Raw genomic sequence first — 115,343 nt, forward strand, 5'->3', positions numbered from 1 at the left:
GGGGCCCGAGGGACGGGGCTCCCGAGGAGCGTGGCGGCCCGCCGCACCCCCGCACGGGCGGGCCGGCTCCGCGTACGCCGACCCCGCTCCGCGTACGCCGACGTCCGTACGCGGGGTTACTCCCGCCGTCAGATGTCCGTGCCGCCGCGGCCCGGCACCGTGGGTCGGGTGAAACTCAGCCGACCCGCACGCCGGGCCCACCTCGTCGTCCATGTCGTCGCCTCCGCCGGCTGGCTCGGACTCACCCTCGGGCTGCTCGCGCTCGGCATCACCGCGAACACGACCGGGGAGCCGGCCGTGGTGGAGGCGTCCGTCCGGGCCATGAAGCTCTTCGCCGACTGGCTCCTGCTCCCGATCGCCTTCGTGACGCTCGCCGGCGGTCTCGTCCTGTCCCTGGGTACGTCCTGGGGACTGGCGAGGCACCGCTGGGTGTGGACGAAGTTCTGGCTGACCCTGGCCACGGTCACCGCCACGGTCCTCGCCCTGCGGCCGGGCGTGGACGCGGCCGCGGACGCCGTGTCCGCCGGGCGCACCCTGCCCGACGGCGGCGACGTCCTCATGGGGCCGGTCGTCTCGCTCACCGCCTACGTCTTCATGACGGTGATCTCCGTCCTCAAGCCCTGGGGCCTCACCCGCCGTGGCCGGCGCCTGCGGGCGGCCGCCCGTAGGCCGGCTTCCGCCGGGCCCGCCCGCGTCTGAGCGCGGACGGGCGCGCGGTCACCTCACAGGGTGCGCTCCAGCCGGTCGGCCATCAGCTGCACGAAACGAGCCGGGTCCTTCGGCCGGCCGCCCTCGGCCAGCACGGCCAGCGAGTACAGCAGTTCCGCGGTGTCGGTGAGGTCCGAGGGGTCCTCGCGATGCCCGTACGCCTCGTTCAGGCCCTTGACCAGGGCGTGGTCCGGGTTGAGTTCGAGGATGCGCCGGGTGCGCGGCACCTCCTGCCCCATGGCCCGGTACATGTTCTCCAGCGCCGGCGTCAGATCGTTCGCGTCGGCGACCAGACAGGCCGGCGAGACGGTCAGCCGTGTCGACAGACGCACCTCCTTGACGTCCTCCTGCAGCCGCTCCCGCATCCAGCCGAGCAGACCCGCGTAGGCCTCGGCCTGCTGCTCCTTCTCGTCCTCGCTCCGGTCGTCCTCCCGGGCGCCGAGGTCGATCTCGCCCTTGGCGACGGACCGCAGCCGCTTGCCCTCGTACTCGCCCACGGCGTCGACCCACACCTCGTCGACGGGGTCGGTGAGCAGCAGCACCTCGATGCCCCGCTCCCGGAACGCCTCCATGTGCGGGGAGTTGTCGATGCTCTCCCGGGACTCGCCGGTGATGTAGTAGATGTCGTCCTGCTCCTCCGGCATGCGCTCCACGTACTGCCGCAGCGTGACCGTCCCGTCGTCCCCCTGGGTGGTGGTGAACGACGTCACCGCGAGGAGGGCGTCACGGTTGTCGGGGTCGGTGACCAGCCCCTCCTTCAGCACGGCGCCGAACTCCCGCCAGAGCGTGGCGTACCGCTCGGTGTCCTCCGTCATCATGTTCTTGACCGAGGACAGCACCTTCTTCGTGAGCCGGCGCTGCATCATCCGGATGTGCCGGTCCTGCTGCAGGATCTCGCGCGACACGTTCAGCGAGAGGTCCTGCGCGTCGACGACGCCCTTGACGAAGCGCAGGTACGACGGCAGGAGCGCCTCGCAGTCGTCCATGATGAAGACACGCTTCACGTACAGCTGCAGCCCGTGCCGGTAGTTCTGGTTGAACAGGTCGTGCGGGGCGTGCGACGGGACGAACAGCAGGGCCTGGTACTCGAAGGTGCCCTCGGCCTGCAGCTGGATGGTCTCCAGCGGTTCGCGCCAGTCGTGGCCGATGTGCTTGTAGAGCTCGTGGTACTCCTCCTCGGACACCTCCTCGCGCGAACGCGCCCACAGCGCCTTCATCGAGTTGAGCGTCTGGGACCCGGCCGTCTCGCCCTCGTCGCCGGTCCCGCCGACCAGCCGGATCGGCCAGGTGATGAAGTCCGAGTACCGCTTGACGATCTCCTTGATCTTCCACACCGAGGCGTAGTCGTGCAGCTGGTTGTCGGGGTCGGCCGGCTTGAGGTGCAGCGTGACCGAGGTGCCCCGCGGTGCGTCGTCGACCGGTTCCAGCGTGTACGTGCCCTCGCCGCGCGACGTCCAGCGGGTGCCCTGCCGCTCTCCCGCGCGCCGGGTGAGCAGGGTGACCTCGTCCGCGACCATGAAGCCCGAGTAGAAGCCGACGCCGAACTGGCCGATCAGGCCTTCCGCCCCGGCCGCGTCCTGCGCCTCTCGGAGCTCCCGCAGGAACTCGGCGGTGCCCGAGTTGGCGATCGTGCCGATGAGCTGCCCGACCTCGTCGTACGACATGCCGATGCCGTTGTCCCGCACGGTGAGCGTACGGGCGTCCTGGTCGATCTCGAGCTCGATGTGCAGGTCGGAGACGTCGGCGTCGAGTGTGTCGTCCCGCAGCGCGGCCAGACGCAGCTTGTCGAGCGCGTCGGAGGCGTTGGAGACGAGTTCACGCAGGAAGACGTCCTTGTTCGAGTAGACCGAGTGAATCATCAGCTGGAGCAGCTGACGGGCCTCTACCTGGAACTCAAACGTTTCGGTCGGCATGGTTCGCGCTTACCTCACTGGTCCATGAGTCGCGGAAGATACTGGCGCGCCTCACTCTAGTAAAAACGTCTCACTCCCCGGTGCCGCGCCCGGAGTCGGGTCCGGACGCGGCCGCGTCCAGGAGGGGGCCGAGCTCCCGGGCCACCGTCGTCAGGGCGCGGACGCTCCGCTCGGCGCGGGCGATCAGGATCGCCCCTTCGAGGGAGCTGATCATCAGCGTGGCGAGCGGTGTGGCGCGCTCGACGGGGACCCCCATGCCGGTCAGGGCACCGGCCACCGCGCCGGTCCACCCGGTGAAGGCGGCGGACGCGGCCTCCCGCGTCGAATCGGCGGAACCGGCACGGTCGACCGTGGCGGCGGCGACCGGGCAGCCGCCGCCGAAGCCGTGGCTCTCGTACTCGTCGGTCCACTGGCGCACCATCAGGGCGAACAGCGCGCCGGGCGTGGGCTCGGGCAGCGCGGCGAGGAAGCGGGCCACGCGGTCGCCCGCGTACCGGCCCGCCCAGCCCACCGCCTCGTTGACGAGCTGCTCCTTGCCGCCCGGGAAGTAGTGCTGGAGCGACCCGCGCGGCGCCCGCGCGTGCGCGGCCACGTCGCGCATCCCCGTGGAGGACACCCCGTCGCGCCGGATCAGCTGGGCCGCGCTGAAGACCATCCGCTCCCGTGGCGCCCGTTCCGGCACCGCCATCCCGGCCTCCCGCCCGCGTGTTCCCGACTCCCTCACCCTATGACCGCCGTCATGAAGGCGGCTACTATGACAGCCGTCATAGACGTCAGGGTGCGCCGGCGCACCCGGAAACGGCGGTGCGTCGTGCACGTGGGTTTCATCGGACTCGGGGTCATGGGCGGGCCCATGGCGCTCAACCTCGCCCGCGCCGGGACGCCGCTCGTCGTCTGGAACCGCACCGCCGGCCGGTGCGCACCGCTGCGGGAGGCCGGGGCCGACGTGGCCGGCGGCGCCGCCGAGGTCTTCGGCCGGGCCGGCACCGTGCTCCTGATGCTGGCCGACGAGGCGGCCGTCGACGCGGTGCTGGGCCGCGGCACCCCGGACTTCGCGGCGCGGGTCGCCGGGCATACCGTGGTCCACATGGGCACGACGTCGCCGGAGTACTCGGCCGCCCTTCAGGACGCGGTCCGCCGCGCGGGCGGGGCCTACGCGGAGGTCCCGGTTTCCGGCTCCCGGATCCCGGCGGAGCAGGGACAACTGGTCGCGATGCTGGCGGGAGACGACGCCGCCGTCGCGGCCGTCCGGCCCGTGCTCCCCCCGATGTGCCGCGAGACGTTCGACTGCGGTCCGGTCCCGAACGCCCTGCTGATGAAGCTCGCCGTGAACCTCTTCCTGATCACCCAGGTCACCGGGCTCACCGAGGCGTTCCACTTCGCCGCCCGGCACGGTCTCGACCGCCGCCGCTTCCTCGACGTCCTGGACGCGGGACCGATGGCGAGTGCCGTCTCCCGGATGAAGGCACCCAAGCTGCTCGACCGCGACTTCACGGTGCAGGCCGCGGCCACCGACGTACTGAAGAACAACCGCCTGATCGCGGAGGCGGCCCGCAGGGCGGGCGTGGCCTCCCCGCTCCTCGACGTCTGCCACACCCTCTTCGGCGAGACCGTGGCGGACGGCCACGGGGGCGAGGACATGGTGGCCGTGCTCCGCGCGCTGGAGGCGAGGACCGACGGCGCTTCCCCCGGTATCCCCGTGGGCGAGCACACATGAGCCGGACCGGCGGCTCGCCCGGCCGGCGTGCAAGCATGGGCGAATGAGCATCCACCGCAGGAACAACATCCGTGTGACCGGACGCCCCGCCGGCCGCACGGTCGTCCTGGTGCACGGATTCGGCTGCGACCAGAACATGTGGCGCCTGGTCGAGCCCGCCCTGGCCCAGGACTTCCGCGTGGTGCTGTTCGACTACGTGGGCGCGGGCCGCTCCGACCTGTCGGCCTGGCAGGAGGAGCGCTACTCCTCCCTCGACGGCTACGCCCGTGACGTGGTGGAGGTCTGCGAGGAACTCGACCTGCGCGACGCGGTCGTGGTCGGGCACTCCGTGAGCGCGATGACCTGCGTGCTGGCCCTGAGGGCGGCTCCGGACCGCATCGGCTCCCTGGTCATGGTGTGCCCGTCGCCGTGCTACATCGACGAGGACGGCTACCGCGGCGGTTTCAGCGCGGAGGACATCGACGAGCTCCTGGAGTCGCTGGAGTCCAACTACCTGGGCTGGTCGGCGGCCATGGCCCCGGTGATCATGGGCAACCCGGACCGGCCCGAGCTGGGCGAGGAGCTCACCAACAGCTTCTGCGCGACCGACCCGGACATCGCCCGGGTCTTCGCGCGCACGACGTTCCTGTCCGACAGCCGCAAGGACCTCGCGCATGTGACCGTGCCCACTCTGATCCTGGAGTGCGAGCAGGACGTCATCGCGCCGCCGGAGGTCGGCGCCTACGTCCACGCCGCGATACCCGGCAGCGAGCTGGTCACCCTCCCCGCCACCGGCCACTGCCCCCAGCTGAGCGCTCCACAGGCCACCGCCGCAGCGATCCGTTCCTTCGCGTCGGCCCTCGGACGATGAGCCCGGCGGCAGGCGGTTCCGAGGGGCCGGGTACGGGAACGCCCGCAGTGCGGGCGACGTTCAGCGCGCTGCTGGAGGACTCGGTGGAGGACCTGTACGACTCGGCGCCGTGCGGCTACCTGTCCACCCTGATGGACGGCACCATAGCCAAGATCAACGCCACCCTGCTGGGCTGGCTCGGTCTGACCCGCGACGAGGTGGTGGGCCGGATGCGCTTCAGCGACCTGCTCACCGTCGGCGGCAAGCTCTACCACGAGACGCACTTCGCGCCCCTGCTGCGCATGCAGGGGCACCTCGGCGGTATCGCGCTGGAGATGAAGACGGCGTCCGGCCCCCGGCTGCCCGTCCTGGTCACCTCGACCGTCAAGGAGAGCGACGACGGCGAGCCGCTGCTGATCCGGACCTCCGTCTTCGACGCCACGGACCGAAGAGCCTACGAGAACCAGCTGCTGACCGCCCGCCGCGCGGCCGACGAGGCCCGCCGGCAGGCCGAGGCCGACCGCGAGCAGCTCCGCGAGGCACTGGCGGTGCTCCAGCGGAGTCTGCTGCCCGCGGCCCTGCCCGACATCCCCGGCGTGGAGATCGCCTGCCACTACCACACGGCCTCCGCGCTGCAGGTGGGCGGGGACTTCTACGACCTGTTCGCGCTCGACGACGACCGGGCCGTCTTCTTCCTCGGTGATGTCTGCGGCAAGGGGCCGCAGGCCGCGGCGCTGACCTCGCTCACCCGTCACACCCTGCGTGCGGCCGCGCTGCACGACTCCGATCCCGTCGCCGACCTGCGCATGCTCAACACGGTTCTGCTGGACCGGTACACCGGTGACGATCCGCGGTACTGCACCGCCGTGGTCGGGGTCCTGGAGCGCGTGGGGGACGGATGGGAGGTCCGGATGGCCTCCGGCGGCCATCCTCCCGCGTTGGTGCTGCGCGCGGACGGCCGGGCGGAGTACCTCCCCACCCGCGGTGGCATGCTCGTCGGGGCTGTGCCCGAGGCGCACTTCGTCCCGGTCCGCACCACCTTGCGTCCGGGCGACACCCTGCTGCTCTACACCGACGGCCTCACCGAGGCCCGTACAGGCCCCGATCGGGACCTGTACGGCTACGAGGCGCTGGAGTCCTTCGTCACCGGTCTCGCGCCGTCGGGACCCGGCCGCGTGGTCGACGCCCTGACGGACCTGCTGCGGGGCTTCGGCGACGGACTGGACGACGACACCGCCCTGCTCGCCATCGGCGTTCCCGCCCGCACGGACGCCGGACCCGGAACCACACCGTGAAGCGTCCGAGATCATCGCGTCGCCCGCATCCACCGGTCTTGTCCTCGACGTCGCCGGTGACCTCGGCCACAGCGGCGCCCCGCGGCCGGGCCGCGCGGGGAGCGCCTCCGCGCGCGGCCTGCCGCACCTGACCGGGCTCGATCACGTGTGCGCGATGCGCGACAGCGCGTAGTCCCGCGAGGGGCCGCCCCGCTGTCCGCGGACCACCGGCCGGTGACCCCGAGCGGTGGTGTGCGGCGTGAGCCGATTGTGGTCACGGCATTCGGGGCACTCGGACCGTGCCGAACTCCCGCCGAAGCCCTCCGGGCCCGGCCGGACGGCACAGGACGAGGGCAAGGGGACCAACGGTGACGGTGCGTATCGGAGCAGAGGAAGAATTCCACGTCGTGGACGTGGAGAGCGGTCGGCTCGTGCCGCGTGCCGACACGCTGCTCGACAGGCTGGGCGGAGACGGCTTCAGCCGTGAACTTCAGCAGTCGGCCGTGGAGAGCAACAGTCAGGTGCACGACACCCTGGACGACCTCTTCGCGGACCTGTCCGGCACCCGGCGCCGGCTGGACGCGGCCGCATCCTCCCTCGGCTTGGCCGTCGTGGCCGCGGGCACCGTTCCGCTGGCCCGCCTCACCCCCCGCGACGTCACCGCCGACGCCCGGTTCCGGCGCATGTCCGACGACTACCGCCGGGTCGCCGACGAGCAGCTCATCTGCAGCGCCCAGGTGCACGTCGACGTACCCGACCGGGACACCGCGGTACGCGCCATGTGCCTGGTGTCACCCTGGTTGCCGCCGCTGCTGGCCCTGTCGGCCAGCTCGCCGTTCTGGCTGGGGTCCGACACCGGATACGCCAGCTGGCGCACGATGCTCTGGCAGCGGTGGCCCACCGCGGGTCCCGCCGGCTGCTACCGGAGCGCCGCCGACTACGACGCCGCCGTGACGGAGCTGATCGGTTCGGGCGTCATCAGTGACACCGGGATGCTGTACCACGACGTACGGCCGTCGGCCCACCAGGGCACCCTGGAGATGCGGATCTGCGACGCCTGCCCGCGCGCCGAGACCGTGGTGCTGGTCGCCGGCCTGTTCCGCGCGCTGGTGCTGGACGCCCGCGAGCGGCTGGAGCGGGGCTCCGGAACGGGGTGCGACGGACACCACGAGTGGCTGCGCGCCGCGACCTGGCGCGCCGCGCGCTCGGGTCTCGAGGGCACGCTCGTCGATCCCGGGACCCGTCGAGGGGCTCCGGCCCCCGTGGTGCTGCGCGGGATGCTGCACCGGCTTCGGCCCGCGCTGGAGGCGTCCGGTGACTTCGCCACCGTGCGCACGCTCCTCGAGGAGGCACTCGCCACGGGCAGCATGGCGCACCGGCTGCGGCGGGCGGCTCGCGACGAGGACCTGCTCGCCGGCATCGACATGCTGGCCGCCGAGACCCGCGGCGACCGCCTCGCACCGAACGCCTCCCGCCGCCGTCACCGGAGGCCGGCCGACACCTGCGGTCCGGGCCCGGCCAGGACCCACGCGTCCGCCACGACCCCGGGGACGCCCGGCTGATCCGGACCGGCCCACCGGCCCGTACGCGCATCCGCAACGACCCCTGACGAAGGAGAGTGTCGCACCGCCATGTCCAGTTGTACGCATGCCTCCCCGCGCCCGCCCCAGGATCCGGACCCGGACCTGGCTCCCGGGGAGAGGAGGAACCGCTGATGTGCGGTCTCGGCGGAGAGGTACGGTTCGACGGCGGCCGGCCCGACATCGCGGCGGTGGAGCGCATGACCGACCGGCTGGCCCCGCGCGGACCCGACGGACGCGGGATCTGGTCCCAGGGGCCGGTGGCCCTGGGACACCGCAGGCTGAAGATCATCGACCTGTCGGACAGCGGTGCCCAGCCCATGGCCGACCCCGGTGCCCGTCTCGCCGGCGTCTTCAACGGCTGCATCTACAACTACCGCGAACTGCGGGACGAGCTGCACGCCCTCGGCCACCGCTTCTTCTCGCAGTCCGACACCGAGGTGGTCCTCAAGGCGTACCAGCAGTGGGGCACGGCCTGCGTCGAGCGCTTCCGCGGCATGTTCGCCTTCGTCGTCGTCGAGCAGGACACCGGGCAGGTGGTCCTGGCCCGCGACCGGCTCGGCATCAAGCCGCTCTACCTCTCCGCCACCGCCGAACGCCTGAGGTTCGCCTCCTCCCTGCCCGCGCTGCTCGCGGGCGGCGGCATCGACACCTCCCTGGACCCCGTGGCGCTGCACCAGTACCTCAGCTGGCACGCCACCGTCGCCGCCCCGCGCACCGTCCTCACCGGTGTGCGCAAGCTGCCCCCGGCCACGGTGCGGGTCGTCCGGCCCGACGGCAGCCACCACGACCACGTCTACTGGAATCCCGTCCACACCCGACGGCCCGAGTACGCGGGGCTCGGCGCCGACGACTGGACCGACGCCGTACTGGACGCCCTGCGCACGGCCGTGCGCCGCCGCATGGTCGCCGACGTGCCGGTCGGCGTGCTGCTCTCGGGCGGTCTGGACTCCAGCCTCATCGTGGCGCTGCTGGCCGGCGAGGGCCAGGAGGACCTCGCGACCTTCAGCGTCGGCTTCGAATCCGAGGGGGACGAGGAGGGCGACGAGTTCCACTACTCCGACCTCGTGGCACGCCACTTCGACACCCGCCACCACCAGCTCATGGTGCCCTCCGACCGGGTCGCCGGCGCCCTCGACGGTGCGGTCCTCGCCATGAGCGAGCCGATGATGAGCCATGACGTGGTGGCCTTCCACCTGCTGTCGGAGCAGGTGGCCAAGGAAGTGAAGGTCGTGCAGAGCGGTCAGGGCGCCGACGAGGTGTTCGCCGGGTACGGCTGGTACCCGCGGATGGCGGACGTGCCCCGCCCGCGCGCCGCCGAGGCGTACATCGACACCTACTTCGACCGCTCGCACGCCGACCTCGCGGACATGCTCCACCCCGACCTGCTGCCCGACCGTGACACCTCCGCCGAGTTCGTCCACGCCCACATGGCGGCCGAGGGGGCCCAGACGGCACTCGACGCCCAGCTCCGCCTCGACACGCTGGTGATGATGGTCGACGACCCGGTGAAGCGGGTCGACAACATGACGATGGACTGGGGCCTGGAGGCCCGCGTGCCGTTCCTCGACCACGAACTGGTCGAACTGGCCGCCGCCTGCCCGCCCGAGCTGAAGCTCGCCGACGACGGCAAGGGCGTCCTCAAGGCCGCCGCCCGCCGGGTGCTGCCGCGCGAGGTCGTCGACCGGCCCAAGGGCTACTTCCCCGTTCCGGCGATCAAGCACATGGCCGGGCCCGTCCTCCAGCGGGTCCGGGAGGCCCTCACCGCCCCCGAGGCACGGGCCCGCGGCGTCTTCCGCGAGGAGTACGTCGCCGAACTGCTCGCCGCGCCCAACGCACACCGCACCAGGCGAGGGGCGAACACCCTGTGGCAGGTGGCGTTGCTGGAGACATGGCTGCAGACGCACGGGATCCGCTGACGGCCATGGAGACGCGCACCGACGCCTCCACGCGGGCGCTTCCCGCACCGGAGCCGCTCCCGCTCGCCGACACCTCCACGCCGTACGACCTGCCGCCACCGGCCGTCCACGGCTGCTGGTACCCCTCGGTGGACCCCGGCGGCCGGAACGTCGCCTTCATCTGCGACCGGGCCGGGGTGCCACAGCTGTGGACCGGCCCGGTCGACGGTGAGGAGGTGCGCCTGCTCGACGCCGACCCCCATCCGGTCACGGAGGTCTCCTGGTCCCCGGACGGACGCTGGATCGCCTACACCACCGCTCCGGAGGGCGGCGAACTCACCCGCGTGCTGTGCGTACGTCCCGACGGCACGGGGCGGCACCTGCTGGCCGGCGGCGAGCCCGGCACCTCCGCACGCCTCGGCTGCTGGCAGCACGACGGGTCGGCGGTCGCGGTGACCGTCACCGATTCCGCCCCGTCCGGGCAACCGCTTCCGGCGCACCCCGGCCCGGCGGGCGCCTCCCACCCCGCCCGCCGGGCGGGCCGCGACGGCCGTGCCGTGCTGCTCGAGCCCGGCCGGCCACGACCCGGGGGCGCCGGGAGCGGCCGGACGGTGTCCGCGGAGGAACCTGAGGCGAGGGCCCTCTCCGCGTATCTCGTCGACCCCGAGGGCGTGGCCGCCCCCGTACTGCTGGCGAGCGAGCGCGGCGCGGCCAACCAGCGCGTGTGCGACATCAGCAGGGACGGCCGGTTCGCCCTGGTCTACCGGGGCCCCCGGGGCGACCGCGAGGTTCTCGTCGTCCGCATCGGCGACCGGGTGGTGACCTGTACGCTGCCGGTCGCCGACGGCGACCCGTGGGTCGGCGGCTTCTCGCCGGACGCCGGCACGGCGTGGCTGCGCAGCGACGGCGGCCGGGAGCACGCCGCCCTTGTCGCCGCGCGCCTCGATCCGCGGGGGCACCTGCTCGGCACCACGGTGGCCGCCGAGCGCCCCGACTGCGACCTGGAACTGCTCGCCCTGGGACGGGACGGACGGCGCGCGGTGCTGGCGTGGAACGCGCGCGGAGTCAGCGAGCTGGAGACCACCGTGCTGGACGCGGCCCCGCCGCCCGACGCCGCGCCGGCGGACGTGCCGCCGCCACGACACGCCGCCTCGGGCGCCGCACGCACCGTGGAACTGCCCCACGAGGTGGTCACCCGCATCGCCCCCACCGCCGACCCCGACGCACCCGTCGTCGCGCTCTCCGGATCCCGGCGCCATCCGGGAGTGTGGTGGCTGCCGCACGGACTGCCCCTGCGCACGCCGTGGTCCTCGCGCGACGAGGACGCCTTCCCGGCGGGCCGCACGCCCGTGCGGCCGATCCCCATGAGCCCGGTGGCCCGTGACGGACTCACCCTCGGCGGCTGGTACTACCGGGCCCCCGGCCGCTCGCCCGGAGAACCGGCACCGTGCGTCCTGCACCTGCACGGCGGACCGGAGGAACAGGAACGCCCGGTGCTCGAACCGCTCTACCTCGAACTGCTCGGCAGGGGACTGGACGTGTTCGCGCCCGACGTCCGCGGCTCCTCCGGCCACGGCCGCTCCTTCGTCGACGCGGACCTGGGCACGGGCCGCTTCGACGCGATCAACGACGTCGCGGACTGCGCGGCGCACGTGATGCTGCGAGGGCTGGCCGACCCCCGGCGGATGGCCGTGATGGGCCGCTCCTACGGCGGCTACCTGGTGATGGCGTCGCTGGTGTGGCACCCGGATCTGTTCCGCACCGGCGTGGCGGTCTGCGGAATGTCCGACTTCGCCACCTTCTTCGCCGGCACGGAACCCTGGATCGCGCAGTCCGCCGCCCACAAGTACGGGCATCCGGAACACGACCGCGACCTGCTGCGAGCGCTGTCGCCGATGAGCCGCGTCGACGCCCTGCGGGCACCGGTCCTCGCCGTCCACGGCGAGCACGACACCAACGTGCCCCCGGGCGAGTCCGAGCAGTTCGTCAGGGCCGCCAGGGAACGCGGGCTGGAGGCCGAGCTCCTTCTGCTGCGCCACGAGGGCCACGACTTCCGGCGCGCCGACAACCGCCGCCTGTTCCGCCGGACCACCGCCGACTGGATGGAGCGGCACCTGGCGGACTGAGATGTCGGAGGTACCTGTCACACTTCTGTGGCGTGCGGGGGAGCGATGCGGGTAGTCGCGCTGTGTGATCGGTGAGTAAAGGCGGACCGGATGGAACCAGTTCCTGTCGACGGAGGGGAAGCGGTGCCAGGCGCACCCAGGCTGCGGGCTTCGTACGCCCTGGACGACGACGGCGCCTGGATAGCGCAGGCACGCCATCTCGCGGCCGCGTTCCTGACCCGGGCGCAGACGGAGGACGGCCTGCCGGTGTCGACCCGCGCGGTCGAGGTCACCCAGCTCGTCGTGAGCGAGCTGGTCACCAACGCCCGCAAGTACGCGCCCGGCCCCGTGGGCCTGGACCTGCGGCTGGGCGACGACGTCGTCGAGGTGGTCGTCCACGACGGCAACCCCGCGGCGCCGGTGCCCCGGGACGCCGACCCCGGCCGGGTGGGCCAGCACGGGCTCGAGATCGTGATGGCCGTGGCCCAGGCCCTCCACGTACGGCAGGAGCCGGCCGGCAAGAGCATCACGGCCCGCATCTCCCTCTCCGCCTGAGCCCCCGGGAGCGTCCCCGCTCTCAGCCGTAACGTTCGAGAAGAGCCTGGATGTAGTCCTCCAGCCGGTGCGTCAGGACGTCCGGTGTCAGGTCGGTGCGGCCCAGCTCCCGCCAGGGGACGGCGAGCTTCTCCCCGTCGGGCGCGTAGGCCAGGGCGTCGAGCAGCCGCCAGTAGAGGTGAGCGCGGGGGTCCCCGGCCGTGCTCCCGCCCGCCGCGGTGTAACGGTCGGCGAAACCCATCCCCGCGGCGACGCCGTGCAGCAGGGCGAGGGCCGTCGCGCAGTGCGCCACGTCGAGGTCGGCCGGCCCCCAGGAGGTCTCCACCCAGTCGACGACCCCGCTGATCCGCGGACCGGTGGTGGCGCCGTGCCCGCCGCCGGTGAAGAGCACGTTGCCGGGGTGGAAGTCCCGGTGCAGGAAGCACGCCCGGTGGTCCGGCGGCTCCCGGCGGATGATGTCGACGGCGCGCCGCCACAGCTCCGGCCGCCGGGTCTCCTCGGGCGGGACGACCCGGTCGGCCGACGTCCACGCCTGACAGGCCCGGGGCCGGTTCCGCGCGGTCACCTCCACGCGGTGAATGCGCACCAGTTGCCGGGCGAGCAGGTCGGCCCGCTCCCCGGCACCGTCGTCGCCCACCCGCACGGTCCCGGGAAGCAGGGACATCAGCAGGGAGGGATGGTCGCAGTGCCGCGCCGTGGCGTCCACCGCCACGAGCGCGGCGGCGGGGACGTCCGTGTCCCCGAGCAGGGACAGCACGGCCGCCTCGCGGTTCAGCAGTCCTTCCGCGTGCCGGACGAAGAACGGCGTGACGAACGACCGCAGCACCAGGGCCCGCCGGCCCCCGGGGCCGCGCACGTCCAGCCGTCGCACCTGGGACGTCCAGCCTCCCCGCAGCCGCACCACCCCCTCGATGCGCTCGCCCGCCGACAGCTCCTTCTCCACCCACGCCCGCGTGTTCGTCAGCATCCGCGCAGACTAGCCAACCCGCTGTCCGCCGGCGGCGGCCCCACCGGAACAATGGGGTGCGCGGCGGGGTTCTCAGTGGGGAACGTCGCAGGACACCTGGGAGAAGGGCGGCACGAGATGACGAGGACCGAGGAGAAGGCGCTGCTCGCGGGCGGCTGCTTCTGGGGCATGCAGGAGCTGATCCGCACGTTCCCGGGCGTGCTGACCACACGGGTCGGGTACAGCGGCGGTGACGTGCCCGACGCGACCTACCGCGACCACGGCACCCACGCCGAGTCGATCGAGATCACCTACGACCCGGCCGTCACCGACTACCGCACGATCCTGGAGTACTTCTTCCAGATCCACGACCCGAGCACGAGGAACCGGCAGGGCAACGACATCGGGACGAGCTACCGCTCCGCCATCTTCTACTTCGACGACGAGCAGAAGCGCGTCGCCGAGGACACGATCGCCGACGTCGACGCGTCCGGGCTGTGGCCCGGCAAGGTGGTGACCGAGGTGGCGCCGGCCGGCCCCTTCTGGGAGGCCGAACCGGAGCACCAGGACTACCTGCAGCGCTACCCGGACGGCTACACCTGCCACTTCGTGCGCCCCGGCTGGCGTCTGCCGAAGCGCACGGAGTCCTGACAGGGCTTCGTGACGCAGCGGTACCGGCCGTCCCGTGAGGGCCGGCGGGTCTTCACCCGAACTGGCCGGGCCGGTAGTCGCCGGCCGGCTGCGCTGACGGACCGGCGGCACCCTGTGTGACCGCAACGGCGGTGTGACCTACGTCTCTTGGTCGCGTGGCGCTCCGCCGCACGCCGCCCGCGGAACGCCGTGCGGCCGATAACCTGGCCGGGTGGACGGGGAGCGGAGCGTCGGTGAGTGAGCGTCGGGAACGCGACTGGACGGACATGACGCCCGGGGACTTCGACTGCGAGGCCCCGCTGTGCCTCAACGTGGGGCCGGGCCCCGTCGTGGTGCCGGCCGAGCCGGACGAGTACGGCACCGAGCCGCTGTTCGGCGAGGAGAACCCCGCGCGCGGCCCCCGGCCGCGCCGCCGGACCCGCCGCGCCGGCTCCGCCGAGCAGGGGGAGTTGTTCTGAATCCGGCGGCGGACGCGATCACCCTCTGAACGGGCGGGGCCGCGACCGCGGCGCGCTCCGTGCCGAATCCCCGTGCCTTGACTCGCGAGCCGTGGGTACGCGGGCTGAGCGGCCGGATCCGGCGGGGGAGAGGGGGGAAGCGCGGAGCGTGGGTTCCTCGGGGCGGGACGTTCACCCCATCGGGCCGCGCTCGCTGCGAGGGCGTTCGCGCCGTGAGACGTTGGCGGTGCCCGGTGCCCTTTTCACCCCTTTGTGTCGTCGGGGCGGCCGCAGTCGGCAACCGAACGTACGGCCACTCCGTCGTGGCCGGTCTGAAGCGGAGGAGTGTCACCCCTCATGAGCGAGGCCAACCCCGTCAAGCGGGCCGCGAAGAAGATCACCGAAAGCCTGCAGGGAGACGCCTCGGCCCCGGCCGACTGGATTCCCGGCCGGCCGGGCCCGCAGCCCCCCACCGTGGCCGAGCCGACAGAACCCCGTGAACCGCTGCCGCCGAAGCCGGACCAGAGCGGCCCGGACACCGTGTCGCCCACCGGTCAACCGACCGGCGCCGATCAGGCGAGGGTGGCCCAGTCCGGGAGCTACCTGACCAACGCGCAGGGAACACGGCTGTACGACACCGACCACTCGCTCAAGGCGGGTCCGCGCGGCCCCGTACTGCTCCAGGACCACCACCTGCGCGAGAAGATCATGCACTTCGACCACGAGCGCATTCCGGAGCGCGTGGTCCACGCCCGCGGCGCGGGCGCACACGGGGTCTTCCAGAGCTACGGCACGGCGTCCTCCGTGACCAAGGCCGGCTTCCTCGCCCCGGACGTCGAAACGCCGGTGTTCGTGCGGTTCTCCACCGTGGTCGGCTCACGCGGGTCCGCCGACACCGTGCGTGACACCCGCGGCTTCGCGACGAAGTTCTACACCAGCGAGGGCGTCTTCGACCTGGTCGGCAACAACATCCCGGTGTTCTTCATCCAGGACGCCATCAAGTTCCCCGACGTCGTGCACGCCGCCAAGCCGCACCCTGACAGGGAGATCCCGCAGGCGCAGAGCGCCCACGACACGTTCTGGGACTTCGTGTCCCTGCACACCGAGGCGACCCACCACACCCTCTTCTTCATGGGTGACCGCGGCATCCCGCGCTCCTACCGGATGATGGAGGGCTTCGGCGTCCACACCTTCCGCCTGGTGAACGCCGAGGGCGGCACGACGCTGGTGAAGTTCCACTGGAAGCCCAAGCTGGGCGTGCACTCCCTGGTGTGGGACGAGGCGCAGCTCATCAACGGCAACGACCCGGACTTCCACCGCCGGGACCTCGCCGACGCCATCGAGGCGGGCGCCTACCCGCAGTGGGAACTGGGCATCCAGACCTTCCCCGACACACCGGACCAGACCTTCGAGGGCATCGACCTGCTGGACCCGACGAACATGGTCCCCGAGGAACTCGCGCCGGTGCAGCCGATCGGGCTGATGACGCTCGACCGGAACCCGTCCAACTTCTTCGCCGAGACCGAGCAGGTGGCCTTCCACGTCGGTCACCTCGTGCCCGGGATCGACGTCACCGACGACCCCCTGCTCGCGGGACGGCTGTTCTCGTACCTGGACACCCAGATCACCCGCCTCGGCGGGCCCAACTTCCCGCAGCTGCCCATCAACCGCCCGCACGCGCCGGTCAACGACATGCTCCGCGACGGCATGCACCAGACCGCCGTGCACCGGGGCGTGGCGCCCTACCGGCCCAACTCCCTCGACGGCGGCTGCCCGTTCACCGCCGGCGCGGACATGAGCGCGTACATCGAGACTCCGGTGCGCGTTCCGGAGGGGTCCAAGGTGCGCGAGGCCCCGGAGTCCTTCGCGGACCACTTCAGCCAGCCCCGCCGCTTCTGGCTGAGCATGAGCCCGGTGGAGCGCGAGCACATCATCGGCGCCTACATCTTCGAGCTGGGCAAGTGCTACGAAGAGGCCATCAGGGTGCGGACCCTCCAGGTCCTGGCGAACATCGACCCCGAGCTGTGCGCCGGCGTCGCCGAAGGGCTCGGACTGCCGGCCCCGGAGCCGACCGTGCCGCTCGCCGACGTCGAGCCCAGCCCGGCGCTCTCCCAGGTCGGGGGGACCTGGCCGGTGGACGGTCGTGTCATCGGGATCCTGACGGCCCCGGACGGCGACCTGGACGGGGTGCACGCGGTACGCGACGCGGTGCTGGAGGCCGGCATGGTTCCCCTCGTCGTCGCACCGACCGGCGGCACCCTCGGCTCCGGCGCGGGCGCGCTGACGGCACAGCGCAGCTACGTCACCGCGCGCTCCGTCGAGTTCGACGCCGTCCTGCTGGCGGGTCCGCCTGCCGTGGGCGGCGACGCGCCCGGCGTGCGCGACGGCAGGGGCGCGCCCGCGGCCCGGCAGGCGTCGTCGGACCCGCGGGTCGACCAGCTGCTGGCGGAGGCGTTCCGGCACGGCAAGGCGATCGGCGCGTGGGCGGGCGGCGAGACGGCCCTCGCGGCGGCCGGTGTACCCGCCGACGCGCCCGGCGTCGTCGTCGCGGGCTCCGGTACCGCCGTCCTCGAGCGGGTCCGCGAGCTCCTGGGCTCGCACCGGGTCTGGGAACGCTTCACCACCCGGCCCTGAGACCCACCCCACCCGGTCCTGAGACCCACCACGCCGGAACCGCCAGGACGGCCACCGACGCGCTCGCGGGCCGTCCGGGCGCGGCCCGGCCGGGCCGGTGGTGAGGACCCGCGGTCCGGTGAGCCGCGACTCCTCACCCCGGCGCCGTAGAGTGGGGAGAATGGCCGGGTTCCGCCGGAACCGGCCGACGGAACCCACACCGCCTCCCCGTCCGAACAGCCGGTCAGGACATGCGCCACCACTCCTCCCCGTCCCACGGCCCGCAGGAGCCGCTCTTCGGCCTCGACGAGCTGTCGCGGGAGCCGCCGGCCGAGCCGCCCCGGTCCGGCCCGGCCTTCCGCGACTCCGCGCAGGCGCGCAGGCTCCTCGCCGTCCGGGAGATCCACGCCGAACCGGCCGCCGTCGTCTCCCCGCGCGGCCGGCAGATCCTCGCCCGGTTCCCCGGGGCCCGGCTGATCGAGGTCGACTCCCACTGGCGCATTCCCGAGCTGCACGGCAACGAGGGCAGCGCCGACCGCTGGATGCGCGTCAAGCGCGAGACACTGGTGCTGGGCGTGAAGAAGACCCTCACCATCCGGCCCAACGGCCGGTCCGCCGACTGGATCGCCCCGGGACCGTCCAACGGCTGCGCCCTGTCCTGCGTGTACTGCTATGTGCCCCGCCGCAAGGGCTTCGCCAACCCGATCACCCTCTTCACCAACATCGACCGGATCATCGACCACCTGGGACGTCATGTCGCCGCCCAGGGCCCGAAGCCGGAGCCCAACCAGTGCGATCCCCAGGCGTGGGTGTACGACATCGGGGAGAACGGCGACTGCTCCGTCGACGCCCTCGTCTGCGACAACACCGCCGACCTGGTCCGCGCCTTCCGCGACTGGCCCACCGCGAAGGCGTCGTTCGCGACCAAATTCGTCAACCCGGACCTGCTGGAACTCGACCCGCGCGGCGGCACCCGGATCCGGTTCTCGGTGATGCCGGCCGACGACTCGCGCCTGCTGGACCTGCGTACCAGCCCGGTCGACCGGCGGATCGCCGCCGCCGCGGACTTCCTCGACGCCGGGTACGAGGTGCACTTCAACCTCTCACCCGTCGTCGTCCGCCCCGGCTGGCACGAGGCCTGGGCCGAACTGCTGCGGCAGATGGACGACGTACTGCCGCAGCGCGTCAAGCGGCAGGCGCGGGCGGAAGTCATCATGCTGACCCACAACGCCGACCTGCACGAGGTCAACCTCCGCTGGCACCCGCGCGGCGAGGAGGTGCTGTGGCAGCCCGCCGCGCAGGAGACCAAGCGTTCCCAGAACGGCGCCCTCAACCTCCGCTACCGCGCCGGCATCAAACGCCACGCCCTCGCGGATCTGCGCGACCTGGTGGCACGCCACGCCCCGTGGCTCGACGTCCGCTACGCCTTCTGACGACCGGCGGGACCGGGCCGGCTCCGCCTCGCCGGCCTGCTGCTCGCGGACCGGTCGGTCCACACGCCCCGGCCCACCGGGCCGAGCAGCCCGCCCACCGGGGCGCCGCGGGCCTCCGGGCGGTGGGAGACCGCCTGTACGGGCCCGATCGCGCCGTGCTACTGTCGATCTCAGTGGTAGCCGTGGTAATCGAAAAAGTCGCAGGGCCGGAGACACCGTCCCTACGCCATACCGACGTCTACGTCGCAGCTGGGGTCGGCACCGGAAGGTGTGGGCTCCGGTTCGCTGCTTTTCAGGGGTCTCGTCCCATGGACCGGGCGGAACAGCAGACGTGACCACTTCATCTCCGGCTCGTTCTTGCAATTCCCTGCGTTGTACCACTGCGGCGGACATTCCTTGATACGTGCCACATCAAGGAAGGTTCCACTTGACACAGGCACGCGCGAACAACCGAACGGCCCGCGCCCGCTCCGGCGGACAGGGCTTCTCCAAGGGCGGCGGCCGCACGGGCGCCGCAGCCCATCGCGCCGGAGCGCAGCGACGCTCCAAGGGCTCCCCGGGCCGCGGGACCGCGGTCACCGGTGAGTTCGCCCTCCCGGTGACGAGCACCCCCGCGCTCCCCGCCGTACAGGCCTTCGACGAACTCGCCCTGCCGGCGGAGATGCTGGCCACGCTGGGCCACGAAGGCGTGACGGTGCCGTTCCCCATCCAGGCGGCCACGCTGCCGAACTCCCTCGCCGGCCGTGACGTACTCGGCCGGGGCCGCACCGGTTCGGGCAAGACCCTCGCCTTCGGGCTGGCGCTGCTGGCCCGCACGGAGGGTCGTCGCGCCGAGCCGCGCAAGCCGCTCGCCCTGGTCCTCGTCCCCACGCGCGAGCTGGCCGGGCAGGTCACGGACGCGCTGACGCCGTACGCACGCGCGGTGCGGCTCCGGCTCGCCACCGTCGTCGGCGGGCTGTCGATCGGCAAGCAGGCCAGTGCCCTGCGGGCGGGCGCGGAGGTCGTCGTCGCGACGCCCGGACGGCTCAAGGACCTCATCGAGCGCGGTGACTGCGTACTCGACGAGGTCGCCGTCACCGTGCTGGACGAGGCCGACCAGATGGCCGACATGGGCTTCCTGCCTCAGGTCACCAGGCTGCTCGACCAGGTGCGGGCCGACGGCCAGCGCATGCTCTTCTCCGCCACCCTCGACCGCAACGTCGACCAGCTGGTACGCCGTTACCTGACCGACCCGGTGGTCCACTCCGTCGACCCGTCCGCGGGCGCGGTTACGACGATGGAGCACCACGTGCTCCACGTCGACGACACGGACAAGCGCCGGACGACGACCGAGATCGCGGCACGGGACGGCCGGGTGATCATGTTCCTCGACACCAAGCACGCGGTGGACAGGCTGACCAAGCACCTGCTGAACAGCGGTGTGCGCGCGGCCGCCCTGCACGGCGGCAAGTCGCAGCCCCAGCGCACCCGGACCCTCACCCAGTTCAAGGACGGGCAGGTGACGGTGCTGGTGGCGACCAACGTCGCGGCGCGGGGCATCCACGTCGACAACCTCGACCTGGTCGTCAACGTCGATCCGCCGAGCGACCACAAGGACTATCTGCACCGGGGCGGCCGCACGGCCCGTGCCGGCGAGTCCGGCAGCGTCATCACCCTGGTGACGCGCGACCAGCGGCGCGACTTCAGCCGGCTGATGACACAGGCGGGCATCACCCCGCGCATCACCCAGGTGCGGTCGGGCGACGCGGAGCTGAGCCGCATCACGGGAGCCCAGGAACCCTCGGGTGTCCCGGTCGTCATCGCGGCGCCGGTCGTGGAGCGCCCCCGCCGCGCCGCGTCCTCGTCGTCCCGCGGCCGCCGCGGCCGCGGTGCCCAGGGCCGTGCCAAGCAGGCAGGCGACGGGCAGGCCCGCAACGCCGAGGGCCGGACCGCGCAGCGCGGCCGCGCCACGGGGGAGCGCCCGGCACAGGACCGCACCGCCCAGGGGCGGCGCACCGGTGAAGCACCGCGCCGCAGGCCGCGGCCGAAGCCGGCCGCGGACCGCGCGGCCTAGAACGTCCCGCGTCCGCGACGACATGGCGACATGACGACCCGGTGGTACGGCCGCGAGGCCTGCCCCGGGTCGGCGTGTCGCCGGGCGGGGACCCTGCGGCGCCGGCCGGACCGTCCGCGGGCTAGCGTCCTCCCATGAACGTTTCCCCGGGCCCCGGCCGGCCGCACGCCTCACCCGACCCCGAGGCGACCGGAGCCACGGCATGACGCCGCCGGAGATGCTCGGGGTCTTCGCGGCGGGCGTCGGCGCCGGTGCCCTGAACGCGGTCGTCGGATCGGGGACGCTGGTCGCCTTCCCCGTTCTGCTCGCGACCGGTCTGTCACCCGTCACCGCCACGGTCTCCAACGCCCTCGGCCTGGTCCCAGGCGCCGTCAGCGGCGCCATCGGCTACCGGCGGGAACTCGCAGGCCAGGCCCGCCGCGTCCGCAGGCTCGGCATCGGCGCGGCGCTGGGCGCGCTCGCGGGGGCCACCCTCCTGCTCGCCCTGCCCGCCGAGGCGTTCGAGACCATCGTGCCGATCCTGGTGGGGCTCGCCCTCGTCCTCGTCGCCCTCCAGCCCCTGATCGGCAAGAAGGTGCGCGGCCGCCGCCCGCCGCAGGGACGCCCCGCCCGGCGCGACGGCGGATGGCCGCTGTTCACCAGCCTGACGCTGGCCAGCGTCTACGGGGGCTACTTCGCCGCCGCCCAGGGCATCCTCTACATATCGCTGATGGGTCTGCTCCTCGACGAGCCGCTGCAACGCCTCAACGCCGTGAAGAACGTGCTCGCGGCGATCGTCAACACGGTCGCGGCGACCGTCTTCCTCTTCGTCGCCGACTTCGACTGGACGGCCGTCGCGCTCATCGCGGCGGGCTCCGCCCTCGGCGGCCAGCTCGGGGCGAGGACGGGCCGCAGGTTCAGTCCCGCGGTGCTCCGAACCCTCATCGTCACGATCGGGTCCGTGGCCCTCGTCCAGTTGCTGCTCGGCTGAGCGACCGTTCGCCGGGCACGTCTCCCGTTCCGTCCAGAACGAATCACCGCAAAACACCCAAGAGGCATACGCTTCTGCTAAGGAGGGCGTCGCGGGGCAGACGGCACCATGACGACAGCATGACGACAGACCCCAGCGCACCGAAGAGGCGGGAGACCACGTGACGGCCGAACACTCGGACACGTCGGAGGGCCGTACCAAGGACGGGGCGGCGGCACCCGGGACGACCCGCGACGATCTGCTCCACGGACTGGAGGTGGACGACCGGCGCCCGGAGCGTCCCGTGCTCCTCGACGCCGACGGCACCCCGATCGAGACCTGGCGGGAGAACCACCCCTACGACCGGAAGATCCGCAGGGCGGAGTACGAGCGGACCAAGCGCATCCTGCAGATCGAGTTGCTGAAGATGCAGCGGTGGGTGAAGGACACCGGCCAGCGCATCGTGGTGGTCTGCGAGGGACGCGACGCGGCGGGCAAGGGCGGCACCATCCAGCGGTTCATGGAGCGACTGAACCCCCGCGGTGCCCGCGTGGTCGCCCTGGAGAGGCCGACCGAGCGGGAGGCCGGGCAGTGGTACTTCCAGCGCTACGTGGCCCATCTGCCGGCCCGGGGGGAGATCGTCTTCTTCGACCGCTCCTGGTACAACCGTGCCGGGGTCGAGCGGGTCATGGGCTTCTGCTCGGACGAGGAGTACCGCAAGTTCCTCGAGCAGACGCCCATGTTCGAGCGGCTGCTCACGGACGACGGCATCATGCTGGTGAAGTTCTGGTTCTCCGTGTCCCGGGCCGAACAGCGCACCCGCTTCGCGATCCGGCAGGTCGACCCCGTGCGACGCTGGAAACTGTCGCCGATGGACCTCGCCTCGCTGGACCGGTGGGACGACTACACCAAGGCCAAGGTGGAGATGTTCCGGGCCACGGACACCCCCCACGCGCCCTGGACGGTCGTGAAGAACAACGACAAGCGCCGGGGCAGGCTCGAGGCCATGCGCAGCCTCCTCGACCGCTGCGACTACCCGACGAAGGACCACGAGGCGATGGGCAAGCCGGACCCGCTGATCGTCGGCGCCGCGGACACCCTCCTGGAGGCCGGTGAGGAACCCGCGGCCCTCTCACCGACCCCCCTGGCGGGTCCGGGTCACGTCCCCGGCAGTCATCCGGGGACGTGACCGGGTGACCGCAGCGGCACCGACACCTGGCCCGTGCCCGGTGCCTCCGCCCCGCCCGCGACGCGCACCGTGAACGGGCGGTCGGACCCCGACGCCGTGACCCGCAGGACGTCGTCGTCCCGTCGGACCCGGAACGTCGCGGCCGGCAGCCCGGCCGCGACGTTCCACGGTGACCTCGGCCGTGCCGCCGGGCCCGGCCGGCGGATGCACCAGCAGGACGGGGCCGTCCAGCCGGTCGCCGTCCGGCCGTGAGTCGTCGCCGGCCAGCGGCAGCACGGCACCCTCGCGGACGTACAGGGGGAGGCCCCACTGGTACTCGCGCATCCAGAAGCAGTCGAAGTGGAAGACGGGAAGCGGGATGCCGCGGTCGGCCATGCCGTCGACGAGCGACGTCACCGTCCCCTCGTCGTACGACGTGGTGAAGGAGGCGCTGAGCCACAGGCCGAAGGACCAGGCCGGGGGCAGGGCGGGGCGTCGGGTCAGGGCCGTGTAGCGGCCGAGGACCTCCTTGGGGGTCGGTCCGGCGGCGAGGTAGTACTCCAGTGACTGGTCCTCGACGCTGAACTGGACCTGGCCGACGGACTCGGACCCGATCTCGAAGGACACGGCCCCGGGGTGGTTGACGAAGACGCCGTAGCCGCGCGAGGCAGGGAGAACGGGACGTTCGGTGGCAGGTCCCTTCCGGAGCGGGACGCCGTGAGGAGGGCTCTCACACCGGTTCCCCACCTGCCCCACCCGGCCCGGTCGTCCGCGGACCCGCACGGGGTGCGGGGATCCCGGGGAATCACCGGTGCGTGCGGGCCCCGTAAGGTGCCTGCATGTCTGCCACCCTGAACGCGGGGAGAACCCGCGCCGCGCTGCGTACCTCGGCTCGCGTCTCCGCCGAGCTGCTGCTGGTCCTGCTGGCGGCCGCCGTGGTGCTCTGGCTGCTGGGCCGGATGTGGCCGGTGGTCTGGCCCCTCGTGGTCGGTCTGCTCCTGACCACGCTCACCTGGCCCCCGACCCGCTTCCTGCGCCGGCGCGGCCTGGCACCGGCGGTCGCCGCGTCCCTGGTGACCGTGCTGTCCCTGCTGGTGGCCGCCGGGACCGTGGCGCTGATCGCGGTACCCGTCGCGTCGGAGTCCGGCAGGCTGGGGGACGGGGTGGTCGAGGGTGTCCAGAAGCTGCGCGAGTGGGCCGCCGGGCCGCCGCTGAACATCGACGACGCCCAGATCGCGGACGCCTTCGACACCGCCACCTCCCGCCTGCAGGACAGCGCCGGGTCCATCGCCACCACCGCCGTCACGGGGGTGAGCACCGTCTTCAGCGGCGTGGTCACCGCCGTACTGGCGCTCTTCCTGATGTTCTTCTTCCTCAAGGACGGCCCGCGCTTCCTGCCCTGGCTGCGCCGCCAGCTCCCCGGCCGGCTCGCCACCGACGTCCCGGTGGTCGTCGAGCGGTGCTGGCTCACCCTGGGCTCGTTCGTGCGGTCCCAGGCGCTCGTCGGCCTGATCGACGCCGTGCTCATCGGCCTGGGCCTGTGGATCCTCGACGTACCGCTGGTGCTCCCGCTGGCGGTGCTGACCTTCGTGTCCGCGTTCGTCCCCATCATCGGCGCCCTGTTCGCCGGACTGGTCGCGGTGCTCATCGCGCTGGTGTCCAACGGACTGATGGACGCGCTGCTCGTGCTGGTCATCATCGTCGTGGTGCAGCAGCTCGAGGGCAACGTGTTCCAGCCCATGATCCAGAGCCGCGGTCTCGGGCTCCACGCCGCCGTCGTGCTGCTGGCGGTGACCCTGGGCGGCAGCCTGGCCGGCATCGTCGGCAGCCTTCTCGCGGTACCCGTCGCCGCGCTGATAGCGGTCGTCTGGAACTATCTGCGCGAGCAGCTCACCGACCCGCCGGCGGAACCGGCGGCCGACGGCTCACCCACCTGACCGGAACACCGGCACCCGTACCCCGGGCCCGCACCGAGAGGAAACCCCGTGACGTACGACCTCACCGCACTGCGTGCCCAGGTGCCCGCACTGGCCGCCGGTACCGCGCACTTCGACGGCCCCGGCGGCACCCAGACGCCGCTGCCCGTCATCGAGGCGATCGCCGGCGCGCTGTCCCGGCCCCTCTCCAACCGCGGGGAGCGCCTGCCCGGCGAGCGCAACGCCGACACCGTCGTCGTCGAGGCCCGCCGCGCGATGGCCGACCTCCTGGGCGCCGACCCCGCCGGCATCGTCTTCGGCCGTAGCGCCACCCAGCTCACCTACGACTTCGCCCGCACCCTCGCCGCCGGGTGGTCCCCCGGCGACGAGGTGGTCGTGACGCGGCTGGACCACGACGCCAACATCCGCCCCTGGGTGCAGGCGGCCGGACGGGCCGGCGCCACGGTGCGCCGGGCGGACTTCGACCCGGACAGCGGCGAACTCACCGCCGACGACATCCGCGCACAGCTCTCCGAGCGCACCCGGGTGGTCGCGGTCACCGCGGCGTCGAACCTGATAGGCACCATCCCCCCGATCGCCGAGATCGCGCGGACCGTCCACGAGGCGGGAGCCCTCCTGTACGTCGACGGCGTGCACTACACCGCGCACGCGCACGTCGACACCGAGGCGCTCGGCGCGGACTTCTTCGTCTGCTCCCCGTACAAGTTCCTCGGCCCGCACCACGGCGTCCTGGCCGCACGCCCGGAGCTCCTCCGGACGCTGCGGCCGGACAAGCTGCTGCCCTCCTCGGACGCGGTTCCCGAGCGCTTCGAGCTCGGCACGCTGCCCTACGAGTTCCTCGCGGGCACCCGCGCGGCCGTCGACTTCCTGGCCGGCCTGGCAGGGCAGCGGGGCGGCAGCCGCCGGGAACGGCTCGCCGTGGCGTTCGAGCTGATCGAGGAGCACGAGGCCCTGCTGCGGGACCGGCTCGAGAAGGGCCTCGCGGCCCTCGACGGGGTCACCGTCCGGTCCCGCGCCGCCCGGCGCACGCCGACGCTGCTGATCACCCTCGAAGGCCACCGCACCAAGGACGCCTACCGCTTCCTCGCCGAGCGCGGCGTCCACGCGCCCTCAGGCAGTTTCTACGCGCTGGAGGCCTCCCGCCGCCTCGGCCTCGGGGACACCGGTGGCCTGCGCATCGGGCTGGCCCCGTACACCGACGACGAGGACGTCGACCGCCTCCTCGCGGGTCTGGCGGACTTCCTGGACCCGACGGCGCGCACGCATGGGTGACGACGGCGGCCTGAGCTACCCCGACCGCGGGGCGACCTTCCCGGACGCCCCGCTCTGGCCCGCGTCCCCGCCCGGGTTCCGCCGGTTCGAGCGCACCGTGACGGTCGGACGGGGAGAAGGCACCTGGACCGCCGTCCGGGACGCCGTGCCCCGATGGGAAGTCAAACGGCGCAGCGGCTTCACCGTCGTCCCCGCCGACGGAGGCGGCCCGGAGGTCCGCAAGGGTGGCCGGTACACCATCACGGCGGGCCTCGGGCGGTTCGCCGTCCGGGAACCGGTCGAGGTCGTCGCGGTGGTGGACACCGCGGACCGGTGCGGTTTCGCCTATGGGACCCGGTGGGGGCATCCGGTCAGCGGGGAGGAGGCCTTCGTCGTGCACCGGGACGACGACGGGCGGGTCCTGCTCACCCTGCGCTCACTGACCCGGGCCGCGCCGGCCGGCCCCTGGCGGCTCCTCTTCCCGGTCCTGCTGCTCGCCCAACTCGGCGTCCGTGCCCGGTACCTGCGCGCGCCGCACTGAGCGCCGAACGGCCCGGCGGGGTCCCGTGAAGCGGGGCATCGTGGGCACATGACCATCGACGTCCGCCCGCCTCCGTCTTCGAGGACCGTCGCGCCGTGCCCGAAGGCACCCCGGGGGCTAACGTCTGCTGGTGCCTCAGGTGGCGTGGGTGAACCCGGCCCGGTCGAAGTTCTTGCGGACCCCGGCGTACGCCATCGTCAGGTCGACCCGTGCGTCGCCGTTCTCGAGGGGGGCACGACTCGATCGCCGGGGCGCCGTGCGCGCCGGCGAAGTCCACCGCGCCCGCGATGAGGCGTGCGAGATCCCCCGCTTGCGCGGATACCTGCGCCGACCGAGGCGCCGGCGGCCGGGCGGGGCGGGCGGGTCAGGCGGGGTCAGACGTACAGGGCCGCGATCCGGTCCGCGTACGCCTCCTGCGCCGCCTGCCGCTTGACCTTGAGCGAAGGGGTCAGCAGCCCGTTCTCCTCGGTGAACTCGCCCTCGACCAGGGCGAAGGCGCGGATGGACTCCGCGCGGGAGACGGCCTCGTTGGCGTAGTCCACGGCCTTCTGCACGTCGGCGCGCATCCGCGAGTCACGGACGACCTCGGACATCGGGGTGTCGGCCGGCAGCCCGCGCACCGACAGCCAGTGGGCGACCGTCTCGGGGTCCAGGGTGATCAGCGCGGCCACGAAGGGCCGGTTGTCGCCGACGACGAGACACTGCCCGACGGGCGGCCGGCTGCGCAGACGGTCCTCCAGGACGGCGGGGGAGACGTTCTTGCCGCCGGAGGTGACGAGAATGTCCTTCTTGCGGCCGGTGATGGTCAGATAGCCGTCGTCGTCGAGGGAACCGAGGTCACCGGTGGTGAACCAGCCGTCTTCGAGCACCTCGTCCGTGGCGGCCGGGTTGTTCCAGTACGACCCGAAGACGATGCCGCCCTTGATGCGCACCTCGCCGTCGTCGGCGATCCCGACCGCCGTGCCGGGCACTGGGAGGCCCACGGTGCCGGGACGGGGGCCCAGCGGCGGGACGACGGTCGCGGCGGCGGTGGTCTCGGTCAGGCCGTAGCCCTCGTAGACCATGATCCCGGCCGCGTAGAAGAAGAGGTTGAGGTCCCGCTCCAGCGGGGAGCCGCCGCTGATGGCGTACCGCAGGCGCCCGCCGAGTTCCTTGCGGACCCGGCGGTAGACGAGCAGGTCGTACAGCGCCCAGGCGGCGTACAGACCGGGACCGGGGCCCTTTCCACGGCCCAGGAACCGGTCGAGGTGGGCCTCGCCGAAGCGGACCGCGACGCGGTGGGCTCGGTCGAAGGACGCTCCGCGGCCCATCCTCTCGGCGGTGGCCCGGCCGGTGTCGTGGATCTTCTCGAACAGATAAGGGACGCCCACCAGGAACGTCGGGCGGAACGCCCGCAACTTGGGTCGCAGTTCGTCCGGTTTGATGCCCGGGCTGTGGCCGATCTCGATGCGGGCCATCAGGCAGGAGATCTGCAGGGTGCGGCCGAGGATGTGGGCGAGCGGGAGGAACAGCAGGGTCGAGGCGACCTGGTCCGTGACCTCCTTGAAGATCGGGTGCAGCAGCTCCACGGTGTTCGCGGCCTCGGCGTACAGGTTGGCGTGGGTGAGGACGCAGCCCTTGGGCCGCCCGGTGGTGCCGGAGGTGTAGCAGACGGTCGCGACGGTGCCGGGGGTCAGGGCCGTACGACGCTCGGTGACCTCCTCGTCGGGGACGTCCACGCCGAGTGCGGTGAGGTCGTCGAGGGCACCGGCGTCCAGTTCCCACAGGCGCGGGCCGGCCGGGAGGGCGGCGGTGCCGGCGGTGACGGTGGCGGTGTTCCCGGCCGTCTCCGTGACGACGTACCGGGCGCCGGAGTCACGGACGATCCACTCCACCTGGTCCGCGGAGGAGGTGGCGTAGACCGGCACGCTCTGGCCGCCGGCGGACCAGATCGCGAAGTCCAGGACCGTCCACTCGTAGCGGGTGCGGGACATCACCGCGACCCGGTCGCCCGGCTCCAGGCCGGCGGCGATCAGGCCCTTGGCCACGGCGGTGACCTCATGGGCGAAGGCAGCCGCCGTGACCGGGTGCCAGGCGCCGTGCCGCTCGCGGCGCAGGACCACCGCGTCGGGCGCCTCGGTCGCGTTGGTGAACGGGATGTCGGCGGTGCTGCCGGTGGTCTGCCGCGCGGCGAGGGCCGCCGTACGGGCCTCGCGCACGACGCCCCGCTCGTCCCTGACGGTCTCGACCCTGGTCCGTCCCGCCAGATCGGCGCGTCGTTTCGCCCGTTTCAGATCCTTGCGTACGCCCATGACGGCTCCCGGTCGCGGCTGGTGCTCTCGTGCTGGCTGCTGGCCTGCCTACTTACTCTGGAGTCAACTTACCGGTGCGTAAGGATGGGTCAAGGGGCCGGGGTCAGCCCAGCCGCTCCGCCGCGCGGATCGCCTCCGCCAGCTCACGGACGTCCTTGTCGCCGGTGCGGTCCGCCAGGGAACCGGCGCGCCCAAGCAGCTCGCCCAGCGCGGGGGCACCGGGCAGGGCGCCGTAGCGGTGGCCGGGGGAGCGCAGCGCGTCGGCGAAGTAGGCGGCCGTCGCGGTGACCGTGAGACCGGGCCGCGCGCGCCAGACGGAGTCGGCGAGACCGTCTGTCTCGACAGCGCCCGTCTCCTCGTGCGGGGTGCGGCTGCCGGGGTCGAGCCAGCGCACGGTCGCCGTGGCGAGGTGCCCCTCGGCCCCCGGGCGGGTCCGTACGGCGTACAGGGCGGTGACGGTGTGGCCGGGGCCGACCTCGCCGCCGTCGACGCGGTCGTCACGGAAGTCCTCGTCGGCGACCCGGCGGTTGTCGTAGCCGACGAGCCGGAACTCCGCGACCGTCTCCGGGTCGAAGGCGACCTGCGCCTTGGCGTCACGGGCCGCCAGTTCGATGTTGCGCGGGAGCTGTTCGCAGAACACCTCACGGGCGTCGCCCTCGTCGGACACGTACACCGTGTGGCCGTCTCCCCTGTCGGCGAGCCGCTCCATGAGGGCGTCGCCGTAGTCGCTGCCGACGCCCACACCGAACAACGTGATGCCGTGCTCGCGGCGGGACTGCGCGATGCGCTCCAGGATCGCGTCGGCCTCGGTCTCCCCGGTGTTGGCGAGGGCGTCCGAGACGAGGACGACACGGTTGGTGGCGCCCTCGCGCAACCCCTCCACGGCGGTCTCGTACCCGGTCGCCATCCCGGCACCGACATTGGTGGAGTCGGTCGGCTCCAGACCGTCGATCGCGTCGTGGACCTCGCCCCGGTTGCCGCCGAGCCGGGTCATCGGCAGGACGGTCTCGGCCTCGTCGCTGAAGGTGACGAGGGCGACCGAGTCGTCGTCGCGCAGCCGGTCCGTCATGGTGCCGAGGGATCGCCGCGCGAGGTCGAGACGGCCGGGCTCGGCCATCGACCCCGAGATGTCGATGACGAAGGTGAGGGCGGCGGGCGCCCGTTCACCGTCCTCACCGGCGGGCCGGGTGGCCAGGCCCACGCGGACCAGGGACCAGTCCTCCTCGTCGGTGCGGGCGCCGTCCACGGTGACCGTGAAACCGTCGCCGCCGGGACGCTCGTAGTCCTGCCGGAAGCTGTTGACGAACTCCTCCGGACGGACGGTCGAGGGGTCCGGCAGCCGGCCGTCGGCGAGGGTGCGGCGGGCGTAGCCGTACGAGGCCGTGTCCACGTCCAGGGCGAAGGTCGACAGGTGGTCGGGATCGGGGGCGACCCCGCGGGAGTCCTGCTCGCCCCCGCGCGGTTCACCGTCGTACCGCCCGCCCGGACCCCCGCTGCGGCCGGGGGCGGGCAGCGGCGCGGAGTCGCCGCCCGGGCGGTCGTAGGAGGCGCCGCCCACCTTGGAGTCGCTGGTGCCTCCCGCGCTGCACCCGCCGATCAGCAGTCCGCCGGCCGCTGTGAGCGCCAGCAGCACTCCTGCCGGCCGTCGTGTCCCGTGCCACGTCATCGTCCGTGCCCCCTCGTCGGTCGACACCCACTTCAGTGACTGTGACGGCGGGGCGGCCCGGAACGTGCGGTACGGAGCGTTGCAGGTGGGTCTCGAAGAGGGCACGGAGAGGGCCCGCCGAGACCGGTGGGTGATCCTCCGTCGACCCGCGCCGGCCCGCCCGCGCCGGCGAAAACGTGCCGGGCCAGGGCGCACGGCGCGAGGGCACACGTTGTCCACGGCCCCGGAGACAGGAACACGCTGTCCACGGCCCCGGAGACAGGAGTGGGGGGACACCCGCTCCCGCGCGGCAGCGGGAGCGGGTGTCACTCGCCTCACCGGCTACGGAGTCACGCAGCCGATCGTTCCCACCGGGACGTTGTTGCCCGAGGAGGTGGCCGTGAAGCCGAACGTCGTGCTCCCGTCAGGGGCGACCACCCGGTTGTGGTCGACGTTCCTGACCGTCACCGTGCCGTCGGAAGCGGTGGACAGGGAGCCGTTCCACGCGCTGCCGATGCGGGTCCCGGAGCCGGGCTTCCACTGGACGGCCCAGCCGTTGAGCGGCGAGGTCCCGTGGTTCATCACCTCGACCGAGCCCTGGAAGCCGCCGTTCCAGGAGTTCACCACCTCGTAGACGGCCATGCACTCACCGGTGTGCGGGGGCGGGTCCGTGGGGGTCGGGTCCGGTGTGGGGCCGGCGTCCCCGATACCGGTGACCTCGCCGTTGCCGCCGTCGAAGACGACGTCGGAGCAGGAGAAGAAGTTCTCCTGGCTGTCCGAACGCACCCACTGCATGAAGATCAGCGCGTCACCGGAGCGGCCGGAGGGCAGGTTCAGATTCCAGTAGTAGTGACCGCCGTTGGTGCCGGGGGAGCCCTGCTGGGGCGGGTTGGTGACGGTCTGGATCAGCTCCAGGTCGTCCCAGCCGAGCTGGGAGGTGGGCGACCATCCGGGCTTGGTGAGGTAGACCCGGAAGTCGCCGGGATGGGCCGCCCAGTTGCTGTACTGCACCTTGATCGTCGCTCCGGACGTCAGATGCGTCCGGGGCCAGTCGGCGCGGGCCGCGTTGTAGGCGGAGAAGTCGTACGGGGACCGGTCGCCGGCGCTGCAGAGCGTGCCGTCCGGGACGTAACCGGCGCCCCGGCCACCGGCGTTGGAGTCCAGGACCGCGAACCAGTTGTACAGCGCCGTGGCGCCGCTCTCGTTCAGCGCGTCCCGGCACGCCGGGTTGGACGGGTCCAGCGCGCCGGTGCCGGTGACGGCGTCGAGTTGACAGAGGTAGGTGCGCGAGCCGGGCATCATCGCGACACCGTGTGCCTCGGCGTCGTTCTGCCACAGGAAGCTCAGGCCGAGCCCTCCGAGGAGGGTGGCCAGAACCGCTGCCAGGGAGACGAATCTGCTGCGTAAGGCCATGGGATCTCCTGTGCCGGTAGTCGGTTGTCCAAGAGGTGCGGTGCGCAGGGGGTGGAACCCCTGCCCGTCCGGGGACGGGCGCCGACCGGACGGGCAGGGGGCTGGGGGGCGACCCGGGGTGTCACGCGCTGGTGCAGGCGGTACCGTTCAGACGGAAGCCGTCCGGCCGCGCGAAGGAGCCGCTGTAGGTTCCCTGGAACCCGAAGTTCTGGCTCCCGCCGGGCGCGATCTGCGCGTTGCCGTCCACCGGACGGGCCGTGACGGCGCCCCAGGAGGGGGTCACGGACGCGTTCCAGGCGTTGGTGACGCGCTGCCCGGAGGGCAGGGTGAAGGCGAGCTCCCAGCCGTCCACGGCGGACGAACCGGTGTTGCGCACGGTGACGTTGGCGGTGAAGCCGCCCGGCCAGACGTTCGTGTCGTACGAGACGGTGCATGCCGCCGGGCCACCGGGCTCTCCCGGGTCGCCGGGGGTGCCGCCGCCGGTGTCGACCGTGGAGGAGAAGGAGTTCACCGCGAGCCCGGCCCCGTTCTGCCAGGGCTCGAAACCGGCCTGGACGCTCGTCAGGTACCAGTCGTTCCGCGCCATGCCCCGGGCGACGGTCTCCCGGACGAAGTCCATGACGTCGAAGCTCCAGTCGCTGATCGCCGAGGGCGCGACGAACGACAGCACGTCGTTGGAGCCGTTGCTGCCCGACCACACCTGCCAGCTGCGGCCGCCCACGGTGGCCGTGCCGACCTGGGAGCCGATCGGCTGGATCGGGCCCACCTTGTTGAGCCAGATCATGATCTCCGTGCGGTTCACGCCGTCGGTCCGGGGCGTCGGGTCCAGCCAGATGTCGTACGAGGCGTTGTACACGGCGTCACCGACGAAGCCGTAGGAGATGCTGCTGGGTGCGGAGGAGATGCCACTGATCCGCGCCGGGAGCTGGGTGCCCGGCGAGCAGTTGGTGTAGTGGCAGCCGTTGAAGACCGACGGGTACGACTTCGGGGCGCCGTTGGTGGGCACCGAGCCGTCGGCCCGGGTGAGGCGGAAGCCGGTCTCCGTCGTGGTGACGCACTGGGTGGCACTGGTGCCCCAGCGGTTGTTCTGGACGACGTAGCGCCCCTGAATGGTGGTCGATCCGTACTGCTCGCAGATCGTGGTGTCGGCCTGGGCCGGCGCGGTCGCGGTCATCAGGGCCACGACCACGGCGAGAGCGGTGAGCAGCGCGGCGAACAGACCGTGCGGAGCGCGGATGTGGTGCGGTAACCGTCGCATGTGGGGGACCTCTCCAGAGGGTGCGGGGCCGACCGGCGGGAGCGCTCCCGTCTCCCCATGTGAATGGGAGCGCTCCCATTGGTGGTTCGGGACGGGACTGTAGAAGCTACCCATGTCCCTGACAAGCCTGTGCGTGGGAAACCGTCGAAGAGATTTCGAAACCGCAGGCAGGAGAGGTGATCCACAACGGGGGCCGGACTTCGGGAGCGCTCCCGAAACAGTTCGGCGGGAGCGCCGGCCCGGCAGGGGGCGGGTGGTGAAGACGGCTCAGGCCGAGTCGCGGAGCACCAGTTCCGTACGGAGGATGACGTGCCGCCAGGCCACGGCCGGCTCCTCCATCTCCTCCAGGAGCAGCCGCACCATCGTCCGGCCGATGTCCTCCAGGGGCTGACGTACCGTCGTCAGCTTCGGGTCGGTGTGCTGGGCGAGCGGGAAGTCGTCGAAGCCGATCACGGCCACGTCCTCGGGCACCCGGCGTCCCGCCGCGCGCAGGGCGTTGAGCGCGCCGGCGGCCATGGTGTCCGACGCGGCGAAGACCCCGTCGATCTCCGGGGCACGCGAGAGGAGTTCGGCCATCGCCCGGTGCCCGCTCTCCGCGGAGAAGTCGCCCTCTGCGGTCCAGGCGGCGTCGCTCTCGGCGCCCGCGCGCTCCAGCGCCTCCCGGTAACCGCGCAGCCGGCACTGGGCCACGTACATGTCGGACGGGCCGGTGATGGTCGCGATCGAGCGGCGGCCGAGGCCCAGCAGGTGGGCCACCGCGCTGCGGGCGCCGCCGGCGTTGTCCGCGTCGACGTAGGTCACGGCCTCGTCGCCGGAGCGCCGCCCCAGCAGGACGGTGGGCAGCCCGACCTCGGCCAGCATGTCGGGCAGCGCGTCCTCGGCGTGCACGGACATCAGCATGACGCCGTCCACCCGGCCCCCGCGCGCGTACTCCACGAGACGCCGCCGCTCGGCGTCCGTGCGCACCAGGGTGAGCAGCAACTGCACCTCGGTGTCGGTCAGCGCGTCACCGACGGACCGGACGATCTCCGAGAAGAACGGCTCGCCGAACTGCCGCCAGTCGGGTTCCGTCATGACCAGCGCGACCGCGTCGGCGCGCCGGCCCGCCAGCGAACGGGCCGCCAGGTTCGGCACGTACCCCAGTTCGGCGATGGCGCGCTGCACGGCACGGCGCGTCGAATCCTTGACGCCCGCCGCGTTGTTGATGACGCGGGACACGGTGCCCCGCCCCACACCGGCGAGCGCGGCCACCTCCTCGAGCGTCGGTGTGCCGGGACGCTGCCTGCGCATGACCACCCCCACGAATCACTGGATCCTACGGCTTCGTGGTGCCCGGGACGGCCGGTCGGGCAACACGCTCCGCGTCCCCGGTGCCGCAGGCGCCCGTGGGGGAACGGACGGAGGCCCCCCACCACGACGTGGTGCGGGGCCCGGCGCCCGGTGGGCGGACGGTACGGGTCAGACGCCCGCGACCGACTGGATCCAGGAACGGTACGCCGTCACGTTGGTGTACGCCGTGGTGGTCTGGCGGTCGCTGGTGGAGGCCACCCCGACCTGGACGCCGTTCGCCATCATCGGGCCGCCCGAGTCGCCGCCGGCGGTGATGCCGTCACCCCGGCGGGCGCAGATGGCGGAGCCACCGTACGCGTCGGAACACCCGCCCGTGACCGTGACGTTGGCGACCTTGAGGTACCGGGACTGGCAGGTGGCCTCGGAGCCGCACTGGGACGTGGCTCCCCAGCCGTACACCTGCACGGACTGGCCGACCCTCACGGTGCCGGGCTGACCGAGGCGCGCGTAGGTCGCCGACACGGAACGGTCGAGGCGGACGAGCGCCAGGTCCGAGCTGTGGGTGTAGGTCTGGACGCCATTGGCGAGGGTGCCGCCGCTGTGCTGGTCCAGGCTGCCGATGCGGAACGACAGTCCGCCGCCACTGACGCAGTGCTTGGCCGTGAGGATCCAGGTCGGGGCGATGATCGTCGCCGAACAGGTCTCTCTGCCGTTCGAGAAGAGCCGCGCGGCCCATGGGCCGCTGCCGGCGTACCCGCCACCGATGATGGGCTGCGGAGCGTTGGTGACCGGAGGCGCCGGTGCCTGAGCCGCGGCGGCGTTGGGGGCGAGAAGCGCGAGGACGCTGACCGCTGCTGCGGCGAGAGCGGGCATCAGCCTTGATATGCGCAAGGTTCCTCGATTCGGAAGACACGCCGGGTGGACGTGTGGGTGTGGGGGTCGTCGGCCCGAGGGGCCGCACCATGACGAACTCGCCCTCATGAGGCACCGGTTCGTCATGGACACGGCCCAGCATTCCCGAGGCTCGCCGGACGGCGGTAGTAACACTTGGCGATAACGCGGCGTTATACCCGGCCCCCCCGTAAGGCCGCCGAGTCGAAGTCCCCTCGGTCAGTCCGCTTCCGTGTCGAAGGCGACGAAGCGGAGTTCCGAGGTGTAGCGGCGTCCCTCGTCGTCCTGGAGCCAGGTCTGCTCCGGGGTGGGCAGCATCTCCGTGAACGTGACCGTGCCCCGCTGATCGCGGCGGGCCAGCCGGCGCAGCGCCTTGGCGAGGATCGTGACGTACACGGGGCTGTCGAAGTCGACGTAGAACGGCCGGGACTCCGTCGGCGAGACGACGAAGACGTAACGGGGCAGGCCGAGCCGGGCGCGCCAGCGGCGGGCACGGACGAAACGGCGGGCCTCGTCCTTGTCGTCGGCGAAGCCGGCCCCGGCCGCGGGCACTCGCCAGGTCTCCCGCGCCACCACCAGCCGGTCGACGGTGACGCGCGGGGTGTGGTCCTCCTGCGGCAGCAGCCGGAAGAGATCCATCGACAGGGTGGTCAGGACGTGCGAGAAGACGTCCGTCACCGGGAACCGCGCACCGTCCGGGAGCCGCACGACGAGGTCGCCCCCCTGCTCCTCGACGACGGCGTCGGCGCTGCGCACGGCACGGGAACGGGTGGGGTCCGCGGTGAAGTCGGTCAGGGCGACCTGATAGTCCTCGGGCCGGATCAGCGTGTGCCGGACCCGGGTGGACAGGCGCGCACGGTGCTCCTTCGGGAGGAGCGGCAGCAGGCGCGGGCCGGGGTGGTCCCGGTCGGTGAGACGGAGCAGTTCGCCGACGTCCGGATGCTGATGGGTGAAGAGGGAGGCGCCCAGCGTGTTGGCGGCCAGGTGGAGCTCACCGAGGACGAGGGTGAAGTCGCCGCGGGCCACCGCCTCGGTGCCGTCGGCGGCGATCATGATGTCCGGACTGAGGTAGCGCGCCGCCGTCCACCCGCCGGAGCCGGGGAACTCCTCGCGCACCGCCGCCTCGACGTCCGCGGAGCGGACGTCCACGCGGCGGGCGCCGGCCGGGACCGCGAGGATCCGCCGCCAGCGGGCGGCGAACTCCTCCTGCAGCTCGCACGCGGTGGCGCGCACCGGCCCGTGCAGCACCGGCAGACACGCGAACCAGAAGGCGGCCAGGTCCACCGGGCCCTCGGCGGCGAGACGTTCGTACACCGGACGCATACCGCCGCGCAGCGCGGCGGCGAGCCGTGAGGTGAGCCATCCGGCGCTGTCCATCAACAGCCGCAGCGGGCGCAGCGCCTCCAGCACCTCGGGGCCGAGGCGAGCCGTCGCGGACCGGCGCGAGTCGTGGTAGACCAGCGCCCGGCACGGCGCGGTCGACGCGGACTTCTCCCGTACGGCGGCGGTGTCGGTCAGCTCGGTGAAATCCCGCTCCAGAGCGGTCAGCGCGCCGACCAGCGACTCCACGTCACGGGCGGCCGCCACCGCCGTGCGCCCCTCCTCCAGCCGGTCCAGCGCGGCGAGCCCCCGCGCGCGCGGCCCGGGCGCGCCGACGGTCTCCAGCCAGGCCCGCAGGTCCCGGTCCGGATGGGTTCCCGCGGGGACCTCCAGGCGCCACGCCACCCAGCGGCGGGCGACCAGGTCGGCGAGGACGGCGGGCACGTCGTGGTCCGGGAGCGCGGCGGCGATCGCCCGCGCCGGGCGGACGCCGTCGCACAGGGCGAGGACGGCCGCCGTCCCGGCGGGCACCGACACCGGCCGCCTGCCCGGCACACGGACGCGGTCGCCGTCCACCGTGACGAAGGGAACCCGCCGGGGGGCGACCCACTCCCGCAGGCCCGGGTCGGCGTCCAGCGTCCTGGCGAGCGCGTCGATGCCCCAGCTCGCCCAGTAGACGGTGGACTCGGCGATCAGCCCGGACCCGGTGCCGAGGGCGGCACCGGACGTCGCGGCGTCCCAGCGGCCCCAGCCGACGGGGCCGAAGAAGCCGATGGTGTCGTTCTTGACGCAGAACCGCTGCCAGTAGTGGGCGACCAGTTCCTCGCGCTGGCGGGGCATGCTGCTGCGCTTGTCCACGCCCGGCGTCCAGCGCAGGAACGGCGTGATGCCCGAGGTGAGCACCGGCCGGTTCTGCCAGGCCACGGCTTCCCGGAACGACGGCGTACGGGCGATGTCCTGCAGGGTGTGCGCGGTCTCCACGGCGGCCTCGGCGAAGAGGCGGGAGAAGTCCTCCCAGCGGGCGCCGTCGAGCGGGGCCTCCGCGTCGAACTTGTCGGCGGCCTCGGCCAGTCCGGCCGGGGCCAGCCGCAGCACCCCGTCGGCGGGGAAGCCGGGGCCGCGCAGCGCGAACTGCTCCCACAGGCGCCAGCGGCCGAGGGACGGTACGAGGTCTTCGGTCATGGCGGGGCTCTCCTTGCGGGCGCGGGGGACGGGCGGGGCGGGGGAAACGTCGGGGCCCTCCCACGGCGGACGGGGAGGCCGGCGGCGGGCGTGCGGGCCGGCCGGCTCCCCGTTCCCGTACGGGTGGCCCCGCCGGCACCGGGGAACGGTGGCGGCGCGGTGGTGGTCCCGGCGGTCAGACGCGGCCGTAGTCGGCGTCGACGACCTCGGCCAGGTCCCGCGGGGTGGGGTAGGCGAAGACCAGGGAGACCGGCACCTCCGCGCCGAGGACCTCCTCGAGGCGGCCGGTGATCTGGAAGGCGGTGAGCGAGTCGCCGCCCGCCTCGTAGAAGTCGGTGTCCTCGGTCAGGTCGGGCAGGGCGAGCACGTCCCGGAAGATGTCGACGAGCAGGTCGGCGGTGCGGGTGGCGGTGGCGGAGTTCTCGGTCATGACGTGTGCTCCTCGGTGGTGGTGGTCGCCACGGGGGTTCCCGTGGACGCGGGGGTGCCGGTGTGGTGCAGGGCGTGCAGCCGGGCGGGTGTGTTGCCGCCGGAGACGACGGCCACGGCCCGTTCCCGGCGGCCGGCGCGCAGGGCTCCGGCCAGTGCGACGGCACCGCTGGGTTCGGCGTCGACGCCGAGGCGGTGCAGCAGGGCGGCGGCGGCGAGGATCTCGGCGTCGCCGACGGCGATCAGGTCGTCGGCGCGGTCCCGGATGATCGGGTAGGGGACGCGCCCCGGCCGCTGGCCCCGCAGGCCGTCGGCGACGGTGGCGCAGGGCGGCAGCTGGACCGGGTGGCCGGCGGCCAGGGAGCGGGCGTAGCGGGCCGCGTGGGCCGGTTCGACGCCGACGATCCGGACCGGGTGGTCCGCGGCGGCGAGGCAGACGCCGGCGAGGAGTCCGCCGCCGCCGGTCGGGACGTACACCGTCTCGGTGCCGGGGGCGTCGGCGAGGAGTTCGGTGCCGACGGTGCCCTGCCCGGCGACCACCAGGGGGTGGTCCGAGGAGGGCACCAGGGTGGCGCCGGTCTCCCGCGCCAGCGCGCGGGCCCGTTCCTCCCGCTCGGCGACCCCGCCGCCCACCCGGACGGTCTCGGCGCCGAGGGCGCGCATGGCCGCCGTCTTCGCGGGGTCCGCGCCCGCCGCGAGGACGACGGTCAGGCGGATGCCGAGGGAGCGGGCGAGCCGGGCCAGGGCGATGCCGTGGTTGCCCGAGGAGCCGGTGACGACCTGTCCGGCGGCGAGCGCCAGGACCGCGTTCGCGGCTCCGCGCATCTTGAACGAGCCTCCGTGCTGGCGGTGTTCGGCCTTGAGTAGCAGTTCCGGACCGCAGGCCGTCGGCACCGGTCCGCGCAGCAGGGGCGTGCGGCGGACGTACGGTGCGATGCGGGCCGCGGCCGCGGCGACGTCGGCGGGGCCGGGCAGGGCGCCCGCCGCGGCCGTCCGCAGGCCGGTGGCGGTCACGGCGCGCTCCCGGCGACCAGCAGGCGGCGGTCCGTCTTGCCGCCGCGGGTGGTCGGCAGCGCGGCGTGGCGCCGGAAATGGCGGGGCATCAGGTGCGGTGGCAGGGAGCGGGCCAGGTGGGCGCGGAGTTCCGCGTCCGCCGTGGCGGTCAGGTCACCGGTGACGTGGGCGGTCAGGTAGGTGCGTCCCCGGTCGTCGGTGTGCGCGGTGACGACGGCGCCGCCGACACGGGGGTGGGCCAGCAGCACGCCCTCGATCTCGGCCGGGTCCACGCGGTGTCCGCGGATCTTGACCTGCCGGTCCGTGCGGCCGACGTAGGTCAGGCCCCGCGGACCCCACCGTCCGAGGTCCCCGGTGCGGTAGAGGCGGGCGCCGGGCGGGCCGTAGGGGTCGGGCAGGAAGCACGCGGCGGTGCGGGACGGCTGCCCCCCGTAGCCCCGGGCGACGCCCGCGCCGCCGATGTACACCTCGCCCACGGTGCCGTCGGGGACGGGCGCGAGATCGGCGTCGAGCACCCGGACGACCGTGCCGGGCCGGGGCGCGCCGACCACGTCGGCCGTCGTGTCGGGCTCGGCGGGGACGACGTGGCGGGTGGTCGTCATGGTGCACTCGGTCGGGCCGTACTGGTTGACCAGCGTGCCCGGTACCGTCCGCCGCCCGCCGGCGGCGAGGAAGGGGCGCAGCGACTCGCCGCTGGAGGCGACCAGGGCGACGCCGGCCAGCGGGTCGGCCAGGCCCGGCTGTCCGGCCAGGTGGGCGAGGAAGGAGGGGGTGGTGCTGAGCAGCGCGGTCACCCGGTGTTCGCGCACGGTGCGGACGAAGTCGGCGGGCCGCAGCAGCCGGGAGCGTTCCACGATCACCAGGCGGGCCCCGGCCAGCAGCGGGGCGAAGGTGTCCCGGAGGGAGGCGTCGTAGCCGAGCGGTGCCGTCTGCAGGGCCACGGTGCCCGGGCCGAGGCCGAAAGCGCGGGCGGTGTCGCGCAGGTAGGCGTCGAGGGCGTGGTGCTCGACGAGGACGGGGCTGGGTTCGCCGGTGCTTCCCGAGGTGTGGCTGACGTAGGCCAGGGCGCGCGGGTCGACCGGCGGGGGCGGCTCCGCCGGGCCGTTCGGCGGGACGGCGGCGGGCCGGTCCAGGAGGACGACGGGCAGCCCGGCGTCCAGGGTCCGGGCGTGCGCCGAGGTGGTCAGCAGCAGGCGGGCGCCCGCGCCGCGGACGAAGGCCGCGAGCCGGTCGCGGGGCTGGGTCACGTCCAGGGTGAGGAAGGCGGCCCCGCAGCGGATGACCGCCGCCATCGCGGCCACCGCGTCCGCGCCGTGCTCCACGGCTACGGCGCACACCGTCTCCGGTCCGGCGCCGTGGGCGCGCAGCAGCCGGGCGAACTCGTCGGTGCGGGCGGCGAGACGGCCGTGGGTGACCGGGCCTGCGGGGGTGTCCAGCGCGACGCGATGCGGGTGACGTGCGGCGTGGGCGGCGAGGTCGTCGGCGACGGTGCGCATCACGCCTCCCCGCTGCCGGTGCCCGTGACCGTCAGGTCGACGGCCACGAAGCGGAGTTCGGAGGTGTAGCGGTGCCCCTCGGCGTCGGTGAGCCAGGCCTGCTCGGGCGTCGGCAGCATCTCGCTGACCTTCAGGCGGGCCCCGGGATCCTTGCGGGCCAGCCGGCGGGCCGCCTTGGCGAGGATGGTGACGTACACGGGGCTGTCGAAGTCCACGTAGAACGGGCGGGGTTCGGCCGGGGAGACGACGAACACGAAGCGGGGCAGGTCGTGGCGGCGCCGCCAGTGCCGGGCGCGGACGAACCGGGCGGCCTCGCTCTTGTCGTCGGCGAAGTCGACCTCCCCGACGGGCAGCCGCCAGGTCTCCCTGGCCACGGTCATGCGGTCGATGGTGATGCGCGGGGTGTGCTCGCCCTCGGGGCGGAGGGTGAAGCGGTCCATGACGCGCTGGGTGAGCGTGTTGGCGTAGGCGTCGAGGACGTCGTGGACGGTGCCGTCGGGCAGGACGGCCGTCAGCCGGCCGTCCCGGTCCTCGACGAGGACGTCCGCGCTCGGCACCGAGTTCGGGCGGTAGGGGTCGCCGGTCTGGTCGACCAGGGTGACGAAGTGGTCCTCGGGCCGGTCCAGGGAGGGCCGGCTGCGGGTGGACCACTTCAGGGGGAGCTCCTTGGGCAGCGTGGGCAGCAGGCGGGGCGCGGGGAAGTCGCGGGTGGTCTCGGCGACGAGCCGGTCGCGGTCGGGGTGCTGGTGGACGAAGAGGGACGCGCCCATGGTGTTGAGCGCGCAGTGCATCTCGCCGAGGACGAGACCGACGTCGCCGCGGGCGAGGGCGTCCGCGTTCTCGGCGACGACCAGGACGTCGGGGCTGATGTAGCGGGCGAGGGACCAGCCGTCGCCGGGCTCGTCGAACTCGCGGCGTACCCGGTCGGCCAGCTCCGCCGTGGTCAGGCGGACGCGGCGGGCGTCCGGCGGGAGGTCGAGGACCCGGGCCCACTTGGCGCGCAGTTCGGACTGGACGGCGTCGATCAGGTCGCCGGCGTCGGGGTGTGGGGAGGGCAGGGTGTGCAGCCACAGGGTGGCGAGGTCCACCGGGGTGCCCCCGGCGCTCAGGCGGGCGTGGACGGTCCGCAGACGGGCGCGGACGGCGTCGGCGAAGCGGTTCGTCATCCACCGGGCCGCCGTCAGGCACAGCTGGAGGGGCTCCAGGTGCTCCAGCAGGGCGGGCCCGGCCGTGGCGGTCGCGGACCGCCGGGCGTCCGAGTACACCAGCCCGCGGCAGGGGGCGGTGCGCGCGCCCTTGGCGCGCTGGGCCTCGCTGTCGGTGAGGGCCGCGAAGTCGGCCTCCAGGGCTCCGATCGCGGCCGTCAGCGCGGCGGCGTCGGTCCCGGCGGCGCGTACGGCGTCCCGGCCGCGCTCCAGCACGGCGAGCCCGGCCAGGGCCCGGTCCCGGGCGGCCCCGTCGGGCACGCGCTCGAGTATCCGGCGCAGGGCCACGTCCGGGTGGGTGGCGGCGGGCACCTCCAGACGCCGTGCCACCCAGCGCCTGCGGACCAGTTCCCCCACGGTGCCGGCGACCGCGTCGGGATCGAGATCCAGCTCGGCGGCGATGGCGGCCGTGTGCCGGGTGCCGTCGCAGAGCCGCAGGACGGCCTGCTCGAGCTCCCCGACGGGCTGGGCGGGCCGTCCCGGGACCCGTACCGTGCCGCCCTCGCAGCGCACGAAGGACATCCGGCGCGGCGGGATCCACCGCATCAGCTCCTCGTCCTCGGCGAGCACCTTGGCCAGGGCGTCGACGGCCCAGCCGGAGAAGTAGACCTCCTGCGCGGCGAGGAAGTCCCGTCCGGCGTCCACGGTGACGGCGCCCGGCGCGGACGCGTCCCAGCGGCCCCAGCCGACGGGGCCGAAGAAGCCGATGGTGTCGTTCTTGACGCAGAACCGCTGCCAGTAGTGGGCGACCAGTTCCTCGCGCTGGCGGGGCATGCTGCTGCGCTTGTCCACGCCCGGCGTCCAGCGCAGGAACGGCGCGATGCCGGTGCGCAGCACCGCCGGGTTCTGCCAGGCGAGTGCCGCCTGGAACCGGGGCAGGCCGGCGATCCGCTGGAGGTGGCGGGCGGTCTCCACGGCCGCCGCCGACAGTTCCTCGCTGAAGGCGTCCCACTCGGGTCCGGACAGGTCGGTGCCGGGACCGAACTTGTCGGCGCCCTCGGCCAGTCCGGGCGGTGCCAGGCGCAGCACGCCGTCGGCGGGGAAGCCGGGGCCGCGCAGCGCGAACTCCTCCCAGAGCCGCCAGCCTCCGCCCGGTAGCAGGACCGGTGCGTGCTCGTCCGACATCACGTGCTCCTTCCGGAAAGGGGGTGCCGCGGGAGGGCCGCACGGCGCTCGGCCGGGCGGTGGCCGCCGCCGGGACGCCGGGCTCCCCGGCAGGACAGCACCGTCCCGCGCCGGGGCGGCACGGCACCAGAGAAGATCCGGCAGCAACGCGCGCCACGGGCTCGGCGCGTTCGTCCCTGCCCGGGGCGGGCGGGCGCCCGGCACGCTGTCGGCGTCGGCCCCGACCTGCGGCCGGCCCCACACCTGCGGGAGGTACACCATGACGCAACCCGACCCCACGACCGGCGCGGGCGCCGACGAGGCCCGTCCGGACACCGACGAGGTCTACCTCGTGGTGCGCAACGACGAGGAGCAGTACTCGATCTGGCGGGCGGACCGCGAGGTGCCCGCCGGCTGGCACCCGGAGGGCAGGCGGGGCGGCCGGCAGGAATGCCTGGACCACATCGGCGAGATCTGGACGGACATGCGCCCGCTCAGCCTGCGCCGCCGGCTGGCCGGGGCAGATGCCTGAGCCACGGGCGGGCCGGCTCCTGGACCCGCCGGCGCACGCCCCGCCGCCGACGTCCGGGCTGCTGTGCCCGGCCGAGCTGGACCTGTCCGGACTGCGGCACCGGACGCGGGCGCCGAACCCCCGGGTCCTGCGGGGACCGCTGGAGCTGTACCTGGCCCGTGTCGGGGCCCAGGACGAGCGCGCGCTGCGGGACGCGCGGGAACTGCTGGACGCGGAGGAACGGGCCCGGGCCCGCGCGTTCCGGCACGACCGCGACCGGGCCGCGTACGTGGTCGCGCACGCGGCACTGCGCGACGTGCTGAGCCTGCTGCTCGGCGTACGCGCCGAGGCGCTGCCGCTGGCGCGGGAACCGTGCGCCGGCTGCGGCGGACCGCACGGACGGCCGGTCCTGCGCACCCCGGGGGTGCACTTCTCCCTGTCGCACAGCGGGGACCTGGTGCTGGTGGCGCTCGCCCCCGCGCCGGTCGGCGTCGACGTGGAGGGGCTGGCCACGAACCGCGCGGTGCTCGGTGCCCAGTCGGCGCTGCACCCGGCGGAGGCGGACGAACTGGCGCTGCTGCCCGCGCACGGGCGTCCGGCCGCGTTCACCCGGGCCTGGGTGCGCAAGGAGGCCTACCTGAAGGGCCTGGGCACCGGTCTGGTGCGCGATCCGGCGCTGGACTACGTGGGCACCGGGCCGCTGCCGACCTCCCCGGCACCGGGGTGGAGCGTCCGGGACGTCCTGGTTCCGGCGGGGTACGCGGCGGCGGTGGCCCTGCGGACGCCCTGAGGGCGTACGGCGAACGAGGCGGGGACCGGTCCACCGGACCGGTCCCCGCCGTCGTGCCGCGGTGTCGGCGCACGGTCGGGGCCGCAGAGGTGCCGGGATCGCGATGCCCTCACCAAGAACTTACCTTCGCACGAGAGTTGACACGTTAAGATCATCGGCGTGACCGCTCCGGAACCGACCATCGTCGCCACCTCCGGAGGTCATCGCGTCGGCGCGCGCACCCGGGTCCTCTTCGACGCCCTGGTCCACCACGCGGTCGATCTCTCCGGTGTGCACGGCAGACGCCCCCGCGTCCTCTACCTGGGCACGGCGGTCGGTGACGCCGAGCACGTCACGGCGCGGATGGGCGAGGCCGCCCGGGTGGCCGGCTTCGACCTCACCCCGCTCCACCTCTTCCCGATGCCCAACGTGGAGGACGTCGAGGGCACGGTGCTCGGCCACGACGTGGTCTGGGTGATGGGCGGCTCGGTGGCCAACCTGCTCGCCGTGTGGCGAGCGCACGGGCTGGACGCGATCCTGCGGCGCGCCTGGCGCGCCGGCGTGGTGCTCGCCGGGGTGAGCGCGGGTTCTCTCTGCTGGTTCGAGGGCGGCACCACGGACTCCTTCGGCCCCGAACTCCGCCCGGTCACCAACGGGCTGGGACTGCTGCCGTACGGCAACGGGGTGCACTACGACAGCGACGGGGGCCGGCGTCCGCTGACCCACCGGCTGGTCGCCGAGGGCGTCTTCGGGGCGGCGCACTGCACCGACGACGGCGTGGGGCTGGTCTACCGCGGCACCGAGCTGGTCGAGGCGGTGGCGGAGCAGCGGGACAAGGGCGCCTACGTGGTGTTCCGGGACGGCGACCGGGCCGTGGAGGAGCGGATCGAGCCGCGGCTGCTGCCCGCGCCTCCCGGCTGACGGCCGCCGCACGGCGCGCAGGGCCGGCCGCGGGAGCGGGCAAGGCCCGCGGCCGGCCGCACGTCCGCGGATCACACCAGGCCGTGGCGCACGGCGTGGGCGACGGCGTGCGCCCTGTTGCGGGCCTGCAGCCGGGCCATGATCTCGTAGACGACGTTCTTGACGGTGTGTTCGGAGCAGCGCAGCAGCAGGGCGATCTCCGCGTTGCCGTGGCCCTCGGCCATGAGGCGCAGCACCGAGGCCTGACGCCGCGTCAAGGTGGGCCGGACGGCGCCGTCCGCCGCGTCCTCCGGGCGCGGCCGGCCGGTCAGCAGGTGGGAGAGCTCCGGGTAGGGGATGCTCGGGTGCGGGTGGGCCGCGCGGCGCACCGCCGCCACCAGGTTCTCCCCGGTGAGGTCGGCGGCCCGCAGGACGACCGCCCCGGCCCGCAGGGCCAGCCGCAGGTCCGGCCGGCCGACCGTGTCGCACACGAGGACCAGCGGACCGGTGTCCCGCCGGCCGCGCAGGGCCCGGGCGGCGTCGGTGGTGGCGACGACGGTGACGACCCCGGGCCCTCCGTGCTCCGGGGCGCAGGCCAGCCCGGCGCGGCGGGCCACGCAGCGGACGCGGTCCGCGCCGGGCGAGGGCACGATGCGCAGGACGACGGGCGCGGGCGCGGGACCGGCCGCGGGCACGGGGGGCGCGGCGGTCAGGAGGGCGGTCACAGCAGGCCCGCCCGGAGCGCGTAGGCGACCGCGTGGGCGCGGTTGCGCAGCCGGAACCGCTGGGTGATGTCACGGACCACGGTGGTCACGGTGCGCGGCGAGTAGGCGAGCCGCTGCGCGATCTCGGCCGTCTCGTGGCCGTCGGCGAGCAGCCGCAGCACCGAGCGTTCCCGGTCCGACAGCATGCCGTCGGACCAGCCCCCGGCGGCGTGCCGGGCGTCGGCCGGGCGGTCCAGGAGCTGTTCGAGCAGATGGGGCGGCAGGGTGCAGTCGTCACGGGAGGCGGCCAGCACCGCGTGGCCGAGGCGGGCCGCGTCGGCGTCCCGGCGCGGCAGCAGGCCGCGGGCCCCGGCGGCCAGGGCGTGCAGGACGTCGCCGGAGGCGAGGGAACCCGCCACCAGGACGACGGCGGGGCTGTGCCGCAGGGCGCGGGTGGCGCGCACCATGTCGAGTTCGGCCGGTCCGGGGCGGTCCACGGTGAGGACGGCGACCCGCGCGTCCCCGGGCTCACACACGGTCAGGTCCGGGCAGGCCAGCAGGGTGGTGCGGGTGCCGGCCTCCAATACCGGGTCGAGGGCGACCACGCCGACGGTTACGGGTACTCCCATCTGCTACTCCTAGGAAGTTCGTCCGCCCGGTCGTGCGCACTCCGGGCCGGTTCTGCGGTGGGGACTGCGCACCACCGTGCCGTGGGCGGGGGTGCGCCGGCATCGGTAACCGGTCCCCACCTTTCCCGTCGCCCGGGCCGCCCCCGACGGCGGCCGCTCCCCGGCGACCGCCCCGCCGCCCGTCGCACGGCGGCCGTCGGCGGGCCGGCGCGGCGGCGGTGATCTGCGGATGGGGTGTTGGGGCCGGTGCGGGGGAGACCCGGGACGGGGCATGGGGGTCGGTACCCCCGCGGAGCGGGGTGCGGAGGGTGCGGGCGCACACTCCGCGGGCGGGCACAAGGGCCGAACGCGCAGAAGTCCGCGGTCCCGTGGCGCCCCGTTACCCATGTGCGCCGGGCCGGTGCCCGCACCGCCGACCTGCGGCTTCGGCCGATCGGGATACGGTCCGGCGTGCCCGGTGCGGCGGGGCCGCGCAGAATATGGGGGACGCTTACCCATGTGGGGGACCCGGGGGTCTGCGACCTTCGTTCTCGTGACTGAGACCGCCAGCCTCCCGACTCCCCGGAACACCGGCCTCCCGCCCTCGTGGTGGGCGCCGGCGCTGTCCCTCGCGGAACGGCTCGCCGCCCCCGGCCTGCCCGGGACGACCGCCGGCCCCGGCGCCGGCCCCGCCCCTTGGGCCGTCGGGGACGCCGAGGGTTTCGCCCTGCGGCTGGCCCACCTCGGTGTGGACCGGGGCACGGCCGCGGCGCTGGCCGCCGAGCCCGCCGAGCGGCTGGCCGCCCGGGCCGCCAAGCCCGACTGGGCGCGGTACGCCGAGGCCGTCCTGGCCGGCGCCTCCGCGGAGCCGGCGGAACCGGTCACCCGAGGAGCCGAGGGGCCCGACGTCTTCGCCCCGGTCGTACGCCCGCTCGTCACCGCCGCCACCGCGCGGCTGGCCGGGCTGCTGCCCGCGGACGCCGAAGCGGCCGTGTGGCGCGAGGCGTTCGCGCGGCGGCTGACGCACCAGCTGGTCCGTCAGGCGGCGCGGACCCTGGTCCACGAACTCGACACGGCGCGGCGCGGTGGACGGCTGGCCGGTGCCGGCCCGCGAGAGCGGTTCGACGCCTTCGTCGCCGCCACCGGCACCCGGCACGGCCTCGGTGCGCTGTTCACCTCCCGCCCGGTACTGGCCCGGATGCTCGCGCAGACCGCGCTGGACGCGACCGCGGCCACCGCCGAACTGGCCGCCCGTTTCGCGGCCGACCGTGCGGACCTGACCGCCGGGCTCCTCGGCCGGCGCGACCCGGGACCGCTCACCGGCGTGGACCTCGGCCGCGGGGACGCCCACGAGGGCAACCGCTCCGTCGCGGTCCTGCACTTCGCCGGGGAGCGGCTGGTCTACAAGCCGCGGCCGCTCGGCCAGCACGCCCTCCTGGACGACCTGGTGGGCTGGCTCAACGCCAAGGTACCCGGACTCGACCTGCGCACCCCGCGCAGTCTGCGCCGCGAGGCCTACGGCTGGCTGGAGTTCGTCGAGCACCGGTGGTGCCGGTCGGTGACCGAGACCGACGCCTTCTACCGGCGTCAGGGCGCCCTGCTGGCCCTGCTGTACGCGGTGGACGGCGCCGACATGCACTACGAGAACGTCATCGCCTGCGGCGACCAGCCGGTCCTGGTGGACGCCGAGACACTGCTGCACACCGGGCTCGCGCAGTCCATGACGGCGGGCGCCGACCCGGCGGCGGACGCGCTGCGGGCCTCCGTGCACCGCACCTGCCTGCTGCCGCACCTGCTGATCGGCGAGCACGGGGCCCTGGACATCTCCGCGCTCGGCCGGTCCACCGACGGCACCTACCCGAGCGAGGGCCTGCACTGGCGCGACAGCGGCCTGGACACCATGCGGGCCGTGCGCGGACCGCTGCTCAGCCCCGCGGCGCTCAACCAGCCGCTGCCCGCCGGCCGTCCCCTGGCGGGCGCCGACCACCGGGCCGCGCTGCTGGAGGGCTTCCGTGCCGCCTATGCGGCACTCGCCGCCGACGGGCACGAACTGCTCCGCCAGGACGGCCCGTTGATGTCCGGCTCGGACCGTCCCGCCCGGCTCCTCGCCCGCGCCACCCGCCTGTACGCGACTCTCCTCGAGGAGTCCGCCCACCCGTCGCTGCTCGGCGACGCGCTCGCCCGCGAGGGGGTCTTCGCGGTGCTGTGGACGGAGTCCGAGCACGACGAGGCGCGCCTGCGGCTGGCCGAGCACGAGACGGCGGCACTGTGGCGCGGTGACGTCCCGCTGTTCACGCACCGGCCGTCGGGAACCGCGGTGCGGACCGACGACGGCACGTGGCTGCCCGGCCTGCTGCCGGTGGCGGGCGTCACCGCGGTGCGGGAGAAGATCGCCCGGATGGACGAGGTCGACTGCCACGACCAGGAGTGGATCATCGCGGCCACGATCGCGGCACGGGGCGCGGGGTCACCGCTGGACCGGCCCCGGTCCGAACTGGCGGTGGAACCGGTGCCCGCGGTCGCGCCCGAGGCCTCCCGGCTGCTCGCCGCCGCGTGCGGGATCGCCGACGAGATCGCCGCCCGCGCGGTGCGGGACGGGAACCGGACCAACTGGCTCGGCCTGGAGCGGGTGTCCGGCCCGCACTGGGCGGTGCTGCCGATGGGCGCCGGACTCGCGCAGGGCTACTGCGGGGTGGCGCTGTTCCTGGCGCACACGGACGCGCTGAGCGGAGCGGGCCGGTACGCCGCCCTCGCCCGCGAGGCGATCCGCCCGCTGCCCGCCCTGCTGAAGACGCTGGCGGACGATCCCGAACTGAGCGCGGCGGCCGGCCCCGGCGCGTACGACGGCCTCGGCGGCATCGTGTACGCGGTGCTGCGGCTGTCGGCGCTGCTCGGCCCGGAGCCGGCCGGCTGCCTGCCCGACGCGCTCACCGCCCTCGCGCACGCCGCCTCCGCCTCACCGGATCCGGGGTTCGGCGGCGGCACGGCCGGAGCCCTGACCGCCGCCGTCGCCGTGCACGAGGCGACCGGTGACCCGGTGGCGCTGCGGCTGGCGTCCGCCCTGGCGGACCGGCTGCTCGACGCGGTGCCCACCACCACGACCGGCCTGCCGGCCGGTTTCGCCGACGGTGCCGCGGGCATCGCCTGGGCCCTGCTGCGGTACGCCGCCCGCCGTCCCCGGGAGGCCGGCGCGCACACGGCCGCCGCCCGGATGCTGCTGGACACCGCGCTGCGGGAGACCGGAGCGGCTCCGGCGGACGCGTCGTGGTCCCGCGGATCCGCCGGGCCGGCGGCCGTCGCCGCCCACCTGCCTCCCGTACCGGGCCCGCCCGCCGCCGTCCGGCCGGCACACACCGACGTGTGCCCCGACCTCAGCCTCGGGCAGGGCACGCTCGGCGCGCTGGAGGCCCTCGCGGTGCGCGCCGGACGGGGTGACCCGGCCGCCGCCGGGCCGCTGGCCCGGCACGCCGGCCGGGCCCTCGCCCTCGTCGAGGCGCAGAGCCACCGCTGCGCCACCCCCGACCACGTTCCCTCACCCGGACTGCTCGACGGACTGTCCGGCATCGGGTACGGGCTGCTGCGCCTCGCCCACCCCGGCACCGTCCCGTCCGTCCTGCTCCTGTCCCACCCCGGCCACTGACCGGCACGGCACCGCAGAACCACGGCACTTCCACCTCCAGCCCCGTACGCGCGTACGGACTTCAGAAGGGGACCACCGATGGACCAGCACCTGAACACCACCGCCGCCGACTCCGCCGCCAACCCCGCCGGGGAGCAGGACGCGGCCGGCGGGATCACGCTCACCGGCCGCAACCGGGCCTGCGCCCGCGCCCGCGTCCTGGCCGGGATGGTGCTGACCAGTGGCATCGTCATCACGCTCACCACGCTGGACACCTCGGTCTCCGCGCCGAACTGACTCCGTCCTGTCGTCACGTCGCGTGAAGGCGCGGGCCCGCCGGGCGGGTCCGCGCCGCGGTGCGTCCGGCGGGCGCGCCCGCACCCGCGCGGCGGACCGCTTCGTGTCCGGGTCCGGGCAGGTTCACGGCGCGTGACCGCGCCGATGCGGTCTGCCCCAGATCCCGACATCCTGATTATCATCTGCGTTCATGCGTTCCCATGCGCCTTCCCTCGTCGGGCGGGACCTCCAGCTCAGCCTGATCGACCATGCCTTGGCCGAGGCGCGACAGGGACGGGGCGGTGTCGTCTTCCTGGTCGGTGAGGCCGGGGTGGGCAAGTCACGGCTCGCGGCGGAAGCCGTGGGCGGCGCGCTGGGCTCCGGGATGCGGGTCCTGCGCGGCCGCAGCAGCACCACAGGGCCCGCGGTGCCGTTCCGTCCGCTGACCGAGGCGCTGATGCCGCTGTTCCGCGGTGGGGAGCCCCTGGACGACGCGGCCCTCGGCCCCTACCGGCCGGTCCTCGGGCGCCTGATACCGGAATGGGACACCGGGGAACGCGACAGCAGCTCCATGGTGATCCTGGGCGAGGCGGTGCTGCGCCTGCTGCTGGCCGCCGGGCGCGGGCAGGGTCAACTCCTGCTGCTGGAGGACCTGCACGACGCCGACCCCGAGACCCTGGGCGTCCTCGAGTATCTCGTCGACAACCTGGACTACACCCCCGTCCTGCTGCTGGCCACCGTACGGACCGATTTCAGCGACGCGCTGGACCTGGCGCAGTCCGCCCGCCGCAGGGGCGCCGCCACTCTCGCCGAACTCCCGCCGCTGACCCGGCCGCAGGTGGAGGAGATGACGGCGGCGCACCTGGGCGTGGACCGCCCGGACGAGGTGCCGCCGGAGGTCCCCGACCGTCTGTGGGAGGACAGCGCGGGCAGCCCTTATCTGGTCGAGGAACTGCTGCAGTCCATGATCGGAGCGGGCACGCTGGTGCAGGGCGCCGAGGGCTGGCGCACGGTCGGCGATCTGCGCCGCGACGTCTCCTCCACGCTGGCCCGGGGCATCCTGCGCCGTATCGACCGCCTGGGCGCGCAGGGACTGACGCTGCTGTCTGCCGCCGCCGTCCTGGGCCGGCGCTTCCCGCTCACCGTCCTCCAGCACATGACCGGCGTCGACGACCGGACCCTGCTGAGCCATCTGCACGCGGGCGTCGCCGCCCGGCTGGTCATCCCCGACGAGCCCGCCCCCGACTGGTACTCGTTCCGTCACTCTCCCACCGTCGAGGCGCTGTTCACGCAGATGACGCCGGGGCAGCGCGCGGAGCTGGCACGGCGCGGCGCGCGGGCCGTCGAGGAACTGCACCCGGGCCTGGACGGCGACTGGTGCGCGCTTGCGGCCGGGCTGCGCTGCGAGGCCGGGGACCGGGAGGAGGCGGGGCTGCTCTACGCGGACGCCGGCGGGCGGGCCCTGGCGGCGGGCGCCCTGGGGTCGGCGGTGACCCTGCTCAGCCGGGCCGAGGGGCTGCTGGCCGAGGCCGGTGACCCGCAGGCCCGGGCCTCGGTCCTCGAGGACCTGCTGCCGGCTCTCGCCGAGGCCGGTGACTTCGCCCGCGCCTTCGACCTGGCCGAGGACCTGCACGCACTGGGCGGGGCCGGGCTGAACGCCGTACGGCTGGCCACGCTGCACAGCCGGCTGGCCAAGGTGGCCCACACCGCGGGCCGGTGGAGCGACGGCAACCGGCAGGTCGTCCGGGCCCGCGAGGTGCTGGCGGCGGCCCCGGACGAGGCGACGGCCGCGGCCGTCGACGTCACGGCCGCCTACCTCGCCCTGGACACTCCGGGCCCGGACCGCACCCAGCACGCGGAGAAGCTGGCCCGCTCGGCGGTCGACACCGCCGAGCGGCACGGCCTGCCGGTCGTCGCCTGCCAGGCGCGGGAACTGCTGGCCACCGTCGCCCGCGAGCGGGACCCCGAGGAGTCCGCGGACATGCTCCGGCAGGCTCTTCAGACGGCGGAACGGCACCGGCTGCCGCTGCAGCGCATGTACGCGGCCACCCGCATGAGCGGCAACGCCTGGCTCGCCGAGGGCGACACCACCGGCCTGCTGGCGGCCCGCGAGGAGGCGCTGCGGCTCGGCTCGGTGAACGTCGTGCACACGGTGGACGGCATCCTCGTCCTGGACGCGGTGCTGCGCGGCGACCACGCGGCCGCGCGGTCGGCCGCGGCGGACTGCCTGGCGGTGGTGCGGCGGCTGCGCCTGGCGCCCGTCGTGCGGTACGTCCTGATGGCGCGGGCCGTCCTGGAGGCGCATCGCGCCGACCGCGCGGCCATGGAGGCGACGCTGGCGGCGTTCACCGAGTGGGACGGCGCGGGTTCGCAGGAGGAGCCGCTGAGCCTCGGCCTGGCCCGCGCCTTCTGCGCGCTGCTGGAGGAGGACCGTGACCTGGCGCGCGCCGAACTGCGGGCGGTGCAGGCGCTGGAGGCGGACAATCCCTCCACGTACCACCTGGGCGGCACCCACGGCCTGGTCCTGCTGCTCGACGTGCTCGCCGGTGACGCGGACCGGACCCGGCACGACGAGATCACCGCCACCGCCACGGCCCGGATGCGGTGGAACCGCCAGTTCGTGCTGCTCGCCGACGCCGTGCTGCTGGGCCGGGAGGGCTCGGGGCCGGACGCGGTGGCGGTGGTGGAGTCGGCGCTGGCGGCGGCGGAACCGTATCCGCTCGCCCGGAACCTGGGGCTGCGGCTGATCGCGGACGCGGCGCACCAGGACGGCTGGGGCGATCCGGTGGGCTGGCTGCGGCAGGCCGAGCACCACTTCCACGAGCGGGACGTCGCGGCCGTCACCGGCGCCTGCCGGGCGGCGCTGCGCCGCTTCGGCGCCCCGGTGCACCAGCACCGCACCGGCACCCGCTCGATCCCGGGGGAACTGCGGGCCCAGGGCGTGACCGTGCGGGAGTTCGACGTGTTCCGGCTGCTCGCGGAGCGGCTCAGCAACAAGGACATCGCCGACCGGCTGTTCATCTCGCCCCGCACGGCGGAGAAGCACATCGCGAGCCTGATCACCAAGACGGGGGCGGCCAACCGCGCGGACCTGTGCGCGCGGTCGGCCGCCCTCCGGGAATAGCACCGGGCGGGCGCCTAGCGCATCTCGCGCACCGCCCTGGACCCCAGCACCGCCAGTCCGGTCGCGGCGAGCACCGCGGCCACCACCCCGAACAGCGCGGAGACGTCCCGGCCGGCCAGCGCCCCGCACACGATCAGCGACAGCGGGGCGACGGCGTAACCGAGGACCATGTCGACGGAGACCACACGGGCGAGTACGTCCTGCGGGATGTTCCGCTGGATCCAGCTCAGCCCGAACACGCCCTGGAAACCGATGGCGAAGCCCATGGCGAGGACGGTCGCCACGACGACCGGGGTGCTGTGCACCAGGCCGAGGACCGCCATGCCCGCGCCGAGCCAGCCGGCCAGGGCGGCGACCAGCAGCCCGACCCTGGGCCGCCCGCCGAGGGCGCCGCCGGCGAGCGTGCCGAGGACGGCCCCCGCGGCGAGGGAGCCGTTGAGCACGCCGAGCGTGGCCGAGCCGCCGCGCAGCACCTGGTCGGCCAGGGTGGCGAAGCCGACCGTGAAGGGCCCGGCGTAACAGAAGTTGACGGCGGTGTCGAGGACGACCACGGTCCGCAGCCGCGGATCGCGGGTGGTGTACGTGATGCCCTCGCGGATGCGGGCGGCCAGGGAAGCCTGCTTCTCCGGAGCGCCGTCCGCGCCGGCGCGGGGAGCCCTGGGGCGGGTGCGGACGCGGGCCACGCACAGGCCGCACAGGGCGAAGCAGACGGCGTCGACGAGGAACGCGACCGGGGCCTGGGTCAGCGCGATGACGAGGCCGCCGACGGCCGGTCCGACGACGGCGGCGGTCCGCGCCCCGGCCCCCATCAGCGCGTTGGCCGGGGTGAGCAGGTCGTCGTCGACCACCGAGGGCAGGACGGAGACGCGCGCGGGCTGGAAGAAGGCGTCGACGGTGCCGAAGGCGGCGGCCGCGGCGCACAGCATCCACACCGTCAGGTTGCCGGTCAGCCCGGCCACTCCGACCGCCGCCATCAGGACGGCCCGCGTCCAGCTGGAGGCGACCATGAGGGAGCGCGGGGACATCGAGTCGCCCAGACTGCCGCCGACCAGGGTGAACAGGGCGCGGGGGACGGCCTGGAACGCCAGCACGTAGCCGAGGGCGAGGGTGGATCCGGTCAGGCCGAGGGTGATCCAGGAGAACGCGACGACGCTGAAGCCGTCGCCCAGCAGGGACAGCGCCTGCCCCGTCCACAGGAGCCGGAAGGACCGGTGACGGACGGGGGCCCACAGGCGTGGGCCGGCGTCGGTCAGGGTGGTGGCCATGGGAAGCCTTTCGTCGGACCGGGGGCCGGTCAGTAGTGGACGGGCAGAGCGGTGAGCCCGCGGTTGAGCAGGGAGGGCTGCCAGGCGGGACGGCCGGGGTCGGCGAGGGTCAGGCCGGGGTGGTCGCACACCAGCGTGCGGACGGCGGCCACGGCGACCAGGCGGGCCAGGGCGGCGCCGATGCAGAAGTGGGCGCCGAAGCCGAATCCGAGGTGGGTGGCGCTGGAGCGGCGGACGTCGAACCGGCCGGGGTCGGGGAAGCGGGCCGGGTCGCGGTTGGCGGCGGCGGTGACGAGGAAGATCCGGTCCCCGGCGCGCAGGGTGCGGCCGTCGAGGTCCAGGTCGCGGGCGGCGGTGCGGATGGACATCTTGGACGGGCCGTCCAGGCGCAGGGTCTCCTCCACCGCCCCCTGGGCCAGTTCGGGTTCGGCACGGACGGCGGCCAGCTGGTCGGGCCGGGTGTGCAGGGCCAGGACGGTGTTGGCGATGAGGTTGCTGGTGGTCTCCCCGCCGGCGAACGCCATCTGGGTGAGCATCCCGGTGAACTCCTCCTCGGTGACCGAGTCGCCGACCCGGCCCTCCCGGAGCACCTGGCTGATCAGGTCGTCGCCGGGCTCGGCGCGGCGCCGGGCGACGAGGGCGCCGAGGTAGTCGTCGAGGCTCACCAGCGCCTGGAGGGAGGCGCGGTACTCGCTCTCCTCCTGGGCGGTGCCCAGGACGAGGTCGGCGACGCGGGTGTTCCAGTACCAGAAGGAGGGCCCGTCGGTGGGCGGGATGCCGAGCCAGCGGGCGAACACCAGGGCGGGCAGCGGTTTGGCGACGTCGGCCAGGAGGTCGCCGGTGCGGCCGGGTGTCGCCCTGCGGGCGAGGACGGCCCGGGTCGCCTTCTCGGTGAAGGCGCGGTAGCGGGCCACGGCGCGGGCGGCGAACGCCTCCTGGAAGACCTGGCGGAGCCTGCGGTGCTCGGGCGGGTCGTTGAAGACCATCCAGCGCGAGAGGATCCCGAAGGCCCGCTCGGCGTCCTCGCGGGCGCCCTGCGGGACGGCGTCCATCAGGGGCCGCACCCGGTCGGCGGAGACCGCGGGGTCGCGCAGGCAGCGCATCACCTGGTCGTAACCGGTGACGAGCCAGGAGTGGTGCAGGGGGCTCCAGTGGACGGGCGCGTGGTCGCGCAGCGCGTCGAGGTGGCCGTAGGGGTCGGCGATCATGTCGGGGGAGAGCAGGTAGCGCTCGGTGAAGACGGGGGTGTGGGTGGTCATCGGGTCTCTCCCGTCCGGTCGCGTCCGGCGGCGGCGCCGGGTCCGGCGGTCCGGGTGGTGCCGGCGCTCTCGATGCCGGTGAGCAGGCCGGCTATGCCGCGCACCCGCGGTTCGGCCATCATCGACATGTGGTCGCCTTCGCTGACGTGCAGCGTCAGCCCGTCGCCGGCCACCTCGCGCCAGCGCGCGACGTAGGTGTCGTAGTCGACGTCCAGGCCGGGCATGGTCCGGCCGCGCGGCAGCCCCGCGGCCTCGCTGCCCACCACGAGGTGCACGTGACCGGGGTACGGGCGGACCTCGTACGCGGCGAGGGCGGCGAGCAGCGAGTGCCACACCTCGATCGGTGCGCCCTCGACGAGGGCGGCCTCCGACGGGCTCATACCGGCCCCGAGCAGGGTGGCGGTGAGTTCGGCGCTCGCCCGGTCGCGCTGCCGGGAGGGCGGCAGGTCGCGCAGCCGGTCGCGCTGGCGCAGCGCCTCGCGCAGGTCCCGGGTGACGCCCAGGAGCCGGGCGCGGGCGGCGGGGTTGGGCAGGTAGGGCTCGATGAGGACCAGCGGGGCGACGGCGTGTCCGGCCCGGTGGAGCTGGGTGGCCATCTCCAGCGCGATGTTGGCGCCCATGGACCAGCCGAGCAGGGCGTGCGGGCCGGTGCCGCCGCGTTCGGTGATCTCGGCGACGTAGTTGGCGGCGATGCCGGTCACGGTGCTCGGGTCGGTGCCGCCGAGCAGACCCCGCGCCTGGAAGGCGTGCACGGGGCGGCCGGGCGGAAGGGCGCGGGCGAGCGGGACGAACCAGGCGGCGCTGCCGCCGGTGGGATGCACACACCACAGGGGCTCCCCGGTGCCTTCGCGCAGCCGTACCTCGGAGGTGACGGCGGCCGGCAGGCCCTCGCCCGCCGCCCGGACCGCGTGCCGGGCGAGCCGGGCCAGGGTGGGGTGCTCGATCAGGTCGCCGACGGAGACCGGCAGGCCGCGCGCGGCGGCCATGAGGGACACGCGGACGGTGGACAAAGAACTGCCGCCGATGCGGAAGAAGTCGTCGTGGACGCCGATCCGGGACAGGCCGAGGACCTCGCGCCAGATCTCGGCGAGGATCTTCTCCGCCGCACCGGACGGGGCGACGTACTCGGTGTCCGTGCGGTCGGCCTCGGCCGGCGGCAGGGGCAGCGCCCGCTTGTCGATCTTGCCGCTGCGGTTGACCGGCATCTCGTCGAGGACGACGTACCGCGCGGGCACCATGTACCCGGGCAGGGAGGCCCGCAGGGCGCCGCGCAGTTCCTCCGGACCGGGCCGCTGCGCCCCGGAGACGACGAGGTAGGCGACGAGGGCCGGTTCGCCGGGCAGGTCCGTGCGGTGCAGGACCACCGCCTGCCGGACGTCCGGGAGCTGACGGAGGGCGTGTTCGATCTCGCCCAGCTCGATGCGGAAGCCGCGGAGCTTGACCTGGGAGTCGCGCCGGCCCAGCCATTCCACGGAGCCGTCCGGCCGGTGCGTGCCGAGGTCGCCGGTGCGGCACAGGCGGTCGCCGGGGGCACCGTAGGGGTCGGGGACATAGGTGGCGGCGGTCAGCGCGGGCCGGCCCAGGTAGCCGCGGCCCACGGCGTCGCCGCCGAGGTAGATCTCGCCGGGGACGCCGGCCGGGACCGGCTGGAGGTCGTCGTCCAGGACGTGGACCCGGGTGTTGCGTATCGGGGTGCCGACGGGCGGGCGGCCCCCTCCGGGGCTCAGCTCGGCGGCGACGGACCACACGGAGGTCTCGGTGAGGCCGTAGACGTTCTGGAAGCGGCGGCCGCGCGACCACACGTCGGCGAGTTCGGCCGGGCAGGCCTCGCCGGCCACCTGCAGCACCGCCAGGTCGGGGAAGGCGTCCTCGCCGAGGACGGCGAGGGCGCTGGGCGGCAGCATGGCGGCGGTGATCCGGTTCTGGCGCAAGGTGCGCGCCAGGTCGGGTCCCGGACGCAGGTCGTCCCTCGGCGCGGTGACCAGGCAGCCGCCGTTGGAGAGGGACCAGGTCAGTTCCAGGATCGAGGCGTCGAATCCGAACGAGGCGAACTGCAGGACGCGGTCCTCGGGGGTGGGGTCCACCAGGTCGCGCTGGCCCTCGAGCATGTTGGACAGGCCGCGGTGCGGGATGGCGACGCCCTTGGGGACGCCGGTGGAGCCCGAGGTGTAGATGATGTAGGCCAGGGTGTCGGCGTCGGCATCCCGGCCGCCCGGTACGGGCTCCTCGTGCTCCGCGGGGGCGTCGAGGTGGACGACCGGCCCGTCGAACGGCACCGTGCCGGCCAGCGGCCGCTGGGTCAGCAGCACGCGCATGCCGCTGTCGCTCGCCATGAACGCGAGCCGCTCGGCCGGGTGTTGCGGGTCCAGCGGCAGGAAGGCGCCGCCGGAGCGCAGCACGCCGACGGCGGCGCGCACCAGGTCCGGGCCGCGTTCGGCGCAGATGCCGACCACCGTCTCGGGGCCCACGCCGAGCCGCCGCAGCCGGCGCGCCAACTGCTCCGCCTGTTCGTTCAGTTCCGCGTACGTGAGCCGCTGCCCGAGGTGCTCGACGGCGGTCGCGTCCGGGGTGCGGGCGGCGTGGCCGGCGATGTGCTCGTGCAGGAGCAGCGGGGAGGACGGGACGACGGGGCCGCGGGCCCATTCCCCGAGGGCGGTGGCGCGGGCGGCCCCGGTGAGCGCGGGCCGGGTGACGCGGCCCGCGGGGTCGGCGGTCATGGCCTCCAGCTGCGCGCAGTACACGTCGGCCAGTTGCTCGGCGGTGGCTGGGGCGACGTACTCCGGGTCGGCGTCGAGGGTGAAGGCGTTGACACTGGCGTTGACCAGCAGCGGGAACATGGTGCGGGCGATCTCCAGGGAGTCGTCCCAGGAGTCGTGGGAGAGGCGGTGGAAGTTGACGTAGTTGAAGACGGCGTCGGTCAGCCGCGGTTCGGTGGGCCGCAGCTCGGCGATGCGGACCAGGGGGACCCTGCGGTGCGGCAGCATGGCCTGCTCGGCCCGGAAGACGTCCCGCAGGTAGCCGAGCCAGGTGCCGCGCGGGCGGGCCACCCCGAACGGGACGGTGTTGAGGAACAGGCCGCGCATCCGGTCGGCGCCGGGCAGTTCGGGCCTGCCGTTGGTGACCAGGCCGATGCTGTGCCCGGGTGCGTCGTCGTCGCGGCCGGCGAACAGGCTCATGGTGTGGTGGAAGGCGGCCACGAGCACGGTGCGGCGCGGCACGCCCGCTTCCCTGGCGAGCCGGCCGATGCGTTCGGCGAGGTGGGCGTAGGAGCGGCGGACCTCGTGGACCGGCGGGTGGTCGTCCGCGGCGCCGTCGGTGCGGCGGCGCAGGGTGACCGGACGCAGCTCGGCGAGCCGGTCGCGCCAGTACGCCAGCGACTCCTCGCTCCGCGTCGCGGCGCGTTCCAGGGCGACGTACTCGGCGAACGGGGGCGCGTTCGGCGGCTGCGGTGCGGTGCGGTGGGCGACGGCCTCCCGGTGCAGCGCGAGCAGGTCGGCGACGAGGGAGGTCAGGCTCCAGCCGTCCAGCACGACGTGGCAGTCGGTGAGGACGAGCCGCAGGTCGTGGTCGGTGACGTGGTGCAGGTGGATGCGGACCAGCGGGGCGGCGGCCAGGTCGAAGCGGCGGTCGAACTCCTCGTCGACGAAGCGGCGCAGTCGCGCCCGCTGCTCCTCGCGCGGCAGCCCGCGCAGGTCGGTGTAGCCGACCGGGAGGTGGGCGGTGCGGTGGACGAGCTGGAGGGGCTCACGGTAGGAGACGAGGTCGACGGAGGTGCGCAGGATGGGGTGGCCGGCGACCACCGCGTCCACGGCGGCCTGGAAGGCGCCGAGGTCGAAGCCCTCGGGGACGCTGATCTTCAGATCGGTGACGTTGTGGTAGGCGCCCCGCCGGGGGTCGGCGAGCATCTCGTGCAGCATGCCCGCCTGGAGCATGGTGAGCGGATAGGCGTCCGCGAGGTGGTCCGGCAGCCGGCCGGCGTCGGCGGGGTCGAGCTGAGAGAACGGGGCGACGGGTTCCGGTTCGTCGGCCGCCTCGGTGACGAGCGCGGCCAGGTCGGCCAGGGTGCGGGCGCGGAAGACGTCGGCCACGGTGAACGCGAGCCCGGCGAGACGGCCCAGCCCGACGAGCCGCAGGGCGAGGATGGAGTCGCCGCCGAGGTCGAAGAAGTTGTCGGTGCGGCCGACGTGTTCGGTGCCGAGGACCTGGCTCCACACCCCGGCCAGGGTCTGCTCGACCGGCCCCTCGGCGGGCACGTGGGCGCGGTCTCCCGCGGCGTCCGCGTGCACGGCGGTCAGCGCGGCGCGGTCGACCTTCCCGTTGGCGGTCAGCGGCAGCCGCTCGTGGCGGACGAACAGCGCCGGGACCATGTAGTCGGGCAGGCTCAGCCGCAGTCCCTCGCGCAGGGCGGGCGGGTCGAGCGGGCGGGCCTCGGGTGTGACGACGTGCGCGACCAGCCGGGCCGTGCCGCCGTCGGCGCGGGCCACCACGGCGACGTCCCGGACGCCGGGCAGGGCGCGCAGCGCGGTCTCGATCTCGCCCGGCTCGATCCGGTACCCGCGGATCTTCACCTGGTGGTCGGCCCGGCCCACATAGGCCAGCCGGCCGTCGGGCAGCACGCGCACCAGGTCGCCGGTGCGGTACATGCGGGCGCCGGGGGCGCCGAAGGGGTTCTCCACGAACCGTTCGGCGGTCAGTGCGGGCCGGTTGCGGTAGCCGCGGGCGACGCCGCCGCCGGAGACGTACAGCTCGCCGACGGTGCCGGGCGGGACGAGCCGGCCCCAGGGGTCGAGGACGTACCCGTGCTGTCCGGCGAGCGGCCGTCCGATCGGGGAGCGGACCGTGCCGCGGACGTCGTCCTCCGTCACGGTGTGGATCGTGACGTGCACGCAGGTCTCGGTGATGCCGTACATGTTCACCAGGGCGGGCCGGCGCCCGGGGGCGGCGAACCAGTCGCGATAGTCGCGCACGTCGAAGGCGTCACCGCCGAAGATCACCGTGCGCAGGGCCAGGTCGTCGAAGCCGGCTCCGGCGTCCTCGAGGTGGGCGCGTAGGCCCTTGAAGGCACCGGGGGTCTGGTTGAGGACGGTGACGCGCTCCTCGCGCAGCACGCGGTGCACGGCCGCCGGGTCGCGCACCTCGTCCGCGTCCAGCACGACGACGCGTCCGCCGCCGCTGAGCGGCGCCCACAGTTCCCACACGGAGAAGTCGAAGGCGGGCGAGTGCATCAGCGTCCACACGTCGGCGGGGCCGAAGTCGAAGTGGTGGTCGGCCGCGGCGAGCAGCCAGGCCAGGTTGGCGTGGGTGACCTCCACGCCCTTGGGGCGGCCGGTGGAGCCGGAGGTGTAGATGACGTAGGCGAGGTCGCCGGGGGCCGGCCGGACGTCCCCGCCGTCGTCGGCGGTGTGCTCCTGGCCGGGCTCGTCGAGCAGCACGAGCCGGGCGGGCAGGCAGTCCACGGCGGCGCGGGTGGCGGTGTCGGTGACGATCCAGTCGATCCCGGCGTCGGTGACGGTGAACTCGCGCCGTGCCCTCGGATGGGAGGGGTCGAGCGGGAGGTAGGCGGCGCCGGCCCGCCAGATGCCGAGCAGGGCGGCCGCCAGGTCGGGGGTGCGGCCGAGGCAGACGCCGACGAGCGAGCCGCGGGTCACCCCGGCGGCGCGCAGCCGCCGCGCGAGGGCCGAGGCGCGGGCGTCGAGCAGGGCGTAGGTCAGGGAGCGGCCGGATCCGCTGACGGCGACGGCGTGCGGGGTGCGGGCCGCGTGCCCGGCGAACCTGTCGGGCGCGGTCCGCGGCTCGGGGGCGACGACGGCACCGCTGTTCGCGGGGCCGTCGGGGCCGAGGAGGTGGCCGCGTTCGGCGGGGGTGAGCGGGTCGATGCCGCTGAGCGGGGTGTCGGGGTGGGCGCAGAAGGCCTCGAGCAGGGTGACGGTGTGCCGGGCGAGGGCGGCGACCGTGACCTCCTCGAAGAGGTCGGGCCGGTAGACGAAGGCCAGCTCGGTGCCGTCCTCGCCGTCGCGCAGGTCCAGGGTGAGGTCGAACTTGGCGGTGGTCAGGCCGATCGGATACGGGGTCCCGGCCGCGCCGCCGAGGGAGAAGCCGGGCGTGGCGGCGCCGGACTGCGTGTAGAGCACCTGCACCAGCGGGTTGCGGGCCAGGTCGCGGTCGGGGCTGAGCGCGTCGACGACCCGCTCGAACGGGACGGACTGGTGCTGGAAGGCCTCCAGGACCAGGTCCCGGGTACGGGCGAGCAGCGCGGCCGGGGTCGGGTCGCCGGACAGATCGCCGCGCAGCACGAGGGTGTTCACGAAGAAGCCGACGAGCTGCTCGGTCTCGGCGCGTTCCCGGTTGGCCACGACGGTGCCGACGGCGATGTCCTGCTGTCCGGTGTGGAAGGCGAGCGCGGCCTGGAACGCGGCCAGCACGGTCATGTAGGGGGTGGTCCCGGCGCGGTGGCCCAGTGCGGCGAGCGCGCCGGTGAGGGCGGGCGGCAGGGTGACGCGGTGGACGGCCCCACGGCCGGAGGGGGTCTCCGGGCGGGGGTGGTCGGCCGGCAGTTCCAGCGGGGTGAGCCCGGCCAGGCGGGTGCGCCAGTGCTCCAGCGCGGCGGACTGGTCGCTCTCGCGCTGCCAGAGCGCGTAGTCGGTGTAGTCCAGCGGAAGTTCGGGCAACTCCGCGGCACGTCCGCGCGTCGCGGCGCGGTACAGCTCGGCCAGGTCGCGGACCAGGAGGTCGAGGGACCAGCCGTCGGAGACGATGTGGTGCATGCCCAGGACGAGGACGTGGTCCTCGGCGGCGGCGCGTACGAGGGTGGCGCGGAAGGCGGGCTCGCGGGCGAGGTCGAAGGGGCGCAGCGCGGCCGCGTGCACGGCGGCCGCCAGCCGGCCTTCGCGCTCCCCGGCGTCCTCGCCGGTCACCTCGGCCACCTCCAGGACCGTGCCGCCCGCGGGCAGCACCCGCTGGTGGGGGACGCCCTCGTGCTCGGGGAAGACCACGCGCAGCTGCTCGTGCCGGTCGACCAGGCCGGCGACGGCCGCGGTGAGGGCCGGCACGTCCAGCGGACCGGTCAGACGCCAGGCGGCGGGGAGCAGGTAGGTCGGCGCCCCGGGGTCGATCCGGTCCAGGAAGTAGAGGCGCTGCTGGGCAGCGGACAGCGGGATCCGCTCCGGGCGCGGCCGGACCCGGGCCGGGCCGGTGTCCCGGGCGGCCGCCCGGCCGCGCAGCCGCTGTTCCAGCAGCCGCCGGGCGGCAGGAGAGAGGGTGCCGCCGGTGGTGACGGGGCCGGGACGCACGTCGGGTGTGGTCATGGGGGCGCTCCGATCTCGGTTCTGGTGAAGGAGGAAGTCGGCGGGGCCGCGGTCGCCGGGCGGCGCCCGCCGTCCGGCGGCCGCGTCGGCCGCAGGGACGGCGGGTGCGGCCGCCGGGGGAGGGCGTCAGAGGTCGGCCGTGAGGGACAGGTCGATCTCGTCGTCGCTCATCTGCGAGATGAGTTCCAGCAGGCGCCGCTCCACCTCGGCGGCGAGCCGCTCCACGGTGGGGTGCTCGAACAGGTCGCGGACCTGGAGCGGGCAGTCGAACGCGGTCCGCAGCCGGGAGGCGACCGCGACCGCGCGCAGGGAGTGGCCGCCCAGGGCGAAGAAGTCGTCGTGGACGCCGACCTTCGGCAGGTCGAGCACCTCGCACCAGATCTGCGCCACGACCGTCTCGGCCGGGGTGCGCGGTGCGACGCCGGCCTGCGGAGCGGAGGCCTCGGGCCCGGGCAGGGCGGCGGTGTCCAGCTTGCCCTGCACGGTCAGGGGCAGGGCGTCCAGGAGGACGAACGCAGCCGGCACGAGGTAGTGGGGCAGACGGGCCCGGCAGTGCGTGCGCAGCGACTCCTCGGACAGCCCGTCGCCCGCGGCGTAACCGACGAGCGCCGTCTCGCCGCCCAGGGGGCGCACCACGACGGCCGCGCCGCGCACCCCGGGGTGCGCGCGCAGCACCGCTTCGGCCTCTCCCGGTTCGACGCGGAAGCCGCGGATCTTGACCTGGTCGTCGTTGCGGCCGAGGAACTCCAGGTTACCGTCGGGCAGCCGGCGGACGACGTCACCGGTGCGGTAGAGACGGCCGCCGGGCCTGCCGAACGGATCGGGGACGAACCGCTCGGCGGTCAGGGCGGGCCGACCGAGGTAACCGCGCGCCGTCTCCGGTCCGCCGAGGAGGAGTTCGCCGGGTACACCGGTCGGGACGGGTTCGCCGAGCGGGTCGAGCACATAGGCACGGCGGCTGCCCAGGGGCCGGCCGATGGGCACCCGGCCGGCCGGGGCCGCGGCGACGGTGTGCGCGGTGGCGGAGATCACCGTCTCGGTGGGCCCGTAGGTGTTGACCACGGGCACGCCGGGCAGATGGGCGAACCAGCGCGCCAGGGGGTCGGCGGGCAGCGTCTCCCCTCCGGTCACCAGCAGCCGCAGGGAGGTCAGCAGGGGCGCCAGGGCGTCCAGGCGGGCCACCAGCTCCGTCCAGTACGAGGGGGTCAGCTCCATGACCGTCACCCGTTCGGCGGCGACGTACGCGGCGAGCTCCTCCGGCGTCCAGATCTCGCCGGGGCGCACCAGCACCGTCGCCCCGGTGCTCAGCCCGGGCAGGATCTGCTCGAGCGAGGCGTCGAAGGACGTGGAGGCGAAGGTGAGCACCCGGTCCCGCGCGGTCAGCCCGAACGTCTCGCGGGCGGTGGCGACATGCGCGTCCAGGGCGTGGTGCTCCACGCCGACGGCCTTGGGACGGCCGGTGGAGCCGGAGGTGAAGATGACGTAGGCGAGGTCGTCGCGGTGGGGGGTGTGACGAGGGCCGGCGGGGTCGGGGAGGACGTCGCCGACGTCGACGGCGGCGGTCCCGAGGGCGGCGGCGCGGTCCCGCGTGCCCGCGTCGCACACCAGGTGCCGTACCGCGGCCTCCTCGCACATGTACCGCAGCCGGTCCTCGGGCAGCCGGGGGTCGAGCGGGACGTGGACGCCGCCCGCCCGCCAGACGGCGAGCATCGCCGCCACGGACCAAATGCCGCGGCCGACGCACACCCCCACGGCGTCGCCGGGGACCGTGCCCGCGCGGACCAGTGCCGAGGCCAGCCCGCCGGTGAGGGCGTCCAGGCGGGCATGGTCGAGCACCGTGTCCCCGCAGACGACGGCCGGGGCGTGCGGCGGGCCCGCCACCTCGAACGGCGGCGCCGGCTCCGCGTCCCGGCCGGCACCGGCGAGGAGGTGGCGCCGCTCGTCCGCCGAGAGCAGGGCGGCCTCGTCGGCGCGCGTGGCGGGGTCCGCCAGCAGGGCCTCGAGGACGCGGCCGACGTGGCGGGCGAACCGGGTCGCGGTGTCCGGGTCGAACAGGTCGGCGGCGTACTCGACGTTGAGTGCGAAGCGGCCCGGCCGGATGACGAAGGTGGCGGTCAGGTCGAACTTGGCCGACCCCCAGGGCAGCGCGAAGTCGGCCGTCTCCGTACCGGGCAGGCCGGTGCCGGCCGCGGAGGACTCCTGGACGTCGACCATGGCCTGGAAGAGCGGATTGCGGGACAGGTCGCGTTCCGGGCGCAGCCGTTCCACGACCTGCTCGAACGGCACCCCCTGGTGGTCGAAGGCGCCCAGGACGACGTCGCGCACCCGGTCCACGAGGGAAGCGAAGGAGGGCCGCCCGGACAGGTCGGTGCGCAGGACGACGGTGTTGACGAAGAAGCCGATCAGCGGTTCCAGTTCGAGCCGTCCGCGTCCGGCGACGGGGGTGCCCACGCAGATGTCGGTCTGTCCCGTCCAGCGGGCCAGCACCGTCTGCGCGGCGGCCAGCAGCACCATGAAGCGGGTCGCCCCGCGCTCGCGGGCGAGGGCGTCGACCCGGTCGACGAGCGCGCCGGGCAGGTCGATCTCGACCGCGCCGCCCCGGCCGGTGAAGGCCGCGGGCCTCGGCCGGTCGGTGGGCAGGTCCAGCACGGGAGCGTTCTCCAGGACCCGCTCCCAGTAAGCGAGTTGCGGTTCCAGTGCCCCGTTCTCGGCACGCTCGCGCTGCCACACGGCGTAGTCGCCGTACTGCACCGGCAGCGGCGCGATCGAGGCACGCCCGCCGGCCAGGCGGGCCGTGTAGTGGCGACCCAGTTCGTCCAGCAGCACGCCCTTGGACCAGCCGTCGGTGACGGCGTGGTGGAAGGCGAGCAGGACCACGTGGTCGTCGTCGCGCAGCTCCCACACGCCGGCCCGCAGCAGCGGCGGCCGTGCCAGGTCGAAGCGGCGGGTGGCGTGCGCCGTGGCCAGGCGCCGTACGGCCGCCACGCGTTCCGCCTCGTCCGGGGCCTGCGGTGCCGGCTCCCACAGCAGGGGCACCGCGGCCGGGTCGCAGACCTGCTGCACGGGGCGCCCGTCGGACTCGACGAGGGCCGTGCGCAGCACCTCGTGGCGTTCGACGAGGTCGTCCAGGGCCCCCTGCCACGCGGCACGGTCCAGGCCGCCGCGCACCCGCCAGCAGTACCACAGCAGATACGCGTCGCCCCGGTCGGAGGTGCGGTCCAGGAACCACAGTCGTTCCTGCGCGAAGGACAGCGGCAGCGGCCCGCCCCGGTCCACCGGGACGACCTCGGCGGTGCCGCCGGCGCGGGCCGCGGCCACCTTCGGGGCGAACGCGCGGACGGTGGGGTGCTCGAAGAGGGTGCGCAGTTCGATCTCCCGGCCGAGGCGCGCGGCGATCCGGGAGACCGCCATGGTGGCGAGCAGCGAGTGGCCGCCGAGGTCGAAGAAGCCGTCGTCGATGCCGATCCGGTCCAGGCCCAGGACGTCGGCCCACACCTCGGCGACGATCCGCTCGGTCTCGTCGCGGGGCGCGGTGTACGCGGGGTCGTCGGCGGACCGGGTGTGTGCCGGGTCGGGCAGTGCGGAGCGGTCGAGCTTCCCGGACACGCCGACCGGCAGGGCGTCCAGGACGACGAACTCGGACGGCACGGCGTAGTGCGGCAGGTGGCGGGCGCACCAGGCGCGCAGTTCCGCCCGGCCGGGGGCGGCGGTCGCGTCCGGGGCGGGGACGACGTAGCCGGTCAGGCTGCGTCCGGTGGCCCGGTCGGGGCGCACGGCGGCGGCGCCGACCGACGGGCATGCGCGCAGCACGGTCTCCACCTCGCCCAGTTCGATCCGGAAGCCGCGGATCTTGACCTGGTCGTCACTGCGGCCCAGGAACTCCAGCTCGCCGCCGGGTGTCCAGCGCACGAGGTCGCCGGTGCGGTAGAGGCGGCCACCGGGCGGCCCGAAGGGGTCGGGCACGAAGCGCTCGGCGGTGAGAGCGGGGCGCCCGAGGTAGCCACGGGCCACCTCCGTGCCGCCGATGAGGAGCTCGCCCCCCACACCGACCGGCACCGGTTCGCCGTCCGCGTCGACGACGTACACGCTGCGGCCGCCGAGCGGCCTGCCGATGGGCACGGTGTCCCCCGGCGGGCCGTCGGCGTCGTGGGTGGTGGCGGTGACCGTGGTCTCGGTGGGCCCGTACGCGTTGCAGACCCGCACCCCGGGCACGGCGGCGCGCCACACGGCGAGGGTGTCGGCCGGGACGGCCTCGCCGCCGAGGATCAGCAGCCGCAGGGAGCCCAGGGCGCCGGCCAGCCGCCGGTCGAGGGAGAGCGTGAGCTCCGACCAGTAGGTGGGCGGCACGTTGACGACGGTGAGGCCGTACCGCTGGACGATCTCCGGCAGCTGCGTGGGCAGCCAGGGTTCGTCGGGCCGCATGACGACGGTGGCGCCGCAGGTGAGGGCGGGCAGCACCTGGTCGAGGGAGGCGTCGAAGGCGAAGGAGGCGAAGGCCAGCACGCGGTCCGCGGAGGTGATCCCGAAACGCCGCCGGGCGGCCGCGACGTGCGAGGCGAGGGCGGCGTGTTCCACGCCGACCGCCTTGGGACGGCCGGTGGAGCCGGAGGTGAAGATGACGTGGGCCAGTTCCCGGGGGTGCGGCCGGTGGCGGGGGGCGTCCGCGGCCGGGGAGAGCGCGGCGACGTCCACCGTGACCGGTGCGAGCGGCGCGGCGAGGCCGGCGGTGGCGGGTTCGGTGACCACGCAGGCCAGCCGTGCCTCCCCGGCCATGTACCGCAGCCGCTCGGCGGGCAGCTCCGGGTCGAGTGGCACGTAGACGCCCCCCGCCCGCCAGACCCCCCCGACGGCGGCGACCGACCACGGGCCGCGGCGCAGGAGCACGCCCACGGCATCGCCCGCGCCCACCCCGGCGTCGCGCAGCGCGGCGGCCAGTGAGCCGGTCATGGCGTCGAGCCCGGCGTAGCTGACGCTGTCCTCGCCGCAGCGCAGGGCGGTGGCCTCGGGATCACCGCGGAAGGCGACCGGCTCCGCGGGCCCGGCCGGCCGGCCGGGTGCCCGGTGCCACTCGGGCCGGGGCCGGCCGCGGCCGGCGGGCCCGTCGGACAGGGCACGCAGCAGGTCCTGCACGGGAGTGTCCGGATCGGCGAGGACCGCCCTGAGCAGGGCCGTGTAGGTGCCGGCGAAGGCCCGCATGGTGGCGGCGTCGAAGAGAGCGGTGGCGTACTGGAGGACGGCGGCGACGCTGCCGTCGGTCCGCAGGGTCAGGTCCAGGAAGACGTCCAGCGGGGTCTCGGTGAGCGGCGGCTCGACCAGCGTCACCTCCAGGCCGGGCATCCGCACCGGCTGGATCGGTGCGTTGAGCAGGGTGAACGACGCCTGGGCGAGCGGGTGGCGGGACAGGTCCCGGGAGCCGCCGAGGGCACCGACGACGAGGTCGAAGGGGGCCTCGGCGTGGGCCAGGTCCACCGGCACGCGACCGCGCGCCCGGTCCAGCAGGGTGCCGAAGCCGGGTCTGCCGGCCAGGTCGGCGCGGAGCACGACGGTGTTGACCAGGGGTCCGATGAGCGTATCGGCGCCGCGCCGGGCCCGGTCGGCGAGCGTGCTGCACACGGCGACGTCGGTACGGCCCGCCCAGTGCCCGAGAAGTGCCTGGTAGGCGGTGAGCAGGAGGGTGTACCGGGTGACGCGCCGGGAGCGGGCGAGGGCGTCGACCGCGGTGACCAGGCCGGCCGGCAGGTCGAAGCGGACCACGTCGCCGGAGCCGTCCCAGACCCGCGGGCGCGGCCGGTCCGTGGGCAGGTCGAGCGGGGTGAGACCGCGCAGCCGCTCGCGCCAGTGGCCCAGGAGCCGCTCCAGCCGCTCGCCGCGCAGCCGTTCGGACTGGGCGCGGGCCAGGTCGGTGTGGCGCAGGGCGGGCGGGGCCACCGGCTCACCCCGGTAGCCGGCGGCGAGTTCGTCCAGCAGGACGCCCCATGACCAGCCGTCCACGGCGATGTGGTGCACCTCCACGAGCAGCAGGTGCTCGTCGGGGGCGACGCGGGCGAGCACGGCCCGCACCGGGTGCTGCGCCGACAGGTCGACGGGGCGCCCCAGCCGGCGCGCGAACAACTGCTCCGGCCCGTCCGCCTCGACATGCTCCAGTGCGAGGTCCGCGGGCGGGTCGACCACCGGGACGGGCTCCCCGCCGACGGCGCGGAACCGGGTGCGCAGCACCTCGTGCCGCGCCACGATGCCGGACAGCGACCGCTCCAGCCGGTCCGCGTCCAGCGGACCCCGCAGCCGCAGGACCAGCGGAAGCATGGAACCGGTGGAAGAACCGGCCAACTGGTCCAGGAACCACAGGCGGCGCTGCGCGAAGGATGCCGCGCCGGGGTCGACGTCGATCGGAGCCTTGTCGTGGGCCGGTCCTGCTGTCACTGTGAGCCTCCAAGCGGTGTTTTGCAGCAGACTGCCGCCGGCGGCCGGGGGCCCATAGGGAAGAAGACGCAGCACCGCGAGCAGAGCCGGCCGCGGGCACCGTGGCGGGCCCTCGCCCGGTCACCTCGGGACGCCCGCGGACATGCTGGCGGGGCCGTGCGGGCGGGCCGCGTCCCGGCTCGGGGGCGCGCCGGACAGGCGGCGGTGCTCGCGGCTCAGCCGACGTCAGAGACGGACGACGACCAGGGCGATGTCGTCGAGTCCGCCGTGGGCCACGCCCAGGCGCGTGAGCAGGGTGTCGGCCAGCTCGTCGGGGTCCATCCGGGCGTGACGGGCCAGAGTGTCGGTGAGGCGGAGCAGCCCCGCGTCGATGTCCTCGCCGCGACGTTCCACGAGACCGTCCGTGTACAGCACGAGGGTGTCGCCCGGCGCGTAGGGCACCGTCACCTGCGGGCGCGACGTCTCCTCGCTCATGACCCCCAGGGGCGGCTCGGTGGCCTGGTCGAGCAGGTCGACGGTGCCCTCGGGACGGCACAGGGCAGGCGGGAGGTGACCCGCGCAGGTGTAGGTGACGGTGCGGTTGCGCACGTCGATGACGGCCTTCGCCGCGGTCGTCGCCAGGGCGCCCTCGAAGGTCCGGGCGTACTTGCTGAGGACGTCCATCGCCCTGCCGGGTTCGGGAACGGCCCGGATGGCGGCGGACAGGGCGCTGCGCAGCATGCCCATCACGGCGGCGGCCTCCAGACCGTGGCCGACCACGTCGCCGACCGCGACGGTGAACTGGCCGTCGGGCAGATCGACCACGTCGTACCAGTCGCCGCAGACGTTGAGGGACCGGGTGGCCGGCATGTAGCGCACCGCGATCTCACGGTGTCCGGCCAGATCCGGCGAGTGCAGCATGGCCTCCTGCAGGGCGAGGGCGGTCCGGCGCTCCCGGTCGTGGGCTTCGCGGAGTTCCTCGTTGAGGTGCTGCAGGTCCTGTGCCCGGGTGAACAGTTCGGTCTCCAGCGCCTCCCGTTCCCTGTGCGCGACCGCCTCGTCGGAACCGGGGGCGAACGAGGGACGGGCCGAGCGGGAGGGACGGGAGAGCATGAACTCGGTCATGTCCACCACCCGGTGGATGATCCACCGGACCTCTCCGTCCGGGCCGAGGACGGGTGTGTTGAGGGGGGACCACCATCTGGACCGGAACACTCCCGGCCGCCCCGGGAGAGCGAGGTCGTACCTCTGCACCGCCATCGTGTCCGGCTTCTTCGAGCTCAGGACCCGGGCCAGGGAGGCGGTCAGGTTGGCCACGCCGTCGGCGGCCGCATCCCCGGGATTGTCGGGGTGGGCGTCGAAGAGGAGCCGGCCGACGAGATCCTCCCTCCTCCGGCCCGTCACCTGGAGGTAGGCCTCGTTGACCTCCGCGACCCTCAGGCCGGGGTCCAGCAACAGCAGAGGGCTGGGTGTCGCGGCGAACACCGCCCGGAAGTCGATATCCGATGTGCTCACGCGCGCTCCCGGTCCGTCCGCCTGCGTGCTCTCCCCTACGACTATGCCCCCGCCCCCCGGCCGGACGCCGCCGGAGGCGAGGTGATCGGCGGTCCGGGGCGAGGTCAGCCGGTGCTGGCGCGCAGACGGGTGATCGCGGCCTCCAGATCGTCGAAGGCCCGTTGCTCCCGGCGCGGGGAGGCGTGTGCCGCAGGGAAGAGGCTCTCACGAGCCCCCCGGGCCCGCGCGTAGGCGTCGAAACGGACGACGACGTCGTCGATCAGGTCCTGCGGCGGGGGAGAGGGCTCACGGGACGCGTGGTGGGACGGCATGGCGGGTCATTCCGGGTGAGGGGGATACGGCCGTGTGTGCCGGGACACCACCGTGCGGAGTCCGCCTCGTGCGGGCGGTCCAGGCGGTCCCGCCGCGGCCTTCTCGGAGCGACCGACCGGACGCCGAGCGGGGGTTTCCGGCACACAGCGGTGCACCCTACGCAGGCCGTCCGCCCCTCGACCGGTCCGCAGGTCGGCAACCTTCAGGGCCCTGAGACTGCCGGGAGCGGGCAGGAACTGGGTCCACCCGACCCGGAACGCCGGGACACGACCCGGCCGGGAGGCACCTCGCACCGCCGCCGGACGGCGCTCGCGGTTCACCGGGACGCGGACGGTGTGGCCCGGACGGCCGTGTCGAGCAGCAGCCGCGCGGCCACCGCCGCCCCGTCGGTGCGGACGGCACCGGCCACGGCCCGTGCCCGCCTCCGGACCGCGGGATCCAGGGCAGTCCTGAGCGCGGCGGACAGGGAGTCGCGGGTCGGCTCGGGGCCGTGGTGCACCGAGCCGATCCCCAGCTCGGCCACCCGGGTGCCCCAGTACGGCTGGTCCACGATCCGGGGGACCACCACCTGAGGGGCGCCGGCGCGCGCGGCCGCCGTCGTGGTCCCCGCCCCGCCGTGGTGCACGACCGCGGCGACCCGGCGGAACAGTGCCTGCTGGTTCACCTCCCCGATGACGAAGCAGTCGTCGACATCGTCGACCGGGGACGGGTCCGCCCAGCCGCGGGCGAGGAGCACGCGGTGGCCCTGCGCACGTACGGCCTCGACGGCCGCCCGTGCGATGCCTGCGGGGGCGTGCGCCGCCATGCTGCCGAAACCCACGTACACCGGCGGTGCGCCGGCCCCGAGGAACGCCTCGAGACCCTCCGGGAGCGGGCGTTCGTCGGGCAGGAACCACGCCCCGGTCCGCACGACGCCGAGGTCCGTCATGCCCTGCGCGGGCCACAGCGTCGCGTCCGCCGCCAGCCACGGCCGGTCGGTGAGGACGTGGTCGCGGACGTTGCCCACGGGCGGCAGGCCGATCGCCGCCCGGTGCCGGTTGAGCGCTTCCCCGTACAGCGCGTTCACCCTTTGGGCGTCCTGTTCCCACAGCACCCGGTTGTCGGTCTCGTCCCGCGGGGACGGTGTACCCGGCCGCGCACCCGGCGCGACGTGCCGCGACGGCAGGCCGACCGTGTGGAAGCAGGCGAACACGTAGGGGATGCCGAGCTGCTCGGCCACGTCACGGGCGCCGGCCGGCAGCAGACCGGTGGCCAGCAGCGCCTGGCAGCCGTCGGCTGCCGCCGCCAGGGTGCCGAACCGTGCGGCGACCAGCTCCGGGGCGAGCCGGAACGCGTCCCGTGCCGTCGGTGGCGTGTCACCGGCCACCACCGAACGCACCGTCGGGCCGAGCGGCACCAGGGGCACGCCCGCACGCGCGAGCAGGGTCACGAACTCCTCGTCCGGCGGCGCGCACACCCGTGCCCGGACGCCGAGTGCCCGCAGCGCCACCGCCAGTCCCGCCAGCGGTTCGACGTCTCCCCGCGAACCCCATGTCGTCAGCAGTACTCGCACGTCGTGTCTCCCGTTCACGCAGGTCATGGCGCTGGGTCGCCGATTCTGCGGTACGACCGGGGCCTTGCCGCAAGCCCCCGGGTGCGCTATACGTTGAGCGTGGCAAGGAATGCGTACTCCTTGCCCTTTCTCATGCCGTCCTCCGCGGACACCCTCGTGGACGCCGGCGTCCACGAGGGTGTCCGGCCGGAGACCGCCTTCCCAGGGGCCGGGGCAGTCAGGGATCATGAAGCATGCGCCCGGACGACTGGCACCTCACCGAAGACGTCGAGGAATTCCTCGCCCGAGCGGGCGACTTCCTGCGCTCGCGCCCGGCCCTGCACACCATGGCCCTGTCCGTGACCGAGAAGCTGCGCACCCTGACCACGGCCGCCGTCGGTGCCCCGGCTCCCGTCTTCGGCCTGCTGGAGCAGGGCGGCACGGTCCGCGCCGCCTTCTACCGCCTGCCGTCCCGCGGCCTGAGCGTCACCCCGCTCACCCCCGGGCAGGCCGACGGCCTCGCCGCCCACCTGGTGGGCCTCGGGCACGCACCTCCCCACGTCACGGCGGACCACGGAACCGCCACCGCCTTCGCCGAGGCCTGGCGGCGGCACACGGGCGCGACGTCGGCGTTCCGCGTCGGACTCCATCTCCTCCGCCTGGGCACGCTCACCCCGCCGGACCCGCAACCGGCGGGCAGTGCCCGGCGCGTGGGCGCGGGGGAGCAGGAGCACCTCATGCGCTGGTGCCGTGAGTTCGCCGCGGACGTCGGGGAAGCCGTCACCATCGACGCCGGCTCCTGGACCTCGACACGCTTCGCCGAGAAGAGCTACACGTTCTGGGAGACCCCGGACGGCACGCCCGTCTCCATGGCGGGCGTGAACCCGATGGTCGGGGGTCAGGCCCGGATCGACCCCGTCTACACCCCCGCCCACCTGCGGGGCCGCGGCTACGCGGCCGCCGTGACGGTCGCGGTGAGCCGGGCCGCACTGGCCGCGGGAGCCGAGGAGGTCGTGCTCTTCACCAACGCGGCCAACCCCACCAGCAACGCCCTCTACCGGCGCATCGGTTACGTCCCCGTCGCCGACTGGACCGTCTACGACTTCACGTACGCCACCGCTTGAGGCCGGTACGTCGGACGCCCGGGTCGCACACCGCCGGCGCCGGGCCACCGGTGCCGTCCGGGGCACACCGGATGCCGGCCTTGTACGCCCGGCGGGCCCGCGGTCGCGCACACCGCGCCGAGCCCGGCCGCCGGGGGCGACCGGCCCGCACGGGACCACCGGCCGCCGACGCGCCGGACCTACGACGCGCCGGACCTACGACGACTCGCGCACGACCAGCTCCGTCGGCAGCGTCCGCTGCTGCCGGGGAGCGCCGTTCAGGGTGATGTCGGTGAGGATCCGGGCCATCGTGCGGCCCAGTTCCTCCACCGGCTGACGCACCGTCGTCAGAGGCGGATCGGTGTGGCGCGCGAGCACGGAGTCCTCGAAGCCCACCACGGCGACATCACCGGGCACCCGCCGGTTCCGCCGGCGCAACTCGGTCAGGGCGCCGACCGCCATGAGGTCGGAGGCGGCGAACACGGCGTCCAGGTCCGGCGCGCGTTCAAGAAGCGAACGCATGGCGCGGATGCCGCTCTCCTCCGTGAAGTCGCCTGTCTCCACCAGCAGTTCGGGAGCCGGCACACCCGCCTCCGCATGGGCGGCACGCCATCCGGCGAGCCGGCTGCGGCCGACGTCCATGTCCTGCGGGCCGGTGATCGTGGCGATCCGCTTCCTGCCGCGGTCCAGCAGGTGCCGGACCGCCTGGGCGGCCCCTGAGGCGTTGTCGGAGTTGACGTAGCTCAGCTGCTCGCCCGCGTCACGGCGGCCGGCGAGCACGGTGGGCAGGCCCATCTCCTCCAGCATGCCGGGCAGCCTGTCCTCGGCGTGGACGGAGACCAGCAGGACGCCGTCCACGCGGCGTGTCGCCACCGATTCGGTGAGCTGGTCCCGCTCGGCCTGGTCCCGCACCAGCATGAGCTGCAGCTGCGTCCGGCTCTCGGCGAGAGCGCCGCTGACGCCGCGGATCAGCGCGGCGAAGAACGGCTCCGAACCGAGCCTGCTCTCCGATTCCGGGATCACCAGGGCCACGGCGTTGGTGCGGTTGGTCACCAGACCGCGGGCGACCGAGTTCGGGACGTAGTTCAGTTCCTTGATCGCGGCCAGGACCCTGGCCCGCGCGTCGGCACTGACGAGCTCCGAACCGTTGACGACACGGGAGACCGTGGTACGGCCCACGCCGGCGCGGGCGGCGACCGTTTTGATCGTGGGACGGCGGTTGCCGCTCATGTGCTCCCCCCTCGGCGGCCGCGGCGGCGCTGTCCGCCGCGGAGATGACCAGCGGCAATTCTTGCAGACGCCGTCGTCGGTACCGCACCGCAGCGGGACGGGCCATCGGGCACCGTGCTCGGTTCGTGATGACGAGTTGTTTTCAAGTGATTGACAGATCCATCCATGAGCCGGGAGTCTTCGAGACGCGGTGGGAACGTGCCCACCCGTGAGTGGGCACGTTCCCACCTCTATCAGAGCCGCTGTAGTCATCGCAGAACTCGTCACTCCGATGTGTCAGCGCCGTCGCTAGGAGGAGATCCATGGGCACTCTCGGTTCACTGCGCGCGAAGGCGGTGGCGACAGTCGCCGCCGTCGGTGCGCTGGCGCTGGTCGCCGGTTGCGGCGGTGGCGGTGATGCGGCCACCGGCGGTGGCAAGAAGGACGGCAAGGTCACCATCACGATGGGCCTGTTCGGCGTGATGGGCATCAAGGAGACGGGGCTTCTCGAGCAGTACGAGAAGGAGAACCCCGATGTCGACATCAAGGCGGAGATCGCCGGTGACGAGCAGACGTACTACACCGCGCTGCAGACCAGGCTCGCCGCCGGCAACGGTCTGAAGGACATCCAGGGCATAGAGATCGGCCGGGCCAAGGAGATCACCGAGACCCAGTCGGACAAGTTCGCCGACTTCACCGGCACGGCGGGCACCGACCACTTCCTGCCCTGGAAGCAGTCCCAGATCAGCACCGCCGACGGCAAGGTGCTGGGCCTGGGCACCGACATCGGCCCCATGGCCGTCTGCTACCGCAAGGACTACTTCGAGAAGGCCGGGCTGCCCACCGACCGCGAGGAGGTCGGAAAGCTGTGGGAGGGCGACTGGAGCAAGTACGTCGAGGTCGGCCGCTCCTTCAAGAAGGACTTCAAGGGCGGTGACGTGGCGTACATGGACTCGGCCAGCGGCCTGTTCAACGCCATGGTCTACGGCCACTCCGAGCAGTACTACGACGAGAAGGGCGAACTGATCCACGACAAGAACCCGGTCGTCAAGGAGGCCTGGGGGCTGTCGGCGGACGCCGCGGAGGAGGGCCTGACCGCCAAGCTGCGCCAGTTCCAGCCGGGTTGGGACCCGGGCCTGGCCAACGGCACGTTCGCGACCGCGGTGTGCCCGGCCTGGATGCTCAGCCACATCAGCGAGAAGGCCGGCGACGCGAACAAGGGCAAGTGGGACGTCGCCAGGGCGCCCAAGGGGGCCAACTGGGGCGGTTCCTTCCTCGGGGTGATCGAGAAGAGCCCGGTGAAGGAGGAGGCGCAGAAGCTGGTCGCCTGGCTGACCGCGCCGGAGCAGCAGGCCCACATCTTCAAGGAGATCGGCAACATCCCGTCCTCCGAGAAGGCGCTGGAGTCCGCCGACGTGAAGGGCGCCAAGTCCGAGTACTTCAGCGACGCGCCGATCGGCGAGATCTTCGGTGCCGCCGCGAAGGAGATCCCGGACAAGCAGGTCCTCGGCCGCAAGGACGGCACGATCAAGGACACCTTCTCGCAGGGCCTGGCCCTGGTCGAGCAGGGCACCGCCCGTGACAAGGCGTGGAGCACCACCATGGAGCGCATCGAGAAGGCCGTCGGCTGACCCTGCCGTCCCCGTGGTCGTCCCGGGCCCGCCGGCAGTGCGCGGGCGGGCCCGGCCCCGGGTCACACATCCGCTCTCAGGAAGGAAGTCCGGTGGCCACCTCCACCACCAAGGCCCTGGCCGGCGAGGACCCGCCAGGCACGCCCCGCAGGAGCGGAGGCGAGGGAACGGCCCGACGGCGCGGTGCGCTGCTGCACCGTCTTGACGTCAAGGGCGCGCCGTTCGCCTTCATCGCGCCGTTCTTCATCGTCTTCGCCGCGTTCAGCTTCTACCCCCTCGTCTACACCTCGTGGATCTCCCTGCACGACGTGGAGCTGGCCACCCTCGACGTCATGGAGTGGGTGGCGTTCGACAACTACGTCGAGCTCTGGGGCGACTCGCGGTTCTGGAACGCCCTGCAGAACACCCTCACCATCGGCGTCATCTCCACGGTGCCGCAGCTCCTGATGGCCCTCGGCCTGGCGCACCTGCTCAACTACCGCATGCGTGCCTCGCTGTTCTTCCGCGTTGCCTCGCTGGTCCCGTACGCCACCTCGGTCGCCGCGGCCGCGCTCGTCTTCACCATGATCTTCGAGCGTGACTTCGGCATGATCAACTGGGCGCTCGGTGCGGTCGGCGTCGACCCGGTGGACTGGGAGGCCGACAAGTGGCCCGCCCAGGTCGCGATCTCCACCATCGTCATCTGGCGCTGGACCGGCTACAACGCCCTGCTCTACCTGGCCGCCATGCAGGCCGTTCCCGCCGACCGGTACGAGGCGGCCTCCCTGGACGGAGCCTCCCGGTGGAAGCAGTTCACCCACGTCACCGTCCCCGGGATCCGCTCCACCATCGTCTTCACCATCGTGCTCTCCACGATCGGCGCCACCCAGCTGTTCGGTGAACCGCTGATCTTCGGCCAGGGGCCCAACGGCATCACCGGCGGTGCCGACAACCAGTACCAGACGCTGGGCCTGCTGCTGTACGAGGAGGGCTGGAAGAACTACCAGATGGGCCGCTCGGCCACCGTCGCCTGGGCGATGTTCCTGCTGCTCGTCCTCGCCTTCGTCGCGCAGCGCGTGATCAAGCGGCTGCGTTCCCGTACGTCCTGACCTGGAGTCGTCATGACCACCCACAGCCTCCCGGTCCGGACGGACACCCCGGACCGCGCCCCCGCCCGGAAGCCGGCCGGCCGCCGGCTGCTGCGCCAGCGCGCCGGCCGCCAGCACCACGCGGGCCCGCTCGCCTACGTCCTGCTCGTCGTCATGGCGGTGCTGTCCATCTTCCCGCTGTACTGGACGATGGTGGCGGCCTCCACCGACAACACCCGGGTCAGCCAGACACCACCGCCCTTCCTGCCCGGCCCCAACCTGTTCAGCAATCTCGCCCGGGCCTGGGACGAGGCGGCCATGGGCAGGGCCATGATCAACAGTCTGATCGTGGCCGGGGTGATCGCCCTGTCCACGGTGATGTTCGCGACGCTCGCCGGATTCGCCTTCGCCAAACTCCGGTTCAAGGGACGCAATGCGCTGCTCATGCTGGTGATCGGCACCATGCTGGTGCCGCCGCAGCTCGGCGTCGTCCCGCTGTTCATGATGATGTCCGAACTGGGCTGGTCGCAGCAGTTGCCCGCCGTCATCTTCCCCACGCTGGTGAGCGCGGTCGGCGTGTTCTTCATGCGGCAGTACCTGTCCGAGGCCCTGCCGGACGAACTCGTCGAGGCGGGACGCGTGGACGGGGCGCACTCCCTGCGCATCTTCTGGAGCATCGTGCTGCCCGTCGCGCGGCCCGCCATGGCGGTCCTGTTCATGATCACGTTCGTGCACGCGTGGAACGACTTCTTCTGGCCGTTCGTGGTGCTCGACATGACCAACCCCACGGTCCCCGTCGCTCTCACCCAGCTCAGCGCGGGCTACGTCCGCGACCAGTCGCTGATCATGGCGGGCGCGCTGCTCGGCACGCTGCCGCTGCTGGCGATGTTCGTCGTCTTCGGCCGCCAGATCGTCAGCGGCATCATGGCCGGCGCCGTCAAGGGCTGACCCGCCGCGCCCCCCACCGACTCCCACCAGGCACGCGCCTGCGAACCCCCTCACCCCCGAAAGGACTTACGTGGTCACCGCACAGCAGACCGCGTCCGCCCCGGACGCCGCCGGTACCTTCCCCAAGGGCTTCCTCTGGGGCTCCGCCACCGCCTCCTACCAGATCGAGGGAGCCGCCACCGAGGACGGCCGTACGCCGTCCATCTGGGACACCTACGCCCGTACCCCCGGCCGGGTCCGCAACGGCGACACCGGCGACGTCGCCACCGACCACTACCACCGCTGGCGCGAGGACGTCGCTCTGATGGCCGAACTCGGCCTGGGCGCCTACCGCTTCTCGCTGGCCTGGCCCCGGATCCAGCCCACCGGCCGCGGTCCCGCCGTCCAGAAGGGCCTGGACTTCTACCGGCGCCTGGTCGACGACCTTCTGCACAAGGGCATCCAGCCCGTCGCCACCCTCTACCACTGGGACCTGCCCCAGGAGCTGGAGGACGCCGGGGGCTGGCCCGAGCGCGCGACGGCCGAACGGTTCGCCGAGTACGCGGCCCTGGCCGCGGACGCGCTGGGCGACCGGGTGCGGACCTGGACCACGCTCAACGAGCCCTGGTGCAGCGCCTTCCTCGGCTACGGCTCCGGAGTGCACGCCCCCGGCCGCACCGACCCGGTCGCCGCCCTGCGCGCCGCCCACCACCTCAACCTGGGCCACGGCCTGGCCGTCCAGGCGCTGCGCGACCGCCTCCCCGCCGCCGCCCAGTGCTCGGTCACCCTCAACATCCACCACGTCCGCCCGCTGACCGGCTCCGACGCCGACACGGACGCGGCGCGCCGGATCGACGCCCTCGCCAACCGGGTCTTCACCGGTCCGATGCTGCGGGGCGCCTACCCCGAGGACCTGCTCAAGGACACGGCCGAGCTGACCGACTGGTCCTTCGTGCGCGAGGGCGACCTCTCGCGGATCCACCAGCCGCTGGACTTCCTCGGCGTCAACTACTACACGCCCACCCTCGTCTCCGAGGCCGACGGCGGCGGCACCCACACCTCCGACGGGCACGGCAGGAGCGCCCACAGCCCCTGGCCGGGCGCGGACCGGGTCGCCTTCCACCAGCCGCCCGGCGAGACCACCGCCATGGGCTGGGCCGTCGACCCCACAGGCCTGTACGACCTGCTGCGCCGGCTCTCCTCCGACGTCCCGGGGCTGCCGCTGGTCATCACCGAGAACGGCGCGGCGTTCGACGACTACGCCGACCCCTCCGGCCAGGTCAACGACCCCGCCCGGATCGCCTATGTGCGTGACCACCTGGCCGCCGTCCACCGGGCCATCCTGGACGGCGCGGACGTGCGCGGGTACTTCCTGTGGTCGCTGCTGGACAACTTCGAGTGGGCGCACGGCTACAGCAAGCGCTTCGGCACCGTCTACGTCGACTACCCGACCGGCACGCGCATTCCCAAGGCCAGCGCGCGCTGGTACTCCGAGGTGGCCCGAAGCGGGGTCCTGCCCGGCGCCTGACCGGCACCGCCCCACGAGCCCGCCTCCGCTCCGCGTACGAGGGGGAACGGAGGCGGGCTCCTCCACGCCTCCCGGCCAGCGCCGGCACGGGGTGGACGGAGAAGGCAGAGCCGCGTCGGCGCCGGGGACGGACTCAGTCGAGGATCGCGGTCGCCTCCACCTCGACCAGGACGTCGGGCTCGAAGAGGTGGTCGACCCCGATCAGCGAGGAGGGCGGCAGGGGTACCGTCAGCCCGATCTCCTCCGCCACCTGTCCGACCCCTGCCATGAAGGCGTCGATCTTCTCGGGGGCCCAGTCCGTGACGTAGAACGTCAGCCGCAGGACGTCGTCGAACGACGCGCCCGCCCCCGCGAGGCCCTTCGCGGTGTTCCGCAGCGCGTGGGCGACCTGCCCGGCGAGGTCGCCCGGGGCGACGGGAGACCCGTCGGCCGACCGGGCGACCTGGCCGCTGACATGCACGTGGCGCGTGCCGGTGCCCACGGCGACATGCTCGTACGGGGTGGGCTGCATCATGCCTTCGGGTGTGAAACGACGGACGGACATGGAGGTCTCCTCACTTCGGCCATGCGGTATACCTTTGCTACCTGGTAGACGAAGGACACTTCAAGGAGACCAGGTATCGTGCCGGGTACTGCGGACAGCCACGACGGTGAGCTGAGGATCGATCATCCTCACCGGGAGTTCCTCGACCAGGTGCTGGACAAATGGTCGCTGAGCGTCCTCAACGAACTCTGCGAACGGCCCTGCCGCTTCAACGACCTGCGCCGTGCTATCCCCGCGGTGACCCAGAAGTCCCTCACCGCGACGCTGCGCCGGCTCGAACGCAACGGCATCGTGGAGCGCGTGCTCCTCAGTTCCCGCCCCGTCGCCGTCGAGTACCGGATCACACCCCTCGGCAAGACCATGCGACAGCCGGTCGAGGTGCTCCTGGAGTGGATCACGGCCCACATGCCCGAGGTGGAACGCGCGCGGCGCGCCTTCGACCTCGCATGAGCCGTGCGTACGCGGGCCGCTCCGGCCGGGTCCCGCACCACCGGCGTTCCGGACACCCGGCCGGTCCCGGGCTGAAAGAATCAGCCCGCAGGAGGACCCCCGGACGGAAGTGGGAAACATGCAGCCGGCACGCAACGGGATGTCCGGCTCGGCCGAGGCACCGACAGCCGCGGGGCGCACCCGGTGGGGGATCGTCGCCCTGATCCTCGGCGCCCCGGCGCTGCTCGTGTGCGGCCTGCTGTTCACCCTGCTGCTCTGGGTGGTGGCCGGGTGAGGGGCGACCCCGGCACAGGCCTGTGACCGCGTCGCGCCGCTCCGCACCCGGCGAAGGTCCGTCTACCGGGCGGGCCCGTCCGCCTCCTGCAGGTCCCGCAGGAGTCTGCGCTCGGCCGGCGTGAACTGAGGACGGTCGGGCCGGGGACGCAACGGTCCGACCAGAGCCGTCAGCAACACGCCGGGCCGCACCAGCGATGCGGGCGTGGCCTGGAGGGTCAGGACGTCGGTCAGGGCCGTGGCGGCGTGGAACGAGCCCGTCGCGGTGCGCGACAGACGGCTGACGTAGCGGTGCAGCAGACGGTCGGCGACGGTCGGGGTCCTCCCGGTGGTCGTCCGGAAGTGGATGTCCGTCCCCACGGCCAGGGTCCACGCCGTGTCGACGCACGTACCGATGGCGCGCTGGGCACGGCGGGCGAGGCCCGGTGCCGGGCCCGCCGCGTACACGTCGCGCAGGGCGACGGCACCCTGGGCGGCCGCCGACATGCCCTGCCCGTGGAGCGGGTTGAATGCCGCGACGGCATCGCCCAGGACCACCAGACCCTCCGGCCACGGGGTCAGCCGCTCGTAGTGGTGACGCCGGTTGGCGGTGCTGTGGGTGACGCTGACATCGGTGAGCGGTTCGGCGTGCTTGAGGAGATCCGCCATGACGGGATGGCGCAGCGTGCGCGCGTAGGCCTCGAAGGCGTCCGGGTCGGCGGTGGGGTGCGCGCCCGGGGCGCCCATCAGGCTGACGTGCCAGCGGTCCCCTTCGACCGGCAGGATCCCCCCGGCGTTGGCCGGCCGGGGCAGACGCGGGTCGGCCTGCACAGCGACGACCGGCCAGCCGGTGGTCGGGACCGGCGCGCGGAAGAAGCGACTGGCATAGGCGAGACCGGAGTCGACGTGGTCCTCCGTCAGCCCGGTGATCCCCAGCTCCGCCAGCCACCGCGGCATGCGGGAGGCACGGCCGGACGCGTCGACGACGAGATCCGCGCGCAGCTCCCTCTCCGTGCCGTCGGCGCCGCGTACCCGCACGCCCGTGACGCGCCGGCGGTCGCCGAGGAGGGCGACGGCCCTGGTGTGGGTGCGCACGCCGACCCGGGGGTCCTTGAGGACCTGTCCGCGGACGACGGAGTCGGTCAGGTCCCGGCTCGCCGTGATCACGTAGTGGGTGGCGCGTTTCCAGCGGCGGTACCAGCCCTCGGGCGAGTGGATGACCATGTTGGTGGTCACCGGTACGCGATGGGCGCCCGCGGCCAGCAGCAGGCCGGTCGTGCCGGGCAGCAGCGTCTCGATGGCCTCGGCGCCACCGGACTGAAGAAAGTGGATGTGCACCGCCTGGGGTACCCCCGTGCGCGGGGCGGGGCCCTCGGGCAGCTCGTGGGCCTCGACGATCTCGACGGAGTCGACGTGCTCCTTGACGGCGGCCGCGGCGAGCATGCCCGCGATGCTGCCCCCGACGACCACGGCACGGACGGGAGCGCGGCGCGGGGATTCACTCATGGTGGGCTGCTTTCTGCTGGGGCGCACGGTGGTCACGCAGGTCGTGGACGACGGACGAGGCGAGCGACCGGGACAGCGCGGTCAGGTCCCGGGTCCGCGGGACCGTCGTCCCGGTGGGCAGGACCGGCTGCCCGGGGCCGGCGCGTTGCCGCTCACGGGCGGCGAGGACCATCGCGGAATCCGCGACGGCAGCCGCCCGGTCCTCGTCGTCCCCGTTGCGCAGGGCCGTGCGGAGGGCCGCCTCGCGCACGGCGGGGTCGTAGTGGGGAGTCAGGGCGAGGAGGGCGTCGTACAGAGCCGTTCTCCGTCCGGTCAGCAGCACCGCGGGGGGAGTGCGCCACCAGGGCAGGGGAGCACGGATCGCGCCGGGGGTGGGGATGTCCCGGAGGACCCGCCAGAGCGGGGCCAGCCGCCACAGTTCCCGCACGGCACGCGCGGTCTGCGCCACGCGCGGCCCGGCCAGCGGGACGAAGAAGCCTAGCGCGCCGAGAACGCACGCGGGGGCGGAGAACAGGGGGGAGACCCGGTCCACCAGGAAGTCGAGGTCGTGGCCGGTCCACCGGGCGGCGACCGCGGTCAGTCTCAGCACCACGTAGCACACGATGAGGAGGTAGGCGGGCGCCAGGATGCGCAGCCCCGCCCGTAACGAACCGCGGACTTCCCCGGACCAGCGCAGGCACAGCGCACTCGCGATCGCCATGGCCACGCCCTGAGCGACCAGGTAGACGACGATCATCTCCCGGATGAAGGGCGTGGTGGCGTAGTGGACGTCGAACAGTGTGGGCTGTTCCGTAGGTGTCGTCCCGGCCCAGAACAGGACGGCGACGGCGAGGATCGCCAGCCCGTAGACCGTCACGCAGAGCCGGGACACCCGCCGGGTCCGCTCGGGGGGCGCCGGCCTCCAGTTCACCATCAGCAGCAGGCTCGCACCGGAGAAGGCGGTCGTCGTCACGTAGACCACGGGTGCCGCGAAGTTGGTGATCCCGGTGATCCGGTTGAGCGCGGTGATGGACGCGGGAGCGGCGAAGAGCATCAGGCAGCCGGCGGCGAACAACAGGAGGCAGGCCGCGCGCAACAGCGTGTCGTGGCGTCTTCGGAGCAGCGCGGGGAACTTCATGGCGCAGACGAGCAGGAGCATGATCCCGTAGACGTAGAACCCGACGCTGCTCGGCTCGGCCGTCATGCGATCAGACCGGCCGGAAACGATGTGCCATCGACGCCTGGATCCGCCCCGTGAGGTCCCTGGGGTCCTCGGCGGCCCGCGCCTCGTCGAGGGCGGCCCGGACATCCGTGGCGAAGCGGAAACCGAAGTGTTCCGCCTCCAGCTCCTCCCGGAGCCCCGGGCCTTCGGTGCGGGCGGCGAAGTGGAGCCCCGCGTCCATGTGCCGGACGGGTGAGGGACCGGTCCGCGCCGCGGAGGCGACGGCGGCCACGAAGGCGGCCAGCTCCTCCGCCGCCTCCGTGCCGGCGGCACGGGCCGCGGCGTGGACGTGATCGGCACCGTGGTCCGCGAACATGTGCCAGGCCTCGTGACCGATGATCACGACCTGGTGCTCGGGGCCGGTGTTCTCCTCGTAGACGATCAGGTCGTGGTCGGTCCGGTCCACCCACACACCGCTGGCTGTCGCGGGCGGGAACGCCGCCTCACGGAGCCGGACGGGCCGGCCCCGCACCAGGCTCAGGGCCCGGCCCAGGGCGGGAACCAGCTCGGTCCCGCCGGAGAGCGGCCGTAATCCGTTCACCAGTTGGGCGCTCAGCTTCCGCATCGCCCGTGTCCCCGTACTCATCGGTCCTCTTCCCGGTCGTCGAGCTCCGGCAGCGCGTTCGACGTGGCGTCGAGCAGGGACCGTCGCTCCGGCGACAGGTCACGCGCGCGCCGCGGGACGATGCCGCTGACGCCGTCGCGTACGCATCCGCCGGCCGGACGACCTGCCGCTGTCTCCCGGGGGAGGGGCGCGGGTGGCACCACCGAAGAGCTCCTGACGTCGAGGACCGGCTGTTGCCGTGCGCTTCGCAGCCTAGGTGCCCCCGGTGGCACTTCTCAACGCTCATTTCCGGGCGCGTGAAAGGTCGTTGGGCCCGCGGCACGCGTGGGCGAACCCGTGATCCCCGCGTCGACGTGGTCAGGCCGCGGCCCGGCCGTCGAGCGGAACGCCCAGCCGGGCGGCCACGGTGGTGAGGGCCGCTCCCAGCGGGAGCGCCACGCGGGTGAGGGCGTGCCGGTCGCCCCGGGTGGGGTCCCGGTTGACGATCAGCACCGGCTTGCCGGCCTCGGCCGCCTGACGGACGAAACGCAGCCCGGACATCACCGTCAGTGAGGAGCCGAGGACCAGCAGTGAGGACGCCTCACTGACCAGCGTGCGGCAGTGCTCGACCCGGTGCGGCGGCACGTTCTCACCGAAGAACACCACGTCGGGTTTGAGGACGCCGCCGCAGAGGGCGCAGGACACCACACGGAAGTCCCCCACCTGCTCGTCGGTGAGATCGGCGTCGCCGTCGGGATTGATGTCCGCGGCCACGGGGTCGAAGCCCGCGTTGGCCTCCTCCAGCCGCGCCGCGAGTTCGCCGCGCGGGCTGAGGGCGCCACAGGAGAGGCAGACGACCCGGTCCAGGCCCCCGTGGAGTTCCACGACGCCCTCGCTGCCGGCGGCCTGGTGCAGACCGTCGACGTTCTGGGTGATCACGCCCGAGAGCAGCCCGTGCCGTCCGAACCCGGCCACGGCCCGGTGCCCGGCATTGGGCAGGGCACGGCCGAAGGTGCGCCAGCCGAGGTGGCTGCGCGCCCAGTACCTGCGCCGGGCGTCGGCGCTCCCGGTGAAGTCCTGGTAGGTCATCGGGGTGTGCCGGCTCAGACTCCCGCCCTCGCCCCGGTAGTCGGGGATACCGGACTCCGTGGAGATGCCCGCACCGCTGAGCACCAGCACCCGGCCGGTGCCCAGCGCGTCGGCGACCGGCCCCGGGTCCGTGGTGCCCGGCGGCAGGTCCTCGGTGGGGATCCAGCTCAGAGTGGGGCGCATGCGCATGTCGCAAGGGTACGAAACCGGCGGCCGGGCCCGGGAACACGCCGGTGTTCCCGGGCCCCGTACCGCCGATGACACGCGGCCGGGGCAACTCCGGACAGCCCGTCGGGCCCCGGCCCGAAGCCGGCCGGGCAAGTGCTCCGGCCCGGACTGCGGTCGGCGGACGGGCCGTTTGGAGCGCCCCCGCTCGGACACACGAGGGGGCGTTGCCCGACAGGGCGGACTGCCGTACGTCGGCCACCGGGCAGTCGAGGTGGCGCCGGACCCGGTCCGGCAGGCCCTCCCCGTAGGGACCGGACACGGTGGTGTCGTGCCGCTCGCCCCTCTCCGTTCGCCGCCCCGGGCCCGCCGACCCCGGGCCGGGACCGACCCGCCCCCGTCCGGACGCGAGCGCGCCTCGTCGAAGGCCCTCCCATACTCTCGTGCGGAGAGACATCGGACACCGGAGACGTCCGGTGTCACGGGTATCGACGTCGGGGAGGCAGCGGTGTTCGGACGGGGCCCACGGTTGCTCGCGGGCGCGGTGGTCGTCGCCTGCGCGGTGCTCCTCGGCCCCAGTGCGCCCGGCGGAGTCCCCTTCGCCAGGCCGCTGCCCGCCGAGGCCCCCCGGGAGGTCGTACCGAACCGGGTCATGACGTGGAACATCTGCAACCCCTGCGGGACGAGTGACGCGGACCGGGCGGCGGAGATCGCCACCTACGCGCCGCAGGTCATCGGCATGCAGGAAGCGTGCGTGCGTGACGTGGAGAGGATCCGCGCCCACCTGGAGAACCTCTACGGGCTCGTCTACCACGTCGAGTACGGGACGGTTCTCCAGAACTGGGGCCGCTGCGGGGGAGTGCCGTGGAATCCGGGGGCCTACGGGCAGGCGATCCTCTCGGCGGCACCGATGACGGACCGCGTCAGCGTCGAATACCCCGACGGTGGATCCGAGGACCGGGGATACATGGCGGTCACCACCACGGTGGGCGGCCGGTCCGTCCGGGTCTTCAACACGCACCTCGCCCAACGGCGCCAGGAGGCGGTCCGGGCGGACCAGGCAGCCGTGCTCGCCGCGCAGATCGCCCGGCACGACCGCGCCGTCGTCCTCGGAGACTTCAACGCCGTGCCGGACGCGCCCGAACTCACGCCCCTGTGGGCGCTGGCCGAGGACACGGACCCCGAGTGCCGGCCCTCGCCCACCGGCACCTGCGCGCCGACCACCGACTGGCAGAGCAAGTTCGACTACGTCTTCCTGCGCGGCTTCACCCCGCTCGAGCACCACGTGCGGCCCACCCCGTACTCCGACCACCACATGGTCCACACCGACCTGGAGCCGGCGTGAGGGCGTCCGGGGCGGCCGCCGGGACGCCGGCGCGCCACCGGCCCGGCTCCGGACCCGTCACGCCCGCGCACCGGCGGGATGCTCAGGACTGGGGCCGCTTCCCGTGGTTGGCCGGGTGGCCGCGGCGTGCCTTCTTCTTCCGGCGCCTCTTCGAGGACATGCGCGTCTCCCTTCACTGAACGGCCCCCGGACCGGTTTCCGGCACGGGACCTCGCTCCATTGTTCCGCGAGGTCCCGGGCGTCGCGACCGGCACCGTGGCCCTCGGACCGTCCTGCGCGGGGGTGACGTCCCCGCGTGACGACCGCGACGGGGCGGCCGAGGATGCCGACCCGGCCGAGCCGGACGATGACACCGTCCCGCACCTCGGCTCCTGGCTTTGGCACGCCTCGGCCGCGGGCCCGGTCGGTCTCACGGACGGTCCGGCAGTTTCATCCACTCGTCCCAGGTGACGTCCCGGCCGATGAAGCGCGGACGTTCGAAGGGCCAGGCCTCGGCGATCCAGCGCGGAACGAAAGCGTCCAGCGCCCGCTCTAGCGTGCCGCCCACCTCTTCGTCGACCACCCACCAGGAGATCTCGGCGTCGGCTCCCCGCTTCTCCGGTGGGTCGATGTAGACGCATCCGCGCAGCGCGGTGCGCTCCGCGTTCTCGACCGTGTAGTTGAACGACTGGTGCGCTTCGATCTCCGCGGCGTGCCGCTCCAGATCGGCGAGATTCGCCTCGTACGACATCGTGGCCGACGGCCAGCCCCATGCGGGACCGAAGATCGACCACAGCCGCTCCCGCGAACCCATCACCGTCGGATAGTCGAGCGGAGCGTCCGCACCGCTGATCGGCCGCAGCCGGTGGCCCTCACCCTCGGGTATGCCGACGTGGAGAGGGTGGACGAAGTCATGGGGCAGCCAGGTCATGGGCGTGAGCCAACCATGCCGGAAACACACCGCGCAAAGGGATATGTGCCCGCCGACGTGCCGTGGCCGCACCCGTACCGCCGGCCGCCCGTCGACCGGGCCGCCCGCCTCATCCGGCCCGGTGGAGTCCTCCGCGGCCGTCCGCCGCCGCTCCCGGACCGGACGGAGCCGGGGGCAGGGGCGGCAGGCCCGCGGCGATGCCCGGCAGCAGCACGGGCTCCAGCCGGACCCGGTCCTGCCTGCCCAGGTAGCGCTCCAGCTCCGGCGGCCGGTAGCCGGGGTCCCGGTCATGGCGCTCCTTGGCCGGCACCGCCAGGAACTCGTCGCCGTCCGGATCGCCGTGGGCGTCCACCGCCTCCCCGAGACGCCGGTGCAGCGGCCTGGACAGGCGGTACGCACCCGTCCTCGAGACGTGGACGGTGCCCGAACCGTCCGGCCGTACGCGGAAGTCGGCGCACTCCTCGGGCCTCATCACCCGTGGCCCCTCCGGGCTGAGCGCGTCGGCGTCGAACTCCAGCCCGTGCCGGCGGGCCTGGTCGGCCATCCACAGCAGCGTGACGTCGGACAGCCCCGTCTCCGCGTACCCGCCGCCGACGTCACTGTGGGCCCCGGCGAACCACACCTGCTTCAGCTCCTGTCCCTGCGCGCCCGCACCGGGCTGCCGGTGCCACAGCGCCGGCCGGAACGCGGAGCGCTGTTCATCGACGGCCAGCGCGTGGAAGGCCGCGCGGACCCAGCTGCTCAGCTCGGTGTTGTGGAACGCCCAGTGCCGGTTGACCCGGTTCGCCGCGGGCCGCAGCCAGGCCGCGCCCGGGACGGGGATGCCCAGGGCCCCGACCGTGTCCCACACGCCGATGAAGGCGATCTCCGTCTCCCGCGCGTACGAACGGCGGAACAACGTGGCGGCGGCGCCGTTCGGTTGCTCGACCCGGTCACGGTACAGAGCCCATGCCTGCGGGATCCGGTCGGCGTGGTCCCTGCGCAGGATGCCACTGTTGCGGACCAGCCCGGCCAGACTGCGGGCCGTGAACGCGCCACGGCTGAAGCCGAAGAGGAACACCTCGTCGTCGGGCTCGTAGGACTCGACGAGGAACCGGTAGGCGTCCACGATGTTCCGGGACAGTCCCACACCGAACGCTCCGCCGCGCAGCCGCTCCCACCGGTGTGTGCCGACACCGCTGTGGTAGTGGACGCGCTGCTCCTTCCCGGCGGCGGTCCACGGGTCCACCGACAGGGCGATCTTGGCGACGTTGGTCTTGCTCGGCTGGTCCGCGAAGTTCCAGGTGCCGTCGCAGCAGACGACGAGACGCTTGGCCATGATCCCTCCCGGGAGAGCGGAGCGGCCCGCAGCGCCACTTCCAGCGTCGCACCGTCCGGCGCGCCGCGCGAACGGGAGGGCGCTCCCCGGCCGCCCCGAAGGAGCGCCGTCAGGGACGGCGGCCGTTCACCGGACGGTGCGGAACGGCGGCGACCCGGCGGTCGACCCGCTGGGCGGGCACCAGGTCCAGCTCGGCGAAGATGTCGCGGAGGTGTTCGTGGACGGCGCCGTCGGTGACGACGAGCCGCTCGGCGACGGCGCCGTTGCTCCGTGGTGCGGCCCGCGGAGAGGGAGCGGGAACAGTACAGCCTGCTGCACCACCGCTCCGGCTGCCCAGGGGACCCGCGGCAGGGCCCACCGGCAGCGGAACAGCCGATGTCGCACGGTGAACGGTCGGCGAAAACCGTCGTGCGGGGTTTTGCCGCACGGTGTCCGCCCCTTAGCGTCCCCCGCATGTCCGACGTTTCCCGCCGCAAGGTTCTCGGCGCTCTCGCCGGTGGGGCCGCGCTCTCCTTCCTGCCCCCGTCGCTGCACGAGGCGATGGCCGCGCCGATGCCGCGCGGCGGCCTGCGCGCCATCGAGCACGTGATCGTCCTGATGCAGGAGAACCGCTCCTTCGACCACTATTTCGGCACCCTGAAGGGTGTGCGCGGTTTCGGCGACCGCACGCCGCTGCGTCTGCCCTCCGGGGCCGGCGTGTTCGCGCAGCCGCGGTCCGGGGGCGGCACGGTCCTGCCGTTCTCGGCCCGCCGGGCGGCGGTCGACGCGGGCCGCCCGGAGAGCGACATCCAGTACCTGGGCGCCCTCGCGCACGGCTTCTCCGACGCCCATCAGGCCCGGGCGAACGGCTGGTGGAACGACTGGGTGGCCGCCAAGACCCAGAGCAGCATGGCCTACCACGACCGGCGTGACATCCCGCTCCAGTACGAACTGGCCGACCGCTTCACGATCTGCGACTCCTACTTCTGCTCGGTCTACGGCTCGACCAACCCCAACCGCAACTACCTGTGGACCGGCACCACCGGCTACGAACCGGACGGTGGCGGGCGGGCCGTCACCAACGCCGCGTACGGCCACGACCACGCCGGCTACACCTGGACGACGTACCCGGAACGGCTTGAGGCCGCCGGCATCTCCTGGCAGATCTACCAGGAGTGGGACAACTTCACCGACAACGCGGTCGAGTACTTCAGGCCCTGGAAGGAGATCGGCCGGAAGATCCTCTCCAGGGTCGGCGGCCGGTACGCGACCACCGAGCAGTTCTACGACAGCCTGCTGCGCAAGGACCCGGAGCAACGCAAGGCCGAACTGGCCGAGTTCCAGCAGGGCGTCGACGCGCTGACGGTGGCCGAACGCCGGCTGTTCCTGCGCGGCGCCCACCGTTCCGAGCCGGACACGCTCGTCAGGCGGATCCGCTCCGACATCGCCGCGGGAACCCTGCCGAAGATCAGCTGGGTCGTCCCGACGGCGGCGCTGTCCGAGCACCCCAGCACCTCCACTCCCGTCGGCAGCGCCAACCTGGTCCACGACCTCCTCGACGCCATCGCGAGCGACCCGGAGACCTGGTCGAAAACGGTGCTGTTCATCAACTTCGACGAGAACGACGGCTACTTCGACCACGTCCCGGCCCCCGTCGCGCCACGGCCGGCCTCCGGCAACGACGACGACTGGTTCGACGGCAGCCCGGTCGGCCCCGGCCCGCGCGTGCCGATGACGATCGTGTCGCCCTGGACGGTGGGCGGCTTCGTCAGTTCCCAGGCGTTCGACCACACCTCGGTCATCCGGTTCCTGGAGCGGTGGACCGGCGTCCACGAGCCCAACATCAGCGCCTGGCGCCGCAGCGTGTTCGGCGATCTCACCTCCGCCTTCGACTTCCACCGCGCGCACCGGCAGCCGGAGGTCGAGCAGCCCGGTGCGGTCCCGGCGCCGGTCGGCCGCTGGAACCCCGTACCGCCGAAGGAGCAGTCGCTCCCCGGGCAGGAGCCCGGCACCCGACGGACCCGGCCCTCCCCCTACCGGCTGTCCCTGCGCCCCGACGTCACCCGCGACGGCGTCCGCCTCCGGCTCGGCAACGACGGAGCCACCGGCGCCTGGTTCACCGCCTACCCCGGCGACGGCACCGCCCCGCACACCTGGACGGTCCCCGCGCGCGGAAGGGCCGACCACGCCGTCGCACACGGCGACGACGGCTACGACCTCCAGGTGCACGGACCCGGCTGGTCCGTGTGGGAGCTGCGCGGCACCGGCCGGGGCGCCGAGGCGTACCTCGCCGGGCACCCGGCCACCGGCCAGGTACGCATCGTGTGCTCCAACCCGTCCCCCGGCACCCGCACACTGCTCGTCGGAGAGTCGGTCCACTCCCGTGGCCGTGGCGACCGCGTGCACAGCGTCACCCTCAGGCCCGGCGCGTCCCACACGGTGCGTCTGCGCCCCGCCGGCCACGGCTGGTACGACATCGTGGTCGTCGACCGCGACGACCCGGCCTTCCTGCGCCGCATGACCGGCCGCCTGTGCCACGAAGGCCCCGGTGTCACCGACCCGGCGACCGGCACGGCCCCCGCGCTGTCCGCGGCCATCGGCCTGCCCGAGCCCCTGCCCTCCCTGGACACTCCGTTCACCCGGGGCAACCCGACCGACGTCGTCGTCACCCTGCGCAACCACAGCCGCGACCGGCTCGACGGCCTCTCCGCCGCGCTGATCGCCCCGTCCGGCTGGACGGTCCGACGGCCCGGTACGGCACCGGGAACCTTCGCGGCCGGAGCCTCGGCCGACCTGCGCTTCACCGTCACCCCCTCACGCGACGGCACCGGCGGCCGATTGGCCGTCGCCGCGTACGCCCAGGCGGACGGACTGCTCCGGTTCGCCGACGCGCGCCTGCGCACCGAGGTCGCCCCGGCCGTGACCGTCACGCCGGTCCTCCCGGACGGCTGGCGGGCCACGGTCCGCGGCACCGCGCCGACGTCGGTCCCGGCCCGCTCCCGCGCGACCCTCGCCTGGGACGTCGTGGCACCCGTCACGGCGGCGCGCGTCTCCGCCACCCTGGAGGCGACCGTCAGGGGGAAGCAGGGCGGCGACTCCACGGAGGTGTCCGCGTCCCTGCCCGTGAGGACCGGCCCCGTCATGACCGGGCACCTCCTCGCGGAAGACTTCGAGTCCGCCGCCCCCGCCCTCGCTCCGGCCACCGACCTCGACCGTCCCGGTCTGCTCGGCTGGAGCGGAACCGCCCCCGAGGGCTGGACGGTCACCAACGCGCCCGGCATGCCCGAGGGCACTCGGGAGCTCCAGGGCTGGACGTTCCTGTCCAAGCAGTTCTGGTTCCCCGCCGGGCAGAACCGCTCGCACTTCACCCGGGCCCTCGGCGTCGTCGCCGTCGCCGACCCCGACGACTGGGACGACACGGGGGGCCCGTCGGGCCGCGGCCGGTTCGACACGACACTGACCAGCCCGGCGGTGGACATCCCGCCCGGCACCTCCGCCCTGCACCTGGGCTTCGACTCCCACTACCGGCAGGAGAGCCCCCAGGAGGCCGAGGTCACCGTTGTCTTCGACTCCGGCGACACGGTGCGGCTCCTCCACTACAGCAGCGCAGGCTCCGGCAACATCAACCTGGGACGGGACCAGGAGAACCGCCTCGTCCGGCTCTCCTGCCCCGTCCCGGCCGGAGCCGGCTCGGCACGGGTGGCCTTCCGGCTGTTCAACGCGGGCAACAACTGGTACTGGGCGATCGACAACATCCGCCTGGGCACCGCCCCGATCACGGACGCCTGACCACTGGCCCTCTGTGCTCACGCGACGGCGGTCCCCTCGAGTTCGACCATCTGGCCGGGGACCGCCAGCCGCGTCACCCCGGGCCCATGCCGGCCTCCCCGAACACGGCCTCCAGGTTGTCGAGGCTCAGCGCCAACGGGACGGCCATGTTCCCCTCGTCCAGCGGCTTTCCGTCACCGCTGGCGCGGTGCTCGCTCCGGCCGCGCGCCGAGGGTGCTGGCCGCCGAGGAACTCGCCGAACCGGCCCGGCGACCGCATCGGGTCGATCCGGGCCGGGCCTGGAGGGAGCGCTGCGCGCGGTTCCCGTCCGACGGCCACATCGTCGTGCTGGTCGGGGTGCATCCGCAACGGCGGGAGAACCGCTGAGCACCACGGTGGCCGTCCGCGCGGCGGAACCCGGCAGTGACGGCTGGCTCCGGCTGGAAGCGACGTACCAGGATCTCCGACATGCCGAGTGGGCGCTGTGGCAGCTCGGCACGGACGCCGAGGCGCTGACTCCGGAGCAGTTGCGCGTCTCCCTGCGCGACCGCGCCGCCGCGATGGCAGCCCGGTACGGCCGCACGTCCCGTTCCGAGGAGCCGGCCGAACCGCGCTGACCGGCTCGGACGCATCCGGACCCGGCGTACTTCGTCCTCAACTGCCCCATGCGGCAGGGTGTTTACCCGCTTGCCCGGGGTATCCGGTCGCCGACTCGCTCTTGTGCCGATGGGCGGGCGGACTCGTTGAGGAGATGGGGTTGCGTATGCGTCGCAGGGGGACGAAGGCCGGCACGATCACGATGGCCGCGGTCATGGGGAGCCTGGTCCTGACCGGATGCGGTGGTGACGGTGAGTCGGAGGGCAAGGGTGACGCGTCGCCGAGCGCGACCGTCGGTCGAGGGAGCGGCCAGGAGCAGGGCACGACGGCGGTGCGAGCCGCCTACGACAAGACCGCCGAGGCGGAGTCGGCACGCATGACGGTCCGTATGAAGATGGCTGCCGAGGGCAGGACCGTCACCTCCGACGGGGAGGGCGTCCTCGATCTGGCCGGGGGCGACAGCGTCATGACCGTCGAAGCGCAGGGCGAGCGCCTGGAGCAGCGGGTGGTCGACGAGGTCCTGTACCAGAAGGCTCCGGGGCAGAAGACCCCCGGTGGCAGGCCCTGGATCAAGATCGACCTGCGGAAGGTCGCCGAGCAGCAGGGTGTGAACAACCAGCAGATCGGTGACCCGGCCCAGACCGCGGCCTATGCCAAGGCGATCACCGACAAGGACGTCACCGAGGTCGGCACCGAGAAGGTCGACGGGGTGAACACCACCCACTACCGGGTCTCGGTGGATGTCGCCCGGCTGCCGGGCGGCGATCAGATGCGGAAGCAGCTCGGACCGACGCTGCCGATGCAGGTCTGGCTCGACGACGAGGGCCGGCTCCGCCGGCAGCAGATCGACATGACGGTCAAGGCCCCGGCCTCCGCCTCGGCGAAGCCCGACGGCGGCGCGGCCCCCCGGCAGCTCGAGATGACCACGGTCATGGAGTTCTCGGACTTCGGTACCGAGGTCGACGCCGAGGCCCCGCGGGCCGACCAGGTGACCGACATGACCGACAGGGTCCTCCGCGGCGGCCGACAGCAGGGCTGATCGGCGGGGGACCGCCATGCCGAGGCCGACCGCTGGGTGGGGAGGCCGCGAGGGACGATGGGCGGGACCGTTCCAGGCTGGACGGTCGCAGCGCGCGGACGGTACCCGGAAGCACCCTCGCGAGTGGTGCCGTCCGCGCGCCCGTTCCACGCGCCCGCGGTGTTCGCCTCGCCGCCTGTCCGCCCGCCTCGACCGCTATGCCGGATGAGCCACCGCGGCCTTCTGCAGTTCCACGGCTGCCACCAGGCTCAGCCGCGGTTCCGCCTGACGGAGCGCCTTCACGGCCGCCACCGAGGCGACATCTCCGGTGAAACCGACCGCGGCCAGCCGGGCGCGGGCCCAGCGGGCGCGCAGTTCGGCGTCGGTGGCCGCCGCGGCCGACTCGGCGAGCGCGACAGCGCGCTCCAGACCCGGCCGCTCCTCGGGAGCGGCCTCGGACAGGGCCTCACACAGAGCTGCACCGATCACGTCGGCGTCCCGGATGGTCAGCACAAAGTTGTTGCCGGCACTCAGCTTCCCGAAGCCTCTCATGGAGATCATCCTGGCCGTCGGGCAACGGACGTCACAAGGCAATTGAGAACAAGTTGAGCCTCAACCCGCCGACGGGGCGGCGCCACCGTCCGGCGTGCCGGCGGCCAAGGCCCCCTCCGCCAGACCGGTGTCGCGCATGGCGCGGTCGACGGGGCCGGTGAGGGTGCTGTCGGCCCCGATGACGGTCTCCACGTCACCGCGGCGAAGCCACCGACCGCGTGAACTCCGAGCACCGCTGCGCATGCTGACGCGCCATGTCCATGTCCCGCCCCGGTCGCTCTGACCCGTACGTGCGGTGATGACGAGATCCGGGTCAAGGGGGTGCTGTTTCCCCCCGTCCGGCGTAAGAAGACGGCATCCGGCATGCCGTCGCCCCGGCGCGTGACGTAACAGTCTCCCTATGACAAGCAGACGACACAGTCATGCGGGTCTCCCGCGCACCGCGCGCGGGACCCGGGTCCGGACCGCCCTGGTGGTCCTGGTCGCCGCGGCTGCCCTCGGCACGACGACCGAGGCGGTGGCCTCGCCCGCGATCACCTCGGGAGCCGACTGGGACGCCATCGCCGAGTGTGAATCCGGCGGTAACTGGAAGGCCAACACCGGCAACGGCCACTACGGAGGGCTGCAGTTCAAGCAGTCCAGCTGGGCCGCGGCCGGCGGTCTGAAGTACGCCCCGCGCGCGGACCTGGCCACCCGGAAGGAACAGATCGCCGTGGCCGAACGGCTGGCCCGCATTCAGGGAATGTCGGCCTGGTCCTGCGCCTGAGCCCCCGAACCCGCCGGGACGCGAACGCTTGCGGCGACTGCGGCTGTGCGCTCGCCTTGCCGGCCGAGGCTCTGATACGGCGGGCGGACCGGCCCTGGGCACGGAGGCCGCCCGGGCAGGCGTGCGCACGGAGCCCTTGCGGGAGAGCGCCCACCGACCGACGACGCCCCGCGGGCGGGTCAGCCCTGCCGGGCGTGCACCGGGTCGTTCGCGACCTCCTCCGGGCACCTCCGGTGCGGCTCGCGCGTGCGCCGGTCGCGCCGGAAGTCGAACGCCGCCAGGGCGAGCGACGCCAGCATCATGACGAGGGCGGCGCCCAGCGCGACGACCACGGCGCCCTCGTAGTCGTCGCTCCTGCCGAGCACCAGATAGAAGAGGCCCGGCAGGGCCGCCGTACCCACCGCCGCGCCGAGCCGCTGCCCGGTCTGCAGGGCACCCCCTGCCGCACCCGCCATCCGTACGGGCACGTCCCGGAGCGTCATGGTGATGTTGGGGGAGACCACGAAGCCGCTGCCGACGCCGCCGATGAACAGGACAGGGGCGGCGACCCAGGGAGCGACGTCGAGGGGAGCGAAGCGCAGCAACAGCGCGGTTCCGCCCAGACCGACGATCACGCCCGCGAGCCCGCACACGGTGAGCAGCCGACCGAGCCGGTCCACCAGCCGGCCCGCGACCACGGCCGCACCCGCCGAGCCGAGGGCGAACGGAGTGACCGCGAGACCTGACCGGAGCGGCGAGAAGCCGAGGCCGTGCTGGTAGAAGAGGGCGAAGACGAGCCAGACGCCGCTGAAGCCGATGAAGTAGAGCGTGCCGACGCCTGCGCCCACCGCGTAGCCGCGCACCGTGGTGAACAGACGGGGGTCCAGCAGCGGTTTGCTGTCCCGGGCGACGAGACGGTACTGCCTCCGGACGAAGACGGCGAGGACCAGGGCGCCGAGGGGGAACATCCACCACAGGCGGGCCAGTCCACCGGACTCCGCCTGGACCAGGGGATACATGAGCGCGAAGACGCCGAGTCCGAGGAGCACGACACCGGGCACGTCCACCTGCCCGCGGCCGGACCGCCGGGTCCGGGGCAGCAGGCGGCGCCCGAGCAGGACGGCGAGGACGCCGATGGGGACGTTGACGTAGAAGACCCAGCGCCAGCCGTCCTGACCGCCGGCCAGCGCGAGGAGCGCCCCGCCGATGATGGGACCGGAGGCGGAGGAGATGCCGACGGTCGCGCCGAAGTATCCGAAGGCACGACCGCGTTCGGCTCCCCGGAACAACTGCTGGATCAGCGCCGAGTTCTGGGGAGCCATGAAGCCTGCCGCAAGTCCCTGGGCGAGGCGTGCCACGACCAGGAGCGTGATGTCGGGCGCCGCCCCGCAGGCCGCGCTGAAGACGACGAAGCCGCAGAGGGCGAACAGGAAGATACGGCGCCGGTCCAGGGCGTCTCCGAGTCGCCCGGCCGTGACGAGGGCGAGGGCGAAGGTGAGCGTGTAGCCGGACACCACCCACTGCACCTGCGCGGGGGACGCGTCCAGGTCCTCCTGCACGGTCGGCAGCGCGACCGCCACGATGGTGACGTCCAGCAGGCTCATGAAGCCGGCCACCAGGGTGACCCACAGGGCCCGCCACCGGTGCGGGTCCGGCCGGTACTCGTCCTCCCGGGCACCGGGGCCCCGGTCACCCGCCGCTGACGCTGTCACAAGGAGTCCTCTCGCACGCCCGACCCGGGCGAACAAGTTCCCCGGCCGGGGCGTGCGCACACCCGGCGACCTGCGAACGGGCCCGCGGGCGGGGCGGACGGGGCGGCGCCGGCTCCTCACCTCGCGTGGGAGGCGGTGGAGAACCCGGCCCACCCGCCGTCCCGGTCGACGATCTTTCTTTCACATCGAATTTCCGGGGTACCCGCCGCCATGGACAAGAACGGGAGGCCGGCCCGCACGCGTGGCCGGCTCCGCGAAGAACGGACCAGGAGGGATCAATGAGCACGGTCAAGGAAACGGTCGACGTGGAGGTCCCGCTCCGCAGGGCCTACGACCAGTGGACGCAGTTCGAGGACTTCCCGCGCTTCATGGAGGGCGTCGAGGAGGTCAGGCAGCTCGACGAACGGCACAACCACTGGACCACCAGCATCGGTGGGGTGCGACGGGAGTTCGACACGGAGATCGTTGACCAGCTCGTGGACGACCGGGTCACCTGGCGGTCCATCGGCGGTGAGGTCCAGCAGCGTGGCTCGGTCAGGTTCGAGCCGCTGGACGAGACGCACACCCGCGTGGAGCTCACCATGGATGTCGAGCCCACCGGCATCGCCGAGAAGGGCGCCGACGCCCTGGGACTGATCGACCGGCGGGTCAAGAGCGACCTGCGTCGGTTCAAGGACTACGTGGAGAGCGGCGGCAGCACCGGCGGCTGGCGCGGGCGCATCGCGCCGGGAGACCCCGGCGCCACGCACTGACGAGCCGGCACCGGACGACCGCACGGCTGCGCGGCGAGGACCCGCTGGACACCGCCCTTGAGGGCGCGGCAGCCGGTCCGTATCCACCGGGCTCCCGCACGAACACCACGTGCGGGGGCCCGCGCCGTGCGCGACCGGGGAGTGGCCGCGTGCCGAAGGGACCGGGGCCCGGAGTGAGCAGGGGCGGACTTCGTCACCGCGCACGGTGTGCGGCGGACACCGCACCCGGCCCGGTCCGCAGCGGTCGCACCACAGCCAGGTCCTCCTCGAGGCCGACCTTCATGGCGAAGTCGAACCGGTCCACCTCGAGACACAGCCCCACGTCGGTGGGGTGGGCCCCGCGACGTCGCCCGGCGCGCAGGGCGTGCGCGGCCGGGGAGTTGCCCGCGCGGTGCACATAGGGGCCGGGATCGGGACGTTCCCCGGCCAGGAGCCGGTCCAGGTACTCGGCGCACGCCAGATCCTCTGCCGCCCGGCCGTCCTCGCCGGTGGCGACGAAGGTCACCGCGTCGGCGCCGGCGTTCCTGAGCACCCGCGCCGTCGCGCCGGCCACGACGAAGCTCGCGCACAGCGCCAAGGTCGCCTCGACGACCGCAAGGGCCCCGACGGTTCCCGCGGTGGTCCTCTGAATCACCGTGCGGCCGGCCAGGTCGGCGTCCCGGAGCAGGCCCGGGGAGTTGACCAGGTCGAACCCGCTGACCGGGGCCCCGTCCTTGAGCGCGAGCCAGCCCGGGTGACCTGCCTTGATCGCCAGTGCCTCGTCCTGGTCGGCAGCGAGAACGATCTTGTCCGCCCCGCGGTGGAAGGCCCATGCGGCGGTGGTGAACGCCCGCATCACATCGATCACCACGGCCACCCGTTCGGTGCCGTCCACCTCGGGTATGCCGACCACTCGAGCGTCCATGCGGGGAGGGTGTCACCCCAACCTCGCTGTCTGCAAGGGACATTGAACCGGTCCAGGGACGCTCAGTCGAGACAGAACTCGTTGCCCTCGACGTCCTGCATCACGATGCACGACTCGTTGTGGTCGTCGGCGGGCAGCAGCCGCACGCGTGTCGCGCCGAGCGCGACCAGCCGTCCGCACTCGGCCTCGAGCGCGGCGAGTCGCTCTTCCCCCACGAGCCCGGTGCCGGCCCGCACGTCCAGATGGACCCGGTTCTTGACGACCTTCCCCTCGGGAACGCGCTGGAAGAACAGCCGCGGGCCGACCCCCGAGGGATCACCGCAGGCGAACGCCGAACCCTGTCGCTCGGGTGGCAGGGAACGATCGAAATCGTCCCACGTGGCGAACCCCTCCGGTGGCGGCGGCACGACGTACCCCAGTACCTCGCACCAGAAGCGGGCGACGCGCTCGGGTTCGGTGCAGTCGAACGTGACCTGGAACTTCCTGACCGCTGACATCGGCGCACCATAGCAGGGGGACACCCCCCGACAGCCGCACATCGAGTGGCAGCGTGACCGTCGGGGTCACGCTGCGCACAGCCGATGGGAGCACCTCGGAGCCTGGTCACCTACGAACCGGTCGGACTGCTCGTACGACGCTGGCGGCAACGCCGCAACCGGTCGCAGATGGACGCCGCGCTGGGAGCGAACGTGTCCACGCGCCACCTGAGCTGCATCGAGACCGGGCGCGCCACCCCGAACCGTGCCGCGACCGCCTTCTTCGCGGACCTGCCCGCCTCGCTGGTCACCCCGCCGGTCAACGTTCTGCGTGCCACTGCATGCACACGTGCTGCGCCGGCTGCGTCGTCAACCCGTCCGGTCGGCGGACGAGAGGCTCGCGGAACTACTGGCCGAACTCGAGTCGTACCCCGAACCCGCCGGCCGCGCCGAGGAGGAGAACCGCGACGACCTCGCCGTCCCGCTCCTCCTCTCCTCGGACCACGGTGACCTCGCGTTCCTCTGCACGACCAGCCGATGTGCTCAGGGCCATGACCCCGCAGCGGACGGGGGTGGAGAGGCTCAGCACGCCCGAAGACGGCGCAACGAGAAGGCCGCCGTCACCCACCCGAACGCCCGGCCTCCTCCAGCCGCCGGTGTGAACGGTTCCCGCCCCGGCTGCGCAGCGGGGCGTCCGCCTCGGTGAGGACACGGTGGACGAACCCGTACGACCGCCGGTGGGCCTCGGCTATGGCCCGGATGGACAGGCCGTTCTCGTACTGCTCCTTCATCTCCCGCGCGAGTTCCTCGCGGGCCGAACCTGTGATCTGCTTGCCCTTGGCCACGACTCGCCTCCTTCGATGATCGACGACTGGACGTGCTCGTCGTCTACCCCCTACAGGGCAACAGTCACAGGTTCACCGCGCGGCGCCGCCGCGGCATCGCATCCGGCCCCGGACGTCGTTGCCGCTCGCCGGCCGGTCAGCGCTCCAGGTCCCCGCGCATCTCGACGAAGAGCTTCCCCGCATCGGCGAGCGTGCTGTTCTCGAACAGCGCGACGGCCGCCGTTCCCTCGTCGGCCCAGCCGCAGATGACGTTGCCGTCCTCGCTCAGCGAGGCGAGCAGGCACTCCACCGAGCCGCCGAGCGGTCCCGGCTCCACCGGCTGAGCTTCGGGGTTCCCCAGCTCCGGGTCCCACTGGATGTGCTCGAGCATGCCCCGGAACAGGTGCTCACGACGCTTGCTGGTGTCCTCGGGCACATGATCGACGCCCTCGAAGAGCACCGGTGCCCCCTGGCCTCCCGGCTTCCCGTAGTTGCCGGCGACCAGTGTCATGCCGTCCCGTATCTCGCCCGGGTCGACGGGGATGTCCGTCAGGGCCCCCTCACCCGTCAGCTTGTTCAGGCCACCCGCGCTGGGAGCGTCCACCAAGGTACGCGGACCGCTCCGCTCCGCCGAAGGTGCCGGCGACGCGGGCTGTGAGGCCTGCGCGCTCGGGGAGGCGGAGGGAAGCCCCGCGTCTTCCGACCGACATCCACCGACGGCCAGCACCACCGTCACGGCCACCGCCGTCAGGCCCGCTCTCGCCGCAGACGCACGCTTCATCGAATCCCCCCGCTGTTGTTTCGCTCATGATCACTTCCGCCGTCCGTACGGCGGCAATGATCTGTGACGACGTGTTCCGGCCGGATGGTTCCCGCCCCGGGCGCCGCAGGGAGACACGTCCCCCTGGGCCATGCGGATGGTCTCGGGCCGCAAGGCCCCGGCCGGCGGCCCGCAAAGGCGTTGCCCCGAACCGGGAGAGGCGACTAGCGTCGCGCCGGCGCGACAGACGCGTGATCCCGGGATGGGGAGGTCGATGAATATGGCCGCCGTCGGCCCTCATCGGCATGCCTTCACCCGGCCCGCGCGACAACAGGGCGCGGCCCGGTCGTTCCCACGACCAGGAGAGACACATGTCTTCCTCTTCCCCGTCCGTCCACCCCGACGTGGTCACCGAGCGCCTCGTCCTCAGGCCCTGGACCATGGGCGAGGCCACCGCCGTCCTCGACGGCACGCGTTCCCCCCACTGGGCGGCCGACTTCCCCGCCGACGGGGACCGCGTGATCGCGGGCCTCTTCGGCCGGCACCCCGAGTGGCTCGGCATCCATGGCCACCGTCTGATCATCGAGCGCGACAGCGGCTTGGTGGTGGGCTCCATCGGCCTGTTCTGGCCCCCCGGCGAAGGCGTCCTGGAGATCGGATACGGCATCGTGGTCTCCCGCCGCGGCCGGGGCTACGCCCCCGAAGCGACCCGGGCCCTTGCCGAGTTCGCCCTCAGCGCGCCCGGTGTCCACACCGTGTCAGCCACCGTGGAGGTGTCGAACGCGTCCTCGGTCCGAGTCCTGGACAAGGCCGGCTTCCACCGCTGTGCCGCGGAGGGCAAAGAGGTCACGTTCGTGATCAGGAGTCCCGGCCGCGAACGCGGCTGACCCCCCGGGTCCCGGGGGCGAGCCCTTCCGGGACCCGGGCCGGCCCGCCGGCGCTCAGCGGTTGAGGCGGGCGATGGAGGCGTTCAGAGCGGTCGCGAAACAGCACCAGGCGGCGTAGGGCAGGAGGGTCCGTGCGGCCGTACGGTCGACGCGCGCGGTGCGACGCAGCAGGTCGGCGTTGCTGAGGTCGAGCAGCAGGGTGCCGACCAGCCCGGCCGCCGGGCTCCGACGGGCGAAGAACAGCCAGTTCCATGCCGCGTTCAACCCCAGGTTGACCCCCAGGCTCCCCGCAAGGAACCTGCGCTGCCGTACGTCGTCGGCGCGGCCGAGCGCGTGGCCCGCCGCGTACGCGAGGGTGCCGTACAACGGCGTCCACACGGCTCCGAACGACCAGGGCGGCGGCTGCCAGCCCGGTTTCCGGAGCGTGCGGTACCAGTCGCTGTCCGCGTCGACCGCCCGCGCGCCGGCGACGGCGGTGGCCGCCACCGCCGTCGCCGCGGCGCCGTAGCGGAGCCAGGGCTCCGATCGGGAAGGAGCGTGGTGGGGATGTGCGCGCCTCATGCTCCCCGGGTGCCCGAGGCGCAGACCGCCTCACCTGGGGCAGAGCGGAACCGGAACCGGGCCCCTCTCGCGGACAGACGTGAGTGAACCATGGCATTTCGCCCTACTGGTGGGTACGCTGTCGGGAATCCCCTGCCGGGTGCGCGGTGCCGAACAGGCACCGCTCGTCACCATGGGCTTCCGAGCCCGCGAGACAGGCAGGGACAGGCGATGGCCGACCACTACACACGTGCGGACTCACGGCACTGGCTCGATCGAGCGGCTTGCGCCGGCGAGGATCCCGAGATCTTCTTCCCGCTGTCCGACACCCTCGCACCCGGGGCGGAGGCCCGGGTCGCGCTGGCACTGTGCCGCCGCTGCCCCGTGCTGTCGGCCTGCCGCGGCTGGGCCGTCGAGCACGGGGAGGACAACGGCATCTGGGGAGCCACGACCGCCGCCCAGCGTCGAGCCATCCGGCGTGCCACCGCGAACGAGGGGATGAGGCCGGCGCGCCGCCTGCGCCACCCACCGGCGGACGACGCCCCCGGCACCGTGCCGCGGTCGGTGGGCTGATGCTAGCGGGACTCGTGCCGCCGAGCCGCCCTCGGCGACGCCGGAAACCCCCAGGGCTTGCGCGCGCCGCGCCCTACCTCCGCCGAGGTTCGTCGCGAGCCTGCTGAAAGGCCTCGGACACGGTCTCCGCGGCACCGGCCAGCAGCCCCTTGGCCACCCCACGAGAGCCCGACTCGCGCATCTTGTCCGGGAGTTCGGTCAGCCCGGTCGGCTTGCGCGGCCCCGACTCCAGATCCAGACGGTTGCACGCCTCGGCGAAGCGCAAGTAGGTGTCGACGCTGGCCACCACGATCCGAATGTCGATCTTGAGTATCTCGATGCCGACGAGAGACACCCGTATGAACGCGTCGATCACCAGTCCCCGGTCGAGAATCAGCTCCAGGACGTCGTAGAGGCCACTGGAGCCTCCCCCGCCACGCTGCGGCACCATCTGAGTCATCGCGATCAGCCCCTTTCCCAGCCCTCGTGCCCGCTGGGTGCCCCTTCATGTCCCCCACGGCCGGGCGGCCGGGATGCCGCGTCCTACGGTCTCCCGTCGAGCAGTGCCTGGCCGAGAGGACGCAGGGTGTGGAGGACCGCGGTGCCGGTTCTCTCGGTGCAGACCAGTCCGGCGTTGCGCAGCACGGCGGCGTGCTGGCTGGCACCGGCCGGCGAGATGCCGGTGCGTTCCGCGAGGGCCGTGGTGGTGGCCGGTGTCCGCAGCGCCGCCAGGACGGCCGCCCTGGTGCGGCCGAGCAGGGGAGCGAGGGCGTCGGCGGAGACGTCCATGGCGTCGGCCCCGTCGTTCATCGGGTACACCAGCACCGTCGGTTCGTCCGGGTGATACCCCACGAACGGCCTGGCGGCGAAGAAGGAGGGCACCAGCAGCAGACCGCGTCCGCACAGCGGCACGTCGTAGGTGGAGCGCGAGGGCAGGTGGAGGGTCGGGGGCTGCCACCGCCACGAGGGGGCGAGCGTGGTGAGCAGCGCGTCGACGCCTCCGCGCAACAGCATCTCCGCGCGCAGCCCGCGATCCGCCGCGGCGGCCGTCATGATGTGGGGCCACACTTCGTCGATCGACGAGCCGTGATAGTGGCGCAGGTCCCGGGCGAAGGCCTCGCGGCTCCGAGGGCTTCCCTCCGCGAGTTCGCGCAGCCGTCTCTCACCGTCGGTGGGTCGACCGTTGAGGCGCCCCGTATCGCCGGCGCCTTCGACGAGTCGCACCAGATCCTGGCGGAGCCTCGGGGCGGGGACGGCGTGGGCCGACTCGACCGCGTCGCTGAAGCAGGAGGCGTTCGGCTGCAGCAGGAAGTCGGGGAGATAGTCGTCTCGACGGACCAGGTCCGCCAGGATGCCCGCCCGGCTCACGGGTGTGCCACTCATCGCACGCTGCCACCGCAGCACTCCGGCGCGGCGCCCTTGGTGCGCCGTCGGCGCGCCCAGCAGCAGACGCACGCTGAGCGCCGTCTCGAACAGCGCGTCGGGACGCGGTGCGAGCACGATGCGACGCAGGTCGGCGGCCGAGAAATGCAGACGGATCACGATCACCGATTATCGGCAGCACCGAGCTTTTCAACCAGGGGTGAAAGGCAGGGCGTCGTCGCGCTCCGACGACCAGCCTGGGCGAGTCACTCGACGAACTTCTCGCGTTCACGGATGCTCCTGGAGGTCCATCCATGCACATGACGACACGTTTGCTCTGTCTGGGAGCCTCGGTTCTCCTCGCGGTGACCGGTCAGACCGGCACAGCCGGCGCCCGGGACCTTCCCGACACCTACGTCGTCTCCCGGGGGCCGGGAATCCTGCCCGAGGGCATCACCGTGGCGCGCGACGGCACGGTGTACGTGTCGTCCGACGGTACGGGACGGCTGTTCCGGGGCCACGTCAGCGACTCCGAGCTGCGTCCGTTCGCCGCGCGGGGCATCGACGACCGCACCAGCACCCTGGGTGTGCACACCGATCAACGGGGCCGCGTCCACTCCGTCGGTGGCGCGAGCCTCACGGTGCACGACGGGGGAGGGCGGCTGCTGGCCCGGCGTACGGCCCAGGACGGTCCCCTCGGCCCGGCGGACCTCAACGACCTGGTGATCACCAAGGACGCGGTGTACGCGACGGACTGGGCCAACCCCGTCATCCACCGGGCCGAGTTCCGGAACGGCCGGCTCGGCCCGCTGCGCCTGTGGCTCGACATCCGCGGCGCCTTCCCGCAGTTCCCGGCACAGTACTGGCTCCTCAACGGAATCGTGGCCGACCGTGCGGGCGAGACGCTGCTGGTGGCGTCCAACGGCACGGAGGCGCTCTGGCGTGTGGACACCGCCACGCGCGCCGTGGAACAGGTACAGCTGGGCGGAGAGTCGTTCGGAGCCGACGGCATGGTGCTGCGTGGCCGCACCCTGTACGCGGTGCTCAACTACGGCGCCCCGAGCGGGGTCTACATCGCGGAGCTGAACGATGACCTGCGCACGGGTGTGGTGCGGCACCGCATCACCGGCGAGCCGTTCGACCTGCCCACCACGCTCGCACGGCACGGCTGCCGGTTGTACGTCGTCAACAGCCAGCTCGACGATCCGCCCGGCGAGCCCCCGTACACGGTCTCGGCGATCGCCGATCCCACATGCCCGCAAGCGGGCTGAACGGAGCAGCCGGCACCAGGTGACCCCGGCGGATCCGGGCACCGGATCCGCCGCGCACTGCGCCCCGGGCGCGGCATCACATTCGCCGACCTCTCGACGACGACCGGGGCGCCGGAGCGCACCCTTCTCCCGGCTGGAGAGCGAGCAGCGCCGGGCGCCCCCGGAGTTGCTGCTGCCGCTGCCCCGTTCGTGCGACGTCCCGCCGGCCGTCGCGATCCGCGGGCGACGCCTGAACCGCACACCCGGGCTCACCGTCTCGCCGGCTGTACCGCCGGGTGGCCGTCACCGGGTCCGTCGCACGGCCCCCGTGGTGAAGCGCGGGAGGTCCGGTCCGGCGTGCCTGACCTCGACGAGCTGGGGGCACTGCCGGCGCAGCAGTCGCTCCAGCCAGTGGTGGAGGGTGAGCATGGCGGCCGGACATCCGTGGCAGGCGCCGTCGAGACGTACGGTGACGACGCCGTCGTGCACGCCGACCAGTTCGATCGCGCCGCCGTGTGAGCGGGCGCGTTCGCCCACAGGTCCGGCGATGAGGTCCCGTGCGGCGGTGCCGAGCGCTGTGTCGTCACGGGACCGGCCGGCGTCGGCATCGGCGGCGGGGCTCCAACCCGCCGGGTCCTCCAAAGCCTTGTGCAACGCGGTGCGCACCCGGGCCCCGTCCGCCCGCCAGCAGTGGCCCTCGCCGATGCGGGTGACGACGGCTGCGGGTTCGACGCTGACGTGGGCGAGGGTGCCGTCCGCGAGCAGCGCCGCCAGCGCTGCCGGCACCGAGGCGGGTGATCCCGTCCAGGTGAGGACGCCGGCGGGGATGAGCCAGCGCAGCCGGTGCGGGTGGCCGGGAACGGGCTGGGGATGCAGAGGGATCATGGGGCTGCTCACCCACCCGTCAGAGCCGCGGTGATCGTGTGGGCGAGGTACGCCATGAGCCAGGCCGTGACGGTCAGGCAGGTGAAGGCGATCCCCGGCCATTTCCAGGTACCGGTCTCCCGCCGGATGACCGCGACGGTGGCCATGCACTGCAGCGCGTAGGCGAACCAGACCAGCAGCGCTGCGACCGTGGGCGCGGTGAACACCTTCTGGCCCGCACGGGGTCCGTCCTGATGGGCCATGGTCCGCAGCGCGGCAGCCGGATCGTCGGGGTTCTCGGCGGCGGCGACCTGCCCGAGCGTGGCGACGAAGGTCTCCCGGGCCGACTGGGCCGACAGGACGCCGACGTTGATGCGCCAGTCGAAGCCCAGCGGGTCGAAGACGGGGGAGACCAGCCGGCCGAAGTCGGCCGCGTAGCTGTGATCGATCGTGTAGGCGGACACGGTCACGGAGTCGGCGGTGTCGACGCCGGCCGCCTGCAACTGGGCGGGGGAGTGCAACGGCAGGTTCAGCGCCAGCCACAGCGCGATGGAGGTGGCGACGATGACGGTCGAGCACTTGCGCAGGAAGGCCCGGGCGGAGGACCACATCGCCAGGAGAACGTGACGTGGCGCGGGCAGCCGGTAGGGAGGCATCTCCATGAAGAACGGCATGGGTGCGCCGCCCCGGTCGGTGACCTTCTTCATCACCCAGGCGGCTGCCATCGCAGACACGGCACCGAGCAGGTACAGGCCGAACATGACCAGCCCCTGGGCGCCGAACGGGCCCACCCCGGCGGTGGGTTCGACGAGCATTCCGACCAGCAGCACGTAGACCGGCAGCCGGGCGGAACAGGTCATCAGCGGGGCGGCCATCATGGTCGCCAGCCGGTCCTTGGCCGAGGGCAGCGTCCGGGTGGCCATGATGCCGGGGATCGCGCAGGCGAACGACGACAGAAGGGCCACGAAGGCCCGCCCTTCCAGCCCGGCACGCGCCATCACGCGGTCCATCAGGAACGCCGCCCGTGACAGGTAGCCGACGCCTTCGAGCAGGGCGAGCAGCAGGAACAGCAGCATGATCTGCGGGACGAAGACGAGAACGCCGCCGACCCCGCCGATGACGGCGTCGCCGAGAAGCCCGGACAGCCACCGGTTGGTGACGTGGCGGTCGACGAGGGTGGACAGCCACCCGAACAACGACTCCACCTGGTGCTGCAGTGGCGCCGCCAGCGTGAAGACGGTCTGGAAGAACGCCATCATGACCGCGAAGAAGACGATCGATCCCCACACGGGGTGCAGCAGCACGGAGTCGAGACGCCGGGTGGCCCTGTGCCGCTCGGCGGGGCGGTAGTCGGCGAAGGCCACAACCGACTCCGCCCAGGCGTCCAGCTCGGCCGGGTCGGTGGGCGGTGCGAGGACGGGAGCCGGCCAGGACCGCCACGCGGCGATCTCCTCACGCAGTCGCGGGGCACCCAGGCCGCGGTGGCCGACGACGGGGAGCACCGGGACGCCCAGCGCGCTGGAGAGCGCGTCGATGTCCAGGTACCCCTGGCGCACGGCCAGTTCGTCGGTGAAGGTGACCACGACGCAAGTGGGCAGGGAGCGCGAGAGGACCTGCGCGACCAGCGTCAGTGACCTGCGCAGAGTGGTGGCGTCCACGACGAGGAGCAGCGCGTCCGGGCGCGGTGTGCCGTCCAGTCGGCCGTCCAGGACATCCACGGTGATCTGCTCGTCCGGGCTGATCGGCTCCAGGCTGTACGTGCCGGGCAGGTCCTCGATCACATGACCGCGGCCGCCGGCCCGGCAGGTGCCCACGTAACGGGACACGGTGACGCCGGGGTAGTTGCCGGTCTTGGCGTGCAAGCCTGTCAGGGCGTTGAAGACGCTGGTCTTGCCCGCGTTGGGGCTGCCGACCAGCGCGATACGCGCTTCCCCTGTCGTCACCGCGCCCGTGCCGCCGGGCTCGTGACAGCCCGCTGTCACCGCTCCACCCCGGTCGTGCGCACGCATGCGGCCTGTGCCCGGCGCAGGCACACCTCGTAGTCCCTGACCCGGTAGACGGCCGGGTCGCGCAGTGGGGCACGGCGTACGACCTCCACGACCGTTCCGGGCGTGAATCCGAGCGCGCCCAGTCGGCGGGCCGTGCCCGGCGCCGCGTCCGGGACGACCTCTACGACAGTGGCCCGGGAACCGGGCGCGAGATCGGCCAGCGCACGCACCGACACACCCGACACAACCGTCCCCCGACGTTCGTCCGGCACGGCCCCCTCACCACCCACCGTCATCCGCGTCTCCGATACTCCCACCGGGCGGGAACCGCCCGGTCACCGAGTTGTCAGTAAGGTGAGGCTAGCCTTCAGCGGGCCGTTTCATCGCGAGAGAAAGACCCCCGGGAACAAGCCATCCGACCCGGGCCGCAGGACCTATGGCCCCTGGACGGACCGGGCGGTGACTCGAGGGCCCGGGGCAGGTGACCCGACGAGCCGGAGTGCCGTCGGCCCGGCCCGGGCAGGGAGCGTACCGACGTCATGGCCCACGTAACCTCTTCCTGTGCCAGCCTCCCGCCTGCATCGCGTCGCCGTCCTCGTGCTCGAGGGCGCGAAGCCGCTCGACGTCGGCATTCCCGCGCAGGTCTTCACGACCCGCGCGAGCATGCCGTACGAGGTGCGGGTGTGCGGGGCGACACCCGGTCCTGTGACCGGCGGCGACGGTCTCGCGTACTACGTCGCCCACGGCCTGGACGCACTCGCGTGGGCCGACATCGTCTTCGTCCCCGGCTACCGGTTCCCGGACCGCGACGACCCGCCGGGGGCCGTCGTCGAGGCGTTGATCGCCGCCCATCACCGGGGCGCGCGGCTCGCCGCCATCTCGACGGGCGCCTTCGCGCTCGCCGCCACGGGACTGCTCGACGGCCGGCGCGCCACGACGCACTGGCACTACACCCGGACGCTCGTGGCCCGGCACCCGCTCGTCCGGGTGGACGAGAACGTGCTGTTCGTCGACGAGGGCAGCGTGCTCACCTCGGCCGGCGCCGCCTCCGGCATCGACCTGTGCCTGCACATCCTCCGCGGCGATCTCGGCGTGGCCGCGTCCAACCACGCGGCCCGACGTCTGGTCGCCGCCCCCTACCGCAGCGGCGGCCAGGCCCAGTACGTACCGCGCAGCGTCCCCGAGCCGCTCGGCGAACGTTTCGCCGCCACCCGCGAGTGGGCACTGCACCGGCTGGGCGAGCCCCTCACCCTCGATCTGCTGGCACGGCAGGCGGGCGTCTCTCCGCGCACGTTCTCCCGCCGCTTCGTCGAGGAGACCGGCTACACGCCGATGCAGTGGGTGATGCGGGCCCGCGTCGACCTGGCCCGCGAACTGCTCGAGCGCTCCCAGCGCGGCGTCGAACAGATCGCCGCCGACGTCGGGCTCGGCACCGGGGCGAACCTGCGCCTGCACTTCCAGCGCATCCTCGGCACCACACCGACCGAGTACCGGCGCACCTTCACCCGGGGCGAGTAGGGACCGCGGCAGCTCCTGGCGTGATCCTTTCGAACCGTGGCGATCCCGCCACTGTCAGCGGCGCGAGCCGCGAGCGAGCCTGGTGGGGAAGGGAAGGGACTCACTCATGACTCGCATCGCCATCAACGGATTCGGCCGCATCGGACGCAATGTGCTGCGCGCACTGCTGGAGCGCGACAGCGCCCTCGAGATCGTCGCCGTCAACGACCTGACGGAGCCCACCGCTCTGGCCCGGCTGCTCGCCTTCGACAGCACGGCCGGCCGGCTGGGACGCCCGGTGACCGTCGACGGGGACGTCCTCGTCGTCGACGGCCGCCGGATCACGGTGCTGGCCGAACGCGAACCGGCACAGCTGCCCTGGGCCGAACTCGGCATCGACATCGTCCTGGAAGCCACGGGCCGCTTCACCTCGGCCAAGGCCGCCCGGGCCCACCTCGACGCCGGCGCGAAGAAGGTGCTCGTCAGCGCGCCGTCGGACGGCGCCGACGTCACGCTCGCGTTCGGGGTCAACACCGATGCCTACGACCCGGCCGTGCACACCGTCGTCTCGAACGCGTCCTGCACCACCAACGCGCTCGCGCCGCTGGCCGCGGTCCTCGACGAACTCGCCGGTATCGAGCACGGGTTCATGACGACGGTGCACGCCTACACGCAGGAGCAGAACCTGCAGGACGGTCCGCACCGCGACGCCCGCCGTGCCCGGGCCGCCGGCGTCAACATCGTGCCGACCACGACCGGCGCCGCCAAGGCGATCGGCCTGGTCCTGCCGAACCTCGACGGCAAGCTGTCGGGCGACTCGATCCGCGTACCGGTACCGGTGGGTTCGATCGTCGAACTCAACACGACCGTCGCCCGCGACGTGACGCGCGACGACGTGCTGGCGGCGTACCGGGCCGCGGCGGACGGGCCGCTCGCCGGCGTCCTCGAGTACTCGGACGACCCGCTCGTGTCCTCCGACATCGTGGGCAACCCCGCCTCGTCGATCTTCGACTCGGCCCTCACCCGCGTCGACGGCCGCCACGTCAAGGTGGTCGCGTGGTACGACAACGAGTGGGGCTTCTCGAACCGCGTGATCGACACGCTCGAGTTCCTCGCCGCCGGCTGACGGCCTTCCCCCGTACCGGCCGACGCCCGTCCGGTGCGGACGGAGCGGCCCACCGGCTGATTCGCCGCCGCCTGGCGTTGTCGGACGCCCTGGACACGGCCGCCGCCGAGGCGGCCCACGACGACGGTGCCCTCACCCTGCGTGTTCCGCTGGCCGCGCATGCCGAGCCTCGGAAGATCGCCGTCTCCGGCGGAACGCCCGAGCAGCTGACCGCCTGAAGGCCCCGCGGTCCGTCCCGAGTGTCACCGAGGGCTGGATGGCGACCTGGCCCGCAGCTCCAGCAGATCGATGTCCACATCGTCACATAAGATGTGTTTTGTGATCACTTCGGGACGGCTCCGGCGCCGTCATCGTTCGGACGGTGGCCGGCGAGAAGGCGTGCTGCTGTCACCTGTGCTCGTCACCCTGCTCATCGCCGGCCTGGCGGTCTCCACGCCGAGGGAGATCGCCTTCAGCCGTCTGCTTCCCGCGGCACCCGCCCTCGCCGCCGCACTCTGGCCCGTTCTCCCGACGGTCCTGCTGGGGGCGTTCTGCCTGCTGACGATGATCGGGCTCAGCTTCGTCTACTCCGATCTGGGGACGCCGTACACGGCTGCCGCGATCATCGCCGTCACCTTGGCGGCCGCTTACGCGAGCCATCTGCGCCTCCAGCGGGAGGAGACGCTCCTCCAGGTCCGGCTCGTCGCCGACGCGGCCCAGAAGGTACTGCTACGGCCGCTGCCGCACCGGGTCCAGGACGTCGAACTCGAGTCGCTGTACCTGGCGGCCCAGGAGCAGGCCCGGATCGGGGGCGACTTCTACGAGGCCGCCGACACGCCGTACGGTGTCCGGCTGCTCATCGGCGACGTGCGCGGCAAGGGCCTGTCGGCCGTGGGGGCCGCCTCCGCAGTGATCCACTGCTTTCGCGAGAACGCGTACGACCAGCCCGACCTCGAAGCCCTCGTCCGCCGGCTCCAGATCACCATGTCCCGCTACAGCGCCGCGATCTCCGCCGACGACCGGCCGGAGCACTTCGCCACCGCGCTGATCGCCGAGATCCCGTACGACAGGGAGCAGGTCAGAATCCTCAACTGCGGTCATCCGCCACCCGTGTTCGTACGCGGAGGACGGATCCACGTTCTCGAGCCCACGTCCACCTCGACCCCCCTCAATCTCTCGGTACTCCTGGGCGACCACTACTACGTCGACACCGTCGTCTTCGTCCCGGGTGATCAGATGCTGCTCTACACGGACGGCGTGACGGAGACCCGCGACCGGGCCGGCGAGTTCTTCCCGCTGGCGGACTGGGCGCGGGAGCACCACCAGGCACCGCCCCGCGAACTGCTGGACCGGCTGCACGCTGACCTGCTGCGCTACACGGGCGGAAGGCTCGACGACGACATCGCGGCCCTGGCCGTACGCCGCCGCCACACCGGCCCACGACCTCTCCGCCCCGAATGAGCCAGGCATGGGGCGGCGGCTGCGGCTTGTGTGTCTCACAACCAGCCGCGGGCGCTCAATGGTGCTCCGAGTTCGCTGGTGAGCTGCTGGTTGAGGTCCCGTAGCGATCTGGTCGCGATGCCGGTGGCGCAGTGCCATGTCATCCGGTCTGCCCCGGATCACCGGCGTAGTGTTCCGTCCGCCGGTGATGCACGTTGGCCCGCCTCGTGTCGCCTCCGTAGTGCGCCAGCACTTTCGGGTCCATCACCCGGCGCCACAGCGGGGTCAGCCACGCCAGGACGATCATCGAGGCGTAGCCGGAGGGCAGTTGGGGCGCCTCGTCGAAGTGGCGCAGTGTCTGGTAGCGGCGCAGCGGGTTCGCGTGGTGGTCGGAGTGCCGTTGGAGTTGGTACAGGAAGATGTTGCTGGTGGTGTTGTTGCTGTTCCAGCTGTGGCGCGGGGCGACGCGTTCGTACCGCCCGTCCGGGCGGCGTTCACGCAACAGGCCGTAGTGTTCCAGATAGTTGACCGTCTCCAGCAGCAGTATCCCGCACGCCGCCTGGACGAGCAGGTAGGGCAGGACCACCGGTCCGAAGAGGGCGGCGAGCGTGCCGAAGACCAGGGCGGTCAGTGCCCACGCGGTCAGCACGTCGTTGCGGTGCGACCAGACGCGGTGCCGTCGGCGGTCCAGGCGACGGGCCTCCAGGCGCCAGGCCGACCTCACACTCCCCGCGACCGTCCGCGGCAGGAACGCCCACAGGCTCTCGCCCAGCCGCGAACTGGCGGGGTCCTCGGGTGTGGCCACACGGATATGGTGGCCATGGTTGTGCTCGACGTAGAAGTGGCCGTAGGCGGACTGGGCCAGCGCGAGGCGGGCCAGACGGCGTTCCACCGTCTCCCGCTTGTGCCCGAGCTCGTGGGCCGTGTTGATGGCGACTCCGGCGACGACGCCGACCGTGGCGGCGAGCCCCAGCGCGTCCGGCGCGCTCATGCCGTCGGACCACGACAGACACGCGTACAGCAGCCCGGCGTACTGCAGGGGCAGGTACAGGTACGTGCACCAGCGGTAGTAGCGGTCCTCCTCGAGCAGCGGGATCGCTTCGTCGGGCGGGTTCTCCTGGTCCGGGCCGATCAGCGTGTCGAGCAGCGGGATGATCACGAAGGCGAAGAACGGCCCCCACCACCACAGCGCCTGCCAGTCGCTGACGGCGACCAGCGCCGCGGCCTGGAAGGGCAGTGTGGGTACGGCGAGGCCGAGCAGCCACGCATAGCGCCTGCGGTCACGCCAGGGGGTGCCGGCGGGGGATGCGGGAGATGTCGTCGACGGTGCGGTCATCGGCTGTGCTCCTTGCGGGCGTTGGGGATGCGGAGACGCGGCAGAGAGTGGCATCGGCGACCGTCGCTGACAACCGGGGACGCCGTGTCAACGTTGTGACCCTCCGTCAGTCACCGGCCGGTGACGGACCCGTCTCTCGTGCCAGCACCCCCAGCGCCGCCGCGGTGATGAGCTCGGCCGACCCGCGCAGCGTGTGTTCGGGCGGAGGCAGCACGATGTGCGAGAGGGTCAGGCGCACGATGACATCGGCCGCCTGGTCCGTCCGTACGGTGTCGAACCGTTGGTAATGGGACTGGCACCACGACCTCACCAGCAGCCGTGCCCCCGTGACGACGGGGTCCGAGCGTGCCGTGAGGTAGGGGAGCAGGGCATCCGTACCGTCGCGGGCCGCCTTCACCACCGAGACGACGAGCACGTTCTCCCGGGCCTCTTTCAGCGCGTACAGGATCGCGGC

At 73.5% G+C, this 115,343-nt stretch carries 91 protein-coding genes and 5 pseudogenes (1 of these 96 running past the window's edge); 44 read left to right on the forward strand and 52 right to left on the reverse strand.

Going from position 1 to position 115,343, the window contains the following annotated elements; genetic code table 11:
• Window positions 1-132 precede the first annotated feature (132 nt).
• Window positions 133-699, forward strand: coding sequence for a DUF2269 family protein (locus BU52_RS04650; RefSeq protein WP_200881151.1), 567 nt, complete (start codon window positions 133-135; stop codon window positions 697-699).
• Between the two features lie 23 nt (window positions 700-722).
• Here the strand turns inward: BU52_RS04650 and htpG are convergent, their stop codons facing one another.
• Together htpG and BU52_RS04660 are read right to left on the reverse strand one after the other, a co-directional pair.
• On the reverse strand, window positions 723-2,621 hold the full coding sequence (gene htpG, locus BU52_RS04655; protein ID WP_037928495.1) for a molecular chaperone HtpG: 1,899 nt from the start codon (window positions 2,619-2,621) through the stop codon (window positions 723-725).
• 70 nt (window positions 2,622-2,691) lie between these two features.
• Window positions 2,692-3,309, reverse strand: coding sequence for a TetR/AcrR family transcriptional regulator (locus BU52_RS04660; RefSeq protein WP_037928497.1), 618 nt, complete (start codon window positions 3,307-3,309; stop codon window positions 2,692-2,694).
• A 123-nt stretch (window positions 3,310-3,432) separates the two neighbouring features.
• Here BU52_RS04660 and BU52_RS04665 point away from each other — a divergent pair, with 123 nt between their 5' ends.
• From BU52_RS04665 to BU52_RS04695, 7 genes are all read left to right on the forward strand, one after another.
• Complete coding sequence (locus BU52_RS04665; RefSeq protein WP_037928502.1) at window positions 3,433-4,338, forward strand: NAD(P)-dependent oxidoreductase; 906 nt, start codon at window positions 3,433-3,435, stop codon at window positions 4,336-4,338.
• A gap of 43 nt (window positions 4,339-4,381) precedes the next feature.
• Window positions 4,382-5,188, forward strand: coding sequence for an alpha/beta fold hydrolase (locus BU52_RS04670; RefSeq protein WP_037928505.1), 807 nt, complete (start codon window positions 4,382-4,384; stop codon window positions 5,186-5,188).
• Window positions 5,185-6,462, forward strand: a complete 1,278-nt coding sequence (locus BU52_RS04675; RefSeq protein WP_037928508.1) for a PP2C family protein-serine/threonine phosphatase — start codon at window positions 5,185-5,187, stop codon at window positions 6,460-6,462. Before BU52_RS04670 ends, BU52_RS04675 begins: the two co-directional genes overlap by 4 nt.
• A gap of 347 nt (window positions 6,463-6,809) precedes the next feature.
• A complete protein-coding gene (locus tag BU52_RS04680; protein WP_037928510.1) occupies window positions 6,810-8,003 on the forward strand; it encodes a carboxylate-amine ligase in 1,194 nt (397 codons plus the stop codon).
• A 152-nt stretch (window positions 8,004-8,155) separates the two neighbouring features.
• Complete coding sequence (locus tag BU52_RS04685) at window positions 8,156-9,940, forward strand: N-acetylglutaminylglutamine amidotransferase (RefSeq protein ID WP_037928513.1); 1,785 nt, start codon at window positions 8,156-8,158, stop codon at window positions 9,938-9,940.
• On the forward strand, window positions 9,913-12,045 hold the full coding sequence (locus tag BU52_RS04690; RefSeq protein ID WP_078903110.1) for a prolyl oligopeptidase family serine peptidase: 2,133 nt from the start codon (window positions 9,913-9,915) through the stop codon (window positions 12,043-12,045). The genes BU52_RS04685 and BU52_RS04690 overlap by 28 nt, the downstream gene beginning before the upstream one ends.
• Window positions 12,046-12,135: 90 nt before the next feature.
• Window positions 12,136-12,579: an ATP-binding protein gene (locus BU52_RS04695; protein WP_037928516.1), complete on the forward strand. Its 444-nt coding sequence runs from the start codon at window positions 12,136-12,138 to the stop codon at window positions 12,577-12,579.
• Between the two features lie 22 nt (window positions 12,580-12,601).
• Here the strand turns inward: BU52_RS04695 and BU52_RS04700 are convergent, their stop codons facing one another.
• Window positions 12,602-13,546, reverse strand: coding sequence for a phosphotransferase family protein (locus BU52_RS04700; protein WP_051857902.1), 945 nt, complete (start codon window positions 13,544-13,546; stop codon window positions 12,602-12,604).
• Window positions 13,547-13,663: 117 nt separating this feature from the next.
• On the opposite strand from BU52_RS04700, the gene msrA reads away from it, so the two are divergent.
• The 7 genes from msrA to ppk2 all read left to right on the forward strand — a co-directional run bounded on the left by msrA (window position 13,664) and on the right by ppk2 (window position 22,850).
• Entirely contained in the window at window positions 13,664-14,176 is a 513-nt protein-coding gene (gene msrA, locus BU52_RS04705) for a peptide-methionine (S)-S-oxide reductase MsrA (RefSeq protein ID WP_037928519.1), read from the forward strand.
• A 233-nt stretch (window positions 14,177-14,409) separates the two neighbouring features.
• Window positions 14,410-14,634: a hypothetical protein gene (locus BU52_RS04710; RefSeq protein ID WP_037928522.1), complete on the forward strand. Its 225-nt coding sequence runs from the start codon at window positions 14,410-14,412 to the stop codon at window positions 14,632-14,634.
• 336 nt (window positions 14,635-14,970) lie between these two features.
• Window positions 14,971-17,247, forward strand: a complete 2,277-nt coding sequence (locus BU52_RS04715; protein WP_037928526.1) for a catalase — start codon at window positions 14,971-14,973, stop codon at window positions 17,245-17,247.
• A gap of 230 nt (window positions 17,248-17,477) precedes the next feature.
• A complete protein-coding gene (locus tag BU52_RS04720) occupies window positions 17,478-18,659 on the forward strand; it encodes a spore photoproduct lyase family protein (protein ID WP_037928529.1) in 1,182 nt (393 codons plus the stop codon).
• Window positions 18,660-19,086: 427 nt separating this feature from the next.
• Window positions 19,087-20,712 carry a DEAD/DEAH box helicase gene (locus BU52_RS04725; protein ID WP_037928532.1) on the forward strand — a complete coding sequence of 542 codons (1,626 nt, stop codon included), beginning with the start codon at window positions 19,087-19,089 and terminating at the stop codon, window positions 20,710-20,712.
• Between the two features lie 202 nt (window positions 20,713-20,914).
• A complete protein-coding gene (locus BU52_RS04730; RefSeq protein WP_037928534.1) occupies window positions 20,915-21,682 on the forward strand; it encodes a sulfite exporter TauE/SafE family protein in 768 nt (255 codons plus the stop codon).
• A 160-nt stretch (window positions 21,683-21,842) separates the two neighbouring features.
• Entirely contained in the window at window positions 21,843-22,850 is a 1,008-nt protein-coding gene (gene ppk2 / locus BU52_RS04735) for a polyphosphate kinase 2 (protein WP_037928537.1), read from the forward strand.
• A gap of 306 nt (window positions 22,851-23,156) precedes the next feature.
• On the opposite strand, the pseudogene BU52_RS36140 reads toward ppk2, so the two are convergent.
• Window positions 23,157-23,510, reverse strand: a pseudogene (locus BU52_RS36140) (TIM-barrel domain-containing protein); the annotation flags it as partial.
• Between the two features lie 158 nt (window positions 23,511-23,668).
• Between BU52_RS36140 and BU52_RS04745 the strand changes: the two are divergent.
• Genes BU52_RS04745 through BU52_RS04755 form a run of 3 tightly spaced genes read left to right on the forward strand, consistent with a single transcriptional unit; the run spans window position 23,669 to window position 26,558 of the window.
• Window positions 23,669-24,766 carry an AI-2E family transporter gene (locus BU52_RS04745; RefSeq protein WP_037928542.1) on the forward strand — a complete coding sequence of 366 codons (1,098 nt, stop codon included), beginning with the start codon at window positions 23,669-23,671 and terminating at the stop codon, window positions 24,764-24,766.
• 48 nt (window positions 24,767-24,814) lie between these two features.
• Window positions 24,815-26,038, forward strand: coding sequence for a cysteine desulfurase-like protein (locus BU52_RS04750; RefSeq protein ID WP_037928544.1), 1,224 nt, complete (start codon window positions 24,815-24,817; stop codon window positions 26,036-26,038).
• Complete coding sequence (locus BU52_RS04755; protein ID WP_037928547.1) at window positions 26,031-26,558, forward strand: DUF1990 family protein; 528 nt, start codon at window positions 26,031-26,033, stop codon at window positions 26,556-26,558. The genes BU52_RS04750 and BU52_RS04755 overlap by 8 nt, the downstream gene beginning before the upstream one ends.
• A gap of 135 nt (window positions 26,559-26,693) precedes the next feature.
• On the opposite strand, the pseudogene BU52_RS36145 reads toward BU52_RS04755, so the two are convergent.
• From BU52_RS36145 to BU52_RS04810, 12 genes and pseudogenes are all read right to left on the reverse strand, one after another.
• Window positions 26,694-26,873: pseudogene (locus tag BU52_RS36145) on the reverse strand (GNAT family N-acetyltransferase); the annotation flags it as partial.
• 59 nt (window positions 26,874-26,932) lie between these two features.
• A complete protein-coding gene (locus BU52_RS04760) occupies window positions 26,933-28,849 on the reverse strand; it encodes an AMP-dependent synthetase/ligase (RefSeq protein WP_037928550.1) in 1,917 nt (638 codons plus the stop codon).
• Between the two features lie 103 nt (window positions 28,850-28,952).
• Window positions 28,953-30,515: a vWA domain-containing protein gene (locus BU52_RS04765; protein WP_037928899.1), complete on the reverse strand. Its 1,563-nt coding sequence runs from the start codon at window positions 30,513-30,515 to the stop codon at window positions 28,953-28,955.
• 321 nt (window positions 30,516-30,836) lie between these two features.
• A complete protein-coding gene (locus BU52_RS04770; RefSeq protein WP_037928552.1) occupies window positions 30,837-31,907 on the reverse strand; it encodes a lytic polysaccharide monooxygenase auxiliary activity family 9 protein in 1,071 nt (356 codons plus the stop codon).
• A gap of 121 nt (window positions 31,908-32,028) precedes the next feature.
• Window positions 32,029-33,165 carry a GH12 family glycosyl hydrolase domain-containing protein gene (locus BU52_RS04775; RefSeq protein WP_037928554.1) on the reverse strand — a complete coding sequence of 379 codons (1,137 nt, stop codon included), beginning with the start codon at window positions 33,163-33,165 and terminating at the stop codon, window positions 32,029-32,031.
• A 267-nt stretch (window positions 33,166-33,432) separates the two neighbouring features.
• Window positions 33,433-34,455 (reverse strand): LacI family DNA-binding transcriptional regulator, encoded by a 1,023-nt coding sequence (locus tag BU52_RS04780; protein ID WP_037928902.1) that lies wholly within the window; start codon window positions 34,453-34,455, stop codon window positions 33,433-33,435.
• Between the two features lie 168 nt (window positions 34,456-34,623).
• Entirely contained in the window at window positions 34,624-35,328 is a 705-nt protein-coding gene (locus BU52_RS04785; protein ID WP_407702028.1) for a S1 family peptidase, read from the reverse strand.
• Between the two features lie 237 nt (window positions 35,329-35,565).
• Window positions 35,566-37,848 (reverse strand): lantibiotic dehydratase, encoded by a 2,283-nt coding sequence (locus BU52_RS04790; RefSeq protein ID WP_037928559.1) that lies wholly within the window; start codon window positions 37,846-37,848, stop codon window positions 35,566-35,568.
• A 175-nt stretch (window positions 37,849-38,023) separates the two neighbouring features.
• Window positions 38,024-38,278, reverse strand: a complete 255-nt coding sequence (locus BU52_RS04795) for an acyl carrier protein (protein ID WP_037928562.1) — start codon at window positions 38,276-38,278, stop codon at window positions 38,024-38,026.
• Complete coding sequence (locus BU52_RS04800) at window positions 38,275-39,291, reverse strand: threonine ammonia-lyase (protein ID WP_037928565.1); 1,017 nt, start codon at window positions 39,289-39,291, stop codon at window positions 38,275-38,277. The genes BU52_RS04795 and BU52_RS04800 overlap by 4 nt, the downstream gene beginning before the upstream one ends.
• On the reverse strand, window positions 39,288-40,787 hold the full coding sequence (locus BU52_RS04805; protein ID WP_037928566.1) for an amino acid adenylation domain-containing protein: 1,500 nt from the start codon (window positions 40,785-40,787) through the stop codon (window positions 39,288-39,290). The genes BU52_RS04800 and BU52_RS04805 overlap by 4 nt, the downstream gene beginning before the upstream one ends.
• A complete protein-coding gene (locus tag BU52_RS04810; RefSeq protein ID WP_037928569.1) occupies window positions 40,787-43,117 on the reverse strand; it encodes a lantibiotic dehydratase in 2,331 nt (776 codons plus the stop codon). The genes BU52_RS04805 and BU52_RS04810 overlap by 1 nt, the downstream gene beginning before the upstream one ends.
• Before the next feature lie 259 nt (window positions 43,118-43,376).
• Between BU52_RS04810 and BU52_RS04815 the strand changes: the two genes are divergently transcribed.
• The 3 genes from BU52_RS04815 to BU52_RS04825 all read left to right on the forward strand — a co-directional run bounded on the left by BU52_RS04815 (window position 43,377) and on the right by BU52_RS04825 (window position 45,297).
• A complete protein-coding gene (locus BU52_RS04815) occupies window positions 43,377-43,628 on the forward strand; it encodes an MbtH family protein (protein WP_051857903.1) in 252 nt (83 codons plus the stop codon).
• Entirely contained in the window at window positions 43,621-44,397 is a 777-nt protein-coding gene (locus BU52_RS04820; RefSeq protein ID WP_078903111.1) for a 4'-phosphopantetheinyl transferase family protein, read from the forward strand. Before BU52_RS04815 ends, BU52_RS04820 begins: the two co-directional genes overlap by 8 nt.
• A gap of 159 nt (window positions 44,398-44,556) precedes the next feature.
• On the forward strand, window positions 44,557-45,297 hold the full coding sequence (locus BU52_RS04825) for a Type 1 glutamine amidotransferase-like domain-containing protein (RefSeq protein WP_037928572.1): 741 nt from the start codon (window positions 44,557-44,559) through the stop codon (window positions 45,295-45,297).
• 71 nt (window positions 45,298-45,368) lie between these two features.
• On the opposite strand, the gene BU52_RS32700 is transcribed toward BU52_RS04825, so the two are convergent.
• Together BU52_RS32700 and BU52_RS04835 are read right to left on the reverse strand one after the other, a co-directional pair.
• Window positions 45,369-46,001 (reverse strand): helix-turn-helix transcriptional regulator, encoded by a 633-nt coding sequence (locus BU52_RS32700; protein ID WP_051857905.1) that lies wholly within the window; start codon window positions 45,999-46,001, stop codon window positions 45,369-45,371.
• Window positions 45,998-46,609: a response regulator transcription factor gene (locus BU52_RS04835; protein WP_037928576.1), complete on the reverse strand. Its 612-nt coding sequence runs from the start codon at window positions 46,607-46,609 to the stop codon at window positions 45,998-46,000. The genes BU52_RS32700 and BU52_RS04835 overlap by 4 nt, the downstream gene beginning before the upstream one ends.
• A 532-nt stretch (window positions 46,610-47,141) precedes the next feature.
• Between BU52_RS04835 and BU52_RS04840 the strand changes: the two genes are divergently transcribed.
• The 3 genes from BU52_RS04840 to BU52_RS04850 all read left to right on the forward strand — a co-directional run bounded on the left by BU52_RS04840 (window position 47,142) and on the right by BU52_RS04850 (window position 53,607).
• Window positions 47,142-50,228, forward strand: coding sequence for a type 2 lanthipeptide synthetase LanM family protein (locus BU52_RS04840; RefSeq protein WP_037928578.1), 3,087 nt, complete (start codon window positions 47,142-47,144; stop codon window positions 50,226-50,228).
• Between the two features lie 78 nt (window positions 50,229-50,306).
• Entirely contained in the window at window positions 50,307-50,504 is a 198-nt protein-coding gene (locus BU52_RS04845; protein ID WP_037928582.1) for a hypothetical protein, read from the forward strand.
• Window positions 50,505-50,694: 190 nt separating this feature from the next.
• Entirely contained in the window at window positions 50,695-53,607 is a 2,913-nt protein-coding gene (locus BU52_RS04850) for a helix-turn-helix transcriptional regulator (protein WP_037928585.1), read from the forward strand.
• A gap of 14 nt (window positions 53,608-53,621) precedes the next feature.
• On the opposite strand, the gene BU52_RS04855 is transcribed toward BU52_RS04850, so the two are convergent.
• From BU52_RS04855 to BU52_RS04885, 7 genes are all read right to left on the reverse strand, one after another.
• A complete protein-coding gene (locus BU52_RS04855) occupies window positions 53,622-54,872 on the reverse strand; it encodes an MFS transporter (RefSeq protein ID WP_037928589.1) in 1,251 nt (416 codons plus the stop codon).
• 29 nt (window positions 54,873-54,901) lie between these two features.
• Window positions 54,902-56,131 (reverse strand): cytochrome P450, encoded by a 1,230-nt coding sequence (locus tag BU52_RS36770; RefSeq protein ID WP_037928592.1) that lies wholly within the window; start codon window positions 56,129-56,131, stop codon window positions 54,902-54,904.
• Window positions 56,128-63,435 carry a non-ribosomal peptide synthetase gene (locus BU52_RS04865; RefSeq protein WP_051857910.1) on the reverse strand — a complete coding sequence of 2,436 codons (7,308 nt, stop codon included), beginning with the start codon at window positions 63,433-63,435 and terminating at the stop codon, window positions 56,128-56,130. Before BU52_RS04865 ends, BU52_RS36770 begins: the two co-directional genes overlap by 4 nt.
• 126 nt (window positions 63,436-63,561) lie before the next feature.
• Entirely contained in the window at window positions 63,562-69,855 is a 6,294-nt protein-coding gene (locus tag BU52_RS04870; RefSeq protein ID WP_051857913.1) for a non-ribosomal peptide synthetase, read from the reverse strand.
• A 225-nt stretch (window positions 69,856-70,080) separates the two neighbouring features.
• Window positions 70,081-71,349, reverse strand: a complete 1,269-nt coding sequence (locus BU52_RS04875; protein WP_037928595.1) for a PP2C family protein-serine/threonine phosphatase — start codon at window positions 71,347-71,349, stop codon at window positions 70,081-70,083.
• 104 nt (window positions 71,350-71,453) lie between these two features.
• Window positions 71,454-71,660 carry a hypothetical protein gene (locus BU52_RS04880; protein ID WP_037928598.1) on the reverse strand — a complete coding sequence of 69 codons (207 nt, stop codon included), beginning with the start codon at window positions 71,658-71,660 and terminating at the stop codon, window positions 71,454-71,456.
• 317 nt (window positions 71,661-71,977) lie between these two features.
• Window positions 71,978-73,213 (reverse strand): glycosyltransferase, encoded by a 1,236-nt coding sequence (locus tag BU52_RS04885; RefSeq protein ID WP_037928601.1) that lies wholly within the window; start codon window positions 73,211-73,213, stop codon window positions 71,978-71,980.
• Between the two features lie 233 nt (window positions 73,214-73,446).
• On the opposite strand from BU52_RS04885, the gene BU52_RS04890 reads away from it, so the two are divergent.
• Entirely contained in the window at window positions 73,447-74,316 is an 870-nt protein-coding gene (locus BU52_RS04890; protein WP_037928604.1) for a GNAT family N-acetyltransferase, read from the forward strand.
• A 195-nt stretch (window positions 74,317-74,511) separates the two neighbouring features.
• Here BU52_RS04890 and BU52_RS04895 read toward each other — a convergent pair whose 3' ends face one another.
• On the reverse strand, window positions 74,512-75,525 hold the full coding sequence (locus BU52_RS04895) for a LacI family DNA-binding transcriptional regulator (RefSeq protein WP_037928607.1): 1,014 nt from the start codon (window positions 75,523-75,525) through the stop codon (window positions 74,512-74,514).
• A 302-nt stretch (window positions 75,526-75,827) separates the two neighbouring features.
• On the opposite strand from BU52_RS04895, the gene BU52_RS04900 reads away from it, so the two are divergent.
• The 4 genes from BU52_RS04900 (at window position 75,828) to BU52_RS04915 (ending at window position 80,657) form a co-directional block, all read left to right on the forward strand.
• A complete protein-coding gene (locus BU52_RS04900; protein ID WP_037928609.1) occupies window positions 75,828-77,135 on the forward strand; it encodes an ABC transporter substrate-binding protein in 1,308 nt (435 codons plus the stop codon).
• A gap of 92 nt (window positions 77,136-77,227) precedes the next feature.
• Window positions 77,228-78,223: a carbohydrate ABC transporter permease gene (locus tag BU52_RS04905; RefSeq protein WP_037928612.1), complete on the forward strand. Its 996-nt coding sequence runs from the start codon at window positions 77,228-77,230 to the stop codon at window positions 78,221-78,223.
• 12 nt (window positions 78,224-78,235) lie between these two features.
• Complete coding sequence (locus BU52_RS04910; RefSeq protein ID WP_037928616.1) at window positions 78,236-79,150, forward strand: carbohydrate ABC transporter permease; 915 nt, start codon at window positions 78,236-78,238, stop codon at window positions 79,148-79,150.
• Between the two features lie 70 nt (window positions 79,151-79,220).
• On the forward strand, window positions 79,221-80,657 hold the full coding sequence (locus BU52_RS04915; protein ID WP_037928619.1) for a GH1 family beta-glucosidase: 1,437 nt from the start codon (window positions 79,221-79,223) through the stop codon (window positions 80,655-80,657).
• Between the two features lie 133 nt (window positions 80,658-80,790).
• On the opposite strand, the gene BU52_RS04920 is transcribed toward BU52_RS04915, so the two are convergent.
• Entirely contained in the window at window positions 80,791-81,201 is a 411-nt protein-coding gene (locus BU52_RS04920; protein ID WP_037928622.1) for a RidA family protein, read from the reverse strand.
• Between the two features lie 78 nt (window positions 81,202-81,279).
• Here BU52_RS04920 and BU52_RS04925 point away from each other — a divergent pair, with 78 nt between their 5' ends.
• Both BU52_RS04925 and BU52_RS35205 read left to right on the forward strand, forming a co-directional pair.
• Complete coding sequence (locus BU52_RS04925; RefSeq protein ID WP_037928625.1) at window positions 81,280-81,651, forward strand: winged helix-turn-helix transcriptional regulator; 372 nt, start codon at window positions 81,280-81,282, stop codon at window positions 81,649-81,651.
• 118 nt (window positions 81,652-81,769) lie between these two features.
• Entirely contained in the window at window positions 81,770-81,925 is a 156-nt protein-coding gene (locus BU52_RS35205) for a hypothetical protein (protein ID WP_157847811.1), read from the forward strand.
• A 62-nt stretch (window positions 81,926-81,987) separates the two neighbouring features.
• On the opposite strand, the gene BU52_RS04930 is transcribed toward BU52_RS35205, so the two are convergent.
• The 5 genes from BU52_RS04930 to BU52_RS04950 all read right to left on the reverse strand — a co-directional run bounded on the left by BU52_RS04930 (window position 81,988) and on the right by BU52_RS04950 (window position 86,432).
• On the reverse strand, window positions 81,988-83,409 hold the full coding sequence (locus BU52_RS04930) for an NAD(P)/FAD-dependent oxidoreductase (RefSeq protein ID WP_037928628.1): 1,422 nt from the start codon (window positions 83,407-83,409) through the stop codon (window positions 81,988-81,990).
• Window positions 83,402-84,592 carry an MAB_1171c family putative transporter gene (locus tag BU52_RS04935; RefSeq protein WP_051857915.1) on the reverse strand — a complete coding sequence of 397 codons (1,191 nt, stop codon included), beginning with the start codon at window positions 84,590-84,592 and terminating at the stop codon, window positions 83,402-83,404. The genes BU52_RS04930 and BU52_RS04935 overlap by 8 nt, the downstream gene beginning before the upstream one ends.
• 4 nt (window positions 84,593-84,596) lie before the next feature.
• Window positions 84,597-85,196 (reverse strand): toxin-antitoxin system, toxin component, encoded by a 600-nt coding sequence (locus BU52_RS04940; protein ID WP_157847813.1) that lies wholly within the window; start codon window positions 85,194-85,196, stop codon window positions 84,597-84,599.
• On the reverse strand, window positions 85,193-85,378 hold the full coding sequence (locus BU52_RS04945) for a hypothetical protein (protein ID WP_037928630.1): 186 nt from the start codon (window positions 85,376-85,378) through the stop codon (window positions 85,193-85,195). The genes BU52_RS04940 and BU52_RS04945 overlap by 4 nt, the downstream gene beginning before the upstream one ends.
• Before the next feature lie 154 nt (window positions 85,379-85,532).
• Window positions 85,533-86,432 carry an NAD-dependent protein deacetylase gene (locus BU52_RS04950; protein WP_037928633.1) on the reverse strand — a complete coding sequence of 300 codons (900 nt, stop codon included), beginning with the start codon at window positions 86,430-86,432 and terminating at the stop codon, window positions 85,533-85,535.
• Between the two features lie 484 nt (window positions 86,433-86,916).
• Here BU52_RS04950 and BU52_RS36155 point away from each other — a divergent pair, with 484 nt between their 5' ends.
• Window positions 86,917-87,753, forward strand: coding sequence for an endonuclease/exonuclease/phosphatase family protein (locus tag BU52_RS36155; RefSeq protein ID WP_037928635.1), 837 nt, complete (start codon window positions 86,917-86,919; stop codon window positions 87,751-87,753).
• A gap of 409 nt (window positions 87,754-88,162) precedes the next feature.
• Here the strand turns inward: BU52_RS36155 and BU52_RS04965 are convergent, their stop codons facing one another.
• The 3 genes and pseudogenes from BU52_RS04965 to BU52_RS33250 all read right to left on the reverse strand — a co-directional run.
• On the reverse strand, window positions 88,163-88,663 hold the full coding sequence (locus tag BU52_RS04965) for a hypothetical protein (protein WP_037928640.1): 501 nt from the start codon (window positions 88,661-88,663) through the stop codon (window positions 88,163-88,165).
• A 109-nt stretch (window positions 88,664-88,772) separates the two neighbouring features.
• Window positions 88,773-89,981, reverse strand: coding sequence for a DUF2235 domain-containing protein (locus tag BU52_RS04970; protein WP_037928651.1), 1,209 nt, complete (start codon window positions 89,979-89,981; stop codon window positions 88,773-88,775).
• 109 nt (window positions 89,982-90,090) lie between these two features.
• A pseudogene (locus BU52_RS33250) lies at window positions 90,091-90,246 on the reverse strand (DNA-binding response regulator); the annotation flags it as partial.
• Between the two features lie 188 nt (window positions 90,247-90,434).
• Here BU52_RS33250 and BU52_RS32705 point away from each other — a divergent pair.
• Window positions 90,435-93,749: a phosphocholine-specific phospholipase C gene (locus BU52_RS32705; protein WP_078903113.1), complete on the forward strand. Its 3,315-nt coding sequence runs from the start codon at window positions 90,435-90,437 to the stop codon at window positions 93,747-93,749.
• Between the two features lie 17 nt (window positions 93,750-93,766).
• Here the strand turns inward: BU52_RS32705 and BU52_RS36160 are convergent.
• Window positions 93,767-93,930, reverse strand: a pseudogene (locus BU52_RS36160) (RidA family protein); the annotation flags it as partial.
• 11 nt (window positions 93,931-93,941) lie between these two features.
• On the opposite strand from BU52_RS36160, the pseudogene BU52_RS04985 reads away from it, so the two are divergent.
• Together BU52_RS04985 and BU52_RS04990 are read left to right on the forward strand one after the other, a co-directional pair.
• Window positions 93,942-94,345 (forward strand): annotated as a pseudogene (locus BU52_RS04985) (WCX domain-containing protein); the annotation flags it as partial.
• 146 nt (window positions 94,346-94,491) lie between these two features.
• Window positions 94,492-95,364: a LolA-like protein gene (locus BU52_RS04990; RefSeq protein ID WP_037928658.1), complete on the forward strand. Its 873-nt coding sequence runs from the start codon at window positions 94,492-94,494 to the stop codon at window positions 95,362-95,364.
• Between the two features lie 195 nt (window positions 95,365-95,559).
• Here the strand turns inward: BU52_RS04990 and BU52_RS04995 are convergent, their stop codons facing one another.
• Together BU52_RS04995 and BU52_RS36775 are read right to left on the reverse strand one after the other, a co-directional pair.
• Window positions 95,560-95,895 carry a hypothetical protein gene (locus BU52_RS04995; RefSeq protein WP_037928661.1) on the reverse strand — a complete coding sequence of 112 codons (336 nt, stop codon included), beginning with the start codon at window positions 95,893-95,895 and terminating at the stop codon, window positions 95,560-95,562.
• Between the two features lie 60 nt (window positions 95,896-95,955).
• Entirely contained in the window at window positions 95,956-96,087 is a 132-nt protein-coding gene (locus BU52_RS36775) for a hypothetical protein (protein WP_268747594.1), read from the reverse strand.
• 208 nt (window positions 96,088-96,295) lie between these two features.
• Between BU52_RS36775 and BU52_RS05000 the strand changes: the two genes are divergently transcribed.
• Entirely contained in the window at window positions 96,296-96,661 is a 366-nt protein-coding gene (locus tag BU52_RS05000) for a transglycosylase family protein (protein WP_037928664.1), read from the forward strand.
• Window positions 96,662-96,840: 179 nt separating this feature from the next.
• Here the strand turns inward: BU52_RS05000 and BU52_RS05005 are convergent, their stop codons facing one another.
• Window positions 96,841-98,352, reverse strand: coding sequence for an MFS transporter (locus tag BU52_RS05005; protein WP_107061080.1), 1,512 nt, complete (start codon window positions 98,350-98,352; stop codon window positions 96,841-96,843).
• A gap of 278 nt (window positions 98,353-98,630) precedes the next feature.
• Between BU52_RS05005 and BU52_RS05010 the strand changes: the two genes are divergently transcribed.
• On the forward strand, window positions 98,631-99,104 hold the full coding sequence (locus BU52_RS05010) for an SRPBCC family protein (RefSeq protein ID WP_037928669.1): 474 nt from the start codon (window positions 98,631-98,633) through the stop codon (window positions 99,102-99,104).
• A 193-nt stretch (window positions 99,105-99,297) separates the two neighbouring features.
• Here BU52_RS05010 and BU52_RS05015 read toward each other — a convergent pair whose 3' ends face one another.
• From BU52_RS05015 to BU52_RS05035, 5 genes are all read right to left on the reverse strand, one after another.
• A complete protein-coding gene (locus BU52_RS05015; RefSeq protein ID WP_037928672.1) occupies window positions 99,298-100,008 on the reverse strand; it encodes a 2-phosphosulfolactate phosphatase in 711 nt (236 codons plus the stop codon).
• Window positions 100,009-100,070: 62 nt separating this feature from the next.
• Window positions 100,071-100,505, reverse strand: coding sequence for a VOC family protein (locus BU52_RS05020; protein WP_037928674.1), 435 nt, complete (start codon window positions 100,503-100,505; stop codon window positions 100,071-100,073).
• Between the two features lie 385 nt (window positions 100,506-100,890).
• Window positions 100,891-101,037, reverse strand: coding sequence for a hypothetical protein (locus BU52_RS36165; protein ID WP_235216255.1), 147 nt, complete (start codon window positions 101,035-101,037; stop codon window positions 100,891-100,893).
• A 67-nt stretch (window positions 101,038-101,104) separates the two neighbouring features.
• Entirely contained in the window at window positions 101,105-101,329 is a 225-nt protein-coding gene (locus tag BU52_RS05030) for a helix-turn-helix domain-containing protein (RefSeq protein ID WP_037928680.1), read from the reverse strand.
• Window positions 101,330-101,465: 136 nt separating this feature from the next.
• Window positions 101,466-101,912, reverse strand: a complete 447-nt coding sequence (locus BU52_RS05035; RefSeq protein ID WP_235216256.1) for a hypothetical protein — start codon at window positions 101,910-101,912, stop codon at window positions 101,466-101,468.
• 527 nt (window positions 101,913-102,439) lie between these two features.
• On the opposite strand from BU52_RS05035, the gene BU52_RS05040 reads away from it, so the two are divergent.
• Window positions 102,440-102,955: a GNAT family N-acetyltransferase gene (locus BU52_RS05040; protein ID WP_037928684.1), complete on the forward strand. Its 516-nt coding sequence runs from the start codon at window positions 102,440-102,442 to the stop codon at window positions 102,953-102,955.
• 54 nt (window positions 102,956-103,009) lie between these two features.
• Here BU52_RS05040 and BU52_RS05045 read toward each other — a convergent pair whose 3' ends face one another.
• Entirely contained in the window at window positions 103,010-103,516 is a 507-nt protein-coding gene (locus BU52_RS05045) for a TspO/MBR family protein (RefSeq protein WP_037928687.1), read from the reverse strand.
• A 210-nt stretch (window positions 103,517-103,726) separates the two neighbouring features.
• Here BU52_RS05045 and BU52_RS05050 point away from each other — a divergent pair, with 210 nt between their 5' ends.
• Entirely contained in the window at window positions 103,727-104,068 is a 342-nt protein-coding gene (locus BU52_RS05050; RefSeq protein ID WP_037928690.1) for a WhiB family transcriptional regulator, read from the forward strand.
• A 73-nt stretch (window positions 104,069-104,141) separates the two neighbouring features.
• Here BU52_RS05050 and BU52_RS05055 read toward each other — a convergent pair whose 3' ends face one another.
• A complete protein-coding gene (locus BU52_RS05055; protein WP_037928695.1) occupies window positions 104,142-104,507 on the reverse strand; it encodes a gas vesicle structural protein GvpA in 366 nt (121 codons plus the stop codon).
• Between the two features lie 83 nt (window positions 104,508-104,590).
• Window positions 104,591-105,589 (reverse strand): ArsR/SmtB family transcription factor, encoded by a 999-nt coding sequence (locus tag BU52_RS05060; RefSeq protein ID WP_037928934.1) that lies wholly within the window; start codon window positions 105,587-105,589, stop codon window positions 104,591-104,593.
• Window positions 105,590-105,729: 140 nt separating this feature from the next.
• Between BU52_RS05060 and BU52_RS05065 the strand changes: the two genes are divergently transcribed.
• Complete coding sequence (locus BU52_RS05065; RefSeq protein WP_037928936.1) at window positions 105,730-106,680, forward strand: SMP-30/gluconolactonase/LRE family protein; 951 nt, start codon at window positions 105,730-105,732, stop codon at window positions 106,678-106,680.
• Window positions 106,681-106,962: 282 nt separating this feature from the next.
• Here BU52_RS05065 and BU52_RS05070 read toward each other — a convergent pair whose 3' ends face one another.
• Genes BU52_RS05070 through BU52_RS05080 form a run of 3 tightly spaced genes read right to left on the reverse strand, consistent with a single transcriptional unit; the run spans window position 106,963 to window position 109,783 of the window.
• Window positions 106,963-107,544, reverse strand: a complete 582-nt coding sequence (locus tag BU52_RS05070; RefSeq protein WP_051857923.1) for a NifU family protein — start codon at window positions 107,542-107,544, stop codon at window positions 106,963-106,965.
• An 8-nt stretch (window positions 107,545-107,552) separates the two neighbouring features.
• Window positions 107,553-109,505 carry a ferrous iron transporter B gene (gene feoB, locus BU52_RS05075; protein WP_037928700.1) on the reverse strand — a complete coding sequence of 651 codons (1,953 nt, stop codon included), beginning with the start codon at window positions 109,503-109,505 and terminating at the stop codon, window positions 107,553-107,555.
• A complete protein-coding gene (locus tag BU52_RS05080) occupies window positions 109,502-109,783 on the reverse strand; it encodes a FeoA family protein (RefSeq protein ID WP_200881150.1) in 282 nt (93 codons plus the stop codon). Before BU52_RS05080 ends, feoB begins: the two co-directional genes overlap by 4 nt.
• Before the next feature lie 289 nt (window positions 109,784-110,072).
• Here BU52_RS05080 and BU52_RS05085 point away from each other — a divergent pair, with 289 nt between their 5' ends.
• The 4 genes from BU52_RS05085 to BU52_RS05100 all read left to right on the forward strand — a co-directional run bounded on the left by BU52_RS05085 (window position 110,073) and on the right by BU52_RS05100 (window position 113,574).
• Window positions 110,073-111,029: a GlxA family transcriptional regulator gene (locus tag BU52_RS05085; RefSeq protein WP_037928703.1), complete on the forward strand. Its 957-nt coding sequence runs from the start codon at window positions 110,073-110,075 to the stop codon at window positions 111,027-111,029.
• 106 nt (window positions 111,030-111,135) lie between these two features.
• Window positions 111,136-112,134, forward strand: a complete 999-nt coding sequence (gap, locus tag BU52_RS05090) for a type I glyceraldehyde-3-phosphate dehydrogenase (RefSeq protein ID WP_037928706.1) — start codon at window positions 111,136-111,138, stop codon at window positions 112,132-112,134.
• Window positions 112,135-112,211: 77 nt separating this feature from the next.
• Window positions 112,212-112,352 carry an Hsp20/alpha crystallin family protein gene (locus BU52_RS36170; protein WP_235216257.1) on the forward strand — a complete coding sequence of 47 codons (141 nt, stop codon included), beginning with the start codon at window positions 112,212-112,214 and terminating at the stop codon, window positions 112,350-112,352.
• A 100-nt stretch (window positions 112,353-112,452) separates the two neighbouring features.
• On the forward strand, window positions 112,453-113,574 hold the full coding sequence (locus BU52_RS05100; protein ID WP_051857924.1) for a PP2C family protein-serine/threonine phosphatase: 1,122 nt from the start codon (window positions 112,453-112,455) through the stop codon (window positions 113,572-113,574).
• 139 nt (window positions 113,575-113,713) lie between these two features.
• Here the strand turns inward: BU52_RS05100 and BU52_RS05105 are convergent, their stop codons facing one another.
• Window positions 113,714-114,889 (reverse strand): alkane 1-monooxygenase, encoded by a 1,176-nt coding sequence (locus tag BU52_RS05105; RefSeq protein ID WP_037928713.1) that lies wholly within the window; start codon window positions 114,887-114,889, stop codon window positions 113,714-113,716.
• 106 nt (window positions 114,890-114,995) lie between these two features.
• Window positions 114,996-115,343 carry the 3' portion of a TetR family transcriptional regulator gene (locus BU52_RS05110; protein ID WP_051857926.1) on the reverse strand. Its footprint extends 315 nt past the window's final position, so 348 of the gene's 663 nt are visible here — the last part of the coding sequence; its start codon lies beyond the right edge, outside the window; the stop codon is at window positions 114,996-114,998.

The organism is Streptomyces toyocaensis, from assembly GCF_000725125.1.
Taxonomy (GTDB): domain Bacteria; phylum Actinomycetota; class Actinomycetes; order Streptomycetales; family Streptomycetaceae; genus Streptomyces; species Streptomyces toyocaensis.

What these genes read in the sequence shown, in the direction of transcription:
- BU52_RS04650 (WP_200881151.1), top strand. Translation starts at nt 133, where the DNA reads ATGTCCGTGCCGCCGCGGCCCGGCACCGTGGGTCGGGTGAAACTCAGC.
- htpG (WP_037928495.1), bottom strand. Translation starts at nt 2,621, where the DNA reads ATGCCGACCGAAACGTTTGAGTTCCAGGTAGAGGCCCGTCAGCTGCTC.
- BU52_RS04660 (WP_037928497.1), bottom strand. Translation starts at nt 3,309, where the DNA reads ATGGCGGTGCCGGAACGGGCGCCACGGGAGCGGATGGTCTTCAGCGCG.
- BU52_RS04670 (WP_037928505.1), top strand. Translation starts at nt 4,382, where the DNA reads ATGAGCATCCACCGCAGGAACAACATCCGTGTGACCGGACGCCCCGCC.
- BU52_RS04675 (WP_037928508.1), top strand. Translation starts at nt 5,185, where the DNA reads ATGAGCCCGGCGGCAGGCGGTTCCGAGGGGCCGGGTACGGGAACGCCC.
- BU52_RS04685 (WP_037928513.1), top strand. Translation starts at nt 8,156, where the DNA reads ATGTGCGGTCTCGGCGGAGAGGTACGGTTCGACGGCGGCCGGCCCGAC.
- BU52_RS04690 (WP_078903110.1), top strand. Translation starts at nt 9,913, where the DNA reads ATGGCTGCAGACGCACGGGATCCGCTGACGGCCATGGAGACGCGCACC.
- BU52_RS04695 (WP_037928516.1), top strand. Translation starts at nt 12,136, where the DNA reads ATGGAACCAGTTCCTGTCGACGGAGGGGAAGCGGTGCCAGGCGCACCC.
- BU52_RS04700 (WP_051857902.1), bottom strand. Translation starts at nt 13,546, where the DNA reads ATGCTGACGAACACGCGGGCGTGGGTGGAGAAGGAGCTGTCGGCGGGC.
- msrA (WP_037928519.1), top strand. Translation starts at nt 13,664, where the DNA reads ATGACGAGGACCGAGGAGAAGGCGCTGCTCGCGGGCGGCTGCTTCTGG.
- BU52_RS04715 (WP_037928526.1), top strand. Translation starts at nt 14,971, where the DNA reads ATGAGCGAGGCCAACCCCGTCAAGCGGGCCGCGAAGAAGATCACCGAA.
- BU52_RS04720 (WP_037928529.1), top strand. Translation starts at nt 17,478, where the DNA reads ATGCGCCACCACTCCTCCCCGTCCCACGGCCCGCAGGAGCCGCTCTTC.
- BU52_RS04730 (WP_037928534.1), top strand. Translation starts at nt 20,915, where the DNA reads ATGACGCCGCCGGAGATGCTCGGGGTCTTCGCGGCGGGCGTCGGCGCC.
- BU52_RS04745 (WP_037928542.1), top strand. Translation starts at nt 23,669, where the DNA reads ATGTCTGCCACCCTGAACGCGGGGAGAACCCGCGCCGCGCTGCGTACC.
- BU52_RS04755 (WP_037928547.1), top strand. Translation starts at nt 26,031, where the DNA reads ATGGGTGACGACGGCGGCCTGAGCTACCCCGACCGCGGGGCGACCTTC.
- BU52_RS04760 (WP_037928550.1), bottom strand. Translation starts at nt 28,849, where the DNA reads ATGGGCGTACGCAAGGATCTGAAACGGGCGAAACGACGCGCCGATCTG.
- BU52_RS04765 (WP_037928899.1), bottom strand. Translation starts at nt 30,515, where the DNA reads ATGACGTGGCACGGGACACGACGGCCGGCAGGAGTGCTGCTGGCGCTC.
- BU52_RS04770 (WP_037928552.1), bottom strand. Translation starts at nt 31,907, where the DNA reads ATGGCCTTACGCAGCAGATTCGTCTCCCTGGCAGCGGTTCTGGCCACC.
- BU52_RS04775 (WP_037928554.1), bottom strand. Translation starts at nt 33,165, where the DNA reads ATGCGACGGTTACCGCACCACATCCGCGCTCCGCACGGTCTGTTCGCC.
- BU52_RS04780 (WP_037928902.1), bottom strand. Translation starts at nt 34,455, where the DNA reads ATGCGCAGGCAGCGTCCCGGCACACCGACGCTCGAGGAGGTGGCCGCG.
- BU52_RS04785 (WP_407702028.1), bottom strand. Translation starts at nt 35,328, where the DNA reads ATGCCCGCTCTCGCCGCAGCAGCGGTCAGCGTCCTCGCGCTTCTCGCC.
- BU52_RS04790 (WP_037928559.1), bottom strand. Translation starts at nt 37,848, where the DNA reads ATGACCGAAGACCTCGTACCGTCCCTCGGCCGCTGGCGCCTGTGGGAG.
- BU52_RS04795 (WP_037928562.1), bottom strand. Translation starts at nt 38,278, where the DNA reads ATGACCGAGAACTCCGCCACCGCCACCCGCACCGCCGACCTGCTCGTC.
- BU52_RS04805 (WP_037928566.1), bottom strand. Translation starts at nt 40,787, where the DNA reads ATGCGCACCGTCGCCGACGACCTCGCCGCCCACGCCGCACGTCACCCG.
- BU52_RS04810 (WP_037928569.1), bottom strand. Translation starts at nt 43,117, where the DNA reads ATGTCGGACGAGCACGCACCGGTCCTGCTACCGGGCGGAGGCTGGCGG.
- BU52_RS04815 (WP_051857903.1), top strand. Translation starts at nt 43,377, where the DNA reads ATGACGCAACCCGACCCCACGACCGGCGCGGGCGCCGACGAGGCCCGT.
- BU52_RS04820 (WP_078903111.1), top strand. Translation starts at nt 43,621, where the DNA reads ATGCCTGAGCCACGGGCGGGCCGGCTCCTGGACCCGCCGGCGCACGCC.
- BU52_RS04835 (WP_037928576.1), bottom strand. Translation starts at nt 46,609, where the DNA reads ATGGGAGTACCCGTAACCGTCGGCGTGGTCGCCCTCGACCCGGTATTG.
- BU52_RS04845 (WP_037928582.1), top strand. Translation starts at nt 50,307, where the DNA reads ATGGACCAGCACCTGAACACCACCGCCGCCGACTCCGCCGCCAACCCC.
- BU52_RS04850 (WP_037928585.1), top strand. Translation starts at nt 50,695, where the DNA reads ATGCGTTCCCATGCGCCTTCCCTCGTCGGGCGGGACCTCCAGCTCAGC.
- BU52_RS04855 (WP_037928589.1), bottom strand. Translation starts at nt 54,872, where the DNA reads ATGGCCACCACCCTGACCGACGCCGGCCCACGCCTGTGGGCCCCCGTC.
- BU52_RS36770 (WP_037928592.1), bottom strand. Translation starts at nt 56,131, where the DNA reads ATGACCACCCACACCCCCGTCTTCACCGAGCGCTACCTGCTCTCCCCC.
- BU52_RS04865 (WP_051857910.1), bottom strand. Translation starts at nt 63,435, where the DNA reads ATGACCACACCCGACGTGCGTCCCGGCCCCGTCACCACCGGCGGCACC.
- BU52_RS04880 (WP_037928598.1), bottom strand. Translation starts at nt 71,660, where the DNA reads ATGCCGTCCCACCACGCGTCCCGTGAGCCCTCTCCCCCGCCGCAGGAC.
- BU52_RS04890 (WP_037928604.1), top strand. Translation starts at nt 73,447, where the DNA reads ATGCGCCCGGACGACTGGCACCTCACCGAAGACGTCGAGGAATTCCTC.
- BU52_RS04895 (WP_037928607.1), bottom strand. Translation starts at nt 75,525, where the DNA reads ATGAGCGGCAACCGCCGTCCCACGATCAAAACGGTCGCCGCCCGCGCC.
- BU52_RS04900 (WP_037928609.1), top strand. Translation starts at nt 75,828, where the DNA reads ATGGGCACTCTCGGTTCACTGCGCGCGAAGGCGGTGGCGACAGTCGCC.
- BU52_RS04910 (WP_037928616.1), top strand. Translation starts at nt 78,236, where the DNA reads ATGACCACCCACAGCCTCCCGGTCCGGACGGACACCCCGGACCGCGCC.
- BU52_RS04920 (WP_037928622.1), bottom strand. Translation starts at nt 81,201, where the DNA reads ATGTCCGTCCGTCGTTTCACACCCGAAGGCATGATGCAGCCCACCCCG.
- BU52_RS35205 (WP_157847811.1), top strand. Translation starts at nt 81,770, where the DNA reads ATGCAGCCGGCACGCAACGGGATGTCCGGCTCGGCCGAGGCACCGACA.
- BU52_RS04930 (WP_037928628.1), bottom strand. Translation starts at nt 83,409, where the DNA reads ATGAGTGAATCCCCGCGCCGCGCTCCCGTCCGTGCCGTGGTCGTCGGG.
- BU52_RS04935 (WP_051857915.1), bottom strand. Translation starts at nt 84,592, where the DNA reads ATGACGGCCGAGCCGAGCAGCGTCGGGTTCTACGTCTACGGGATCATG.
- BU52_RS04940 (WP_157847813.1), bottom strand. Translation starts at nt 85,196, where the DNA reads ATGAGTACGGGGACACGGGCGATGCGGAAGCTGAGCGCCCAACTGGTG.
- BU52_RS04950 (WP_037928633.1), bottom strand. Translation starts at nt 86,432, where the DNA reads ATGCGCATGCGCCCCACTCTGAGCTGGATCCCCACCGAGGACCTGCCG.
- BU52_RS04965 (WP_037928640.1), bottom strand. Translation starts at nt 88,663, where the DNA reads ATGACCTGGCTGCCCCATGACTTCGTCCACCCTCTCCACGTCGGCATA.
- BU52_RS04970 (WP_037928651.1), bottom strand. Translation starts at nt 89,981, where the DNA reads ATGGCCAAGCGTCTCGTCGTCTGCTGCGACGGCACCTGGAACTTCGCG.
- BU52_RS32705 (WP_078903113.1), top strand. Translation starts at nt 90,435, where the DNA reads ATGTCCGACGTTTCCCGCCGCAAGGTTCTCGGCGCTCTCGCCGGTGGG.
- BU52_RS04990 (WP_037928658.1), top strand. Translation starts at nt 94,492, where the DNA reads ATGCGTCGCAGGGGGACGAAGGCCGGCACGATCACGATGGCCGCGGTC.
- BU52_RS04995 (WP_037928661.1), bottom strand. Translation starts at nt 95,895, where the DNA reads ATGAGAGGCTTCGGGAAGCTGAGTGCCGGCAACAACTTTGTGCTGACC.
- BU52_RS05000 (WP_037928664.1), top strand. Translation starts at nt 96,296, where the DNA reads ATGACAAGCAGACGACACAGTCATGCGGGTCTCCCGCGCACCGCGCGC.
- BU52_RS05010 (WP_037928669.1), top strand. Translation starts at nt 98,631, where the DNA reads ATGAGCACGGTCAAGGAAACGGTCGACGTGGAGGTCCCGCTCCGCAGG.
- BU52_RS05015 (WP_037928672.1), bottom strand. Translation starts at nt 100,008, where the DNA reads ATGGACGCTCGAGTGGTCGGCATACCCGAGGTGGACGGCACCGAACGG.
- BU52_RS05020 (WP_037928674.1), bottom strand. Translation starts at nt 100,505, where the DNA reads ATGTCAGCGGTCAGGAAGTTCCAGGTCACGTTCGACTGCACCGAACCC.
- BU52_RS36165 (WP_235216255.1), bottom strand. Translation starts at nt 101,037, where the DNA reads ATGGCCCTGAGCACATCGGCTGGTCGTGCAGAGGAACGCGAGGTCACC.
- BU52_RS05040 (WP_037928684.1), top strand. Translation starts at nt 102,440, where the DNA reads ATGTCTTCCTCTTCCCCGTCCGTCCACCCCGACGTGGTCACCGAGCGC.
- BU52_RS05045 (WP_037928687.1), bottom strand. Translation starts at nt 103,516, where the DNA reads ATGAGGCGCGCACATCCCCACCACGCTCCTTCCCGATCGGAGCCCTGG.
- BU52_RS05050 (WP_037928690.1), top strand. Translation starts at nt 103,727, where the DNA reads ATGGCCGACCACTACACACGTGCGGACTCACGGCACTGGCTCGATCGA.
- BU52_RS05055 (WP_037928695.1), bottom strand. Translation starts at nt 104,507, where the DNA reads ATGACTCAGATGGTGCCGCAGCGTGGCGGGGGAGGCTCCAGTGGCCTC.
- BU52_RS05065 (WP_037928936.1), top strand. Translation starts at nt 105,730, where the DNA reads ATGACGACACGTTTGCTCTGTCTGGGAGCCTCGGTTCTCCTCGCGGTG.
- BU52_RS05070 (WP_051857923.1), bottom strand. Translation starts at nt 107,544, where the DNA reads ATGATCCCTCTGCATCCCCAGCCCGTTCCCGGCCACCCGCACCGGCTG.
- gap (WP_037928706.1), top strand. Translation starts at nt 111,136, where the DNA reads ATGACTCGCATCGCCATCAACGGATTCGGCCGCATCGGACGCAATGTG.
- BU52_RS05105 (WP_037928713.1), bottom strand. Translation starts at nt 114,889, where the DNA reads ATGACCGCACCGTCGACGACATCTCCCGCATCCCCCGCCGGCACCCCC.